This window comes from Pseudomonas frederiksbergensis (assembly GCF_001952935.1).
GTDB classification, from domain to species: Bacteria; Pseudomonadota; Gammaproteobacteria; order Pseudomonadales; family Pseudomonadaceae; genus Aquipseudomonas; species Aquipseudomonas frederiksbergensis.
The window spans coordinates 5,181,389-5,296,731 of sequence record NZ_CP018319.1; the positions used below are offsets into that span (position 1 = coordinate 5,181,389).

Annotated in this window: 99 protein-coding genes and 4 pseudogenes; 30 read left to right on the forward strand and 73 right to left on the reverse strand. The window is 59.7% G+C overall.

What is annotated here, in order from left to right; genetic code table 11:
* Positions 1–164 precede the first annotated feature (164 nt).
* From PFAS1_RS24475 to ribBA, 5 genes are all read right to left on the reverse strand, one after another.
* Positions 165–1,319 carry an ABC transporter ATP-binding protein gene (locus PFAS1_RS24475; protein ID WP_076030858.1) on the reverse strand — a complete coding sequence of 385 codons (1,155 nt, stop codon included), beginning with the start codon at positions 1,317–1,319 and terminating at the stop codon, positions 165–167.
* A 17-nt stretch (positions 1,320–1,336) separates the two neighbouring features.
* Complete coding sequence (locus tag PFAS1_RS24480; protein WP_076030859.1) at positions 1,337–2,146, reverse strand: ABC transporter permease; 810 nt, start codon at positions 2,144–2,146, stop codon at positions 1,337–1,339.
* A gap of 6 nt (positions 2,147–2,152) precedes the next feature.
* Positions 2,153–3,097, reverse strand: a complete 945-nt coding sequence (locus PFAS1_RS24485; protein ID WP_076030860.1) for an ABC transporter permease — start codon at positions 3,095–3,097, stop codon at positions 2,153–2,155.
* Positions 3,094–4,119, reverse strand: coding sequence for a polyamine ABC transporter substrate-binding protein (locus tag PFAS1_RS24490; RefSeq protein WP_076030861.1), 1,026 nt, complete (start codon positions 4,117–4,119; stop codon positions 3,094–3,096). Before PFAS1_RS24490 ends, PFAS1_RS24485 begins: the two co-directional genes overlap by 4 nt.
* A 309-nt stretch (positions 4,120–4,428) precedes the next feature.
* Positions 4,429–5,538, reverse strand: a complete 1,110-nt coding sequence (gene ribBA / locus PFAS1_RS24500) for a bifunctional 3,4-dihydroxy-2-butanone-4-phosphate synthase/GTP cyclohydrolase II (protein WP_076030863.1) — start codon at positions 5,536–5,538, stop codon at positions 4,429–4,431.
* A 71-nt stretch (positions 5,539–5,609) separates the two neighbouring features.
* Between ribBA and PFAS1_RS24505 the strand changes: the two genes are divergently transcribed.
* On the forward strand, positions 5,610–5,903 hold the full coding sequence (locus PFAS1_RS24505; RefSeq protein WP_076030864.1) for a DUF1330 domain-containing protein: 294 nt from the start codon (positions 5,610–5,612) through the stop codon (positions 5,901–5,903).
* A 6-nt stretch (positions 5,904–5,909) separates the two neighbouring features.
* Here PFAS1_RS24505 and PFAS1_RS24510 read toward each other — a convergent pair whose 3' ends face one another.
* The 9 genes from PFAS1_RS24510 to PFAS1_RS24550 all read right to left on the reverse strand — a co-directional run bounded on the left by PFAS1_RS24510 (position 5,910) and on the right by PFAS1_RS24550 (position 13,857).
* A complete protein-coding gene (locus PFAS1_RS24510; protein WP_076030865.1) occupies positions 5,910–6,473 on the reverse strand; it encodes an NUDIX hydrolase in 564 nt (187 codons plus the stop codon).
* Positions 6,474–6,475: 2 nt separating this feature from the next.
* The gene (locus tag PFAS1_RS24515; protein ID WP_074877291.1) at positions 6,476–7,228 is read right to left on the reverse strand and encodes a GntR family transcriptional regulator; all 753 of its coding nucleotides are present in this window, start codon (positions 7,226–7,228) and stop codon (positions 6,476–6,478) included.
* Between the two features lie 87 nt (positions 7,229–7,315).
* Positions 7,316–7,705, reverse strand: coding sequence for a carboxymuconolactone decarboxylase family protein (locus tag PFAS1_RS24520; protein WP_008059553.1), 390 nt, complete (start codon positions 7,703–7,705; stop codon positions 7,316–7,318).
* Positions 7,702–9,177 (reverse strand): NAD-dependent succinate-semialdehyde dehydrogenase, encoded by a 1,476-nt coding sequence (locus PFAS1_RS24525; RefSeq protein ID WP_076030866.1) that lies wholly within the window; start codon positions 9,175–9,177, stop codon positions 7,702–7,704. The genes PFAS1_RS24520 and PFAS1_RS24525 overlap by 4 nt, the downstream gene beginning before the upstream one ends.
* A gap of 144 nt (positions 9,178–9,321) precedes the next feature.
* Positions 9,322–9,807 (reverse strand): flavin reductase family protein, encoded by a 486-nt coding sequence (locus tag PFAS1_RS24530; RefSeq protein ID WP_076030867.1) that lies wholly within the window; start codon positions 9,805–9,807, stop codon positions 9,322–9,324.
* A gap of 12 nt (positions 9,808–9,819) precedes the next feature.
* Positions 9,820–11,301, reverse strand: a complete 1,482-nt coding sequence (locus PFAS1_RS24535) for an aldehyde dehydrogenase (protein WP_076030868.1) — start codon at positions 11,299–11,301, stop codon at positions 9,820–9,822.
* On the reverse strand, positions 11,298–12,131 hold the full coding sequence (locus PFAS1_RS24540) for an alpha/beta fold hydrolase (RefSeq protein ID WP_076030869.1): 834 nt from the start codon (positions 12,129–12,131) through the stop codon (positions 11,298–11,300). Before PFAS1_RS24540 ends, PFAS1_RS24535 begins: the two co-directional genes overlap by 4 nt.
* Before the next feature lie 43 nt (positions 12,132–12,174).
* Positions 12,175–12,765: an amino acid synthesis family protein gene (locus PFAS1_RS24545; protein ID WP_076030870.1), complete on the reverse strand. Its 591-nt coding sequence runs from the start codon at positions 12,763–12,765 to the stop codon at positions 12,175–12,177.
* 474 nt (positions 12,766–13,239) lie between these two features.
* Positions 13,240–13,857 (reverse strand): LysE family translocator, encoded by a 618-nt coding sequence (locus PFAS1_RS24550; RefSeq protein ID WP_074877279.1) that lies wholly within the window; start codon positions 13,855–13,857, stop codon positions 13,240–13,242.
* Positions 13,858–13,922: 65 nt separating this feature from the next.
* On the opposite strand from PFAS1_RS24550, the gene PFAS1_RS24555 reads away from it, so the two are divergent.
* Entirely contained in the window at positions 13,923–14,840 is a 918-nt protein-coding gene (locus PFAS1_RS24555; RefSeq protein WP_076030871.1) for a LysR family transcriptional regulator, read from the forward strand.
* Between the two features lie 118 nt (positions 14,841–14,958).
* Here the strand turns inward: PFAS1_RS24555 and PFAS1_RS24560 are convergent, their stop codons facing one another.
* From PFAS1_RS24560 to PFAS1_RS24570, 3 genes are read right to left on the reverse strand one after another with little or no spacing between them, the layout of a single operon-like run.
* Positions 14,959–17,175: a DUF3604 domain-containing protein gene (locus PFAS1_RS24560; RefSeq protein ID WP_074877274.1), complete on the reverse strand. Its 2,217-nt coding sequence runs from the start codon at positions 17,173–17,175 to the stop codon at positions 14,959–14,961.
* Between the two features lie 39 nt (positions 17,176–17,214).
* Positions 17,215–18,210, reverse strand: coding sequence for a HupE/UreJ family protein (locus PFAS1_RS24565; RefSeq protein ID WP_076030872.1), 996 nt, complete (start codon positions 18,208–18,210; stop codon positions 17,215–17,217).
* The gene (locus PFAS1_RS24570) at positions 18,210–19,118 is read right to left on the reverse strand and encodes a peptidyl-prolyl cis-trans isomerase (RefSeq protein ID WP_076030873.1); all 909 of its coding nucleotides are present in this window, start codon (positions 19,116–19,118) and stop codon (positions 18,210–18,212) included. The genes PFAS1_RS24565 and PFAS1_RS24570 overlap by 1 nt, the downstream gene beginning before the upstream one ends.
* A 178-nt stretch (positions 19,119–19,296) precedes the next feature.
* Between PFAS1_RS24570 and PFAS1_RS24575 the strand changes: the two genes are divergently transcribed.
* On the forward strand, positions 19,297–19,638 hold the full coding sequence (locus PFAS1_RS24575; RefSeq protein ID WP_232252169.1) for a hypothetical protein: 342 nt from the start codon (positions 19,297–19,299) through the stop codon (positions 19,636–19,638).
* Positions 19,639–19,763: 125 nt separating this feature from the next.
* Here PFAS1_RS24575 and PFAS1_RS24585 read toward each other — a convergent pair whose 3' ends face one another.
* Positions 19,764–20,000 carry a hypothetical protein gene (locus PFAS1_RS24585; protein ID WP_074877267.1) on the reverse strand — a complete coding sequence of 79 codons (237 nt, stop codon included), beginning with the start codon at positions 19,998–20,000 and terminating at the stop codon, positions 19,764–19,766.
* Positions 20,001–20,205: 205 nt separating this feature from the next.
* Here PFAS1_RS24585 and PFAS1_RS24590 point away from each other — a divergent pair, with 205 nt between their 5' ends.
* On the forward strand, positions 20,206–20,547 hold the full coding sequence (locus PFAS1_RS24590) for a YajG family lipoprotein (RefSeq protein ID WP_076030875.1): 342 nt from the start codon (positions 20,206–20,208) through the stop codon (positions 20,545–20,547).
* Positions 20,548–20,670: 123 nt separating this feature from the next.
* Here PFAS1_RS24590 and PFAS1_RS24595 read toward each other — a convergent pair whose 3' ends face one another.
* Positions 20,671–21,582, reverse strand: a complete 912-nt coding sequence (locus PFAS1_RS24595) for a bestrophin family protein (protein ID WP_076030876.1) — start codon at positions 21,580–21,582, stop codon at positions 20,671–20,673.
* Positions 21,583–21,734: 152 nt separating this feature from the next.
* Here PFAS1_RS24595 and PFAS1_RS24600 point away from each other — a divergent pair, with 152 nt between their 5' ends.
* Positions 21,735–22,661: a Gfo/Idh/MocA family protein gene (locus PFAS1_RS24600; protein ID WP_076030877.1), complete on the forward strand. Its 927-nt coding sequence runs from the start codon at positions 21,735–21,737 to the stop codon at positions 22,659–22,661.
* Positions 22,662–22,782: 121 nt separating this feature from the next.
* Here the strand turns inward: PFAS1_RS24600 and PFAS1_RS24605 are convergent, their stop codons facing one another.
* Both PFAS1_RS24605 and PFAS1_RS24610 read right to left on the reverse strand, forming a co-directional pair.
* A complete protein-coding gene (locus PFAS1_RS24605; protein WP_076030878.1) occupies positions 22,783–24,174 on the reverse strand; it encodes an FAD-dependent oxidoreductase in 1,392 nt (463 codons plus the stop codon).
* 46 nt (positions 24,175–24,220) lie between these two features.
* The gene (locus PFAS1_RS24610; RefSeq protein ID WP_008154095.1) at positions 24,221–24,571 is read right to left on the reverse strand and encodes a RidA family protein; all 351 of its coding nucleotides are present in this window, start codon (positions 24,569–24,571) and stop codon (positions 24,221–24,223) included.
* 122 nt (positions 24,572–24,693) lie between these two features.
* Here PFAS1_RS24610 and PFAS1_RS24615 point away from each other — a divergent pair, with 122 nt between their 5' ends.
* A complete protein-coding gene (locus tag PFAS1_RS24615) occupies positions 24,694–25,569 on the forward strand; it encodes a LysR substrate-binding domain-containing protein (protein WP_076030879.1) in 876 nt (291 codons plus the stop codon).
* Positions 25,570–25,892: 323 nt separating this feature from the next.
* Here PFAS1_RS24615 and acs read toward each other — a convergent pair whose 3' ends face one another.
* From acs to psrA, 11 genes and pseudogenes are all read right to left on the reverse strand, one after another.
* Positions 25,893–27,848: an acetate--CoA ligase gene (gene acs, locus PFAS1_RS24620; protein ID WP_076031595.1), complete on the reverse strand. Its 1,956-nt coding sequence runs from the start codon at positions 27,846–27,848 to the stop codon at positions 25,893–25,895.
* A 78-nt stretch (positions 27,849–27,926) separates the two neighbouring features.
* Positions 27,927–28,640: a methyl-accepting chemotaxis protein gene (locus PFAS1_RS30460; protein ID WP_404942671.1), complete on the reverse strand. Its 714-nt coding sequence runs from the start codon at positions 28,638–28,640 to the stop codon at positions 27,927–27,929.
* A gap of 144 nt (positions 28,641–28,784) precedes the next feature.
* Positions 28,785–29,966 (reverse strand): annotated as a pseudogene (locus tag PFAS1_RS30465) (HAMP domain-containing protein); the annotation flags it as partial.
* A gap of 40 nt (positions 29,967–30,006) precedes the next feature.
* The gene (exaC, locus tag PFAS1_RS24630) at positions 30,007–31,527 is read right to left on the reverse strand and encodes an acetaldehyde dehydrogenase ExaC (protein ID WP_076030881.1); all 1,521 of its coding nucleotides are present in this window, start codon (positions 31,525–31,527) and stop codon (positions 30,007–30,009) included.
* 76 nt (positions 31,528–31,603) lie between these two features.
* Complete coding sequence (gene phnX, locus PFAS1_RS24635; RefSeq protein ID WP_076030882.1) at positions 31,604–32,431, reverse strand: phosphonoacetaldehyde hydrolase; 828 nt, start codon at positions 32,429–32,431, stop codon at positions 31,604–31,606.
* Between the two features lie 39 nt (positions 32,432–32,470).
* Entirely contained in the window at positions 32,471–33,814 is a 1,344-nt protein-coding gene (locus tag PFAS1_RS24640) for an MFS transporter (protein WP_076031596.1), read from the reverse strand.
* A gap of 286 nt (positions 33,815–34,100) precedes the next feature.
* Positions 34,101–35,267, reverse strand: a complete 1,167-nt coding sequence (locus PFAS1_RS24645; protein ID WP_083671766.1) for a 2-aminoethylphosphonate--pyruvate transaminase — start codon at positions 35,265–35,267, stop codon at positions 34,101–34,103.
* A 371-nt stretch (positions 35,268–35,638) separates the two neighbouring features.
* Entirely contained in the window at positions 35,639–36,466 is an 828-nt protein-coding gene (gene phnX / locus PFAS1_RS24650) for a phosphonoacetaldehyde hydrolase (protein WP_076030883.1), read from the reverse strand.
* An 86-nt stretch (positions 36,467–36,552) separates the two neighbouring features.
* Entirely contained in the window at positions 36,553–37,425 is an 873-nt protein-coding gene (locus PFAS1_RS24655; RefSeq protein ID WP_008154442.1) for a LysR substrate-binding domain-containing protein, read from the reverse strand.
* A gap of 54 nt (positions 37,426–37,479) precedes the next feature.
* Positions 37,480–38,775, reverse strand: a complete 1,296-nt coding sequence (locus PFAS1_RS24660) for an MFS transporter (protein ID WP_076030884.1) — start codon at positions 38,773–38,775, stop codon at positions 37,480–37,482.
* 125 nt (positions 38,776–38,900) lie between these two features.
* Positions 38,901–39,992 carry an iron-containing alcohol dehydrogenase PsrA gene (gene psrA, locus PFAS1_RS24665; RefSeq protein ID WP_076030885.1) on the reverse strand — a complete coding sequence of 364 codons (1,092 nt, stop codon included), beginning with the start codon at positions 39,990–39,992 and terminating at the stop codon, positions 38,901–38,903.
* A gap of 263 nt (positions 39,993–40,255) precedes the next feature.
* On the opposite strand from psrA, the pseudogene PFAS1_RS24670 reads away from it, so the two are divergent.
* Positions 40,256–40,756, forward strand: a pseudogene (locus PFAS1_RS24670) (DNA/RNA non-specific endonuclease); the annotation flags it as partial.
* A 71-nt stretch (positions 40,757–40,827) separates the two neighbouring features.
* On the opposite strand, the gene PFAS1_RS24675 reads toward PFAS1_RS24670, so the two are convergent.
* From PFAS1_RS24675 to PFAS1_RS24695, 5 genes are all read right to left on the reverse strand, one after another.
* The gene (locus tag PFAS1_RS24675) at positions 40,828–43,923 is read right to left on the reverse strand and encodes an efflux RND transporter permease subunit (RefSeq protein ID WP_076030886.1); all 3,096 of its coding nucleotides are present in this window, start codon (positions 43,921–43,923) and stop codon (positions 40,828–40,830) included.
* Positions 43,920–45,032: an efflux RND transporter periplasmic adaptor subunit gene (locus tag PFAS1_RS24680; protein ID WP_076030887.1), complete on the reverse strand. Its 1,113-nt coding sequence runs from the start codon at positions 45,030–45,032 to the stop codon at positions 43,920–43,922. The genes PFAS1_RS24675 and PFAS1_RS24680 overlap by 4 nt, the downstream gene beginning before the upstream one ends.
* A gap of 29 nt (positions 45,033–45,061) precedes the next feature.
* Positions 45,062–46,579, reverse strand: coding sequence for an efflux transporter outer membrane subunit (locus tag PFAS1_RS24685; RefSeq protein WP_076031598.1), 1,518 nt, complete (start codon positions 46,577–46,579; stop codon positions 45,062–45,064).
* 117 nt (positions 46,580–46,696) lie between these two features.
* On the reverse strand, positions 46,697–46,912 hold the full coding sequence (locus tag PFAS1_RS24690) for a hypothetical protein (protein WP_076030888.1): 216 nt from the start codon (positions 46,910–46,912) through the stop codon (positions 46,697–46,699).
* A 120-nt stretch (positions 46,913–47,032) separates the two neighbouring features.
* A complete protein-coding gene (locus PFAS1_RS24695) occupies positions 47,033–49,930 on the reverse strand; it encodes an AAA family ATPase (protein ID WP_076030889.1) in 2,898 nt (965 codons plus the stop codon).
* Positions 49,931–50,238: 308 nt separating this feature from the next.
* On the opposite strand from PFAS1_RS24695, the gene mhpA reads away from it, so the two are divergent.
* Entirely contained in the window at positions 50,239–51,897 is a 1,659-nt protein-coding gene (mhpA, locus tag PFAS1_RS24700; protein ID WP_076030890.1) for a bifunctional 3-(3-hydroxy-phenyl)propionate/3-hydroxycinnamic acid hydroxylase MhpA, read from the forward strand.
* A gap of 2 nt (positions 51,898–51,899) precedes the next feature.
* Complete coding sequence (locus PFAS1_RS24705) at positions 51,900–52,544, forward strand: TetR/AcrR family transcriptional regulator (protein ID WP_076030891.1); 645 nt, start codon at positions 51,900–51,902, stop codon at positions 52,542–52,544.
* On the opposite strand, the gene PFAS1_RS24710 is transcribed toward PFAS1_RS24705, so the two are convergent.
* The gene (locus tag PFAS1_RS24710; protein WP_076030892.1) at positions 52,533–53,801 is read right to left on the reverse strand and encodes an NADH:flavin oxidoreductase/NADH oxidase family protein; all 1,269 of its coding nucleotides are present in this window, start codon (positions 53,799–53,801) and stop codon (positions 52,533–52,535) included. The two genes, PFAS1_RS24705 and PFAS1_RS24710, sit on opposite strands and share 12 nt — an antisense overlap.
* Positions 53,802–54,029: 228 nt before the next feature.
* Here PFAS1_RS24710 and PFAS1_RS24715 point away from each other — a divergent pair, with 228 nt between their 5' ends.
* From PFAS1_RS24715 to PFAS1_RS24740, 6 genes are all read left to right on the forward strand, one after another.
* A complete protein-coding gene (locus PFAS1_RS24715; protein WP_076030893.1) occupies positions 54,030–54,644 on the forward strand; it encodes a TetR/AcrR family transcriptional regulator in 615 nt (204 codons plus the stop codon).
* Positions 54,645–54,729: 85 nt separating this feature from the next.
* Positions 54,730–55,821: a VOC family protein gene (locus tag PFAS1_RS24720; RefSeq protein ID WP_076030894.1), complete on the forward strand. Its 1,092-nt coding sequence runs from the start codon at positions 54,730–54,732 to the stop codon at positions 55,819–55,821.
* Between the two features lie 175 nt (positions 55,822–55,996).
* Positions 55,997–56,953, forward strand: a complete 957-nt coding sequence (locus PFAS1_RS24725) for a fumarylacetoacetate hydrolase family protein (protein WP_076030895.1) — start codon at positions 55,997–55,999, stop codon at positions 56,951–56,953.
* On the forward strand, positions 56,953–58,854 hold the full coding sequence (locus PFAS1_RS24730) for an acyl-CoA synthetase (protein ID WP_076030896.1): 1,902 nt from the start codon (positions 56,953–56,955) through the stop codon (positions 58,852–58,854). Before PFAS1_RS24725 ends, PFAS1_RS24730 begins: the two co-directional genes overlap by 1 nt.
* 157 nt (positions 58,855–59,011) lie before the next feature.
* Complete coding sequence (locus tag PFAS1_RS24735; RefSeq protein ID WP_076030897.1) at positions 59,012–60,331, forward strand: outer membrane protein transport protein; 1,320 nt, start codon at positions 59,012–59,014, stop codon at positions 60,329–60,331.
* A 320-nt stretch (positions 60,332–60,651) separates the two neighbouring features.
* Positions 60,652–61,248: a DJ-1/PfpI family protein gene (locus PFAS1_RS24740; RefSeq protein WP_076030898.1), complete on the forward strand. Its 597-nt coding sequence runs from the start codon at positions 60,652–60,654 to the stop codon at positions 61,246–61,248.
* Positions 61,249–61,419: 171 nt separating this feature from the next.
* On the opposite strand, the gene PFAS1_RS24745 is transcribed toward PFAS1_RS24740, so the two are convergent.
* The 4 genes from PFAS1_RS24745 to PFAS1_RS24760 form a co-directional block, all read right to left on the reverse strand.
* On the reverse strand, positions 61,420–62,148 hold the full coding sequence (locus PFAS1_RS24745; protein WP_076030899.1) for a class I SAM-dependent methyltransferase: 729 nt from the start codon (positions 62,146–62,148) through the stop codon (positions 61,420–61,422).
* 173 nt (positions 62,149–62,321) lie between these two features.
* Positions 62,322–62,585: an Atu4866 domain-containing protein gene (locus PFAS1_RS24750; protein ID WP_076030900.1), complete on the reverse strand. Its 264-nt coding sequence runs from the start codon at positions 62,583–62,585 to the stop codon at positions 62,322–62,324.
* Positions 62,586–62,707: 122 nt separating this feature from the next.
* On the reverse strand, positions 62,708–63,445 hold the full coding sequence (locus tag PFAS1_RS24755; RefSeq protein ID WP_076030901.1) for an SDR family oxidoreductase: 738 nt from the start codon (positions 63,443–63,445) through the stop codon (positions 62,708–62,710).
* A 129-nt stretch (positions 63,446–63,574) separates the two neighbouring features.
* Positions 63,575–64,144 carry an NADPH-dependent FMN reductase gene (locus PFAS1_RS24760; protein WP_076030902.1) on the reverse strand — a complete coding sequence of 190 codons (570 nt, stop codon included), beginning with the start codon at positions 64,142–64,144 and terminating at the stop codon, positions 63,575–63,577.
* 144 nt (positions 64,145–64,288) lie between these two features.
* Between PFAS1_RS24760 and PFAS1_RS24765 the strand changes: the two genes are divergently transcribed.
* Complete coding sequence (locus PFAS1_RS24765) at positions 64,289–65,197, forward strand: LysR family transcriptional regulator (RefSeq protein WP_076030903.1); 909 nt, start codon at positions 64,289–64,291, stop codon at positions 65,195–65,197.
* A gap of 93 nt (positions 65,198–65,290) precedes the next feature.
* Here PFAS1_RS24765 and PFAS1_RS24770 read toward each other — a convergent pair whose 3' ends face one another.
* Positions 65,291–66,160, reverse strand: coding sequence for a helix-turn-helix domain-containing protein (locus PFAS1_RS24770; RefSeq protein ID WP_232252289.1), 870 nt, complete (start codon positions 66,158–66,160; stop codon positions 65,291–65,293).
* Positions 66,161–66,451: 291 nt separating this feature from the next.
* Here PFAS1_RS24770 and PFAS1_RS24775 point away from each other — a divergent pair, with 291 nt between their 5' ends.
* The gene (locus PFAS1_RS24775; RefSeq protein WP_076030905.1) at positions 66,452–67,216 is read left to right on the forward strand and encodes an SDR family NAD(P)-dependent oxidoreductase; all 765 of its coding nucleotides are present in this window, start codon (positions 66,452–66,454) and stop codon (positions 67,214–67,216) included.
* 95 nt (positions 67,217–67,311) lie between these two features.
* Here the strand turns inward: PFAS1_RS24775 and PFAS1_RS24780 are convergent, their stop codons facing one another.
* Together PFAS1_RS24780 and PFAS1_RS30470 are read right to left on the reverse strand one after the other, a co-directional pair.
* Positions 67,312–68,376, reverse strand: coding sequence for a methyl-accepting chemotaxis protein (locus PFAS1_RS24780; protein WP_418329261.1), 1,065 nt, complete (start codon positions 68,374–68,376; stop codon positions 67,312–67,314).
* 234 nt (positions 68,377–68,610) lie between these two features.
* Positions 68,611–68,877: pseudogene (locus PFAS1_RS30470) on the reverse strand (PAS domain-containing protein); the annotation flags it as partial.
* Between the two features lie 280 nt (positions 68,878–69,157).
* Between PFAS1_RS30470 and PFAS1_RS24785 the strand changes: the two are divergent.
* From PFAS1_RS24785 to gbdR, 3 genes and pseudogenes are all read left to right on the forward strand, one after another.
* A complete protein-coding gene (locus tag PFAS1_RS24785; RefSeq protein WP_074877240.1) occupies positions 69,158–70,294 on the forward strand; it encodes a GGDEF domain-containing protein in 1,137 nt (378 codons plus the stop codon).
* Positions 70,295–70,576: 282 nt separating this feature from the next.
* On the forward strand, positions 70,577–71,983 hold the full coding sequence (gene gabP / locus PFAS1_RS24790) for a GABA permease (RefSeq protein WP_074880732.1): 1,407 nt from the start codon (positions 70,577–70,579) through the stop codon (positions 71,981–71,983).
* A 96-nt stretch (positions 71,984–72,079) separates the two neighbouring features.
* Positions 72,080–73,170, forward strand: a pseudogene (gene gbdR / locus PFAS1_RS24795) (choline metabolism transcriptional regulator GbdR).
* Between the two features lie 129 nt (positions 73,171–73,299).
* Here gbdR and PFAS1_RS24800 read toward each other — a convergent pair.
* The 5 genes from PFAS1_RS24800 to PFAS1_RS24820 all read right to left on the reverse strand — a co-directional run bounded on the left by PFAS1_RS24800 (position 73,300) and on the right by PFAS1_RS24820 (position 80,334).
* Entirely contained in the window at positions 73,300–73,548 is a 249-nt protein-coding gene (locus PFAS1_RS24800; protein ID WP_076030907.1) for a hypothetical protein, read from the reverse strand.
* Between the two features lie 179 nt (positions 73,549–73,727).
* Positions 73,728–75,983 (reverse strand): catalase/peroxidase HPI, encoded by a 2,256-nt coding sequence (gene katG, locus PFAS1_RS24805; protein WP_076030908.1) that lies wholly within the window; start codon positions 75,981–75,983, stop codon positions 73,728–73,730.
* Between the two features lie 381 nt (positions 75,984–76,364).
* Positions 76,365–78,401, reverse strand: coding sequence for an LTA synthase family protein (locus PFAS1_RS24810; RefSeq protein WP_076030909.1), 2,037 nt, complete (start codon positions 78,399–78,401; stop codon positions 76,365–76,367).
* A 32-nt stretch (positions 78,402–78,433) separates the two neighbouring features.
* Positions 78,434–79,039: a hypothetical protein gene (locus PFAS1_RS24815; protein ID WP_074877231.1), complete on the reverse strand. Its 606-nt coding sequence runs from the start codon at positions 79,037–79,039 to the stop codon at positions 78,434–78,436.
* The gene (locus tag PFAS1_RS24820; RefSeq protein ID WP_076031599.1) at positions 79,036–80,334 is read right to left on the reverse strand and encodes a sialidase family protein; all 1,299 of its coding nucleotides are present in this window, start codon (positions 80,332–80,334) and stop codon (positions 79,036–79,038) included. Before PFAS1_RS24820 ends, PFAS1_RS24815 begins: the two co-directional genes overlap by 4 nt.
* Before the next feature lie 313 nt (positions 80,335–80,647).
* Here PFAS1_RS24820 and PFAS1_RS24825 point away from each other — a divergent pair, with 313 nt between their 5' ends.
* From PFAS1_RS24825 to PFAS1_RS24835, 3 genes are all read left to right on the forward strand, one after another.
* Positions 80,648–81,139: a GNAT family N-acetyltransferase gene (locus PFAS1_RS24825; RefSeq protein WP_076030910.1), complete on the forward strand. Its 492-nt coding sequence runs from the start codon at positions 80,648–80,650 to the stop codon at positions 81,137–81,139.
* A 173-nt stretch (positions 81,140–81,312) separates the two neighbouring features.
* The gene (locus PFAS1_RS24830) at positions 81,313–82,533 is read left to right on the forward strand and encodes a helix-turn-helix domain-containing protein (RefSeq protein ID WP_076030911.1); all 1,221 of its coding nucleotides are present in this window, start codon (positions 81,313–81,315) and stop codon (positions 82,531–82,533) included.
* Between the two features lie 36 nt (positions 82,534–82,569).
* Positions 82,570–83,199: a Vgb family protein gene (locus tag PFAS1_RS24835; protein WP_076030912.1), complete on the forward strand. Its 630-nt coding sequence runs from the start codon at positions 82,570–82,572 to the stop codon at positions 83,197–83,199.
* Positions 83,200–83,215: 16 nt separating this feature from the next.
* Here the strand turns inward: PFAS1_RS24835 and PFAS1_RS24840 are convergent, their stop codons facing one another.
* Together PFAS1_RS24840 and PFAS1_RS24845 are read right to left on the reverse strand one after the other, a co-directional pair.
* On the reverse strand, positions 83,216–84,076 hold the full coding sequence (locus PFAS1_RS24840; RefSeq protein WP_076030913.1) for a CAP domain-containing protein: 861 nt from the start codon (positions 84,074–84,076) through the stop codon (positions 83,216–83,218).
* A gap of 198 nt (positions 84,077–84,274) precedes the next feature.
* Complete coding sequence (locus tag PFAS1_RS24845) at positions 84,275–85,165, reverse strand: DMT family transporter (RefSeq protein ID WP_076030914.1); 891 nt, start codon at positions 85,163–85,165, stop codon at positions 84,275–84,277.
* 83 nt (positions 85,166–85,248) lie between these two features.
* Here PFAS1_RS24845 and PFAS1_RS24850 point away from each other — a divergent pair, with 83 nt between their 5' ends.
* A complete protein-coding gene (locus PFAS1_RS24850; RefSeq protein WP_076030915.1) occupies positions 85,249–86,580 on the forward strand; it encodes an aminotransferase-like domain-containing protein in 1,332 nt (443 codons plus the stop codon).
* Positions 86,581–86,634: 54 nt separating this feature from the next.
* Here PFAS1_RS24850 and PFAS1_RS24855 read toward each other — a convergent pair whose 3' ends face one another.
* Complete coding sequence (locus PFAS1_RS24855) at positions 86,635–87,423, reverse strand: alpha/beta hydrolase (RefSeq protein ID WP_076030916.1); 789 nt, start codon at positions 87,421–87,423, stop codon at positions 86,635–86,637.
* An 85-nt stretch (positions 87,424–87,508) separates the two neighbouring features.
* Here PFAS1_RS24855 and PFAS1_RS24860 point away from each other — a divergent pair, with 85 nt between their 5' ends.
* From PFAS1_RS24860 to PFAS1_RS24870, 3 genes are all read left to right on the forward strand, one after another.
* The gene (locus PFAS1_RS24860) at positions 87,509–88,795 is read left to right on the forward strand and encodes an NTP/NDP exchange transporter (protein ID WP_076030917.1); all 1,287 of its coding nucleotides are present in this window, start codon (positions 87,509–87,511) and stop codon (positions 88,793–88,795) included.
* On the forward strand, positions 88,782–89,726 hold the full coding sequence (locus PFAS1_RS24865) for an aldo/keto reductase (RefSeq protein WP_076030918.1): 945 nt from the start codon (positions 88,782–88,784) through the stop codon (positions 89,724–89,726). The genes PFAS1_RS24860 and PFAS1_RS24865 overlap by 14 nt, the downstream gene beginning before the upstream one ends.
* Positions 89,727–89,897: 171 nt before the next feature.
* Positions 89,898–90,269, forward strand: coding sequence for a nuclear transport factor 2 family protein (locus PFAS1_RS24870; protein ID WP_074877212.1), 372 nt, complete (start codon positions 89,898–89,900; stop codon positions 90,267–90,269).
* 45 nt (positions 90,270–90,314) lie between these two features.
* Here the strand turns inward: PFAS1_RS24870 and PFAS1_RS24875 are convergent, their stop codons facing one another.
* A complete protein-coding gene (locus tag PFAS1_RS24875; RefSeq protein ID WP_076030919.1) occupies positions 90,315–91,706 on the reverse strand; it encodes an aldehyde dehydrogenase family protein in 1,392 nt (463 codons plus the stop codon).
* Between the two features lie 100 nt (positions 91,707–91,806).
* Here PFAS1_RS24875 and ptrR point away from each other — a divergent pair, with 100 nt between their 5' ends.
* On the forward strand, positions 91,807–92,691 hold the full coding sequence (ptrR, locus tag PFAS1_RS24880) for a putrescine utilization regulator PtrR (RefSeq protein ID WP_076030920.1): 885 nt from the start codon (positions 91,807–91,809) through the stop codon (positions 92,689–92,691).
* A gap of 13 nt (positions 92,692–92,704) precedes the next feature.
* Here the strand turns inward: ptrR and PFAS1_RS24885 are convergent, their stop codons facing one another.
* The 3 genes from PFAS1_RS24885 to PFAS1_RS24895 form a co-directional block, all read right to left on the reverse strand.
* Positions 92,705–93,166 (reverse strand): MarR family winged helix-turn-helix transcriptional regulator, encoded by a 462-nt coding sequence (locus PFAS1_RS24885; protein WP_074877208.1) that lies wholly within the window; start codon positions 93,164–93,166, stop codon positions 92,705–92,707.
* A 133-nt stretch (positions 93,167–93,299) separates the two neighbouring features.
* Positions 93,300–93,740, reverse strand: coding sequence for an OsmC family protein (locus PFAS1_RS24890; RefSeq protein ID WP_076030921.1), 441 nt, complete (start codon positions 93,738–93,740; stop codon positions 93,300–93,302).
* A gap of 97 nt (positions 93,741–93,837) precedes the next feature.
* Positions 93,838–94,290 carry an Ohr family peroxiredoxin gene (locus tag PFAS1_RS24895; protein WP_076030922.1) on the reverse strand — a complete coding sequence of 151 codons (453 nt, stop codon included), beginning with the start codon at positions 94,288–94,290 and terminating at the stop codon, positions 93,838–93,840.
* A gap of 236 nt (positions 94,291–94,526) precedes the next feature.
* Between PFAS1_RS24895 and PFAS1_RS24900 the strand changes: the two genes are divergently transcribed.
* A complete protein-coding gene (locus tag PFAS1_RS24900; protein WP_076031600.1) occupies positions 94,527–95,534 on the forward strand; it encodes an Ldh family oxidoreductase in 1,008 nt (335 codons plus the stop codon).
* A 324-nt stretch (positions 95,535–95,858) separates the two neighbouring features.
* On the opposite strand, the gene PFAS1_RS24905 is transcribed toward PFAS1_RS24900, so the two are convergent.
* From PFAS1_RS24905 to PFAS1_RS24980, 16 genes are all read right to left on the reverse strand, one after another.
* A complete protein-coding gene (locus PFAS1_RS24905) occupies positions 95,859–97,439 on the reverse strand; it encodes an aldehyde dehydrogenase (NADP(+)) (protein WP_076030923.1) in 1,581 nt (526 codons plus the stop codon).
* A gap of 246 nt (positions 97,440–97,685) precedes the next feature.
* Positions 97,686–99,083: a fosfomycin efflux MFS transporter AbaF gene (abaF, locus tag PFAS1_RS24910; protein WP_076030924.1), complete on the reverse strand. Its 1,398-nt coding sequence runs from the start codon at positions 99,081–99,083 to the stop codon at positions 97,686–97,688.
* A gap of 73 nt (positions 99,084–99,156) precedes the next feature.
* Positions 99,157–100,074 carry a dihydrodipicolinate synthase family protein gene (locus PFAS1_RS24915; protein ID WP_008157198.1) on the reverse strand — a complete coding sequence of 306 codons (918 nt, stop codon included), beginning with the start codon at positions 100,072–100,074 and terminating at the stop codon, positions 99,157–99,159.
* A gap of 293 nt (positions 100,075–100,367) precedes the next feature.
* Positions 100,368–101,396 (reverse strand): trans-3-hydroxy-L-proline dehydratase, encoded by a 1,029-nt coding sequence (locus PFAS1_RS24920; protein WP_076030925.1) that lies wholly within the window; start codon positions 101,394–101,396, stop codon positions 100,368–100,370.
* Positions 101,397–101,512: 116 nt separating this feature from the next.
* The gene (locus tag PFAS1_RS24925) at positions 101,513–102,235 is read right to left on the reverse strand and encodes an amino acid ABC transporter ATP-binding protein (protein WP_008157200.1); all 723 of its coding nucleotides are present in this window, start codon (positions 102,233–102,235) and stop codon (positions 101,513–101,515) included.
* Positions 102,228–102,878: an amino acid ABC transporter permease gene (locus tag PFAS1_RS24930; RefSeq protein ID WP_008157201.1), complete on the reverse strand. Its 651-nt coding sequence runs from the start codon at positions 102,876–102,878 to the stop codon at positions 102,228–102,230. The genes PFAS1_RS24925 and PFAS1_RS24930 overlap by 8 nt, the downstream gene beginning before the upstream one ends.
* Before the next feature lie 10 nt (positions 102,879–102,888).
* On the reverse strand, positions 102,889–103,554 hold the full coding sequence (locus PFAS1_RS24935) for an amino acid ABC transporter permease (RefSeq protein ID WP_076030926.1): 666 nt from the start codon (positions 103,552–103,554) through the stop codon (positions 102,889–102,891).
* Entirely contained in the window at positions 103,547–105,325 is a 1,779-nt protein-coding gene (gene lhpI / locus PFAS1_RS24940) for a cis-3-hydroxy-L-proline dehydratase (protein WP_076030927.1), read from the reverse strand. The genes PFAS1_RS24935 and lhpI overlap by 8 nt, the downstream gene beginning before the upstream one ends.
* A gap of 10 nt (positions 105,326–105,335) precedes the next feature.
* Positions 105,336–106,154, reverse strand: coding sequence for an ABC transporter substrate-binding protein (locus PFAS1_RS24945; RefSeq protein ID WP_008157204.1), 819 nt, complete (start codon positions 106,152–106,154; stop codon positions 105,336–105,338).
* A gap of 250 nt (positions 106,155–106,404) precedes the next feature.
* Entirely contained in the window at positions 106,405–107,154 is a 750-nt protein-coding gene (locus tag PFAS1_RS24950; RefSeq protein WP_074877194.1) for an AraC family transcriptional regulator, read from the reverse strand.
* Between the two features lie 74 nt (positions 107,155–107,228).
* Positions 107,229–108,485, reverse strand: a complete 1,257-nt coding sequence (locus tag PFAS1_RS24955; protein ID WP_076030928.1) for an NAD(P)/FAD-dependent oxidoreductase — start codon at positions 108,483–108,485, stop codon at positions 107,229–107,231.
* Entirely contained in the window at positions 108,482–108,718 is a 237-nt protein-coding gene (locus tag PFAS1_RS24960; RefSeq protein WP_074877191.1) for a (2Fe-2S)-binding protein, read from the reverse strand. Before PFAS1_RS24960 ends, PFAS1_RS24955 begins: the two co-directional genes overlap by 4 nt.
* Entirely contained in the window at positions 108,711–109,826 is a 1,116-nt protein-coding gene (locus PFAS1_RS24965; RefSeq protein WP_076030929.1) for an NAD(P)/FAD-dependent oxidoreductase, read from the reverse strand. Before PFAS1_RS24965 ends, PFAS1_RS24960 begins: the two co-directional genes overlap by 8 nt.
* The gene (locus tag PFAS1_RS24970; RefSeq protein ID WP_076030930.1) at positions 109,823–110,755 is read right to left on the reverse strand and encodes a 4-hydroxyproline epimerase; all 933 of its coding nucleotides are present in this window, start codon (positions 110,753–110,755) and stop codon (positions 109,823–109,825) included. The genes PFAS1_RS24965 and PFAS1_RS24970 overlap by 4 nt, the downstream gene beginning before the upstream one ends.
* Positions 110,756–110,869: 114 nt before the next feature.
* Positions 110,870–111,541, reverse strand: coding sequence for a GntR family transcriptional regulator (locus PFAS1_RS24975; protein WP_174553771.1), 672 nt, complete (start codon positions 111,539–111,541; stop codon positions 110,870–110,872).
* A 99-nt stretch (positions 111,542–111,640) separates the two neighbouring features.
* Complete coding sequence (locus PFAS1_RS24980) at positions 111,641–113,080, reverse strand: M15 family metallopeptidase (protein WP_076030931.1); 1,440 nt, start codon at positions 113,078–113,080, stop codon at positions 111,641–111,643.
* Positions 113,081–113,390: 310 nt separating this feature from the next.
* On the opposite strand from PFAS1_RS24980, the gene PFAS1_RS24985 reads away from it, so the two are divergent.
* Positions 113,391–115,292, forward strand: coding sequence for a potassium transporter Kup (locus PFAS1_RS24985; protein WP_074877183.1), 1,902 nt, complete (start codon positions 113,391–113,393; stop codon positions 115,290–115,292).
* Positions 115,293–115,343 lie beyond the last annotated feature (51 nt).

The following is a 115,343-nucleotide window of genomic DNA, read 5'->3' on the forward strand; positions in this document are numbered from 1 at the left end:
TTATTCCTTATCAATGATTCGTTATTTACGAAGTGTCGCCGGGGAAATTGAGGTGGGTTTCGTTTGATCACAAATGCTCGGCAAAAAAATGGTCACCACAGCCCGACGCTGTGGTGACCCGAGGGTGATACGCAAATCCGGACCCACCGTGGTGGGCTTTTGCATCAATGCGCGCCAGCGGCCTTGTTCAGATCGCTTTCCGCCCATTCGGTGTACACGCACGCATCCGCCGTCGCCCAGCGCACTCGCACCGGGTCGCCAGCCTTGAGCGGCATACCGGCGGCAGAGAGGGCCTTGACGGTCATCGATGTGCCGCCCGAGGTCACCACACTGCAAGTCTGGCTTTCGCCAAGAAACAGCACTTCAACGACCGTGGCCGACACTTCATTCCAGCCCGCCGCCAAGGGTTCCCGGGCGGCTTGCTCGACGCTCAAGGCCAACGCTTTCTCCGGCCGCACCATCAGCAAAACATCCTGATCGGTCTGCAACCCTGCGGTCAGGCGAATCGACAGAGGCTGACCTTCAAACGAAGCCACCGCATTACCCTGAGCTTTGAGTTTGAGGAAGTTGGAGTTGCCCAGAAACGAAGCAACGAAAGCATTCGGCGGATTCTGATAAAGGTCAAAACCACTGCCCAATCCAACGATCTTGCCGTGGCTGAAAATCGCGATGCGCTGAGACAGACGCATGGCTTCTTCCTGGTCGTGGGTCACGTAGATGATGGTGATGCCCAGACGCCGATGCAGCTGACGCAGTTCATCCTGCAAGTCTTCACGCAGCTTTTTGTCCAAAGCGCCGAGAGGTTCGTCCATCAACAGAATGCGTGGTTCATAAACCAGCGCCCGAGCGATCGCCACCCGTTGCTGCTGACCTCCGGAAAGTTGTGAAGGGCGGCGATGCGCAAATTGCTCAAGCTGTACCAGTTTGAGCATGGCGTCGACCCGGCGCTCGCGCTCGCTGGCGGCCAGTTTGCGGATGGCCAGGGGGAACGCGATGTTCTCGCGCACCGACAAATGTGGGAACAGCGAATAACGCTGGAACACCATGCCGATGTCACGCTTGTGCGGCGGTACGTTGACCAGTGATTGGCCATTGACCTGGATCTCGCCGCTGCTCGGGGTTTCGAACCCGGCGAGCATCGACAGGGTGGTGCTTTTGCCAGAACCGCTGGAGCCGAGGAAGGTCAGGAATTCACCGTCCTTGATGTCCAGCGAGATGTCGTCCACGGCAGCGAAGTCGCCGTAGTACTTGTTCAGGTTGCGCAGGCTGACCAGCGGTTTGTCGTTCTGCTGCGCGGAATCTTTGATAACGGCACTCATGTCGTACTCCTGTGCGCTCAGGCGCTGATTTGATTGCGCCGGCGAACGGCGGCGGCGATGACCATGACCAATACCGAGAGGCCGATCAGCAACGTCGAGGCGACGGCGATCACGGGCGTCAGGTCCTGGCGCAAGGTGGTCCACATTTTCACGGGAAGGGTTTGCAGGGTCGGGCTGGCCATCATCACGCTCAGTACCACTTCATCCCACGACACCAGGAACGCGAACAGCGCACCGGCGACCATGCCCGGACGAATCGCCGGGAAGGTCACCTTGAACACCGCTTGCAGTCGCGAAGCGCCGCAGATCACCGCGGCATCCTCGATCGACTGATCGAACAGCTTCAGCGAGTTGATGATCGAGATGATGGTGAACGGCAGCGCCACGATGACGTGGCTGACCACGAAAGCGAACATCGTCCCGGTGTAGCCGAGTTTGAGAAACAGCGCGTACACCGCCACCGCGATAATCACCAGCGGCACGATCATCGGCAGGGTGAACAGACCGTAGAGCATTTCCCTGCCTGGAAAGCGCCCGCGCACCAAGGCAAAAGCAGTTGGCAAACCCAGGGCGACAGCGCAGATCGTGGTCAGCATCGCCACCTTGAGGCTGGCCATGGCGGCGTTCATCCAATCGGGATTGGAGAAGAACTGGCCGTACCATTTCAGCGTCCAGCCCGGCGGTGGAAACACCAGCCACTGGGAGGAGCCGAAGGACAGCAGCACGATGAACACGATCGGCAACAGCAGGAACAGTGCGATCAAACCAGTCGTGAAATACAGGCCGAAACGCATGCGCCGGCTCATGGCATTGGGGGTCAGGAGCATGACGGTTTACCTCGCGTTGCTTGCACCAACCGGGGATTCCGGCTGGAGCTTCAGGTAGAAGTAGAACAACACCAGCGTGATCACGATCAGCAAGGCTGCGCCGGCGCTGGCCAGTCCCCAATTGAGGAACGACTGCACCTGTTGAATGATGAATTCGGGCAGCATCATGTTCTGCGCGCCGCCCAGCAGCGCCGGGGTCACGTAGTAACCGAGGGACATCACGAACACCATCAAGCCACCGGAGAACAGCCCCGGCCGGCACAGCGGCAGGAACACCCGGAAGAAGTTGGTCCAGGGGCTGGCGCCGCAAATCGAACCGGCCTGCAGAATCATCGGGTCGATGGCCTGCATGGTTGCCTGCAACGGCAGCACGATGAACGGGATCATGATGTAACTCATGCCGATCACCACGCCGGTCAGGTTGTGCACCATTTCCAGTGGTTGATCGATGATGCCCATGGCCATCAGCGCTTTGTTGATTACACCGGACGCCTGCAACAGCACCAGCCAGGAGTAGGTCCGCGCCAGCAGGCTGGTCCACATCGACAGCAGCACAATATTGAGGACCCACCGGCCCCAGCCACGAGGCACCAGAGTGATTGCCCACGCCAGCGGAAAGCCCAGCAGCAGACTGAACAGCGTCACCAGCCCGGCCACCGAGAACGTGTTGAGCAAGACCCGCGCGTAAGCCGAGTTGGCGAACAGTTGTTCGTAGTTACCCAGGCCCGGAACCGGCTCCAGTACGCCCCGCAGCAGCAGACCAATCAGCGGCGCCAGAAAGAACAGGCCGAGAAACAGCAGGGCGGGGATCAGGTTGCTTGAACCGCGCCAGCGCTGTGCCAGGGAAGGGGATTGGTTCATCACAGCCGCCTTGCCGGTAACCGTCCCGGTAGCGCCAGCGGCGCTCCCGGTCGGAGCAGGTTGACGGGACGCTGTTGCCGTCATTTTCATTTGACCAGCCATTCGTTCCACCGTGTCGCGATGGCCGGACCGTTTTTGGCCCAGTACGCGAAATCAAGAGTGATTTGATCCTTTGCGTAGGCAGTCGGCAGGTTGGGGGCGAGCACCTTATCCAGGCGCGCTACGCTGTCGACGTTGACCGGCGCATAGGCGGTCAGGTTGGAGAAGTCAGCTTGTCCTTTGGCGCTGCTGGCATGGGCCAAAAACTTCATGGCAGCGGCCTTGTTTTTCGAGCCTTTTGGGATGACCAGAATGTCGGCCATGACCAGGTTCTGTTTCCAGCTCACGCCCACCGGCGCGCCATCCTGTTGCAGGGCGTAGATGCGGCCGTTCCAGAACTGCCCCAGGCTCGCTTCACCCGAGGCCAGCAACTGCTGGGACTGCGCGCCGCCGCCCCACCAGACGATGTCTTTCTTGATGGTGTCGAGTTTCTTGAAGGCGCGATCCAGATCCAGCGGATACAGCTTGTCCACGGCAACGCCGTCGGCCAGCAAAGCCAGTTCGAGTACGCCGGGGCTTGGCCATTTGTAGAGGGCGCGTTTGCCGGGATAGGTCTTGGTGTCGAACAGCGCGGACCAATCCTGAGGTTTGCCGGCACCGAGCTTGCCTTCGTTGTAACCGAGGACGAAGGAGAAGTAGAACGAGCCTACGCCATGGTCAGAGACGAAACGCGGGTCGATTTTGTCGCGCTGGATCACCGAAAAATCGAGGTGTTCGAGCAAGCCTTCAGCCGCCGCGCGCAGGGCGAAATCAGCTTCGACGTCGACCACGTCCCATTGCACGTTGCCGCTTTCGACCATGGCTTTGAGTTTGCCGTAGTCGGTAGGACCATCCTGGACCACGGTGATGCCGCTGGCCTTGCTGAACGGATCGGCCCAGGCCTGCTTCTGTGCATCCTGGGTGCTGCCGCCCCAGCTGACGAAGTTGACGCTTTCAGCCGCCATCAGCGCCTGACTGGTCATGCTCAACAAACCCGCAAAAAGCATTGCGGTTACACCTTTGTTCAACACCATTTTTACGCCCTCATTTGTTGTGTTTGTGAGCGGGCTGTTGATGCCCGCCTATCGGGAGCAGTAGGTCCATCTGGTCGATTATGATCGTCCGGTCTATGGAATATCATATTATGGTATTCCAAACTTTGTGCAAGCACTTTGCCTTACCGGCTATCAGCCAAAAGCGGTTTTTTGTGGTGGAGGGGTTTGGCCTGTGGCGAGGGAGCTTGCTCCCGCTGGGCTGCGAAGCGGCCCCAAAAAATAGGACTGCTGCGCAGCTCCAACGGGAGCAAGCTCCCTCGCCACAAAAGCCCTCCGAAAGCTCCAGATTCATCCGGTGAACGGGATGCTCTCGACCACTTCCAGGTCGTAACCGGTCAAGCCTGCGTATTTCAGCGGTGGGCCGAGATGACGCAACTTGCCCACGCCCAGATCCTGCAGAATCTGCGCACCGGTCCCTACTTCAGAATAGATGCGCGATTGCGATCGGTTGAATTGCCGTGGCGGCTGTGTGAGTTGGGGTACGCGTTCCAGTAGCGCTTGTGACGACTCATGATTGGCCAGTACGACCACCACGCCGCGACCCTCTTCAGCCACCCGTTGCAGCGCGGCCCATAACGTCCAGTTAGACGGGCCGCTGTACTGCGCACCGACCAGATCGCGCAGCGGATCGATCACGTGCACCCGCACCAGAGTGGGTTCTTCCCGACGAATGTCACCCATGACCATCGCCATGTGCACGCCACCTTCAATGCGATCTTCGAAGGTGAACAACCGGAAGGTGCCATGCACCGTCGGCAATTCGCGTTCACCGATGCGCACCACGGTGTGCTCGGTGCTCAGGCGATAGTGGATCAGGTCGGCGATGGTGCCGATCTTGATCCCGTGCTTGCGCGCGAACACCTCCAGGTCTGGGCGGCGGGCCATGGTGCCGTCATCGTTCATCACCTCGACGATCACCGATGCCGGCGTGAAGTCTGCCAGGCGCGCCAGGTCGCAACCGGCTTCGGTGTGGCCGGCGCGGGTCAGCACGCCGCCTTCCTTGGCGCGAAGCGGGAAGATATGCCCCGGCTGCACAATGTCCGTGGGACCTGCATCGGCAGCGACGGCGGCGGCCACCGTACGCGCCCGATCGGCGGCGGAAATACCGGTGGTCACGCCCACGGCGGCCTCGATGGACACGGTGAACGCGGTGCTGAACACACTGCCATTGCTCGGCACCATCTGCTCCAGACCGAGGCGCTGGCAGTGCGCGTCGGTCAGGGTCAGGCAGATCAGGCCCCGGGCTTCGCGGGCCATGAAGCTGATGGCCTCGGCGGTGCAGCGGTCGGCGGCGAGCAGCAGATCGCCTTCGTTTTCCCGGTCCTCGTCATCGACTAGAAGCACCATCTTGCCCTGTCGGTAATCTTCGATGATTTCTTCGATGCTGTTGAAGGCCATGCTGGAACTCTCAGTGTTGGGTAGGTATATTTATTGGTATACCATAATACAAAACAAACCAAGAGGTCACTATGAAGGCGTACTGGATTGCTCACGTGAATGTCACCGACCCCGATCAATACAGCCAATACACCCAACGCGCCCCGGCGGCGTTCGCTTTATATGGCGGGAAGCTGTTGGCACGCGGCGGGCGCAGCGAAGCGATGGAAGGTCGGCCGACCCCACAACGCAGCGTGGTCATCGAGTTCGATTCTTACGAGCAGGCGCTGGCCTGTTATCACAGTGAGCAATATCAAGAGGCGAAACGGCACCGCGAGGGCGTGGCCCGGGCCGAGGTGATCATTGTCGAGGGCGTGGCGCCCTAGGAGATGTCAGCGGATGAAGTGGATCTTGCCGGTATCGTCATTGCCGATGTAGATGCCGTAAACCCCGGCCTGGCGTTCCTCGATATAGCGTTCGAGGATCTGCCGGATTGCCGGGTAATAGATGCTGTCCCAAGGAATGTCCTCGGGCGCGAAGAATTTGTAGTCCAGGGTTTCCGGGCCGTATTGGCCGGTGATCTCCAGCGCGATGGCGCGGAAGATGATGTACACCTCGCTGATCTTCGGCACGCTGAAGATCGAGTAGGGCGAGAGAATTTCCGCGCGCACGCCGCTCTCTTCCCAGACTTCGCGCAGCGCCGCCTGCTCAGTGGTCTCGCCGCCTTCCATGAAACCCGCCGGCAGCGTCCAGGTACCGGGACGCGGCGGGATCGCGCGTTGGCACAGCAGGTACTTGCCGTTTTGCTCGATGATGCAGCCGGCGATGATTTTCGGATTGACGTAATGGATATAGCCGCAGCCACGGCACATCAGGCGCTCGTGCGTATCGCCCGGTGGCAGCTGGTGACCGAGGTCACCGCCACCGCACTTTGGACAAAAGCTCGGGCTGAACATGGTTAGCGACCTATGCGAGGTTCTTTGAGCGCGATGGGCAGGGTGATCTCGGGGATTTTTCCGGTCTCTTCCTGTTTGCGCTTGAGGTAATCGAGTGCAACGGTTGCGGCGGCGCGGACGTGGTCGACGCAAGCCTGGTGGGCGGCCAGAGGGTCGCCGCTCTTGATCGCCTCGACCATGCGTTCCATTTCCTGATTGCTCGCGCCACGGCGATTTTCCTGGGACACCGACGTCGCCCGCAGGTAGCTGATCCGTGCCTGCAACTGACGCAGCTGAGTGGCCGCCACATGATTGCCGGAGCCTTCGAGCAGGACGTCGTAGAAACCCTGAACCGAATCGATTACCTGTTGCAGTTCACCTTCCTTGAGGGCCTTGCGGTTTTCCTCGAGGGCTTTTTCCAGGGCCTTGATGTCCTTGGCCTTGGCACGCAGGGTGAACAACTGGACGATCAGGCCTTCGAGCACACAACGCAGCTCATAGATATCCACGGCATCGGCCAGGGTAATGATCGCGACACTGGGCCCTTTGGCGTCGGCGAATTCCACCAGGCCTTCGGATTCCAGGTGACGCAAGGCTTCGCGTACGGACGTGCGGCTGACGCCCAGGCGATCGCACAGATCACGTTCGACCAGACGATCTCCCGGCAAGAGCTGGAAATTCATGATGGCGCTTCGCAGTTTATCCAGCACGATTTCGCGCAGGGTAACGGGGTTGCGATTGACCTTGAAGCTGTCGTCGAGTGGCAGGCGTTTCATGGGGTCCGCTCTGAGTGTGGCTGTCCATGCAAAAAGAGCACTTCGATCCAGGATCATCGTGCTCAGGTCATCAAAAACAGCCAAGGGTTAACTGGAGGCCTCGGCATCGGCTTCGGCGAAGGCTTCACGGGCGAGCCGGAAACTGTCTACGGCAGCGGGGACACCGCAATAAATACCGACTTGAAGCAAAATTTCGCGTATTTGTTCACGACTCAGCCCGTTACGCAAGGCACCGCGTACATGCAGCTTGAGTTCGTGAGGCCGGTTGAGGGCCGAAATCATTGCCAAGTTTATCATGCTGCGTTCTTTAAGCGACAAGCCCTCACGGCCCCAGACGTGGCCCCAGCAGTACTCGGTGACCATCTCCTGAAGAGGCCGGGTGAAGTCGTCGGCGTTTTCGATGGAGCGGTTCACGTAGGCTTCGCCCAGCACCTGGGTGCGGATTTTCAGGCCTTTTTCGTACTTTTCATTGCTCATCGCGGTGTGCTCCCAAAATCGTCAAGCCCGCCCATCAAGGTGTACTTGAGCTCCAGATAATCTTCGATGCCGTACTTGGATCCTTCACGACCGAGACCCGAGGATTTGATCCCGCCAAAGGGCGCGACTTCAGTGGAAATCAGTCCTTCGTTGATCCCGACCATGCCGTATTCCAGCGCTTCACTCATGCGCCAGGCGCGCCCCAGATCGCGGGTGTAGCAGTAAGCCGCAAGGCCGAACTCGGTGTCGTTGGCCAACTGCACAGCCTCGGCTTCGCTCTCGAAGCGGAACACCGCGGCCAGCGGGCCAAAGGTTTCCTCTTGAGCGACTTTCATGTCACCGGTCACGCCGGCCAGCACGGTTGGCTGGAAGAAGCCGTGCCCCAGCGCATGGCGTTCGCCGCCGCAAAGCAGTCGGGCGCCTTGGAAGAGGGCGTCCTGAACGTGGTCTTCGACTTTGGCCACCGCGCGTTCGTTAATCAGCGGACCTTGAGTGACACCTGCCTCGAAGCCACTGCCGACGTTCAGTTGCGCCACGCGCTCGGCCAGTCGCGTGGCAAAAGCATCATGAATGCCGCTCTGCACCAGGAAGCGATTGGCACAGACACAGGTTTGCCCGGCATTGCGAAACTTGGCGATCAGCGCACCTTCTACGGCACGCTCCAGATCAGCATCGTCGAACACGATGAAGGGCGCGTTGCCTCCCAGTTCCAGTGAGACTTTTTTCAGGGTTGGCGCGCACTGCGCCATCAGCAACTTGCCTATGGCGGTGGAACCGGTGAACGACAGTTTGCGCACCAGCGGGCTGGCGGTCAGCTCGCCACCGATGGCCACGGCGTCGCCGGTGATCACATTGAAAATGCCGGGTGGGATCCCGGCCTGTTCCGCCAACGCGGCCATGGCCAGCGCCGAAAACGGGGTTTCCGGTGCCGGTTTCACGATGCACGGGCAACCGGCTGCCAGCGCCGGGCCGGCCTTGCGGGTGATCATCGCCGCCGGAAAATTCCACGGGGTGATGGCCGCAACCACGCCGATCGGTTCCTTGCTGACCACAATGCGTGCATCGCCTTTGTGGCTGGGAATGGTGTCGCCGTAGATGCGCTTGGCTTCTTCGGCGAACCACTCGATGAAACTCGCGGCGTAGAGGATTTCGCCCTTGGCTTCGGCCAGTGGCTTGCCTTGTTCGAGGGTGAGGATTTCTGCCAGCGCATCGGCATTTTCAATCATCAGCGCGTGCCAGCGTTTCAGCGTCTGGCTACGTTCCTTGGCGGTCAGAGCACGCCAGGTCGGCCAGGCTTTGTTGGCGGCGGCGATGGCTTGACGAGCTTCTGCGGCGCCAAGGTTCGGCACCTGGCCGATCTTTTCGCCGGTGGCCGGGTTGAAAATGTCCTGACAGGCGCCATCGGGCGCATCCAGCCATTGGCCGTCGATGTAGGCTTGCTGGCGGAACAGTTGCGAGGTTGCTGGGTTCATGCCGGCTCCCAAGAAAGTGGAGGCGCTCTATGTGGGAGTGAGCCTGCTCGCGATAGCGGTGTGTCACTCACATTGATGTTGAATGTGCTGCCGTCATCGCGAGCAGGCTCGCTCCCACATGGACCTGCGCCCTGAAGATAAACATCAGGCCAGGGTGGGCAGCGGCCCCAGCTTGCCTTTGTGATAGATCATCGGCGTGACCGGTTGCTCGGGCAGAATCAGGTTCTTCACCGCGCCGACAATGATCGCGTGATCGCCGCCGTCGTATTCACGCCACAGTTCGCACTCGATGATCGCCGTGGCTTTGCGCAACAGCGGGTTGCCCAGCTCGCTGAGGTGCCAGTCGATGCCTTTGGCCTTGTCCTTGCCTTTGCCCGCAAACGCATACGCTTCGGCAGTCTGGTCGGCCGATAGCAGGTGAATCGCGAACTGCTTGCTGTCACGCAGGATCGGGTACGTGTCCGAGGCATAGTTGGGGCAGAACAGCACCAGTGCCGGATCAATCGACAGGGCACTGAAGGCGCTGGCGGTGATGCCGACGATGCCACCGTCCAGGTCCAGGGTGGTGACCACCGTGACCCCGGATGGGAACGAGCTCATGACGTCTTTGTAAATGCCGGGTTCGATCATGTCGGCGGTCTCCTAGCGCATCACGAAGGGGTCAGGCATGGGTGCCTGAGAGAGGTTGATCCACACCGTTTTCAGTTCGGTATAGGCCAGCACCGAATCGATGCCGCTCTCGCGTCCATAGCCGCTGTTCTTGAAGCCGCCGATCGGCGCCATGGCCGAGACGGCTCGGTAGGTATTGACCCAGATAATCCCCGAGCGCACGTCCCGGGCCAGGCGATGGGCGCGGCCCAAATCACGAGTCCAGATACCGGCGGCGAGGCCGAACTGCGAGTCGTTGGCAATCGCCAGGGCTTCGGCTTCATCTTTGAAACGGATGACCGAGGCCACCGGACCGAAGACTTCTTCCTGCATGATCTTCATGGAGTTGCGCTCGCATTCGAACAGGGTCGGCTCGTAGAACCAGCCATCGCCCAGATTTTGCGGACGCTTGCCACCCAGGCGCAGGCGCGCACCTTCGGCGATGGCATCGGCGACCAGGCCTTCGACCACAGCCAGTTGCTGTGCGGTGGCCATCGGGCCCATTTCGCTGCTGTCTTCCTGCGGGTTGCCGATACGGATGCGCTTGGCACGTTCGACCAGACGATCGACGAACTCATCGTAGATTTCGTCCTGCACCAACAACCGCGAGCCGGAAACGCAGCTCTGGCCTGATGCCGCATAGATCCCGGCAATCGCACCGTTGATCGCGCTGTCGAGGTCGGCATCGGCAAAGATAATGTTTGGTGATTTGCCGCCCAGTTCCAGAGACAACTTGGCGAAGTTTTCAGCGCTGCTACGCACCACATGCCGGGCCGTGGCAGCGCCGCCGGTGAAGGCGATTTTGCGCACCAGCGGATGGCGGGTGAGGGCGGCGCCGGTGCTTGGGCCGTAACCGGTAACGACGTTGACCACGCCCGGCGGGATGCCGGCTTCCAGCGCCAGACGGGCCAGTTCGAGAATGGTGGCGGAGGCGTGCTCCGACGGTTTGATCACGATGGTGTTGCCCGCCGCCAGGGCCGGGGCGAGTTTGATCGCGGTCAGGTACAGCGGACTGTTCCAGGGAATGATCGCGGCGACCACGCCCATGGCTTCGTGCACGGTGTAGGCAAACAGGTCCGGCTTGTCGAGGGGCAGGGTGCCGCCTTCGAGCTTGTCGGCCAGGCCCGCGGTGTAGTGGAAGAACTCCGGCAGGTAGCCGACCTGACCGCGAGTTTCGCGAATCAGCTTGCCGTTATCGCGACTTTCCAGCTGCGCCAGTTGTTCTTTGTTTTCGGCGATCAAGTCGCCGAGACGGCGCAGCAGTTTGCCCCGAGCGGTGGCGGTCAGGCCGCGCCAGGCCGGGCTGTCGAAAGCCGTCTGCGCAGCCTGCACGGCGCGCTCGACATCGGCTTCGTCGGCATCGGGTAATTCAGCCCAGGCTTGAGCCAGGGCGGGGTTCAAACTTTCAAAAGTCTTGCCGGAGAGGGCATCGACCCATTCACCGCCGATGCACATCTGGAAGCGTGCGAGTGTCATGCAACGATCCCCTTTATTTGATTTTGTCGGGAGTGCACCGTGTCGAGAAACTCCAGCAGCAGCTGGTTGACCAGGCGCGGTGATTCTACGGGCATCATATGCCGCTGCTCGGCGAGCACGGCAACTGTCGCGCCGGGAATGCGTGCGGCCAATTGCTCGGCCATTTCCGGTGTGGAGCCCGGGTCCAGTTCACCGGTGGCGATCAGCGTCGGCACTTGGATGCAGCCCAGATCGTCAGCGCGGTACATGTCCTGGGTCGCAAACAGCTCATAGGTGGTCAGGTATCCCTGCGGGTCATTGTCTGCCAGAGTTTGGCGCAAGGCCGCAATCTGCGCCGGGTTGGCCGCCCGATATTCACGGCTGAACCAGCGCGACAGAGCGGCTTCGGCGTTGGCGTCTGGTCCGTGCTCGGCCGCTTGAGCGGTGCGGGCGATAACGCCGGCACGCTGTTCGGGGCTGCGATTGAACACGCTGTTGAGGACCACCAGGCCTTGCAGGCGTTGCGGGTAATGCAATGCAAAAGCCCGCGCCACCAGCCCGCCCATGGAAAAGCCGATCACCGTCGCCTGAGGCAGTTGCAGGTGGTCGAGCAGTTCAAGTAACTGGTCGGCATAGCCGAGCAGGGGCGTGCCGCTTTCCGGGCGCGGGCTGGCGCCATGACCCAGCATGTCGTAGGCAATCACACGGTACTTCGTGGCCAGGCCAACGACCTGGCCGCCCCACATTTCTTTGTTCAGGCCCACGCCGTGGATCAAAACCACGGGCTGGCCTTGGCCGGTCGCCAGGTAACTGGTGCCAGCCGGGGTGCGTTCAGCGGTGAGCCGAATCATGGAGCGCTCCTGCATGCCTTTTTGTTGTTCTTACCGACCTTGATTACTGGGCGTTTTCAGCGGCCAGCTCTTCGAGATCGATGTAACGGTTGCCGATACGTGGGTGCAGGCGGCCGCCATCGGCGCAACCCAGAACAACCACGATTTCGTCGGCACGCGGTGCATCTTCGATCTGCATTTCCAGGGTGATGTAGTGCGAACGCAGGCCTTCGTCGTCCTTGTGCATCATCGGGATCTGGATCGAGGTGCCCGGGCCGCCGCGCTTGTTGGTGAAGCTCAGGTAGCTCTTGGCTTTCACCGCTTCGCGGTAATGGTTGCCGAAGCGCAGGGTATGGATCACGGCGGAGGCGTGCTCGATTTCACCGTCGGCGCCCACTACGGCGGCCTTGCCATATGCCTCGATCTTCTCGGCGCCGCCGATGATGCCCACCAGGCGCTCGACCATCAGCGCGCCGAGGTCAGAGCAGTTGGCGCGAATTTCCGGCTTCAGGTCTTCGACAAAGCCGCGACCCAGCCAAGGGTTTTTCATCACCACGGCCAGCCCGAGCATGGTCACAGGCTTGTCCGTAGCCTTGCCGCCTTCGATAAAGGTTTCTTCGACATAGCTGACGATCTTGCGAATTTCGAAACTCATGGGCTGCTCCGTTGGGGGTAAGAGTGTCTGTGCGTATGATGGTATACCATAATACCGGAAGCACAAGTCCTTGAAATGAGTTTCTGGTTCAAAGGCGATAAAAGGGAGGGAGGTATTGCCCGTTGCTCGGAGTACTGCCGGTCACACTGCCTGAAATTAACCTGCGAGATGCTCGCGCTTTGCGTGATGTTGCTTGGGCGCCATACCCGGTGGCCTTTCGGGTTATGGGCGCGGAGCGGACAGGGTTGCGCGATATTGCCGCACAGATGCGCGAGGTCTTGGCGGCTAGTCCCATGATGAGAACCCCGCCAGCGATGTACTCCCTCTGGTTCAAGATCAGAGCTGAGTCTGCAAGTGATGTGGATGCGCGTACTCAATCCGCATGAGCAATGCCAGCCTGGGCCATTGGAGTGTCGCGTGAAGGCCGTCGATAACAATCACATCCCGCCATCCCTGCGCAAAGGCCCATTCAACTCAAGCTGAACGCTGAGCGATTGTCAGTAATATTGCGAAGCTCACGAGTAGGCCGCCAAAAATCCGGTCAATCCATTGTCGTGCGGCCATCAATTTCTCGCGCACCCTCCCGGCTGAGAAGCACAGCGCGATGAGGCTGAACCACACCGCGTGCGCCCCAGCGATGAACAGTCCATATGCAATTTGCACTGTCAAGGCGGTGTCCGGCCGTACTACACCAATGAACACACTAACGATGAAGATCGATGTTTTAGGGTTCAACGCGTTCGTGAGAAATCCCGTACGCAGAGCTGCCAGATCTGACATGGCGGGTGGCGGTGCGTCTAGCTGTTCAATAGCCGGCTTGGAACGAAGCATTTTGATGCCTAGGTAGACGAGATACGCCGCTCCAGCCAGCTTCAGCGCATTGAACAACCAAGGCGTTTGTTGAAGCACTAACCCTAGTCCGAGCAGCGTATAGCACACGTGGACAAGCACCCCCATACCAATTCCCACCGCTGTGAGGACGCCTGCTCGTCGAGACAATAGCAATCCGTTGCGGCAAACCATGGCGAAATCCGGTCCTGGACTGATGCATGCGAGTATTGTAATGGTGATTACGGCTATCCATTCGCTCATGCTGTACCCTTCGAATTGTGGTGATAGAGAGCGATATTTACAGATGATTTACCTTGGTACTAACGATGATTTCTGAAGGAAATAGTGACTACGACTCACTAATTTCTAAGGCTCGCATGCCTTCTCTACTTGCGTTGCGTTGCTTCGAATCAGCCGCACGGTTCGAAAACTTCGCCCGAGCGGCAGACGAACTGCATCTGACCCCGGGTGCCATTAGCCGCGCAGTGCGCTTGCTTGAAGAGGATTTGGGCGTTGACCTGTTCGAGCGGCGTAGCCGAAGGGTTTTTTTGACGGATGCCGGAAGACACCTGGCGAAAGCGGTTAGTGAAGGGCTTGGGTTGATGAACCAGGCAGTTGGCGAGATACGCACCGATGCCCGTCGTGCTCGTCAGCTTGTCCTGTCCTGTGAGCCAACGCTTTTAATGCGATGGTTGATCCCTCGTTGGAGCGACTTCCAAACACATCATCGAGGGTTAGAAATCCATTTAGTGGCTGGCGGCGGCATCTTTTCATTCGACCATGGCATAGATTTGGCCATTCGACGGGACGATTTTCCTCGCCCCCCCGGATATCATGCCGAGACTCTATTCACAGAGAAGGTCGGCCCTGTATGCAGGCCAGAAAAGGCAGATCAGTGGTTCGGCAAAAGCAGGAAAGGTCTGCGCTCCTCGGCCCCATTGCTTCAGACAACTAGCCGGCCTACCGCTTGGCAGGAGTGGGCTGGCGCAAAAGGACTGCCCATTTCTGAGATGGACATGCAATCTTTTGAGCACTTTTATTTCAGCATCCAGGCGGCTGTCGCAGGCCTCGGAGTAGCCATTGGCCCGTGGCACTTGGTGCGCGACGATATCCAGAGCGGTGTGTTGGCCGCGCCATTAGGATTTGTTGAAGACGGCTCCCGCTACTGCCTGTTATCTCCCACAGCTCCTAAGCCAGGCAGCCTGGAAATGGATTTACTTAAATGGCTGCAGGCAATGGGCTGAGGCTTGTCGATCTTCAGTTGCATCCACTGCGGACCAGTAGTTCCTGTGGGCAACAACTGCTATTGCTCGTCAATCGGCCAGCATCGATGAATGCAGCGCATCGATGCTGGCCTCGACACTACTTGACCACCTCGACCTCATAATTCGCATAGCCAAACTCGTTGCTGCGAGCCGCCACGTATTTGCCGTTTTGCTCGAACACCGTGGCCTCGAAGGGCGTGCCGCCGAGTGTTGTCAGCAGATGGCCGTCCTTGATTTCATACTTGGCCGGAACGCCAAACTGGCCGGCATGCAGCATGTTCAGGTATTCCCCTTGTGCAGGCGGCTTGCCGTCGACGCTGGTGACCAGACGTTGGCCGTCGGTGCCATAGACGATCTCAAACGTCTGGCCGGTGACGGTATTGCGCACCTTGATGGTTTTGCCCACCACATAGGTTTGCAGTTGCTCGTTGGTGAGTGCTTTGGCCCCTTCGGTTTTCAGTTGATCGATGGTTTTACCGCCGGCGATGGACTTGCTGTCCTCAGCATTCGGCGTGTACCAGATCGGTGAGGTCCAGGCGCGTTCCTGGACGGTGGCCGAGACATCCGCCGGCGGCGGTACTTGCAGCTTGGCCGCGTCATAGGTGCTCCAGCGCGGTGTCGGGATCTGTAGCACGCGGGCGTAGTAGAACGCGTGCTGCGCCGGATCGAAATCCGGATCGACCCAGACTTTTTTCAGCTCGGTGGCACCAATGGTGTTGGTGTAAGTCGCCTTGGAAACGTCAACTGTCGAGCCCACCGACGGTACGTTGCCGGTCGCCTGGTCCGGTTGGCGATCACCGGACCAGACGACGTCATAGATCTTCTCGAAGGTCTGGCCGTTTTTGGTCCAGCCCTTGATGATCTGGATGCGGTCGAGGTTGCCGTCGTCTGCATCCTTGACCGCCCACACTACAAAGGACGGCGCCGCTTTACCCGGTTTTGCCGGCAAGTCGCCGCCCATGGGCACGCCCTTGGCGTAAGCAGTTTGAACCCAGTCTTTTTCGTTCCAGACACTGCTGTCGAAACCCCAGCCACCAAACAGGCGCACGGGGATGCGCACGCCGCTGGTGCCATAGACTTCCTTGCGTTTCATGGCATCGAAGATCGATTCACGGGTGTTTTCTTCCGCCCAGACACCGGCCAATCCCGACGTGCTGGTTTGCAAGGCCACCATGCCGGAGTTTTCCTTGCCGGAAATACGCGCCGCCGGGGTGCTGTCGGTAAACCCGTGGGAGCCGAAGTTGTTGCTCTGCGAATAGGGAATCACCCCGTTGTGCGAGTCGCTGGCACCGACCACGCCCATTTTGTAGGGGTTGTATCCGCGGGCTTCCTGCAAGGCCATGCCGTTCTGCCAGGCTTGCCTGATGTAACTGCCATTGAGTTTCGACGTGCTGTTGTCGATACCAAGCAGGAAACTCATGATTTCATAATTGGCAAATTCGTCGGTCGGCGACAGTTCGGGGTGGGTTTCGGAGGTGCCTTTGACCTGATGAATTTCGGTGAGGGATTCATTGCGCATCCGCGTTTCGGCCCAGGCGGCATCGATGGGGCGACCACGATCATCAACATCCACCGGGAACATCAGGCCGTTGCTGAGGTTGCCGTTGTGGGAGATCGCCAGCACCTCATTGCCCTTTTTGCGTTGATCGTCCATCCAGCCCCACAAATCCTCCGGTTTGTCCGAGTCGAGGGCCGTGAAGGGCAGGTCCGGCACCTTCTTCGAATCGCGGAAAAATATATTGCGGTGCATGTTTTGATTGTTCGGTGCCGAGGTCCATTCATAGGCGACGAACGTGGTGAACTTGCCGGGCTTGTAGTACTTGTCGGCGATGGCGATGTTCTGCTGCCAGATGTTGCCGGCCACCTTCGGATCAATCAGCTCCTTGATCGGGTGGCTCAAGCTGCCGGCGATCCATTTGAACACCCGGTTGAAATCTTCCGGGGTCTTGGCAATCAGCTTTTGCGCGATGGGCTGCTTGCTGAAGTCCGACTTCGGATCATTGGCCAGGGCGATCACGCCCACGTATTCCGAGTGGTCGGTCACGCCATGGAAATCCAGCGGTCGGCCTTTGAGCTGCACTTCAACCCCCATCGGATGCTTGACCGGCATCCCAAGTGAGTATTGGTATGTCTGCTCGGGATCGACCTGATGGTTGCCGATCAGGTAGGCATCAATCGACCAGGAGGTATGCGAGTGCGTCTGGCCAAAGTAAACCTCGCGATCAGGGATTCCCTCTGCCAAGGCCAGTGTGCTGAAAGCAAGCACGGCGCTACTTAACAGTGACGGCACGATGATGGGTGTATGGGGTTTCATATTCCACCTCTTGGGAATACGGCAGTGATAGGGGGCAACTCAGGTCCAGAAACTCCAAACTCTCTCGAAAAACCAGAAGGCAGCCAGCGTGCCCAACCCGTAGGACGCAACCGGTTGGGCATACAGAAGCGCGGACCGTGGCAATCGACAATGCAGCAACAGTGCGCGAAGGCTCAGCGCGGCGGCGACAAACATCAGTTGGCCGATCTCGACGCCGACGTTGAAGGTGAACAGCGCCAAAGGCAGGTCGTGCCGGGGCAAGCCGATTTGCGCCAGCGCCCCCGCAAAACCAAAGCCGTGCAACAGACCAAAACAGAACGCCACGACCCAGGGCCATTGAATGGTGAAGCTGGTTTCACCACGATTCTTGCGGGCGATTTCCACCGCTAGCAACAGAATGCTCAGTGCAATCGTCGCTTCCACAGGCGGGCCGGGAAGCCGCACTGCGCCCAGTGCAGCAAGCACCAGCGTGATGGAGTGGGCGAGGGTAAACGCGGTGATGGTCTTCACCAGCATCCACCCGTTACTCACCAGCAGCAGAAGGCCGAAGACGAACAACAGGTGATCGACCCCCCCGAGGATGTGCTGGATGCCATGGACCAGAAACGCACCGGCCACCGAGAGCATTCCCGGCGTGCCAGCGATGTCTATCCAGGGTTGTGCGGGGTGGACGAGAGTGGTCGTCAGGCTGCCGTCCAGGCGCGAGACACGCACCAGCACATCGGTGATGCTCGCTTGCAGGCCGATAAATTCAATGCGTTGCCCAACCAGTCCCGTGGGACCCGCATCAATGATCCGGCGCTCGATCAGTGAATCGTTCAGTTCGCTTTCAACCGGCTCAACGACAGAGCGCACACCGTCGGCAAACTTCAGCACAATCGGCAAGCGCATGCCTGAAAGCACCGGGGTGCGCCACATGACGTCATAGCGCCCGGTGGTCGTTTCGTTGATTTCCAGGTAAGCAGGGCGGGACTCATGGGCCATGGCCGTCAGCCCCATGAACCAGAGCAACAACAGCCAGACCATGTGTTTCATCACGGCCGCTCCGTTTGAGCAGCGACAATCCCGCTGGTAGACGTCGGCATCATCACCACGACGTCATAGCGTGCTTTCAGTGCCTCGAAACTCGCGCGTTTCGATGCGCTGCGTTGCTCGGACAACCAATCGGACTTGAGCTGCCGGGCCACGGTTTCGAAGGGCGGTGGTGGTGGTTTGGCCAGCGAATCAATCCACACCAGGTGCCAGCCAAAACCGGACTCCACAGGGCCTACCCAACTTCCGGGCGTTTGCTTGAACAATGAAATGGCAAACTTTGAACCAAAGACCCGCGCCACCTGATCCTGGGATTGTTCGAAGTAGGTGTTTTTAAACATGAAGGCATCGCCTTCTCCACTGTTCTGATCAGTCAGGCCACTTAACGCGGCTTGGGCCTGCGTTTGTGTATCAGCACCGCGTTTGTCCGGGGCGAAAAATAAATGACGGAAAGTCGCCAATGGTGGCAGGGCATACGCGTCCTGACGCTGGTTATACCAAGCCTCAAGTTCACCGGGTGCAGGCTCGCGAAGTGACGCGACATCCTCGGCGAGGAAATCCATTTTTTGCGCCAGTCGGCGGCGAATGATGGTGTCGTCTTTATCCAGGCCAAGTTTCAGCGCTTCGCGATAGAGGATTTCCTCTTTCACATAGTCATCGATCAGGCCCTGCAACTGTTGCTCCGATGCCGGTCTTTGCCATCGCGCCAGCCACGAGATCGCGATCCGTTGGACAACTTCAGGCGTGATTTCGATGCGTTGAGGATTTTGATCGACGGGGGAACGGTGCAAACCTCCGTACAACACAAAGAGTGCAAAACCGGCGATTAAAAAATGCAGTAATGGCTGGTGAAGGCATCGTTTTAATGACGAAAGTCGAGATGCTTTAAGTTCGGAGACGGTTAAGTTCATGACTTATTGCCCCACGCTATACTCGGATAGTTTCTAAGCAGAGTGGAGTATTGCTGCTGGATTGGAACTTTCCACCAAGGTTAATCACGATAGGCACTAAGCGTTAGTCGCAATCGGATTAACCCGTTCACCGGGTAGTGCAGTTACGTGGCTGCGCAGCCCGGACTGGAGCGTCCGTATGATGAAAGGACTGCTGGTTTTCGCCGCGATTATCGAGGCCGCCACTGGCGTGGGGCTGCTGTTTGTCCCGTCTCTGGTCGGGCATCTGCTGCTTGGCATCGAACTGACCGGTGTCATCGTTCGCGTGGCCGGCATTGCCCTCATTGCCCTGGCAGTCACCTGCTGGCCAGGCCCTCCCGTGCTCGGCATGTTGATCTATAACGCAGCCGTTGCGCTGTATCTCACCTACGTTGGCTTCTCCGGTGACGCGAGCGGGATTCTCTTGTGGCCAGTGGTTATCTTGCACGCAGTGATGACGGTACTTTTGATACGAGCAATGACGAGGCAGGTCACGCATTGAGCGCCGTCATTATCGACGCCATCGTTTTCGCCTGCCTGTTCGCTGCCGCGCTGATAAGAATGCTGCTGCACATGCGATTGCCGATTCATCCCCTGGATCTCGAGTCCAAAGAGCGCGCGCAGAGGCTAAAGCCACGTATTCACCACTCGTCTATCCAGCTCCTCCCAATCCGCCATGCCCAATACACGTGTGGTGTTCAACCCGCGCAAATAGCCGCGTAACTGATTGGCGGTGGCCTGTACAAGCTCCCGGTCGGGCGCTTTTTCGCACAACAGTACGGTTTCGTATTGGGTCAGGTACTCGGCCACCCGGTCTCGGAAGTCGGGCAAAACGGCGTCGCGTATCAGGTCAAATGTTCTCAAGGAGAGATCCTCATCAATCTTTCTGGTTGTGATTGAGTCTGCATCCGTCGGCACGGCGCGCAACTATTGCTAGAAGTAATAGTGAACATTACGAAACGCAAGTTCTGCTTTCTCGGCAGCAGGCGGAAAATCGCCTCCATGACGACGTTCGTGACGAAGTCCCGTTGCTTGTTGTACCGATCCTTTTACTTTCAGGATGAGACCGATGCGCCCTTTATTCGTGCCCGCCATGGTGTTTGCCGCTTTGCTGCTCGCCGGTTGTGCCTCCACGCCGAACGATCCGACCCTGACCTTGCAGACCAGCAAGACCCCGGCCCAATACGCTGACTGCGTCGTGCCGAAATTGCAGGGCAGTGCGTTGAACCCGACTGTCTCGCAGACTCAGCGCAGCTACCGGATCGTCGTGCCGAGCAAAGTCTCGGCGGATAACGTGCTGGAAGCCTACAAGACCGGGAACGGCGGCAAGGTGTTCATCTACGAACGGCATTTGCTGGCCTCGAACTTCCTGCCTTCAAGTTTTGAACGCGCGGCGCAGGATTGCATCTGACCTGGACCGTAAACGCTTCTCACCGTGCTCCTTTGGTTGGCCGCAACCAACCCGTTTTTTGCCCGCGCTCTTTAGTTTAAATACATGAGGACACTGAATAATTCACCACCCGCCGTTTTTTTGTTAAATCACCGCTGTACTGGGGTAGCTGAAATGATCGCTACCCAGCGAATCGCGTTGCATTGAGTGCAGGTTTTTCTCGATGGTTTCGCAGAGGGCTTCCATCTGGATCTGGTGTTCGCTGTCGCGGAATGGGCTTTGCAGATCAGTGCCGATGCGTTCGATGGCCAGCAGCATGAAGCCCACCACTGTCGAGGCCAGCGGGGTATACCAGCCCAGGGACTCGACCAGCCCCACCGGCACAATCAGGCAAAACAGCGAAATAAACAGCCGCGGAAAATAGACATAAGGGTAGGGCAGCGGCGTATTGGCAATCCGCTCCATGCCGCCCTGGCTGTTGGGCAGATCAACCAGAGTCGACTCCAGCCGCGCCAGGCGAATGCTGTCAAGGTGCCCGGCCTTGTATTCCTGGGCCAGCAGCGCCGCGGAACCGTTGAGGATATCGTTGGCAAAGTTATTGGTGGTGCCGCTGCGTGCGAACTCCCCGGCGGGAATAAACGCCTGTACTTCGAGCGGGCACGGCTGGCCCCGGAGATGCGCCGCCAGGCAATTCACGTACGCCACGTGGCGGCGTAGCAGGGTTGACTTCATCGGATTGACTTCATTACCCGGGTCATCCAGCAACGTCAGTACTTGCCGCGCAAAGCTACGGGAGTTATTGACCATCGCCCCCCACAACGTGCGCGCTTCCCACCAGCGATTGTAGGCACTGCTGTTGCGAAAACTGATCAGCACCACCAGCGCCGAGCCGAGCAAGGTCAGCGGCATCAGCGGCAGATTGATCTTGCTGTTGAGAAACAGCATGAAGTCCACGGTGACGGCTATATCCCAGAGCAGCAGCCAGAACAGGGCCCAGCCCACGTAGCCCATGGTCTTGATGATCAGGCGGTATTTTTTGATGATGACGGCTTTCAAACAGCGACCTCGCGGTGAATAGTTAACATTGATGCCCTAACTCGGACGGTGGTTGCCGGGTAAAGGTTCGGTGGGAGCTGCGATCAATGATCCGAGCGGTGTAACCTTGCTCGCTCGCATACCAAGATAAGAAAAATAATCAGGAGTCTTTGATGCAACCGATCCGTCTCGGTCTGGTGGGCTACGGCAAGATTGCTCAGGATCAACACGTCCCCGCTATTAACGCCAACCCCTCGTTCCAGTTGGTGGCTGTCGCCACGCAAGGGCAGCCCTGCGCCGGGGTCGAGAACTTTCAGTCCCTGAGCGAGCTGCTCGAAAACGGCCCGTACGTCGACGCGATTGCGTTTTGCACACCACCGCAAGGACGATTCGCTCTGGTGCAACAAGCCCTGGCCGCTGGCAAACACGTACTGGTAGAAAAACCGCCGTGCGCCACGTTGGGTGAAGCGATGGCGTTGGTGAATCAGGTTGGGGAGCAAGGCGTCAGCGGTTTGTTCGCCTGGCATTCACGCTACGCGCCCGGCATCGAAGCGGCCCGTAACTGGCTGGTCAGCCGCACCTTGCACAGCGTACAGATCGACTGGAAGGAAGACGTGCGCAAGTGGCACCCCGGCCAGGCATGGATCTGGCAGCCCGGAGGCCTGGGCGTCTTCGATCCCGGCATCAATGCCTTGTCGATAGTCACTCATCTGCTGCCGCTGCCGCTGTTTGTCGAGTCTGCCGAACTGCGGGTCCCCAGCAACTGCCAGTCGCCGATTGCCGCGTCCATCAAGCTGTCTGACGCGCACCACCTCGATGTCCGCGCGGAGTTCGATTTCGATCACGGTCATGAGGAACTCTGGAGCGTCGAGATTCGTTGCACTGAAGGCATCCTGCGACTGGACAACGGTGGCGCACTGTTGAGTATCGACGGCGTGCGCCAAGTCGTATCGGAGGAGGGCGAATACACGGCGGTGTATCGGCATTTTCAACAGCTGATTGGCGACAAGTCCAGTGACCTGGACCTTCAGCCGCTGCGACTGGTCGCCGACAGCTTTTTTGTCGGCAGTCGGGCGTCGGTTGCGCCGTTCTACGATTAGCGGCTACGGCTCGAGCCCATTTCGCTCTAATGACGACAGACGCTGGAAAAACCCCGCTCGGCAAATAACCGGGCGGGGGTTTCTGTTGGTGCGCATGAAAATACTGCATAGGACCGAGGCGTTATCCCTTGTCCGCCTTGCCGGCGGCCGCCGCAAATTTCGCCAGACGCACATCCAGTCGACGAGGAGGGCGGTTGTGGTCTTCGGCCTGCTCCTTGCGCCGAATGGCATTACGCACCATCAATGAACCCAGGTAGCGGACCGGCTCCGGTGGGAAATGGCCAAGCGGACCTTGCAGCAGCGGCGAGCGTGTCCAAGGGTTATCCAGGCCCAGCACCAGCGACGACAGGATCTGTCCACCCATATGGCACGGACCGACGCCGCTGCCGGAATACCCGAAACCATAGAAGATATTGCCGCTTGCGCCCATGCGGCCGAAGAAAGGCACCCCGGTGACTGAGCGATCGGAAGGGCCATTCCAGGTGGCGGCGATACCGACATCGGCAAAGTCCGGAAAGAACTCCGTCAACGTGTTGCGCAGCAGCCCTGCGTAAGGTGATGGCTGGTCGAATACCGGCAGGATGCGCCCGCCATAGGCGAAGGTGTTGCCCCCTTTGCCGAGCATGATTCGGCCGTCCGGAGTGTTGTGGTAGTAGTGCACGAATATCCGCGAGTCGAGTACGGTGACTCCGCTGGTCAAACCGATCTGTTTGAGCAGATCAGGTCGCGGCTCGGTGATGATCATGTCGCTGGAGACGATGGCCACTGAACGCGAGAACTGTGGAAAGGCACGGGCCATCCAGGCGTTCATCGCCAGCACGACCCGGTTGCAGGTCACTTTCCCTTTGGGCGTATTGACGATGGCCGGCATTCCCTCTTCCAGACCGGTCATCGGCGTGCCCTCGAAAATACGCACGCCCAGTTCCAGTGCGACTCGGCGCAGCCCACGGACCAGCTTGCCCGGTTGCACACTGGCCGCCGCTGGCGAGAACCAACCCTCGATGTGCCGGGTTGAGCCGGCCATGCGTTGCACGTCAGGCAGCGCACATTTGGAGAAAGAGTTAATGCCATGGCGCTCCAGTGCCGCGATCACCCCGTCGGTCGAGCCGACCTGGGCGCGGTTGGTCGCCGTGTAGAGCGTGCCGTCGAGACGGTAGTCGGCATCCACCGCGTACTTTTCGCAAAAGGTGCCGATGGCGTAGATGCTCTTCTCCGATTCCTTGACCAGGCGTATCGCCTCTTTGACGCCGAACAAGCGCTCAAGGGTGAAGTACTTGGCCGACCAGGACAGCGCGCAGCCACCGTTGCGTCCACTGGCACCGGCACCGCAGATGTCGGATTCGACGATGACCACATCCAGCTCGGGATTCTGTTGCTTGAGCATGATGGCGGTCCATAAACCGGTATAGCCACCGCCGACGATGCAGACGTCGGCGCGGGTGTCCTGTTGCAGCGCAGGGCAGGGCGTAGCGGGTTGATTTTTCAGGGCCTGGTCCAGCCAGTAGGGGCGCATGGGGTCATCTCCGATGGATCGGTTAAAGGCAGGGTTCAGGACACAATCAGCCGCACGCGGCGACCACGATCATTTCCACACGCCAACCGGGGTCGATCAGCTGAGCCAGCGTGCAAGCGCGTGTGGGCGCATGGCCTTCAGGAAAAAACTCATCCCAGACCCTGTTCAGCCCTTCATAGTCCTCGCGATGGGCGAGCAGGATGCGCACCGACAGCACCCGCTCGCGGCTGCTGCCGGCACTGAGCAAAAGCTGCTCGATACCGGCGAGCACTTCGCGGGTCTGCGCCCCGATATCACCACTGAGGTCCGAGGCGACCTGGCCACCGATATAGAGATGGTTGTCGTACCGGACCATGTCCGAACGGCGTTTTGCTACAGCGAAACGTTCAATTTCCATAAAGCATTCCTGATGGGTACGAGGGGCGGCACTTGTGGAAATCATGCTTGCAGTTCATCGTCCATAAATAAAATCGATTTATCGTATGGCAAGATAAGTTGAACCTATAGCGAGGTGCGCCGATGACGATTTCCCATACCCAACTCAAGGCGTTTCACGCCGTTGCAATGAATGGCAGCTTCACCCGGGCGGCCGAGCAACTCTGCCTGTCACAACCCGCGGTATCCGACCAGGTGCGCAAGCTCGAGGATTATTACGGGGTGATGGTGTTCTACCGCGACAAGCGCCTGGTGCGCCTGACGGAAGTGGGCGAGCGGTTGTTCGGCCTGACCCAGCGCCTGTTCGATATCAGTATCGATGCCCACGACATGCTGACGGACTACCGCACCCTGTCGACGGGAACCCTGAACCTTGCCGTGGATGCGCCGGTGCACGTCTTGCCCTATGTCTCACGCTTCTGCAGCCGTTACCCCGGCGTTGAAGTGAAGATCGAAACCGCCAATACCGACGAGGTCCTGCAGCGGTTGTTCAGCCACCAGGCCGACATCGCCCTGCTGGGGCGCAACATCGAAGACGATCGCCTGATGACGCTGCACCTGCGCAGCGATCCCATGCTCGCCTTCGTCGCCCATGACCATCCCTGGGCGCAACGGGATTCCATCTGCCTTGCCGACCTGGACAACACACCCATGGTCTTGCGCGAGCAAGGTTCGGTCACACGGTTATCGCTGGAGGAGGAGATGGCTGGGGCGGGTTTGCACATTCGCAAGGCCATCGAAGTGGAAGGGCGTGAAGCGGCACGCGAGGCCGTGGCGATTGGCATGGGCGTCGGGGTCGTCTCGGCAGCCGAGCTGGGCTCGGACTCCCGGGTTCGCGGCTTGCCGATTGTTGACTCTCAGCGACACTTCACCGAGACATTGGTCTGTCTGCGGGCACAGAGTTCGCGACGTATCCTGACGACCTTTTTTGACATGGTTCGAGAAGGGTTGGGCGAGTGAGATTCATTGTTCGATCGTGGCCGATAGCTGCCTGTCAGGAAGGGCAGATAGCGGCCGATTCTGTTGAAAAATTGGCTCAGGCCTGGTCAAAGGCAATAATTATTGGCCGTTGTTGATGTGGTGTCTGACAGATCGCCATCGCGAGCAAGCCCGCTCCCACAGGTAATCTGCGCCCAGCACAAATCTTATTCTCACTGGAGATCAACTGTGGGAGCGGGCTTGCTCGCGAAGAGGCCCGAACTGCCACTGCAAAAACATCAGGCAACAAAAAAGCCCCGCCAGGCGCAATGCCGGGCAGGGCTTCGATGACTCAAGAACCGCGCTTACGCGACGTTCATGATCTTGTGCTCATCAATCAAATGCTGCACCACACCCGGATCCGCCAGGGTGGAGATATCCCCCAACCCATCGTATTCGGCCGTGGCAATCTTGCGCAGAATGCGGCGCATGATCTTGCCCGAACGGGTTTTCGGCAGGCCCGGCGCCCACTGGATGACATCCGGCGAGGCAATCGGACTGATCTCCTTGCGCACCCAGTTTTTCAGCTCCAGGCGCAGTTGCTCGCTTGGCTCTTCGCCACCGATCAACGTGACATAGACATAGATGCCTTGCCCCTTGATGTCGTGCGGCACACCGACCACGGCCGCTTCGGCGACTTTCGGGTGGGCGACCATCGCGCTCTCGATCTCGGCGGTGCCCATGCGGTGGCCGGACACGTTGAGCACGTCATCCACGCGACCGGTAATCCAGTAGTAACCGTCTTCATCACGACGCGCACCGTCACCGGTGAAGTACATGCCGCTGAACGTCTTGAAGTAGGTGTCGACGAAGCGGTCATGGTCGCCATACAGCGTGCGAGCCTGGCCTGGCCACGAATCCAGAATCACCAGGTTGCCCTCGGCAACGCCTTCGAGGATGTTGCCCAGGTTGTCCACCAACGCCGGCACCACGCCGAAGAACGGACGTGCCGCCGAACCCGGCTTGAGCGCGTGCGCACCCGGCAGCGGGCTCATCATGTTGCCGCCGGTTTCGGTCTGCCACCAGGTATCGACGATCGGGCAACGGGACTGGCCGACGTTCTTGTAGTACCAATCCCACGCTTCCGGGTTGATCGGCTCGCCGACCGAACCCAACAGGCGCAGGCTGCTGCCATCGGCGCCTTCAACGGCGGCCTTACCCGACGCCATCATCGCGCGGATGGCGGTGGGGGCGGTGTAGAGAATGTTGACCTTGTGCTTGTCGACGATTTTCGCCACCCGGGTGATGTCCGGGTAGTTAGGCACACCTTCGAACAGCAGCGTGGTCGCGCCATTGGCCAGCGGGCCGTAGACGATGTAACTGTGGCCGGTGACCCAACCGACGTCGGCGGTGCACCAGTAGACTTCGCCCGGACGGTAGTCGAACACGCGTTCGTGAGTCATCGCCGCGTACAACAGGTAGCCGGCGGTGGTGTGCTGCACGCCCTTCGGCTTGCCGGTCGAACCGGAGGTATAAAGGATGAACAGCGCTTCTTCCGCGCCCATTTCTTTCGGTGCGCAGACACTGCCCGCCACTTTCATCAAGTCTTCGTACCAGATGTCGCGATGCTGGTTCCACTTGATGTCGCCACCGGTGCGCTTGCACACGATGACTTTCTGGATGCTGCTGGTTTCCGGGTTGGTCAGCGCATCGTCGACGTTGGTCTTGAGCGAAATCTTCTTACCGGCACGAATGCCTTCGTCGGCGGTGATCACCACTTTGGATTTGCAGTCGATGATCCGACCCGCCAGGGCTTCCGGTGAGAAACCACCGAACACCACCGAGTGAATCGCGCCGATCCGGGCACACGCCAGCATGGCGACTACGGCTTCGGGGATCATCGGCATATAGATAGTCACCACGTCACCGCGGTGCACATCCTGGCCGCGCAAGGCGTTGGCGAACTTGCAGACTTGTTCGTGCAGCTCGCGATAGGTGATGTTGCGGCTTTCGGCAGGGTCATCCCCTTCCCAAATAATCGCCACTTGATCGCCGCGCTCGGCCAGATGACGGTCGAGGCAGTTGTAGGAAACGTTCAGGGTGCCGTCGGCGAACCATTTGATGTCAACATGGTGATCGTCGAAGGAGGTCTGTTTCACCGTGGTGAAAGGCTTGATCCAGTCGAGGCGCTTGGCTTGCTCGCGCCAGAAGCCGTCCGGGTTAACGACGGACTGCTGGTACATGGCCTTGTAGGTCGCCTCGTCAGTCAGCGTGTTGGCCAGAACCTCGGGACGAACGGGATACAGAGAAGCCGCACTCATCTTTTTTACCTCGGTGGAATAGTTGTTCTTGTGGTCTGTAACGGGTTTGGAGCCCAAGTATTCGGGCCATTGCAAAACTCAAATCCTGAAGCGATTGAGCAGTTTGTCCTGCTGGCCGACGTGGTCCACCATCACTGAACATTGGCGAACCTGTTTATCCGCACTGCCGGAAACTTCAAGACTGATATCGCGGATGTTGGTCGTGTTGCGATTGATTTCTTCGGTCGTGGCGCTTTGTTCTTCAGCCGCTGCGGCAATCTGCAGGTTCATGTCATTGATGCGATAAATCGCCTCACGGATGCGCTCGAGGGTGTCATTGGCTGCATTGGCATCCCCGGCCGTCTTGCTGGCCGTGTCACGGCTCTGCTGCATTTGCACTTGGGCGTGTTTCACGCCCGTCTGCAACTGGTCGATCATCTCGCGTATTTCCTGCGTGGATTGCTGGGTTCGTGAGGCCAGTGAGCGCACCTCATCAGCCACCACGGCAAAACCGCGACCTGATTCGCCGGCACGTGCCGCCTCGATGGCTGCATTGAGCGCGAGCAAATTGGTTTGGTCGGCGATGCTGGTGATGACCGCCACGATGGATTCGATGCTTTGACTGAGCGTGGACAACTCATTGATCGCATGACCGGTGGCGTCCATCTCCTCAGCCAAACGCTTGATCGCCCCCGTCGACCTGGAGACCAGGGCAACCCCGTCTGCTGTTTCCTCGTTGGCAGCGATCGCCGCTTCGGCCGCGGCTTGAGCGTTGCGCGCCACATCCTCGGCGGTCGAGGCCATCTCGGTCATGGCGGTGGCCAGTTGATCCAGTTCTTGTAATTGGACCTGTACGCGGTTGGCTGCCTGATCCGCTTCACACGACGTCGCTGTGGTGCTCTCGCGGACGTGTTGCGAGCTGTTCTTCACCGCGCCAATGAGCGTTTTCAGGTTCTGCAGGAACTGGTTGAACTCCCCGGCGACCAGCGCAATTTCATCGTTGCCGACCACGGGCAGTTGGCGGGTCAGGTCGCCTTCTCCGCGATTGATGTCGGCCAACGAGTCCTTGAGTTGATCCAGGGGTCGCAGCAGCCGCCTTACCAGCAGACCCAGCACCAACAGGCTAATCAGCACGCCCAGGCCGGTCCCGATGACGGCCCGCCAACTCAGGATGTGGGCTGCGGCCATCACGATGTCCTGATCCAGTACCACACCGATGTACCAATCCATGCCCTTGAGATTGGAGAGCGGAATGAAGGACACCAGGAGGGACTTTCCACCGCTGCTGACCTCCTGAAGCTGACTGTCGAGAGGCAGAGCGCTGCCTGCGAAAAGCTGGTTGTAGGGCTTGCCGTTCAGTTCAGCGTCCGGGTGGGAAATAATGTTGCCATTTTTGCTCAGCAAGAATGCATAACCGGCCCCACCGAAATCCAGTGTATTGATGGCGTCGGCAACCGTATTCAGGCGGATGTCACCACCCAGTACGCCAAGAAACTGACCAGCATCGCTGATCCTGGTGACGACCGAGATCAGGATTTCGTTGGAGGTCGAGGCCTTGTAGGGCTCGGTTAAAACGGCCTGGTTGCCCGCCTTGCCGGTCGCGTACCAAGGTCGCGAGCGACCATCATAATCAGGCTTTGGGTTCCAGGATGCGTTGTTCTTGATGGGTTTGCCATCGGACTGAAGGGCACCGAATACCACTTCGAATTGGTCCTGCAATATTGGGGATTCGATAATGCGTTGGGTGGCTTCCGGGCTGTACTGGCTGTCGATGGCCTGGGCCGTCAAGTCAATCAGGCGAAGTTTGCCGTTCAGCCAATTTTCAATCTGCCGTGCCACCGCATTGCTCGACTCGGAGATACTTGCCTCGACCTGGTGACGCAAAATCGTACGTATCTGCTCTACCTGAACCAGCGATAGAAGACTGGTTGTCACGAACAGCACACAAGCAGCCACAAGGCTCACCTTGTAACGGATTTTCATCGAGGACTCCAAAGGATCGATCAAGGGGAGCAGGGCATCCAGTCCTTGAATGTCAGGTGTGTCATTGAGGACGCCTTCGCGAGCAAGCCCACTCCCACATTGGTTTTGTGAACGCCACAGATCAAATGTGGGAGTGAGCCTGCTCGCGATGGCCATCTGAAGGGCGACGCAGAAACAACTGCATCGCCCACGCTTTTTAGAAGAAGCCCAACGGATTGATGTCGTAGCTCACCAGCAGGTTTTTGGTCTGCTGATAGTGATCGAGCATCATCTTGTGGGTTTCACGACCGACGCCGGATTTCTTGTATCCGCCGAACGCGGCATGCGCCGGGTACAGGTGGTAGCAGTTGGTCCACACACGACCGGCCTTGATCGCGCGGCCCATGCGATAGGCGCGGTTGATGTCGCGGGTCCAGAGACCGGCGCCGAGGCCGAACTCGGTGTCGTTGGCGATGGCCAGGGCTTCGGCTTCGTCCTTGAAGGTGGTGATGCTCACCACCGGGCCAAAGATTTCTTCCTGGAACACGCGCATTTTATTGGTGCCCTTGAGCAGGGTCGGCTGGATGTAATACCCGGTCGCCAGGTTGCCCTCGAGTTTTTCCACCTTGCCGCCGGTCAGCAGCTCGGCGCCTTCGCCCTTGGCGATTTCCAGGTACGACAGGATTTTGTCGAATTGCTGCTCGGACGCCTGGGCGCCGACCATGGTGTCGGTGTCCAGCGGGTCGCCACGTTTGATCGACAGGACTTTCTTCATCACGACTTTCATGAAGTCGTCGTAGATCGACTCTTGCACCAAGGCGCGGGAAGGGCAGGTGCAGACTTCGCCCTGATTGAAGAACGCCAGCACCAGGCCTTCGGCGGCTTTTTCGATGAAGGTTTCTTCGGCTTGCATGATGTCTTCGAAGAAGATGTTCGGCGACTTGCCACCCAGCTCCACGGTGGACGGAATGATGTTTTCGGCGGCGCATTTCATGATGTGCGAGCCGACCGGGGTCGAGCCGGTGAAGGCGATCTTGGCGATGCGTTTGCTGGTGGCCAGCGCTTCGCCGGCCTCTTTACCGAAGCCTTGCACCACGTTCAGCACGCCCGGCGGCAGCAGGTCGCCGATCAGCTCCATCAGCACGGTAATGCCCAGCGGCGTTTGCTCAGCAGGCTTGAGCACCACGCAGTTACCGGCCGCGAGCGCCGGGGCGAGTTTCCAGGCGGCCATCAGGATCGGGAAGTTCCACGGAATGATCTGCCCGACCACGCCCAGCGGTTCATGGAAGTGATAGGCCGCGGTGTGTTCGTTGATTTCGGCCGAGCTGCCTTCCTGCGCACGGATGCAACCGGCGTAGTAGCGGAAGTGGTCCACGGCCAAGGGGATGTCGGCGTTGAGGGTTTCACGTACGGCTTTGCCGTTGTCCCAGGTTTCGGTGACGGCCAGCAGTTCCAGGTTCTGTTCGATGCGGTCGGCGATTTTCAACAGCGCTAAAGAGCGGTCCTGTACCGAGGTTTTACCCCAAGCATCGGCGGCCGCATGGGCAGCGTCCAGGGCCTTTTCGATGTCTTCGGCCGTGGAACGCGGGAATTCGGCAATCGGTTGGCCATTCACTGGCGAGGTAGTGGTGAAGTACTGACCGTTGACCGGTGCGACAAACTCACCGCCGATGTAGTTACCGTAACGGGACTTGAAGGAAACGATGGCACCGGGAGTGCCTGGGTGGGCGTAGTTCATGGTGAGGTTCTCTTGTTGTTTTTTGGTTGTGACCGCCTGTGAGACGGCCACTGTCAGTTACACAAGCCGTGCGGAATCAGGAACCCTGGGGCGTTTCTCCGCGTGCCAGGCGGGCATTGATGTCTTCGATGACGGCAGGTAGATCGACGATGGTGTCGATCAGGTAGTGCGGACGAGAGCCTTCGAACATTTTGACGATGCGCGCGCGTTCCTCGGCCAATTCCTCCAGGGACAAATCCTTGAATTCTTCATAGGTCAGCCCCAGTGCGTTGCCGGAACAGGTCAGCGCGACCGTCCACATTCCGGCGCTACGACCTTCGAGAATGCCGGGCCAGGTGTCATCGACTTTCACGCAGGCGGCGACATCGCTGATCCCCAAAGCAATCACGTTGGCCAGCGCCTGAGCCGGGTGCGGACGGCCATTGGGCACTTCGTCAGTCGCCACGACGTAGTCGGCGACGTAGCCGTTTTTGCGCGCCAGCTCGACGACTTTTTCCATGACCACCGCTGGGTAACCGGAGCACGAACCGATTTTCAGACCCTTGTCGCGCAAGGCATCAATCGTATCCAGCGCACCAGGAATCAGCGCCGAGTGCAGGGCGATCTTTTCGATTTGCAAGGGCATGAAGCGCTCGTAAAGCGCGGTGACATCGTCATCGGTCGGCAGGCGATCGAAGGCCGCACGGTAGCGTTCGGCGATCTGTGGCTGGTTGCAAAGCGTGCGGATGTGATCCCACTTGCCCATGCCCATCGGTCCACGGGCTTCGGCCAGGGAAACTGCAACGCCAAACTCGGCGAAGGCTTCGACGAAAATTTGCGTAGGGGCAAAGGAACCGAAATCAACGACGGTGCCTGCCCAGTCCAGGACCACGGCTTGCAGTTGGGAAGGTTGTTTGTAGTTCATGATGATCGCTCCAGCGAAGGGTAAGTGGGTACTGCGAGTTCAGGAGTTGGTGCCGACGATGACCGGTTGTACCGGGATCGAGACAGACAGTTGGCTTTCCACAGTTTTCGGCCGGCTGTTCCAAAACGGCAGCAACATCAAGATGGCCAGGAGTGCAGCGCCGGTGAACACCATGAACACGGTGATGGTGTCGAAGTAACCCGGCAGCAGGCCGCCGAGGACCGCACCGACCGAACCACAACCGTTGACGAAACCTGCGGCGGACGCCGCTCCGTCCTTGCTGCCGAAGTCGATGGCCGCCGAGCCACTGATCATCGAGTCCGGCCCGTAGAGCGTCAGGCCCATCATGAACAGCAGGCCGACCACCAGGTACAGACTTCCGCTTTGCATGGCGGGAACGAACAGAGCCAGGCAAACGGTGAGGACCACCAGGCTGAGGACACACGCCGGTATACGACGGGCGCCGAAGTATTTATCTGATGCGATACCGATGAGGATGGGACCGATCAGTCCCGCCAGTTCAAAGGAGGTCGGGACGATGGCGGAGGCGACCTTGCCAATCTCGGGCATGCGTTCGTAGATGATTACCGGGCCCCACAAGAGGATGGCGTAGCGCGCGGGTTTGAGCATGAAATAGGCAAGGCCGAGAACCAGCACGGTTCGATTTTTCATCACGGTGCGCAAGCCAGCCCACATGCTTTCACGCGGAACTACGACATTGCTGACGGGTTCGATCTCGATCTCGACAGGAGGCAGACCTACGTCTTCCGGTTGGTTGCGTTGCAGGAAAAAGAACAACACCGCCACCACCAGCACCACGACGGCGCTGCTGATGAACGCTATGCGCCAGTCGTGGTAGGCGTTGTAGGCCCACCAACCAGCAAACGGAGTAGCCACCATCCCGCCAAAGGCATAAGAGGTGCTCCAGTACCCCAGTACGCGGCCACGCACGCCTGTACTGAAGAAACTGCCGACGTTCTTGCATAGACCTGACCAGCCGGTGGACTGAGCCAGACCTTGTACCAGCATGCAGGAGACGAAAATCGGCAAGGTGGCGTAGGTACCCATGAGTAGCGCCGCCAGGGCCGAGATGACGAGGCCGCTCAGCACCACGACTCTTGGCCCAAAGCGGTCAGAGAAGTTGCCCCAAAGAAACTGGCCCACGGCATAGGCCGTCAGGTAGAGGGCGTCGAGATTGGCCATCATGGCTTTTTCGAGCATGAAGTTCGGGTCTTCGCCAATACCAAGCTTGGCGACGGAGAACGCTTTGCGGGTGAAATAGAAACCGGCGTATGCCACCCAAGTGATGAGGAAAATCTGCACGCGCCAACGCTGGAGTGATTTCCAGCCGGTTGCGAGAGGACTTGTGGTGTTCTTGTTCATGGTGTTCTGATCCCGTATGTGGTGCCAGACAGCGCAAATTAATTGGTTTTTGTTTTTGTTTTTGTTTTTGTTTTCGGTGCAGAAGGCCTGTCCACGCACACGGCATCGATTCGATGGCGGTGAGGATGGCATCAGGCTTCACGTATTAAATTGCCGCGGTCGCTGACTCCTGCCCGGCGCTGCCGAGCGATACGTCACCGAATCCATGGTTCAAAAAAAGATCCCCGCCCAGCGGCGCTACCCATTGCACCTATGCTCGAATCGGCAGGGATCTTGAAAGGGGTCGTCAGGCTGCCGGTTTTGGCATGTCCACGCCCATCGCCACGAGGCTGTCAGCAATGGCACGCAGCAGTTGGTGAACGATGTATTCGTCGATCTGACCGATGCATCCGATGCGGAAGCTTTCGGCCTGGGTCAGCTTGCCCGGGTAGATGATGAATTGGCGGGTCTTGAGCTCATCGTAGAAACGCATGAACTCAAAGTTCGGATGCTCGGGGCAAAAGAACGTGGTGATGATCGGCGACAGCCAGCAGTCTTCCAGCAGGGTCCGGAATCCCAGTTCACGCATGCCGCTCACCAGCACGTCGCGGTTGCGTGTATAGCGCGCCTGACGACCTAGCACTCCGCCTTCGATCGCGTGCTGTTCGAGCGCTTTGTGAAACGCCACCACACTGTGGGTCGGTGGAGTGAAGCGCCACTGACCGGTGCGCTCCATGTAGACCCATTGCTCGTAGAGGTCGAGGGACAGCGAGTTGGCGCGACCCTTGGCGGACTCCAGTACGCTGCGACGGATGATCACGAATCCGAAGCCCGGGATGCCCTCGATGCACTTGTTGGCCGAAGACACCAGCACATCGAAAGGGATTTCTTTGACGGTCACCGGCACAGCGCCGAAGGTGCTCATGGCGTCGATGATCAAGCTCTTGCCGTGGGCCTTCACCACGTCGGCGATCTCGCGCAGCGGGTTGAGGATGCCGGAGCTGGTTTCGCAATGAACCAAAAACACATGGGTCACGTCCGGATTGGCCGTGAGCAGGGCATCAACTTCATCGGGCTGCGGTGGCAGGTAGTCGCCCTTGTCCAGAGAGATGAAGGCGCGGCCGAGATATTCCAGGGTTTTGGTGGCGCGCTGGCCGTAGGCGCCATTCATCAGCACCAGGGCTTTGCCATCTCGCGGGATGGCGGTGGCCAGGGCGGCTTCAACCGAATAACTGCCGCTACCTTGCAGAGGCACGCAGGCGAAGCTGTCGTCCTCTACGCCGGCCATGCTCAGCAATTTCTGGCGAACCTCAGCGGTGACCTGATTGAAGGCACCGTCCCATGATCCCCAGTCGCGAAGCATGGCTTCCTTGGTGGCTTTGGAGGTGGTGAGCGGGCCAGGGGTCAGCAGGTAGGGTTCACCCAGCGCTGGGGTTGCCAGCGGTTGAGTGGTCGGGAATTCGGCTTTGGTCATGATCTTCTCCGGCAGTATTGTTTTTGTGGTGAGGAGTGATGCATGGGTGGATATAAACAATGATTTAGAAATAAGAAAAATCGTTTTATTGTATTTCATAAATAAGCTGAGCTTATTAGTGGCACCTATCGATTTGGCCGATACAGATCTCGAATCAACCGATTTGAACAATGCTTCCAGAGCGGTAACTCTTCGTACATTTCAGACATCTACGGTTGAGGGAACGAAGAGGGTGGACGATCATCAACGCCGCCGAACGCGGCGTGGTACAGGGGGTAGCAGTGGGTCCACACACATGACCCATGCGATACGCGCGATTGAGTCAGTTGTGGCCATCCATGGACGGCCACTGTCAGTTTCAGCAGGTGGCGTCAGGAACCTTGAGGGGTTTCACCGCGCGCCAGGCGGGCATTGATGTCTTCGATGACGGCCGGCAACTCGACGATGGTGTCGATCAGATAGTGCGGGCGAGAACCTTCGAACATCTTGGTGATGCGGGCACGTTCTGCGGCCAGCTTGTCGGAGGGCAGGGCCTTGAACTGATCGTAGGTCAAGCCCAGTGCGTTGCCGGAACAGGTCAATGCGACGGTCCACATGCCGGCGCTACGACCTTCGAGAATGCCGGGCCAGGTGTCGTCGACCTTCACGCATGCGGCGACATCGCTGATCCCCAAAGCAATCACATTAGCCAATGCCTGCGCCGGGTGCGGACGACCATTGGGCACTTCGTCGGTTGCTACTACGTGGTCGGTGACGTAGCCGTTTTTCCGCGCCAGCTCTACTACTTTCTCCATCACGACTGCGGGATAACCGGAACACGAACCGATTTTCAGGCCCTTGTCGCGCAACGCATCGATGGCGTCCAGAGCCCCGGGAATCAGCGCCGAGTGCAGGGCGATTTTCTCGATCTGCAGCGGCATGAATCGCTCGTAAAGTGCCGTGACATCGTCATCGGTCGGCAGGCGATCGAAGACCGCACGGTAGCGTTCGGCGATCTGTAGCTGGTTGCAAAGCGTGCGGATGTGATCCCACTTGCCCATGCCCATCGGACCGCGAGCCTCTTCCAGTGAGACAGCAACGCCAAACTCGCCGAACGCCTCGACGAAGATCTGAGTCGGTGCGAAGGAACCGAAATCAACGACGGTGCCTGCCCAGTCCAGGACCACGGCTTGCAGTTGGGAAGGTTGTTTGTAGTGCATGGTGAATCTCCAATTTCGGGTAGGGGAAGGCCGTCCCTCTTGTCACCAGGAGGTAAGCCAATTGATTGTTGAAACGCGTTACGGAATCAGGTGGTCGGTATGGGACTGGAGTCGAACAACTCCGCGATCATCGGCCGGTTTCTGCGAATACCCAGGCAGCACAGGTGGTAGTCGATTGAAAACGGGTGATCGACAAAGGTGATCGGCTTGGTGCCTGGCGTTTCGGCGTACTCGACGGCAGACACGAAACCGATACCGATGCCCTTGGCGATGGCGTGGACGATCGCCTCGCGACTGTTCAATTGCATGACACAGTTCAGATCGACGCCAAGACGCTTGCAGCTTTCTTCCACCAGTTGCCGGGTGCGTGAGCTTTTTTCCCTCAAGACCCACTTTTCGTCGCTGATCTGCTCGACGTACACCTCTTTCTGCCGGGCCCAGGGATGGTCGTCGCGAACCACCGCAATAATCGGATAGCGTCGATAAAGCTGCGTATCAAAGCGCTGGTCGAATTCGGAGAGCGCAAGAATCGCCACATCGATATCGAAGTTGAACAGGCGATCCAGCGTTTCTTTTTCGGGAGAAAACGACGTTTCCAGTTCAATGTCCGGATGCCGCTGCATCAATTCGTAAGTCAGGTTCATCGCAATGGGCGGGGAGACCGCGCCCAAGCGCAGCATCCCGGTTTTGCGTTGCTTGAAACTTTGCAGAAGTTGCACGGCTTCATCCTCTTGGCCGAATAGCCCTTGGGTGATCGCATAGAGCTTGTGCCCCGCCGAACTCATTTCGATAAAACGGCCTCGACGATGAAAGAGTTCCACGGAGAACTTCTTCTCCAGCGCGTTGACCTGTTCACTGACAGTCGGCTGACCAACGCTCAGGTACTCGGCGGCGAGGGTGAAACTGCCAGTCTTCGCCACCGCATGAAAGGAACGTAGCCACTTGTGGTACTGGTACATAGAAGATCCTGTTCCCGAGCCGCCGCTGTTGATACAAGCCTCTGTGCCGGGCCATCAACGTCTGATGAACAGCGCGACCACCGCGCTGCACAGGCATGCAGCCGTAACCACGATGAAGATCAAAGACGTGTTGCCGGTACTGTCGAGCATACTGCCGATCAGCGGTTCCGCCAGGCCGGCGAACAGATAGGACGAGAAGTTCATCACGCCGGTTGCCGTGCCCGCGCGCTTTGCGCCGACCAGGTCCGGGCAGAGTGCCCAGAAACTCGACGCCGGGCCGTAGACGAAGAAACCGCAAAGGAACAACGCTACAAGACCGGTCGCGCTATGAGGTGCAAGGGTCCACATCCACAGGCTCGTACCTGCCCCCAGGAACATGTAGAGCATGATCGCCAGGTAGCGTTTGGAGCCGAACAGCTTGTCCGATATCCAGCCATTACTGAGCGCACCGATGGCCATGCCCACTGGCAGGGCAACCGTGATCCACTTCGGATCGATCATGCTGTCGCCGGTTTTCCAGTTGGCCCCCAGAAAGTGCACCGGTACCCAGACGATCAAGCCATAGCGAGCGGCGTTCTGAAAACCCAGGGACACTGCAGCGATGATCAGACGAAAGTTCTTCAGCACGGCTTTGTAGCGTTGCACGGAGGTTTCGACTTCGCCGTGTGCCACTTCATGATTTTTGTCATCGGCATTGGCGACGCCGGTGTCGGAGAGCGGTTCGAAACCCATGTCCTGCGGACGTTCACGCGCCACCAGGTAGAAAATGATGCCACCCGCCAGCATCAGCAGCACGGGCAACCGGAAGATCCAGCGCCACTCCAGTTGCAGCACCTCGAGCACCACGATGGAGGTCACATAAGAAAGGACCGAGGCGCAACCGGCGGCGAACACGTAAAGGCCATAGACCTTGCCGCGCTCACCGGTGCTCCACCAATTGGAGATCAATCGACTGCCTGGCGCCCAGCCCAATGCCTGGAAGTATCCATTGATGCCCCAGGGCAGGATCAACGCGGAAAAACTACTGGCGAAGCTGGTCACCCAGTTGGCGCCGCAGGACAGTACGGCGCCAAGGGTCATGATGCGTCGGCCGCCGAACTTGTCGGCGAGGTTGCCGTTGATGGCCTGGCCAATGGCATAGGCCCAGAGCATTGCAGCCGATGCCCACCCAAGGTGTTCCTTGGTAAAGCCGAACTCGGCCTGAATGCCTGGAATGGCAAAACCGAAGGTTTGTCGGCCGGTGTAGAAAAACAGATAACAGAACATGGCAGCCAGCAGCATGCGCCACTGAGCGACTCGAAACGACGAGGTGGATGCTGCGATACCTGGCATGGTTTGGGCACGATACATGATCTTTTCCTTATTATTGTTCGGTCCCTCCGAATGTCGTCGGAGGGTGCACTCTTTTGTGGGTGCAGCAGGAAATCGTCGCGGTTCGTTACGCCGCTGGCGGTGCTTGGTTGGGCTGGCAGATGCTAGGCGGCTTGTGAACCGATGAAGTTCTTGCCGCGTGCGCCTTGCATGGCGAAATTGATCATCTCTTCAGCCTCCTTTGCCGTTACGCCGTAGTCGGCAAATTCGGTTTTCACGTCAAGACTGTGCAAGAACTCGCGCAACTGGCTTTGAGCCTTGTGCAAGTCATTGCCGAAAATTCGTTGAAGGGTTCGGTCGCGTGCTTCGTCATGGCCCCAGGCAAGGCCCAGAACCAGCGGGAGGGTGAAGGAGCAGGCGATGCCATGGGGCAACCCGTGATGCAAGGTCATCTCGTAGGAAATGGAGTGAGCCAGTGCAGTTTTGGTATTGGAAAATGCCAGCCCGGCCTTGAGTGCCGCGAGCGCCATCCTGGAGCGCAGATCCTTGTTGGACAAATCACGGCGCAGCAATGGCAAGCAGTGCAGGATGTCCTCAATGGCAGAGATAGCGTAGGTGTCCGAAATCGGATTGGCATTGATGTTCCAGATCGACTCCAGCGCATGCGACAGGGCATCGAGGCCCGTAGAAACGGTGACGCCAGCCGGAACCGTCAGCATCAACTGCGGATCGACAATGGCCACTTTCGGCCAGGTGCATTCCAGGTGCAGGGAGTATTTCTTGTGGCTGGCCGAGTCCCAGATAGTGGCCCATGGGGTGACTTCGCTTCCGGTACCCGCCGTAGTCGGGGCTGCAATCAGTAACTTGCTGCGCGCCGGGACGAAGGGTTTACCGGTTGCCAGCAACGCGAGCAACTCATCGAAGCAACCCGATTCGGTACCCACGATCAATGCCTTGGCGGTATCGATGGCGCTGCCACCGCCTACGGCAACGACCATATGGCAGTCGCCGGCTTCTTGCCAAAAACGCTCATAGGTATCGCGTAACTGAGCCACATCCGGATTGGGCTGGACATCCTCGATGATGTACACCAGCCGGTCGCCCAGCAGGTCCTGAATGCGATCCACTAATCCCAGCCCACGAGCTTCGGGAAAGGTCACAAGAGCGACTTTCTGGTTTTCGGTGATTTCGGCAAGTTCGAGAAGGCTGCTCCAGCCGAAGCGGGTATCAACTGGATTGTGGAAGCGGGCAATCATGGCGGGGCCTTTATTTTTGTTGTTGAAGGTGGCCCATGATCGAGGACCCTCAACAACAGCTCAAATCGATAAATCGCAGGCTTTCATCGGCTGAGCCGATACCAGATGCAGGGGGGCGTTGATTGCAGGTGACGTATTGAGTAGGTGGGTCTTGTTCCGGGGCACACGGAATCGTGACGCTTGTGGCGTTACGATCCGCGCACTAATGGAGTCAGCGCTTAATCAATAATGACAGTACGGCGCTCGCCGCACAGAGCCCCGCAGAGCGCACCAACCAGTTCTACCCGGACCCACGTATCCCCAAGAGTGGACGGGCAGAGTTGAGCGACTACCGTAGCCAGCATCCGGCGGTGGACCGCGGCCATCAATTCCCGGCAGCCGATGCACCGAACCCCAATGCAATGGCCCAATCCTTTGCGCTGTCGAACATGGTGCCGCAATACCCCACCAACAACCGGAAGATCTGGAGCAAGGTCGAGGCGGATGTCAGGAAATTTGCCAAGCGCGCCGATGGCAATGTTTTTGTCTTTACCGGCCCGCTCTTTGACTCAGGCCACACCACCGTCGGCAACAACAAGGTCTGGGTGCCGACCCGCCTGTTCAAGCTGGTTTACGACGCATCGTCCAAGCGTGCCTGGGCCTACGTTCTGCCCAACACTGAAACCCGTATCGAGAGACCGATGGACTATGGCGCTTTCGTGAAGAGTACCGGGCTCAATTTGCTGGGGAATCTACCGGTCACAGGTTCCGTAGGGCGCTCTTGATGGTTTGATGAATTGCACCCCAAAGGCTGGATGCAACCGATGGGGTGTTTCATTCACGGATAAATAGCGGCTCACTCAGATGCGAGCGCGGCGTTCCCCCGGACCTGTTGGGTGTCAGCGGCCGTCTGGCGACCCACCTTGAACCATGCAGCGTACAATGCCGGGACGAAGAAAATCGTCAGCAGTGTTGCCACGGTAAGGCCGCCCATGATCGCGATTGCCATGGGGCCCCAGAACACACTGCGCGTTAACGGGATCATTGCAAGCACGGTGGCCAGCGCCGTCAGCATCACTGGCCGGGCTCGGTGGACGGCGGCATCCAGCACAGCATTCCACGGGTCGCGCCCTTCAGTGATCTCGATTTGCACTTGATCGATCAGGATCACAGCGTTGCGCATGATCATGCCACCCAGTGCGATGATCCCCAGTATCGCAACAAAGCCCAGCGGCGACTGGAATACCAGCAGCGCTGGCACCACTCCGATCAAGCCCAGCGGTGCGGTCAGCACCACCATCCACATGCGGGAGAAGTTCTGCAGTTGCAGCATGAGTAATAGCAGGATGGTGATCAGCATCAGTGGGGCCACCGCGATCAGCGCCTTGTTGGCCTTGTCACTTTCCTCAACGGCTCCACCCGTGTCGATGCGGTAGCCCGACGGCAGCTTCGCTTCGATTTCCTTGAGTAACGGCTGGATCTCCTGAGTCACCGAAACACCTTGTTCGCCATCCTTCACGTCGGCCCGCACCGTGATTGCCATATCGCGGTTGCGGCGCCAAAGCACTGGCTCTTCCAGTTCAGCGCGCACCTGTGCGACTTGCGACAGCGGTACCACCGTGCCCTGGCGCGTGTAGAGGTTGATGTCTTTCAGTGTGTCGAGGCTCAGGCGCTCAGCGGGCACGGCACGGGCGACGATGTCGATCAGGTTCTCGTGCTCACGCAGCTGCGACAAGGTAGCGCCGTTCATCACGGTCTGGGTCGCCAGCGACACGTCGGCCGGCGTGAGGCCAAGCGCGCTCGCCTTGTCCTGATCAAGCTCGACCTTCAGCGTGCGCACCGGGTCGTTCCAGTCGAGCTGGAGGTCGCGCACCTTCGGGTTGGACGCAATCACGTTCTCCACCTCACGGGCGATCTGACGCACCTTCTGGGTATCAGGCCCTACGACGCGGAACTGCACCGGGTAGCCGACAGGTGGCCCCAACTCGAGCCGGGTCACGCGCACCCACGCCTGGGGGAATTGTTGGTCAGCCGAGGCCACCAGCCGCGCACGTACCCGCTCGCGTGCATCCAGGTCCTTGGTCATCACAACGAACTGTGCAAATCCAGGATTGGGCAGCTCGGGGTTGAGCGAGAGATAGAAACGCGGTGCGCCGGCGCCGGTGTAGGCGGTATAGAAACGCACGTCCTCGTCCTTCGCCAGGATCTCCTCCATGTGCTTGACCTGCTCGGTCGTCGCGGCGAACGAGGACCCTTCCTTGACGCGCAGGTCAATGACCAGTTCAGGGCGCGAACTGTTGGGGAAGAATTGCTGCGGCACCAGCTTGATACAGGCCAGAGCAAGCACCAGAGCGGCAACCGTCGCACCGATGACCACCCAGCGACGCTCGATGGCGGCGTCGATCAGGCGGCGCAGGCTGCGGTAGAACTTCGTGTCGTGCGGATCACCGTGCTGGTGCTTGCCCAAGTCGTTGGGCAGCATCTTGCCCGCCAGATACGGCGTGAAAATACCGGAACAGATCCACGAGAACAGCACTGCGGCGCCGACGATCCAGAAAATGCCACCCGCGTACTCGCCAGTGGTGGACTTCGAGAGGCCGATCGGCAGGAAGCCCACGACCGTTATGAGTGCGCCGGTCAGGCGCGGCATGGCGGTGGACTGATAGGAGAAGGCGGCCGCCTTCACGCGGTCCATGCCGGTTTCCATTTTCGCCACCATCATCTCGATGGCGATGATGGCGTCATCCACCAAAAGTCCCAAGGCGATAATCAGTGAGCCGAGCGAGATGCGCTCGAGGTTCCAGCCCATCGCCAGCATCACCAGCGCCACGCCGCCCAGCACCAGCGGCACCGTGGCCGCGACCACGAGGCCTGCCCGCCAGCCCAGGCTGGCCAGGCTCACCGCGATCACGATGATCAACGCCTCGGCCAGTGCGCGACCGAAGTCCAGGATTGCATCCCTCACCGTGGTGGGCTGGTCGGCCACGAGTTCAAGTTCCACGCCATGCGGGAGCTCCAACTGGATCTTGGCGACGGCCGTGTCCATCGCCTTGCCAAGGTCCACGATGTTGCCGTCGCTGGACATCGTGATGCCAAGCATCAGCACGGGCTCGCCGTTGTGGCGGACCGTGTAGGTGGGCGGATCCTCGAAACCACGTGTAACGGTCGCAATGTCACCGAGCTTGATCTGCCGGCCGCCCGCGGCGATGGGCACGTTGCGGATAGCCGCTTCGCTGGCGAACTGGCCGCTCACGCGCACCATGACGCGGTCGCCGCGGGTGTCGATCTGGCCTGCGGGCACCATGGCGTTCTGGCTCTTGAGGCTTTCGGCAATGGCCAGTGGTGTGATGCCCAGCGCGGCCAGGCGCTCGTGCGAGAACTCGACGTAGACACGCTCGGCCTGCTTGCCGATGAGATCGATCTTCTTGACCATCGGCACCTTCAGCATCTGGCGCTTGATGTCCTCGGCCGCGTGCGACAGGTCGGCGTGACCGACGCCGTCGCCCTTGATGGCGTACATCAGGCCATATACGTCACCGTACTCGTCGTTCAGGATGGGGCCGATCACGCCGTCAGGCATCTCGAGGCTCAGGTCGTTGAGTTTCTTGCGCGCCTGATACCAGGCTTCGCGCTGGTCAGCCTTGGAAGTGCCGCCGCGCACGGTGAGCGTCATACCTGCATAGCCTTGCCGTGCGTAGGTGACCACCTTCTCGAAGTTGTCGATCTGCTCGAATTTCTTCTCCATGCGGTTGAGGACCTGGTCCTGCAACTGCTGGGCAGTGGCGCCCGGCCAGATGACCATGGCGGTCATGGAAGGCACGGAAAAGTTCGGATCCTCGAGCTGGCCGAGCCGGGTGAAGCTGAAGGCGCCAGCCACCGCGACAATGAGGAGCATGAACAGAACGATGGCGCGATGGCGCAGCGCCCAGTCGGTGAGGTTGAAGTTGTTCATCGGGCGGCCTGCTGCGTGGTATTGGCGTCAACGATCGCCGCACCTGGCAGCGCGACCTTCAGTCCGGACGTCATCTTCTGGACGCCGGCGGTGACGACCAATTTGCCAGCCTGCAGCCCGGAGACGAGTACCTCGTCGTTGCGGTAACCCCAAACTGCCACACGCTCCAGATCGACGATGCCTACCGGATCCTTGCCCGTGGGCGTGACCACCCACAGCGCCGGCTGACCGCCGATCTGCGTCAATGCCGTGGCTGGCACTGCCGCCACAGAGACACTTGTCATGACTCGCTCGGCCATCACCGTGGCGGTGGCGCCCAGCGGCAGCGCCTGCAACGGTTTGAGCCGCGCGCGATAGGTGCGCGTCTGCGCTGCAGCCTGTGGTGACAGCTCGCGCAGCGTGACATCGAAGATCTCGTTCGGCGCACTGGCCAGCGAGGCCTTGAAGCGCGCGTCCTTGAAGACGGCCAGTTGATCCTCGGGCACGTCGATGAGGATCTCGGATTCGCCCGGATTCGCGATCGAGACAACCGGTTGCCCCTCCGGTACGACCTGTCCGGCCTCAAAGCGGACAGCCGTGACGACGCCGCTATGCGAGGCGCGCAGCACGGTGTACTTGAGCCGGTTGCGTGCGAGTTCGAGTTTTCGCGCCTCGGCCTCGGCGGTCGCATGCGCGGTTTGGGCATTGGTCTGCGCGCGCTCGGCGTCGGCCGCACTGACCGAGCCGTCAGCCTTCAACGCAGTCAGACGTTGGCGGTCCGAGTCGGCCTGGCGCGTCTGCTCGACGGCAACCGTCCACTGTTGTCGCGACGCTTCTTCGGCGAGGCGGTAGTCGGCATCATCCAGTACAGCCAGTATGTCGCCTTCGCGCACAAACTGGCCTACCTCTACCTTGCGCTGGGCGACCTTCCCGCCCACGCGGAAGGCCTGGTCGACTTCATGCCGTGATTGCACGGTGCCCACGTAGCGACTGATGTCGCGGGCATTGTCGTAGCTGATTTCAACAGTGCGAACCGGTCGTGGCGTTTGCACGGTCGGCTTGTCCGGGCTGCACGCGCAAAGCATGACGGCGACGGCCAGGGCGCCGGCCGCAGTAAGGGAGGTTTTCAAGGCGGTTCCTCTAGTAAAACGGCAGATTCTTAAGAAAGGGGTGGCAGGTCGGCTTTGGTGGCTGCGGTGGGAGTAGCGGGTTGTTCGAACACCTGCCAGCCCCCGCCCAGTGCCTTATAGAGCTGCACGCTATCGATCAGCAGGCGGGTGTTGCTTTCGTTGGAATTCAAGCGTGCCGCCAGGCGCGCGCGCTGCGAATCCAGAAGTGGCAACAGGTCGATCTGCCCGCGGTTGTAGAGCGACTGGGCGCGGTTCTGTGCAGCCTCGGCGGACGCGGCGGCCAATTGCAGCGACCCGGCGCGGCGCCGCTCTTGCGCCAGCGTGACGAGGGCGTTCTCTACATCTTCGAGCGCCCGCACGATGCCGTCTTCGGCGCGCAGCAGCGCCTCTTTTTGAGCACTTTCGGCCGCATCGTTGATTGCTTGCGTGCGCCCGGCGTTAAAGAGCGGCATCGCCAGCAAACCCGCCACGTTAGTGAAGCGTGCAACGCCGAGATCGGCGCCGTTCAGGCTCAAGCCCTGGCGGCCGAAGGAGGCGTCGAGGAACAGCCGCGGAAACCACTCGGCCGCGGCCTGCTTGCGGCGCGCATTGGCTGCATCGAGCTGCGCCATCAACGCCAGCACGTCAGGTCGACGTTGCAGCAGCTCTGCGGGCTGGCCTGGCTTGGCCTCGGGCACCACTGCCACATCGCTGATCGAAGACTGGATGTTCGCGGTATTGAAGGACTGGTCGGCAATCAGCACCGCAATACGATGGCGCGACACAGCCACCTGTGTTTCCAGCGGCGGAATCTGCGCCCGCGCCGACAAGGCGTCGGTCTGCGCGCGTTCGACGTCGAAGGCCGAGGCCAGCCCCGCCTGCTGGCGAGCGACAACCAGACGCAGCGTCTCGTCCTGCATCGCTGAGATGGCGCGCAGTGTCGCGACCTGGCGTTGCGCGCCGAGCAGTGTGAAGTAATTGCTGACGACGTCGCTCATCACCAGCAGGCGTACGCCGCGCATGCTGTGCTCCGCGGCCATCGCATCGGCGTCAGCCGCCGCTGCGCCGGCGCGCAAGCGGCCGCTCAGGTCGAGCTCCCACGAGACGTCCAGCCCCGCACTGGTGGTCTTGGTATCCGGATAACCCTGTTTCGTGGCCGAGCTGTAGCCGCTGCTGCGATCGCTGCCGGAGGCGGATGCGCCGACACTCGGGAACAGCCATGAGCGGCTGACCGTTTCGCCAGCACGCGCGGCGTGCAGGCGCTCGGCGGCAATCTTGACGTCGCGACTCTCGCGCGCGGCTCGGCGCACCAGATCCGTCAGCACCGGGTCGTGGTAAACCTCCCACCATGCCGCCTCGGGTTCCATTTCGGAGGCCGTGCTCGCGGCGAAGTTGCTCGGTAGGTCTACCGACGGCGTCAGCACCTCCGTGGAGCAACCGGTCAGGATCAGGGCGATGGACGCGGCAAGCGCCGCACTCTTTACGACACCGATTACGCGTTCGGCATGTTGCAGGGGCGTCTGCCCGGTGTTGCGGGTCAACAGGTGGAAGTTTGGAAGTCGCGGCATCGGATTGGGCTCGTGCAAATTCGAGGTGGCATCAGCGTAGGGCCCGGTGTGCGCGAAGTCGTCAGCGAAGGGTCGCCGTTCGGTCGCCATATCGAGCACTCGTTCGTGGTGGAGGCGTCACTCGCCGCCGGTATCTGCCGTGTGCTCGCCGGCTGTCACCGCGAGGTCCGAGGCAATCGACTCCAACAGCTCTTCGGCGGAGGAAAATTCGCGCTGTCGTCCGGTGACCAGGTTTTCGAGGCGGCCCACCAGGGCCCCCGGCGCGGCGTCGCTACGCAGCTTCACTACGTACGAGCGGCGGCTCGGGTATTTGGATTCAGGGTTCAGGATCATCGCGGACCAGGGGGCAAGAAAGTTCGACGACAGCGTAAGCGTCCCCCTGGGGCGAGTCGTAAGCGAAAGGTCAGACTTCGGTCGGGACAGTAATCCTTACCGCAGAGAAATCGCGCCGCTTCACGCCGGCTTGGCAGCGTGAATCAGCGAGCGCGCACGTTTCGCCAGCTCGGTTCCGTCAGTTTCCGGCGACTGGTCAACCAGCGTGGCCAATACCTGTTGGTCCTCGGCCGTAGCGTCAGGGTGCTCGCACAGTTCGACCAGCGCTTGCAGCTCCAGCCACGGTGCTTCCTGGGCGCGAGCCTCTTCAACTGCGCGCCGCACCGCAGCGATGCCGGCGTCGGGCTGACCCTGCGCTCGCGAGATCGCTGCCTCCAGCAGCAATAGTTGCGGCAGGTAGACGCGCTCGCCCAGTTCTTCGCCCACCCGAAATGCTTCCTGCAGCTCGACTTGCGCTGCGTTGCAATCACCTGCGAGCAGCAGCGCCTCGGTGGCGTAGCCGAGCACCTCGCTGGCACCGGAGCGCATTCCAAGCCCGGTGTGTTCTTCATAGGCCTCGCGGATGCGACGGTAGCCGTCGCGCGGTGCACCGTTGCGCGCGTCGGCCCAGCCGCGCCACCAGCGGCAAGCCGTACGCCCGAGTGCGAGTGAATATTCATCGACCAGCGCCTGCATGTCGTCGGCCAGCGCAGCCACACGCACGTGGTTTCCCATCCGCACCTCGATCAACACCTCCTGCCAGGCGGCGACCAGCCAGGTCATGGGCTGGCGCAACGCCTGCGCGCGTGCCCGCGCTTGCTGCATGTGGATTCGGGCTTGCTCGATCAGACCAGAACGCACGAGTTCTATAGCCAGCATGCCATGCAGCATGACCTGAGGATCAGCCGCAAAAATCTCGTTCGTCCCGATGTCCAGCGGTTCGGCGATCGCGAGGGCGCGTTCCAGCCAACGGCGAGTCGTTTTTGTGCGTCCCTGGAGGTGATGCACCTCGCCCCGAACGATGCACGCCGCCAGCAGGAGCTCTTGATCATTTGCGTCGCAGGAGAGGGTTTCAGCACGCTCCGCCACCTCGAGCGCCAACGCATAGTCGCCGCGCAGACCAAGCAGATAGCCGAACCCGTGCAGCAGACGACCGCGCATGGGGTGTTCGGGGACATCCGCCAACAGCCTGTATGCACGTTCGAAGGCGCTTTTGGCTTCACTGCCGACACCGAACATGTGGAAAGCCGAAACCCCTTGCAGCGTGGCCAGGGTAATTTCGAGCACATTGCGCTCCGTCCCTTCGGGAGCCTGCATCAACAGGACCAAGGCGCGCTCAGTGAGGCCAATGCACAAGTCCGGGCTGAAGTGCAGCAGCGCGGCTTCTGCGGCCTCGGCGTAGTAACGCAGCGCAATCATCGGCTGCCGAGCCCGGTCGAAGTGCATTGCCAGCTCCGAGGCAGCAACCGGCACGCCGGTCGTGCGCTCGCGTTCGAGGGCAGCGCCGACCTGGCGATGGAGTTGGGTGCGCAATGAGCGCGGCGTGCGGTCGTACAGCACCTGGCGGAAGAGCGCGTGTCGGAAAGAGTGGGGTGGCTCTAGCGTCTCCTCAACTTCTGTGGCCCGCGATCGTATGAGCCATACCTGTTCGCGTATCAGCTCTTCACAGGCGTGGACCACCGACGCGAGGTCTCGCTCGAGGGCCAGTGAAACCGTCTCGATGCGGAATTCGACCCCACACACCGCTGCGGCGGAGAGGAGGGTGCGTTGCTCGGGACCCAGCCTGGCGATGTAGTGATCAATGATGGTTGCGAGGTTTTCGGGAACCGCCAGATCCGCAAGCCGAGCCTCGATGGTGGCTTTGTCGTCCTTTGGGTCCATCACTTCACTGGTGATTGACGAAACGAACAACGGCACACCGTCGGTCCGCTCGTGCAGGGCGCGCACGAAGGTTTCATCGCGTGCCAGCGAGGTCGAACGCAACGCAATATAGGCAGCGACCTCGGTTTCCGAGAACGGGTCGAGCACCACTTCCTCGCACAGACGTTGCAGGCGCAGTTCGTGGCGCAAGGAGCTGAGGGGATGATCGAGCGCAACCACCTCGGCGAGGCGGAAGCTCGACAGCCACATCAGCCGCGTACGGCCACGTCGCCGTGCCACATAGTTGATGAGCTGGACCGTCGCCCGATCGCTCCAGTGCAGGTCTTCGGTCACCAGCATCAGCGGGCGCTGCTCCGTGTAGCGGTCCAGCAATTCACCCATTTCCCGGAGCATGCGGTCCGGGCCGACACCGGCAAGCTCGCGCCTCAATGCGTCTTTCTCCTGCGTGGTACTCAGCCACGGGAGTTGCAGCAGCCAGGTCGGTGCCACGGCGCGCATCAGCGCCGGCAGGGTGGGGTCGGTGCGGCACAGATCGGCTAACGCCTCTAGCACCGGCAGATACGGCTCGCCGACGCCGTAGTGCTCCACGCAATGGCCGCGTGCGCAGGCGATGTCGCCAAGGCCAGTGAGGAAATGTTCGATCAACGTGGTCTTGCCGATCCCCGGCTCTCCGGCGAGCCAAACCACGGCGCGCTGGCCGCCATTCGCCCGCTCCCAGGCCCTTTGCAGCCTCGCGACCTCGTCAGTGCGACCGATGAATGACGGTGACGAAGGTGTGCCGGTGGCTGTAACTGTCGCGGATGCAGGCGGTATCGAAAGTGCGGAGGAGGGCGGGGCGATGAAGCGATAGCCGCGCCGTGACACCGTCTCGATGAAACGAGGATGCCTGGGATCGTCGCCCAGTACCTTGCGCAGATCGCTAATGGCCGTCTTCAGGACCGAATCGCTGACGAACCGATGCCCCCACACGGCATCAAGCAAGGCATCCTTGGTCACCAGCGATCCTGGCTGGCGTGCCAGCGCGCATAACAACGTGAAGGGCGTCGGCGCCAATGCCACCGCTTGCCCATTGCGCGACAAACAGGCGTTGGACTCATCGAGCTCGAACTCGACGAAGCAGAGCAAGACTGGGTTGGGATGGGGCTGCGGACGTGCCACGGTTGATTCCTAAAGACTAGACAGAGTGTGCGCCGCGATCTTCACGAGGCCGTCTTCAGCTATGCCTCCAATGACAACGCTGATCAGCGCTGAAGCCAAGCGTCGCCGGTCGGAAACTGGCACACGCGCAAACCCGGTTCACGCCGCGCACTTCGGCTCGCCCCTTGGCTCCATCGCGGGTTGAGCATGATTCCAGAAAATAATGGCAAAAACATCAATATTGAAATATCTCTCAATATTGAATACCTTCACCTTGCCTGACGATGAGACCTCGCGTCTCACGACTTCAATCACAACAAGGGCTCGAGATGAACAACAACAAGAAAGTTTGCGAATTGCCTCCTGCCGCCGTCGACGTGCTGGTGATCGGTTATGGTCCGGTAGGTGCGACGATCGCGGCGCTGCTGGGCCGCTATGGGGTCACGACCCTGGTGCTGGACAAGGTCCATGACGTCGTACTGATGCCGCGTGCCATTGCCCTGGACAACGAGGCGCTCCGCATCCTGCAACAAGCCGGTTTGTCGGAAGATGCTTTCGAGAAGATCGTTATCCCTGAAGTGAGGATGCACTCCCCGGTACTCGGGCAGTTCGGTCGAGCCAATACCGAGGGGTGCGTCGACGGCCATCCGAAACTCGTGACGTTCTATCAACCCGACCTTGAATACGCGGTGCGCAGCCAGGTCTCCCGCCTGAAGTCAGTGACCAGTCTAGGTGGCTTCGAGCTTGAAAGCCTGGTCGAAGAGTCGGATGGCGTCGTCGCCTCCGTACGGGATGAGAATGGGCAGTCGCATTCCGTTCGCGCCCAGTATCTGATCGGAGCGGATGGTGCTAGCTCCAGGGTCAGAGCGCTGATTGGCCAGGAGTTCGAAGGGCGGAGCTATGCGGAGGATTGGCTGATTGTCGATGTCAAGAACCGGCATAAGTCAGCGATTGATCACATCGAGTTTCTCTGTAATCCGCGCCGTCCGACGCCGCACATGCCGGCACCCGGCGGCAGGGAGCGTTGGGAGTTCATGCTGCAACCCGGCGAGTCCCGGGAAGAGCTGGAAAGCCCGGAAAGCATAGCCCGGCTGATCGCGCCTTGGATCAACCCGCAGGAGCTGGAAATCGAGCGCAAGGCGGTGTATCGATTCCACGCGCGGTGCTGCAACAGATTCAGTAAGGGACGCGTCTTTCTCGCCGGCGACGCGGCGCACATCACCCCCCCTTTTGTCGGGCAGGGCCTCGTAGCGGGACTTCGAGATGGCGCCAACCTTGCCTGGAAACTGGTTTGGGTCCTTCGCGGCCATGCCGCGCCTGCAATACTCGATACCTATGACGTAGAGCGCCGCCCCCATGCCCAGGCGATGATCAATCTAGCGAAACTCATGGGCCGCCTGGTGATGCCCAAAAACAAGATTGCAGCTTTCTTTATCCACGGCTTGATGCGCACGCTGGCGTTGACTCCCGCTACCAGGAGGTACTTCGAACAGTTGGACATCAAGCCTAAGAACACCTTCAAGCACGGCCTGTTCGTGCAGCATCGTCGGGGCGACAAGCTGGTACGTGGCAGCCTGTTCCCCCAAGCCTGGGTGCGCACTATGCAAAAGCAGATCAAACTGAGCGACGATGCTCTTGGAGACAACCTGACCCTGGTTGGGTTGGGTGTTGACCCGTTGTCACTGCTAACCACTGAGCAGATCGTTTCCTGGGAAAAAATGGGAGGCCATTTCTTAGAGGTCAGAACGCGCGGCCAACGCTCCGGCGGCAGCTGTGACTTCATCGAAGACATGAACCATGACATCCTGCCGTTGGCCCCTAAAGGAGTGCTGGTCGCGGTTCGTCCTGACCGTATCATCATGCACCACGCCCCTGGTGCAGAGGCAGACAGTCTCCTTCGTGACTGCCGGAGCCTGCTGGTTGGCAAACACGCCACTCCTGATAGCGTTTCCGTTACCATCAACGAGCCCACTAGATTACGAGCTTGATAATGCATTCCCCCATTCTTCCTTTAGAAGCTGCGCCAGAACCTCTCACGAGAGGCCACAAGAAGCGTGAGCGCACCCGTCGCGGCCTGGTGGACGCGGCATTGCGTCTTGTCGCACGTAAGGAGGTGGGGGAGATCGCGCTGTTCGAGGTCGCCGCGGAAGCAGAGGTATCCAACGGTACCATCTACAACTATTTTCGAACTCGCGACGAAGTACTGGAGGCGGTGGGCATCGCCATGGCCACCGAGTTCTCCGATGCCATTTCCGCCCTGAGCACGGACGTGCACTGCGGCGCACAGCGACTTTCGATTGGCGTGCGCATGTTTGTATGCCGGGCCGCCGACGATCACGAATGGGCCAATGCACTGCTGCGCATCATCCATTTCGATCAGGCCATGCGCTCGCGTTTGGCTGCCCATGTACTTGGTGACCTGCGTGAAGGTCTGCGCGAGGGCACTTTCGCTTACGAGGACGAAGGCATTGCCCTGGACATGGTTGTATCGTGCACAACCGGAGCAATGCGCTCGGTTGTCGAGGGGCGTGCAGTGGCAGAGCACGATCGGCGGGTCGCCGAAATGATTCTCCGGGCTCTGGGCGTAACACCTGCCAGAGCCAAGAGAATTGCCGGCAAGCCGCTACCTGCCTGATCTGATGTCAGCATTGATCGGCCAGGCTTGATCAATCCATCGCCGATAGCTCTTTGCCTGGCGACGAGACTTCAGCTGATTGCCGATCAATGCCATGAGGGGCGATGTCCCAGGTTGTGTCCGTTTGCCTTGGCTCAGCAAGCCAAGCTGCTTCTTGATCACCGACGCCACTGCGAGCGATGCCAGCGCCTTGTTCTTCCAGTGAACGACGATGGGCTCCACTTTGATGTCCCGACCTGCCATCCACTGTCTCGGCAGGGCTGGCTCGATTGCCAGCGCAGTGGCAAGTCCGACCATCGACACTGAGCCGCTCACCACTCGCTCCGCGACCTCCTTTCTACGCACGCCGCCAGTGACCATCAGCGGCATGCGCGCTATTTCTCCTATTCTCTCCGCGAACTCGAGAAAGTAGGCTTCTCGAGCCAAGCGGCTGCCATCGCGGGTCTGCCCCTGCATCGCCGGGCTTTCGTAGCTACCACCCGATAACTCGACCAAGTCGACCGCCTTGGCGTTGAGCATTTCCACCACGCGAGCCGCATCCTCGGCATTGAAACCGCCTCGCTGAAAATCCGCGGAATTGAGCTTCACCGCGACGCAAAAGATCGGTGCTACTCGCTGACGTATCGCGTCGATGGTTTGCAGCAGAATTTGCGCACGATTTTCCAGGCTACCGCCCCAGCGGTCATTACGCTGGTTGGTCAAGGGAGACAGGAATTGGCTAAACAGATAGCCATGCGCTGCATGAATTTCCACGCCAGTAAATCCGGCGCGTTCTGCCAGCACCGCCGCTTGGGTATAGCGCTCAATCAGCTCTTCGATCTCCTGCTCATTCAAGGCCCTGGGCGGCACAAAAGCTTTTGACAGTCCGGGGATATCGACCGCAACTGCGGAGGGACCCCTTGCCGGTTGCCCCATGGAAGCCAATAGCTGTCGTCCGGGATGATTGATTTGCATCCAGGCCTGGGCCCCACGACTGCGGCAGGCATCTGCCCATAGCCGGAAATTCACCAGGTTCCGATCGTCCTCAAGCACGACGCCAGCCGGTCCGGTCAAGGCGTGGCGATCAACCATGACGTTGCCAGTGATGATCAGACCGGCCCCACCTTCCGCCCAACGCTGATAGAGCTTGACCAGCGCTTCCCCAGGAGCGTGATCATCATTGGCAAGGTTCTCCTCCATGGCAGCCTTGGCAATTCGGTTTGGAATCACCGTGCCGTTAGGCAATCGAAGCGGTTTGAAGAGCTTTGAGCCGGTCATGTTCTGTCCTTCAGCTAATAAAAATTCGGCCAATACAAATGAACATGCGTGTTCAAATATGTCAATGCGAAGGACTTTTATTGGCCAGACGACATCGATCATAGCGTCTAGATTATTAGGTTTTAGGTCTTTTTTCGGACGAAAAAACCTACATTCTTAAAAATAGGGTTGACGTAAAATGAACACGAGTGTTCAATTGATCCATGAGGTAATCCTGGAGAGAGAACCGTGGAATCCCTGAATCCAACACAGCGCCGTATCCATCAAGCTGCCTTTCGCCTGTTCGCCGAGAGAGGCACCTCGCAAGTGAACATCCTTGACCTCGCGCAAGAGGCAGGCGTGGCGCGCGGAACGGTTTATAGCAACATCGACAGCATGGAAAACCTGTTTGAGGCGGTCGCCAGCCATCTCGCGAGGGAGATGCATGAGCGCGTCAACAAGAGCTTCAATTCCCTCTCGGATCCAGCTCATCGCCTTGCCAATGGCATTCGATTCTTCATTCGCCGAGCACACGAAGACTCCCAGTGGGGGGCGTTCATCCATAAATTCGCCATGAGCAATTCGGCGTTGCGCGAAATGTTCAGCAGCCAGGCGACCAAGGATCTTCTGAGCGGGCTTGCCACCGGGCGCTACAGGTTTCAGCAGGAACAATTGCTCTCGATACTGACGCTGATATCGAGCTGTGTGCTTGGCGCGATTTTCCTGGTGCTGGAAGGTCACAAAACGTGGCGAGAGTCGGGCTCTGATACCGCCGAGCTGGTATTGCGCGCATTGGGCGTGCCGCCAGAAGAGGCGCGTGCGTTGGCGACCCAAGAGTTGCCGGCACTTCCATCTCTCGACTGAGCTCGTAATTGATCTGACTGAATAAACCCCTGAGTTTTCAGGGGTTCGGGACAGCTTTGCTCTAAAAACCCGGAAAACAAGAACAATGAACAACAAAAACGAATTGCACCGGTTGGCGACATCACACCCTGCGCGGCATCCGCAGCCGACGGTAAAGGCCCAGGATCTGACTCACCTGATCTTCCAGCGACCGGACTTGAATGAGGCTGCGCGTTTCCTGACTGACTTCGGCCTGACGGTAAGTCGGCAGGAGGCCGATACGCTCTATCTGCGGGCCACCAAAGCCACTGCCTATTGTTACCGTGTCCAACGTGCCGAACATGCACGTTTTATCGGGTTCGGACTTGCAGTGCAGTCCCTGGAAGATCTGAAAAAGCTCACTCGAATCCCGGGTGCGTCATCGGTCGAGAAATCGGAACATCCGGGTAAAGGGTATTACGTCAGGCTGACGGATCCGTCCGGCTTCATTGTGGAAGCCGTTTGCGACCAGACGCCAGGCAAGACGCTGGCACATAGAGCTCCTCTGCACTGGAACCTGGTGCACGAGCAACCGCGGATCAACGCTACGCAACGCCCGCCGATTGCTCCCCCCGAAGTACTCAAACTGGGTCACATCGTCCTTGAAGTGGCCGACTACCAAGCGACCTGTGCCTGGTATACGCAGCATTTCGGGTTTATTCCCAGCGATGTGCAGGTACTCCCCGACGGCACGCCTATCGTCACTTTCATGCGCCTCGATCTCGGTGACATTCCTGCGGATCACCATACGCTCGCGATTGCGCAAGGGTTCATGGCCACCTACAGCCATAGCGCCTATGAAGTCGTCGATGCAGACGCCGTGGGTATGGGGCAGCGCGTCCTGCGCGAGCGCGGTTGGGCGCACTCATGGGGGATCGGCCGGCACATTCTGGGCAGTCAGATCTTCGATTACTGGCAAGACCCTTGGGGCGATAAGCACGAGCATTACTGCGACGGGGATATTTTCACGGCCACTCGGCCTACGGGCATTCATCCGGTGAGTCCCGAGGCAATGGCGCAGTGGGGGCAACGCATGCCCAAGAGTTTCACCAAACCCAAGTTGACCCTGGCCAATGTGCTGCTGCTGATCCGCAACCTGCGACGCAGCCCGGACCTGACCATTCGCAAGCTGATAACACTCATGCGGATGTTTGGGTAGAGCTGCCGCCATGTTTGACAACTCAACCCGGTTTGGCCGGCGGGATGTGCTTAAAGCCGGCGCTTTGATTGCCGGCGGTGCGTGGGTCTACACCGTTGTCAGCCCGCCTTCAGAACGACACCACAGTTCTCGCGCCACCGAACGCGAGACAAACGCCGCTCCAGGAGTACCTTCAATGTCTGCTGTACACGTAGTCCGCTTTGAATATCAGAACGGTATCCACTGGGGCGTGCTTCGCCAGGGCCGAATCACGATTGTCCCTGGCGCTTTTGAAACCACCGGTGACTTCATTGGCCACAACAGTATCGATGACCTCGCTCAACTGAAAGGCCCGGAGCTGGAGGAGGGCGAAGTAAAACTGCTGTCGCCGGTGACCCGTAACCAGCAATTCGTCTGCCAGGGCGCCAATTACCGTCAGCACATGATCGAGTCGGGCATGGACCCGGATGCGAAAAAATTCAACATGATCTTCACCAAGGCGACGAGTTGCCTGGTAGGGGCTGACAGTGACCTGATCAAGCCGCGCCACGTGCGCTTCCTTGACTACGAAATTGAACTGGGGCTGGTGATGAAACGCGCGATCACTGGTTCCGTTTCTGTTACCGACGCCAATATGCATGAGTTCATTGCAGGCGTCGTCATCGTCAATGACTACTCGGCGCGTGACATTCAGATTCCCCAGATGCAGTTTTACAAAGGCAAGAGTTACCGCACTTTCGGTCCGGTCGGCCCGTACCTCTGCCTTCTGGATGCCTCGAGCATTCGTTACCTGAAAGACCTGCAGTTGCGCCTGACGGTCAACGACCAGGTGCGACAGAACGACAGCACGGCCAACCTGGTTTACGGCCCCGCTGAAACCCTGACCGAACTCTCCGCCTTGCAAGATCTCGCCGTTGGAGACCTGATCGCCACCGGTACTCCTGCGGGCTGTGCGCTAACGATTCCTTCACCTGCGAAACAGCGCATTGCGGCCCTGATGCCGGAAGCCACCAAGTGGAAGCTTTTCCTCAAGGCACAGGAAGGCCGGACGCAGTATCTCAAGGCAGGTGACGTGGTCGAGGCGCGCATTCGCAGCGCCGATGGCGTGATCGACCTCGGTGTGCAACGCAACCGAGTCGTGGAGGAAGCCTGATGGTGGTGCAGAACCTGAACGATATCGAAAGTCTCGAACGAGTCCCCTTGGCGGAGCGTGGCCTGGCTTGCAGCACTTATGAAGCGCTACGTCAGGCGGCGGAGCGCACCCCCCAGGCACCGGCGCTGAGCTTCTTCGCCGATGCCGCCAATTTCAAACATACCTGCGAGTGGAACTACTCCCAGCTCTTCGCGGATATCACCCGCGCGGCCAATGCTTTCCATGACCTGGGTATAAAACCGGGTGAGGTGCTGGCCTTCATCTTGCCCAATCTGCCGGAAACCCATTTCACGATATGGGGCGGGGAGGCGGCGGGGATCGTCATGGCGATCAATCCTCTGCTCGAGGCCAAGCAAATGGCTGGCTTGCTGAATGCCGCGAAGGCATCGGTAGTGGTGACACTCGCGCCGACACCAGGCAGCGATCTGTGGCCCAAACTGGTTTCGCAGCTGGATCAGTTACCCACGGTCAGGTCTGTCGTTTGGGTCAGCATGGAACCCTATGTCGCCGAACCTGTGCGTGAGGCTCTGAAAGTCTCGGCACTGAAGGAGCGAGACTTACACAGCGGTATCGCGATTCATGATCTGCAATCGCTGATGAACACTCAGCCGCACACACACCTGAAGAGCGGTCGGCAAATCCGCCAGGAGGAGTGCTCCTCCTACATCTGTACGGGCGGCACCACCGGGCTGCCCAAGATCGCGGTGCGTACTCATGGCTCGGAAGTCTTCAACGCATGGGCCGTGGCTGCTCACTTACAGCCACGCAGTGGTGGCGAGGTTATCTTTTGTGGCCTGCCGCTGTTTCATGTCAATGGCCAGCTGGTGACTGGACTGATGCCTTGGACTCAAGGCGACCATGTGATCCTCGGGACGCCTCAAGGGTATCGTGGCGAGGGGGTGATCCCACGATTCTGGGAGATGGTCGAGCACTTCGGTATCAACCTCTTTTCCGGCGTGCCTACTGTTTATGCTGCACTTCTGCAAAATGAATGGCAGGGCCGCGATCTATCCAGTCTTCGCTTTGCCATGTGTGGCGCCGCTCCCATGCCGGCTGAACTTTTCCGAGAGTTCGAGCGCCGGACCGGGGTGAAAATCCTTGAAGGTTACGGCCTCACTGAGGGGGCCTGCGTCTCATCAATCAATCCGCCCCATGGCGAGCGCCACATCGGCTCCATCGGGATACGGATCGCCTACCAGAATATGCGCGCGGTCTTGCTCAACGATTCGGGAGAGTACCTGCGCGACGCCAACGTGGATGAGATCGGCCTCATCACGATCAGTGGACCGAACCTTTTCGAGGGCTATCTGGATGAGCGTCATAACCAGGGCCTCTGGATCGATATCGATGGTCAGCACTGGCTGAATACAGGTGACTTGGGGCGCCAGGATGCGCAGGGGTATTTCTGGCTGACCGGACGCAAGAAGGAGTTGATCATCCGTGGCGGTCACAACATCGATCCCAAGCAAATCGAGGAGGCGCTTCAGGCGCATCCTGCTGTCGCCTTGGCCGCTGCAATCGGCAGCCCCGATGCTTACTCGGGCGAGGTACCGGTCGCCTACGTTCAACTGCGCCCCGGGCAAGCCTGCAACGCCGAAGAACTTGAGGCATTCGCTCATCTCAACATCAGCGAGCGGGCGGCCGTTCCCAAGCGCATTGAAATCCTCGAAGCGTTGCCACTGACTGCCGTGGGCAAGATATTCAAGCCTGCCTTGCAGCAGCGGGAAATTGCCAGAGTAGTCCGGCAGGAAGTGGAGCGCATGTGTCTGCAGGAAGTTGAGGTAGAGGTGGTACAGGATGGACGACGCGGGCTAGTCGCATGCATCCGGGCGGGAAGCAATCAGGAGTCCCTGGCCCTTCTTCTAGGGCGCTATAGCTTTCAAGTGGAGTGGCTTGAATGAGTGTGAGTTCGCCTTCGTAAGTTAAACAAACATGTCCTGGTACTCATCTGTCAGGACCTTTTTCACAACTTCGATCAACTCCAACCGGCACTGACATGTGCACGGGAAGGCCAAGCCTTGCCTGCGTGCAACCAACAAAAAGAATAAGAGGTGAACAATGAAAGTGAATAACCGTGCGATCCCGTGTTTCTCTGTTCAGCAAGCATTTGCTTCCTGGATCAAGTTAACCGGCGCCGTAGCCATACTCAGCGCTTCAACAACTGCGGGCGCCAATGGCATTGCCCTGAACGAACAAAGTGCAAGCAGTGCGGGAACTGCTTATGCGGGAAGGTCGTCATCCGCGCTGGACGCCAGCACCATCTTTGGCAACCCTGCGGGCTTAACCAAATTGAAGCGTAGTGAGATTTCCGGCGGAGCCGCGGTCGTCTCGGTGAGCGACGACATTAGTGATGCGCAGAGCAGTGCCCCAGGAACAAATGAGGGGGACTCGGTGCCTTTGGGCGTCGTCCCTTTCGCCTATATGTCGACGCCGCTTGATGATCGCTTTTCGATTGGTCTGGGCCTCTATGCTCCGAGTGGTTTGATCAATGATTACGAGAGCAGTTTTCAGGGCCGTTTTCATGGTTCCTATAGCACGACCAAGGAAATAACCCTGCAGCCCACCATTGCCTTTCGGATCAATGATTACGTGTCCATTGGTGGTGGACCGACCATAAACCGTTTCAATGCAAAGCTTAAGAATTACCTGGCCACCGGTGCCCTGAACAATGGAGAGGACACGCTGGTCACCATCAAAGGCGATGACACTGCACTTGGCTACAACGTAGGCATCCTGGTCGACTTTACCGAGGCAACCCGTTGGGGGATTAACTATCACTCGAAGGTGGACTATGAGCTCGAAGGGCATACTGAGGTTTCTGGCTCCCCGAGCGTTATCCCGCTGGACGGAACGTATGACAACAAGATAGACCTCACGATGCCTGAGTCCGTGGACACGTCTATCACCCATCATTTCAATAGTCGCTGGACGGGCTACTTGGGGACCACCTGGAAACGTTGGAGCCGAATCCAGAAGGTCGAGGCCGTCAACAGCGGTCTTTCGCCCATGGGCCAGGCGGCTGGCTTGGGACATGTGATAGAAGAAATGAACTGGCGCGACACTTGGAGCACCGCCGTTGGCGCCTCCTATCAATTGAACCAACAATGGCTGCTGCGCGCTGGCTACGCTTATGATCCTTCGCCTATCAGAAATGCTGATCGTAGCGTGCGTATTCCTGTTGGCAATCGCCAAGCCGTGACCTTGGGCGGTGCTTACTCGCCGAATTCCGATCTGACGATAGACTTTGCTTATGGTTATCTCTGGGATTCCAACGTCTCCGTAAAGCAATCGAACAATTCCGGTGTGCAACCGCAATACAGCGCTAATTACGACAACAGTGCGAATGGAGTTTCAGTGCAGGCAACCTATCGGTACTAATCAACGCGACTCCATTTTTAATAAAGTCAATTTTTGCAAGCCTTCCTGAAAGTTTATCTTTAATCGTTCATCAACTATCCCAACGGGGAGTGATGCAGTTCTGCCTGTCAATCAGCACCCACTGCCGCGAATACTTTCGCGGTAGTGGGTGGGTTTTCATTTTACTACCTCTAATCCATCGTGTTTGCCGCGTGAACCTTCTGAATCAGATTCTCGTGGGGCTGTGGCAGGTCGTCATGTATCCATGACAATTATTTGAGCGAATTGATTATCGAATTTACGATGATGCCAACAATGTCTCCAAGAGTACGAGGCTTCTGATGCACATCGCCATCCTGACTTTCGACGGTTTCAACGAACTCGACTCGCTGATTGCGCTCGGCATCCTCAACCGGGTCCAGCGGCCCGGCTGGCGGGTATCTATCGCCAGCCCCTCGGACAACGTGCTGTCGATGAACGGCCTGCAGATTAAGGCGCAGACATCGCTTGAGGACGCCTGCAGCGCGGACGCTGTTCTGGTGGGGAGTGGGAGAAAGACCCGGGACGTCGTCGCTGACGCCACGCTGATGTCTCGCCTGAAACTCGACCCGACGCGTCAGCTGCTGGGTGCTCAGTGCTCGGGCACGCTGATCCTTGCCAAGCTGGGTCTGCTGAACGACGTTCCGGCCTGCACGGACTTGACCACCAAGCCGTGGGTCGAGGAGGCCGGCGTGGCAGTGCTCAATCAGCCGTTCGTGGCCAAGGGCAATGTCGCGACGGCCGGCGGGTGCCTGTCATCGCAGTATCTGGCCGCCTGGTTCATCGCCCGCCTGGAAGGCGTCGAAGCTGCACGCAGTGCGATTGATTATGTGGCACCGGTGGGAGAGAAGGAGGCCTATGTGACGCGCGCAATGGCGAACATTTCGCCGTTTCTTTAAGGTTCACTATGACCGCTATTGGCCGATTGTCGGGCGCTAGGATCGAGTCTCGTTTCCCGCTCCAGGATTCACAAAAACCGCCACTCAATGAGTGGCGTTTTTTGTGCGTGACATTTACGTTCAGCCTTGAACAGAGGGGCTTCGGCCTACCGAAAGTCTGCAGTTAGAAACTCAACGGCTGGCCGACACGATCAGCATCATGGGTCGCTCGACTTCATCGGAAAGTGCAGGGCGATCCGCAAGATCGGCTTCGGTCGGACCCCATTCGTTTACGTGATCGAGGGTGAATCCGGTGTGGATCAGCAGGTTCAGTAACGTGCCCAGTGTTCGATGCTGTTTGACGACGCCATCGCTGAGCCAATTCGTCAACCGGGGACCTTCCACCTGATAACTGTCTACCGGCCATGACTTGCGTCCTTGTGCATCGATGATCCAGTCCGGTCGGCGTGACGCCATATAGATGGGATGCTCGATGGAAAACACCAGCCTTCCACCGGGTATCAATGCGTCATGTACGGTGCGCAATAGCCCTGCCAAGTCACTGATGTAATGAAACGCGAGTGAGCTGTAGGCCAGGGTGAAACCGGATCTGGCAAATTCAAGCCGCTCCAGGTCGGCCCGCTGATAACTTACCCGTGAGTCGTGTGTGCTGGCGACAGCGCGCTCCAGCATCTTCTCCGAGACATCCAGCCCCAGCACGCGCTCGGCACCCTGTTCAGTGGCCCATCGACAAAACCAGCCATAACCGCAACCCAGGTCCACGACCTTCTGGCCGGACATTGGCGGCAGTAACGCTCTCAACGCCGGCCACTCGGGGGCACCGGCCAGCCCTTGGCGCGAGCGGGGCAGTTGGCTGTAGCCGTCGAAGAACTCGGGGTTGTCGTAGATATTCTGGGTCACTGATGGTCTCGCTGGGTATGTGCACTTCGGCATGCTACTGAGGCGTTGATGTTCCGCTTCGGATTGGCAGGACGACCCATAGCTGACAGGGGCGACAAGTATAAATCGGCCAAAACCAGCCCGGTCCGGATTACGGTTGCCGCCATTCCAGTGCTGGTTGCCAGCTCTAAATATCAGGTTTTTTCCTCTTCCACATAGAGAACCATACCGGCGTGATAGAGAACCCCATCACGGAACTCACCGTCGGCGGTGAACCCTGTGTCGTCTACATACTCGATGTGGTTGCCTTCGAGCCAGTAACGACCTTGGTAGGCACTTTTGTTATCGCCACGGGCCTCGTCATAGCGGCCACCGGCAAGCAGTTCATGACGTATGCGGCCATCCACAGTAACCCACATACCGACATACTTGTTTTGATCGCTTGAGGAATTAGTCATATCGCGGCTCCTTGATTGGCTTAATACGCTGATCGCCTCGCATGGCGTTCGGTATGGCATCTAGTCGAATTGGAAAGCCGGGGCGCCAGGCAGGACGGCCAGCGTCGCAATTGCGCACTCCGTCAGAATGGGCTCGCCGTGGGCCGAACGATCAGCTCGCTTACATCCACATCTGCAGGTTGTGCAATGGCATAGGTAATTGCTCTTGCTATGGCGTCGGCCGAAATCGCGATCTTGCGAAACTCTTTCATCTCGGCGCGACCGCCCTCATCAGAGATGCTCTCGGCCAGCTCGGACTCAGTAACACCAGGAGCGATGACGGTAACCCGAATATCGCCTCCAACCTCTTGACGAAGGCCTTCGGAAATGGCCCGGACAGCGTACTTGGTGGCGCAGTAAACGGCCGCAGTCGGACTCACTGCATAGGCACCAATAGAGGCAATATTGATGATCTGTCCAGCCCGTTGGCGCTGCATCAGCGGCAACGTGGCAGCGATACCGTGCAGAACTCCGCGAATGTTCACGTCAATCATACGGTCCCACTCATCCACCTTGAGTGCCTCAAGTTTGGAAAGAGGCATCACGCCAGCGTTATTCACCAGCACATCAACACGACCGAACCGGGTAACGGCGAAGTCGATAAAGTCTTGGACATCCTTTCGGTCCGTGACGTCCAGAGCACGGAATTCAGCGCTGCCGGAGGAGGCGTTGATATCGCCAGCAATCCTTTCAAGTCGGTCAGTACGACGGGCGCCGAGCACTACTTTCGCGCCTTGGCTAGCCAGCAGTCGCGCGGTAGCCTCACCGATACCGCTGCTTGCGCCGGTGATTGCGATGACTTTGTCTTTGATGTTCAACATGATTGGTTTCCTCTTCTGTTTGCCCAGGAAGCGGGTCTGGAAACAAGGTTAAGGACGGGCAACAACTTTCCGTTAGTCGAATACTCCGTAACCTTTGCCTATTTCTGCGGCACGCCTTTGCACTGAGCCTTAGCTCACCCGTTCATAGGGCATCTGTTGTCGCGCAGCTTTCAGGGCTCTCGCCCACCAGTTCAGCTGTACCAGCATTCGAGCCATTGGAAGCCTGGCTTGATCAGGCTGACGTATAACCCCGGCCTCATCGATTAGCGCCCAAGGATTAGGGAAGGACACGAAATTGCAGATGGGTACCGCGTGTTGCTCGGCCAGTGCCTGGCGAAGCTGATCAATCGCGTAACGTCCACCCGACGCCCCGCCGTAGCCGACGAATGCCACCGGTTTTGCGTGCCAGCGAATCGAAACCTGGTCAATGAATGCCTTCAGCTCGGAGTGATAAACATTGGTCAGTTCCGATGTAATGATCAGGAATGCCTCAGCCTCGGCCAAATGGCGAAGACTTTCCTGTCGCTGCATCAATGCCTTATTGCCTGACTGGACTATGAGGTTGGCAGGTTCCATATACCAAGGCGCGAACTCAGCACGTTGCGCTAAAACATCAGAAACCCATTTCAGCAGTGCAGTGTTCAGTCCTTCTTCATCCTGAGCACCGTGAATCAGGACCAGTTTTATCTCGCTATTCATCTCACCCTCCAAACTTGGTATCCAAGTGGTGGCATGTCATTTGCTGAATTTCACGTCCGCCTTTCAGGCTCTGGATTAGAGTATGAGTGGCAACGCGGCAGATATAGCCGGTCCTGGGGCATACAACTTGTGACTTGAATTCATATGAGACGGTTGGACATAAACTGCTTCGCCGAAATGAACGTGTTCGTCAGGGTCGTTGAAGATGGCGGCTACACGGCTGCCGCCAAGAACTGTGCGATGACTCCATCAGCGGTCAGCAAGCTCGTCTCAAGGCTGGAAAACCGCTTGGGAACGCGTTTGCTCAATCGCTCAACAAGGCGGCAGTTGCTAACGCCCGAAGGGGCCGCGTTCTATGAGCGCAGCCTGACTATCCTGGCGGCGGTCGATGAGGCTGAGCAGGAGGCAGCAGCCAGCTCCGCACCTCAGGGAACAGTGCGGGTCAATTGCAATGTCGATATCGGGCGTCTGTTTCTGCTGCCTCTATTGAAGACGTTCTTGCAGCACCACCCTGGAGTATCGGTGGAGGTTTTCCTCAGCGACGAAGTCGTCGACCTGATCAGCACACGGGCTGACGTGGCCATCCGCAGCGGACCGCTCAAAAGCTCCAATCTCGTGGCCAGGCGTTTGGGCGAGACGAGAGGTCTTATCGTGGCATCGCCGGCCTACCTTGCAGCACGCGGCATACCCAAAACTCCAGCCGAGCTTGTAGACCACAACTGTCTTGGGTTCACCTTCAGCCCACCGATGATGGAGTGGAGCTTCGCAAGCGCAGACGGCCAGTTAACACCGGTGTCCGTTACCGGCAATGCACGGACCAGTGACGGCAATGGAGTACGAGAACTTGCAATCCTCGGGCTCGGCCTCGCGCGTGTAGGGTTTTGCCAGGTCGAGCACGATCTGGCGGACGGGCGCCTTGTCCCGGTTTTAGAGGACTTCATGCCCATCGCGAAGACTGAAGTGCATGCGGTTTACGTAGGGCAGGGAGGAAAGTTGCCCACACGTGTCAGAGCCTTCATGGACTTTCTGGCGGCAAACCTCAAGATCCACTAATCGCACAGGGCTGAGCAGTCGGGGCGGCTTACGTGCGCAGGCGGGATACTCGATTCGAGCGAGCGCCTCAAGGCGCAGAAATTGTAGGGCATGTCACGCTTGACGGTAGGCGCTGGGCGTGACCCCCACCTCGCGACGAAAAACCTGGGAGAAATGGCCGGGGCTGGAATAACCGACTTCCAATCCGACATCAATAATGCTGCGATTGGTCTCAAGCAGTAGATGCCGGGCGCGACTCATGCGCAGGCGGATGAAGTACTGCGATGGTGACAGCCCCGTGGCACGTTTAAACATCCTGCTGAAGTGATACTCGCTCAAATCGGCGATATGAGCCAAATGGGCAAGGCGGAAGTCATCGGCCAGGCGCTCGTTCATGGCATCGATGACGCGGCGCAGTTTGTAGGCTTGTAGTGCGTTGCTGCGTCGGGTAGTGCTGTGCGGATCGAGATAACGGCGTAACAGATGAACGGTCAGCGCCTGAGCCAGGCTGTGTACGAACAACAGGCTGGGCTTACGCTCCTCGATCAACTCGAAGCGCAACTGATCAAGCATGAAATTTACCCGCTCATCCTGGGCACCGGAGATCTCGAGGAAGGTCACCGGATTGGTGTGCTCGCCCAGAAGATCACGGACAGCCCGATCGATCAGTGGAAGGCCGAGATACAGATGCATCACTTCGAAGGTGTCGCACCCCATAGTCTGCCAACGCATCTCGTAAGGCTCGCTTGTGTTGGTGAGAAAGAAGTCGCCAGCCTGCACATTGACCGCTTTCCATTCCCCACCGAGGGAGCGTTCCTCGATCAGGGCCGTTCCTGCCAGGACCAATACCAGCAGCGGCTCGACCACCGCGGGCACCAGTATCGGCTCGACGGTGCTGTGATGGCTGAACAACTGCACCATCACATCCTGCATCTGCGGGAGCCGCGGATATACCTGCGGTGTTCCCGGCAGATGATGCGGCATCGATTCGGCCGTGATGCGCTGAGCATCCTTCGGTTTCAGGACTTCATTTTCGGGCTGGTGCACAGGAGGCTCCATCGAAACACCCTCAGATGGGGGGCTGGCGTCGATAGAATACCGTAGCCTCCGCTTCCATCAGAGGCTTTAACGTTGGCGCAAAACTCCGACAGCTTCGGCAAGCCTGCGAAAGCCCAACCCTGCCCATTGCGAGACAGTGAAGCCGTCGATAACGACAGCGCCTCACGGGCGCTGAGCCGCCGAATATCTCGTCGGCTTGCAAGGCAGGAGAGCACCATGACTGAGATCAATCACAGCATTCCCAACGAAGTCGAAGGCAAGGTTGCGCTGGTCACCGGCGCCGCCAGTGGCATCGGCAAGGCTATCGCACTGTTGCTGCACGCGCGTGGCGCCAAGGTCATTGCTGAAGACCGCAATCCCTGCGTCGAAGAACTCGCCCGCCCCGGGTTAGTGCCGCTGGTAGCCGACATCACCGAAGACGGCGTCGCCGAGCGCGCAGTCGGTATGGCCGTCGAGAAGTTCGGCCGGCTGGACATTCTGGTCAACAACGCCGGGATCATCATCAATAAGTTAGTCATCGACATGACCCGCGCAGACTGGGAGCGCATCCAGGCGGTCAACGCAACCGCGGCCTTCCTGCATTGCCGCGAAGCGGTCAAGGCGATGATGCCCAACAAATCGGGAGCTATCGTCAACATCGCCTCTTACGCATCCTATTTCGCATTCCCAACCATTGCCGCTTACACCGCTTCCAAAGGCGCATTGGCCCAGTTGACCCGAACGCTGGCGCTCGAGGTGATTGAGCATGGCATTCGAGTCAATGCCATCGGTGTCGGCGACGTTGTGACCAATATCCTCAACGACGTGGTTGACGACGGCCCTGGCTTCTTGGCCCGGCACGGTGAAGCCGCCCCCATCGGTCGTGCTGCACAGCCAGAGGAAATCGCCGAAGTTGTGGCATTTCTCGCCTCGGACCGCGCAAGCTTCATCGTCGGCTCCGTGGTCATGGCCGACGGCGGCATGACCGTCACCGCCGGTTGATCAACTGACCCGGCATTTAGCCTTTTGAGCGCCATCCCAGGCGCCTGGAATGTAAAGCCCGCAGGAGCGGGCTTTTTTTTACGAAAGTTGATGGGTTATCGGTTAAACCGCTCGACCAAGGAATACTGGGTTTTAGCGGTCTGGGTTAACTCCTTGCTCAGCTCTGCCGAATGCCTGGCTTGTTCAGATGTTTGGTCCGCCAGATTGGCAATGGTCGTGATATTGCGGCTGATTTCCTCGGCGACGGCGGTCTGCTCTTCAGTCGCAGCGGCAATCTGAGTAGTCATGTCCGTGATGTTCGCGACGGCCTCACTGATGCCGACTAATGCCTTGTCTGCCTCGAGCACCCACGTCACGCCTTCTTCGGCCTGTCGATGTCCGCTTTCCATGGTTTTAACCGCGTTGCTGGATGAGACCTGCAACTTGGAAATCAGGTTATGGATTTGGATCGTGGACTGAGTCGTGCGCTGGGCCAGCTGACGCACTTCATCCGCGACTACCGCGAAGCCTCGACCCATGTCGCCCGCGCGGGCAGCTTCGATGGCTGCGTTGAGCGCGAGCAGGTTAGTCTGATCGGCAATGCCTTTGATGACATCCACCACCGCCCCGATTTCATGGCTGTCCTTGGCTAACTGCGCCACCGTCAGCCCTGTCTCGCCCACCACGACGGAGAGGCGCTGAATGGCTTCTCGAGTGTCTCGGGCCACTTCGCGTCCACGTCCGGTCAGCACATTGGCTTCTTGAGTGGCGTCAGCAGTACGCTGGACGTGGCTGGCGACCTCCTGCGTGGTGGCCGCCATTTGATTGACTGCGGCCGACACCTGCTCGGTCTCGACCCGTTGACGGTCCAGTCCACGAGAGCTATCGGCGGCGAGGCCATCGGATCTCCCCGCCAGACTGGTCAGTTGTTCTGCCGTGTCTTGTAGCCGCGTGAGGCAGGTCTTGAGCCGAGACGCCTGACTGACAAATGCCGTTTCAAGGCGTGCCTGAGCACCGCGTTCATCGCTGTACATTTTGGCCAGTAATGAGTCGGAGGTAGAGGCCTCAGCCATTTCCAGCAGATGCAGCGCCCCTCGGTTTTGCCTGCGGGACACAAGCAACCCGATCGGAATCGATACCCCGACGGCCAAAATGAAAGCCTCAGGTGCGCCGAGGAACATGCCACCCAGCGTCCCCACCAACCCGATCGTGACAACAGGCAACCAGGCGAGCAGGGCGGGTTGCCATTGATCGCTAGCAGGGATGGCTGATTTTCCAAGGCTGATGCGTTTATAGAGGGCTTCGGCGCGACGGATCTGCTCGGCCGTCGGCTTGACCCTGACCGATTCATAGCCAACGACCTCACGACCTTCGAAAATCGGCGTGACGTAGGCGTTGACCCAGTAGTGGTCGCCGTTCCTGGAGCGATTCTTGACGATGCCCATCCACGGCTTGCCTTGCTTCAGCGCGCCCCACATATGGGCAAAGATGGCGGAGGGTACATCGGGGTGACGAACGATGTTTTGAGGCGCGCCGATCAGGTCGGACTTGTTGAAACCACTGATATCAACGAAGGCGTCGTTGCAGTATGTGATGACGCCCCGTGCATCCGTTGTCGAGATGAGTTTTTGTTGAGGTCCAAGGGCAACCTCGCGCTGCGTAACCGGTTGGTTGTTTCTCATTTGTATTGCTCCTATGCCCTATGCTAGAGGCATCGGCAGCAAGGAGTGAAAGATTAAGAAGTAATTCCACAAGGACAGGTCAGGCGTCGGAAAAGAAGGTGTTGAGTCAATTTGGCGGTTAAGTCTGGAATGCCGGAAGACAAGTTCCCCGCTGCTATCAGGCTACGTTCATCGCGAGTGCGCTGCCGTGCTCGCGACCACGAGCGTAATTGGGTTGTTCGCGTTGGTGGCAGGGTGCCACAATAGTTTCTTTTGGCTGAGTCATGATCAGGTGGATCACATGGATGGCCCAGGCTCTGGGATTGACCAAGAGTTTTTCATCGCCGAGCAGGTGCGAACTGACCGATTGCATCAACTGTTTCGCCAATCATTTTCTGCGGTTTTTGGTAGTTACCTCGCTGCCATCATGTTGTGCTGGCTGTGTTGGGACCGTTTTGAACACAGCGTTATTTTTTGGTGGCTGGCCTTACTGAGCGGGTCGACGCTATTACGCATCTCGATGTTTGTTGCCTATTTTCGCAGCGACGAAAGTGAACGTACGCCTCAACGCTGGGAAGGCAAATACTGGAGCACGCTCGTGCTGTCCGCCAGTATCTGGGGAGGCGGCGCATTCGTTGTCATGCCAGCAGACGATCTTTTGTCGCAGGCGCTGGTCATGCTCTTTACTGTCGGGATGTCTGTCAGCGCGGTCTCCTGCTACTCGGCCTACCTTTCTATGACACTAGTGTCCATGGGACTGGTTCTGTTGCCGTGCACCGCCTGGCTGCTGTTTCAATCGTCCACGATTCAAGTCGGCATGGCACTTTCGGTGCTGGTGTTCGCGTCATTTGTTGCCCGTGCGACACGAAAAATGTCCGAAGCACTGGAAACCGCCTTTCGACTAACCCGAGAAATGGAACAGGCGAACAGCATTTCCACCCGAGCAGCACAAACCGATGAGTTGACTGGCCTGAAGAGTCGACGAGCTTTTTTCGAGCATGCCCAGCAGCTGTACAACGAATGTGAAACCAACCGGTCAGGGTTGTGCGCCGTGATGTTGGACATGGATCACTTCAAACATATCAACGACACCTACGGCCATCAGGTCGGGGATCAGGTTTTGCGCCAAATGGGTGTGGTCATCAGTTCATCCTTTCGTGCCACGGATATCCACGGCCGGCTAGGTGGGGAAGAATTCGCCATTCTGCTCCCGGACACCTCCATTGAGGTCGCCGTCAAGATTGCAGAAGAGCTCATCCAGACTGTTGCTGGATTGATGATCGAGCCTGTTCACTGCATAACGGCCAGCCTCGGCGTAGCGTCGACGGATGCCGGTATTCACGATCTGCACAGCTTGATGAACAATGCCGATAAAGCACTGTATCGAGCCAAGGCTCTGGGACGTAATCAGGTCGCTGTTGCCCAACCATCGCGATGACCTTCGCGCAGGATGATCTGCCCGCTTGCATCACCGCGGATGCGCGCTTGGGCATGTCGAAATCAGACTCGCAAGTGGCGCACTCAGGCTATTTTCGCTGGAGGCAAGACGCGTAAGGTGGCGCGTCACTTCATGGCCGTGTGCAGCCGTGATGCCTGATCTAGAAACTCAGGAGCGTTTGAGGTGCGCCGCGTTCGTGAAGCGGCAACAGGAAGCAATGATGATCGCCTGACCCTCAGTCAGTACGCCCTAACGTCGATCACCAGAGAACAAAAAATAACGATGAATAACCCGAACTCCACAGTTTCGAACGGTCAGTTGGCGCAGGGTTTCAAACCGCGTCACGTCACAATGCTTTCTATCGCGGGGATTATCGGCGCAGGTTTGTTTGTTGGTTCCGGACATGCCATTGCGGCCTCTGGTCCGGCGGTATTGCTGGCTTATCTGTTTTCCGGCCTTTTGGTCGTTCTGGTCATGCGCATGCTGGGCGAAATGGCGGTTGCCAACCCGGACACCGGGTCGTTTTCCACCTACGCCGACCAGGCTATCGGGCGTTGGGCAGGCTTCACCATCGGCTGGCTCTATTGGTGGTTCTGGGTGCTGGTGATACCCATCGAGGCGCTCGCGGCCGGGCATGTATTGAACCAATGGTTCCCGCAGATCGATACCTGGTTGTTTGCCTTGCTGTCGATCATCCTGTTGGTCGTGACGAATCTGTTCAGCGTGTCCAAATACGGCGAGTTCGAATTCTGGTTTGCGATGGCCAAGGTCGTGGCGATCATCGGCTTTATCGGCCTTGGTTTTGCGGTGTTGATGGGTTGGATTCCCGAGCGCGAAGCCAGCGGGTTGAGCCGAATCATGGAGGAGCATGGTGGATTTGCGCCCAATGGCTTGTCAGCGGTCGTAGGCGCGTTCATCACCATCATGTTCAGCTTCATCGGTACAGAAGCGGTGACCATCGCCGCCGCCGAATCCAGCAATCCTGCGCAGAACATCGCCAAAGCCACACGTTCGGTGATCTGGCGCATTGGGGTGTTCTACCTGCTGTCCATTTTCGTGGTCATTTCCGTGGTGCCCTGGAACGATCCGTTGCTGGCGTCGGTGGGCTCGTACCAGCGAGCGCTGGAACTGATGAACATTCCCCACGCCAAGTTACTGGTGGATGTGGTGGTCTTGATTGCCGTGGCCAGCTGCATGAACTCCTCGATCTATATTTCCTCGCGCATGCTGTTCTCGCTGGGCAAACGCGGTGATGCACCGAAGCCGCTGAAGGTGACGTCATCGGCGGGCGTGCCGAGAGCTGCGGTGATCGCCAGCACCATACTGGGTGCCGGCGTGACCTTGTTCAGCTATTTCATGCCTGCCGGACTGTTCCAGTTCCTGCTCGCCAGCTCCGGCGCCATCGCCTTGCTGGTGTACCTGGTTATCGCCGTGTCGCAATTGCGCATGCGCAAGATTCTGCGTCGGCAGAACGTCACGCTGACCTTCAAGATGTGGCTGTTTCCCTGGCTCACCTGGTTGGTCATCGTGTTCATCTGCGCCGCGTTGGCGGTGATGATGGTGACGCCTGAGCACCGTATGGAGGTTTCTTCGACCATCGGTCTTGCGTTGGCCATTTCCTTTATCGGCCTCGTGACCACGCGTCACCATGGGCAGCCGCAGAGGGCGGTGTCGGCGGAAAGTGCATAGCAGCGTTCTCCAGCGTAATCAGTGCTCGAGCAGTGGCGAGGCGGCCAAAGCCGCCTGCGCCATGGGCCATTACCGTCACTGCGGGAATAATCTTCGATGGCATACGACACCTTCAAGGCCGCTCCTCCCCAAACTGTCGGTTTCTTGCTGCTGGACCAATTCACGTTGATCTCCCTGGCGTCAGCAGTAGAGCCTCTACGCATGGCTAATCAGTTGACCGGTCAAGAGCTCTATCGTTGGCATACCTTGAGTTCGGGGGAGAGCAGGTCTGGGCAAGCGACGGCATGCCGATCACTCCGGACACCTCGATCATTAACGCACCGATGCTTGATACCGTGATCGTCTGCGGCGGCATTGGCATTCAAGGCGCTGTGACCCGGGAGCACGTAACCTGGTTGCGAGCCCTGGCGCGACGTTCGAAGCGGATCGGAGGCGTGTGCACTGGCAGTTGGGCCTTGGCCAAGGCGGGCCTGCTCGATGGCTTCGATTGCAGTGTGCACTGGGAATTTCTGGCCGCCATGCAGGAAGCTTTTCCGCTAGTGAACCTCAGCTCCAGTTTATTCACCCTCGACCGAGATCGCTTCACCAGCTCTGGTGGAACCGCGCCAATGGACATGATGCTGCACCTGATCAGTCGTGATCATGGTCATGAGCTATCGGCGGCCATCTCCGAAATGTTCGTCTACGAGCGAATCCGCAACGAGCAGGATCACCAACGTGTGCCCCTCAAGCACATGCTCGGTACCCATCAACCAAAGTTGCAGGAAGTCGTCGCCTTGATGGAGGCCAATCTGGAAGAGCCGATTGATCTGGACGAACTGGCGAATTACGTCGGCTTGTCCCGTCGACAGCTTGAGCGGTTGTTTCAGAAATACCTGCATTCCTCACCTTCGCGGTATTACCTCAAACTGCGCCTGATTCGCGCACGTCAGTTGCTCAAGCAAACGCCGATCTCCATCGTAGAGTTGTCGGTGGTCTGTGGCTTCGTGTCCACACCCCATTTTTCCAAGTGCTATCGCGAGTGTTTCGGCATTCCACCCAGCGACGAGCGCTTGGTGGCGGAATCGCAACCACTCGTGACAGCAAGATCGATTGCGCAGGCATTGCCCTTGGCAAGGCCGATGAGCTTGCTGGATCAGGCACGTGATGAATCAACCTTCGCAAGTATCAAGATTTTGAAATCCTGAACAATACGGGTGATCTTTTCGGGATGGCTCGGCGTGGCGACATCAACGAAATGGAATGAACTATCAGGGGGATTGCTCGCCACTTCGATCAAGAAGACGAACAATCCTCCTGTTCTTTCAATCGAATCCTCAATCGCTCACCTCATTTGTCATCATGCGTTTCAGGCGCACCCAGTCTTGGAATGCAGCGGCTCGCTTCGCGTCAGCCTTGGCCTTTGCCTCAGTGAATCGCGCCCATGCTTCGGGGCTTCGATCGTCTTGAATCAGTTTGTACGCTTCCATATCGAGCCGATCGGCTTCGTGGAATTGTTCGGCATTGGTGGCGATTTTATCGTCCCAATAACGCTCATCGGTGAAGCTCGAAATTCGCTCACTCATTTTCGCGATCCTCTCCTGTCACTCATGAACGAATGATTATGTGCGGTTTAAAAAATTCCCTCGGCAAGACGGTAGGAATGTACGCCTGTACGGGTTGAGACAGACCGCAAGGGCATCGACACAAAAAGCACAACGCCTCCACAGTGGGAGGCGTTGCAGTTTCAGCGATATCGCTTGTGTTACCTGAGGTCGAAGCGATCCAGGTCCATCACTTTGGCCCACGCGGCGACGAAGTCTTTCACGAACTTCTCCTGCGCATCAGCGGTTGCATAGACTTCAGCCAACGCTCGCAACTGCGCATTCGAGCCGAAGACAAGATCGACGCGGGTGCCGGTCCATTTCAATTCGCCGGTTTTGCGATCGCGCCCTTCAAACTCCTCATTAGCCTCCGACACCGGTTTCCATTCCACGCCCATGTCCAGCAGGTTTTTGAAGAAGTCGTTGGTCAACGCTTCCGGCTGCTGGGTGAAGACACCGTGCCTGGTTTGTCCGACGTTGGTGTTCAGCACACGCATGCCGCCAATGAGCGCGGTCATTTCTGGCGCGGTGAGTGTCAGGAGTTGCGCCTTGTCGATCAACAAATGCTCGGCCGGGACGCTGTATTTGCCTTTGAGGTAGTTGCGGAAGCCATCGGCGATGGGTTCGAGGAAGCCGAAAGATTCCACGTCCGTCTGCTCTTGGGAGGCATCCATCCGGCCCGGTGAGAAAGGCACCGTCACGGTTTGACCGGCATTTTTCGCCGCCTGTTCGACGCCGGCGTTACCGGCCAGCACGATCAGGTCAGCCAGCGAGATTTTCTTGCCGCTGTTGTTGAACTCGCTCTGGATACTTTCGAGTTTCGCCAGCACGCTCGCCAGTTGCTCAGGCTGGTTGGCCTGCCAGAACTTCTGCGGAGCCAGGCGCAGGCGCCCACCGTTGGCGCCGCCGCGTTTGTCGGAGCCACGGAAGGTCGAAGCCGCCGCCCAAGCCGTTGATACAAGCTGCGAGACGCTCAGGCCAGAATCGAGGATTTTGCTCTTGAGCGCGGCGACGTCACTGTCGTTGACCAAGGCATGGTCGACCGCTGGAATCGGGTCTTGCCACAGCAATTCTTCACTCGGCATTTCCGGGCCGAGGTAGCGGGAGAGGGGACCCATGTCGCGGTGGATCAACTTGAACCAGGCGCGGGCGAACGCGTCGGACAACTGGTCTGGATTGGCCAGGAAACGCCGCGAAATCGGTTCATAGATCGGGTCGAATCGCAGCGACAGATCGGTGGTCAGCATGGTCGGATTGCGACGCTTGGACGGATCGTGAGCATCCGGAATGATGCCGGCGCCGGCGTTGTTTTTCGGTATCCACTGGTGCGCACCGGCCGGGCTTTTACTCAATTCCCACTCGAAGCCGAACAGGTTTTCCAGATAGTTGTTGCTCCATTTCGTGGGCGTGGTGGTCCAGGTCACTTCCAGGCCGCTGGTGATTGTGTCCGGGCCTTTACCGGTGCCGAAGCTGTTCTTCCAGCCAAAGCCTTGTTGTTCGAGGCCAGCGGCTTCGGGCTCGGCGCCGACATTGTCGGCAGGTCCGGCGCCGTGGGTCTTGCCGAAGGCGTGGCCGCCGGCGATCAGTGCCACGGTTTCTTCGTCATTCATCGCCATGCGCGCGAAGGTTTCGCGGATGTCTATCCCGGCCGCGACCGGGTCCGGGTTGCCTTCCGGGCCTTCCGGGTTGACGTAGATCAGGCCCATTTGCACGGCGGCGAGCGGGTTCTCCAGATTGCGTCCCTGCTCGGTGCGGCTCTCCTCATTTTCCCCTGGCTCAGCGACGAGTGGGCCTTCGCCGGGCTCTTGCATGGGTTCGTTTTTTTTGCCGTAGCGGGTGTCGCCGCCCAGCCATTTGTTTTCCGAGCCCCAATAGACGGCTTCATCCGGTTCCCAAACGTCTGGACGACCGCCGGAAAAGCCGAAGGTCTTGAAGCCCATGGACTCCAGTGCAACGTTGCCGGTGAGGACGATCAGATCGGCCCAGGAAATTTTGTTGCCATATTTTTGCTTGATCGGCCAGAGCAGCCGACGTGCCTTGTCGAGGCTGACGTTGTCCGGCCAACTGTTGAGCGGCGCGAAGCGTGGCTGGCCGGAACCGGCGCCGCCACGGCCGTCACCGGTGCGGTACGTACCGGCGGAGTGCCAGGCCATGCGAATGAACAGTGGCCCGTAGTGACCGAAGTCCGCCGGCCACCAGTCCTGGGAATCGGTCATCAACGCTGTCAGGTCTCTTTTGACCGCTTCAAAGTCCAGGCTCTTGAATGCTTCGGCGTAATTGAAGTCCTTGTCCATGGGGTCGGACAGGGAGGAATGCTGATGGAGGATCTTCAGATTCAGTTGGTTCGGCCACCAGTCGCGGTTTGTCGTGCCACCGCCAGCGGCGCTAATGAACGGGCATTTCGATTCGTTTGCCATGTGTGAGCTACCTTTGGTCGTATTCATCCGGCTATCCGGCCCGGCGTGGGCGTTAAACAGCAACGGGCGAAACCAATGACACAGGCTGCAGGGCCAGCAGTTTGATCAACTGATTGTTTTTGATCGCACGGGAATTCTGAACAGCGGCAATCGAGTTGCCTGCACGGTGGCCTACGGCAGGTTTAGTCAGGCTTCTGACCCATTCCTATCTCCTTATCAGTTCTTGACCGGCCGGCTTATGGTGCCGACGCTCGGATAAGGTTAGACCCCAGTTGGGAAGTCAGCTAATAGGGGGAGTATTAGGGCGTAATAGGCAGAGTCTTTTACGGGGGGGCGGGGGAAGTCCCCGCGTCTATTTGCAGCATAGACGCGGGAAAGCCGTTACTTGCGCACGTTCTGGTACAGCATCAACCTTGAGGTTTCGTGCATGGCGCGGGTCAGTTGTGACAGGCGCTTGAACTCTTCCGGGTTTTGTTCGGCGACGTTGTCCAGCGGCGTCGGTGAGGCCAGGTCATGGAGGCTTGGCGAGCTACCGTCATGCTCCATCTGCACCATGTAGTGTTGAGTCACGCCGGCAATCAGCGGGAATGTTCCCTCACGCAGTACCAGCGGTACCACGCGCTCACCCTCGGGGGCAGGCTGCTGAATGTCACGGCCCATGCCGCTGTTGCGAAACTCAAGACCGGCCATGCCCGCCACGGTGGGCAGCAAGTCCACCAGGCCGACCGCTTCCTCGACCTTGCGCGTGCCGAGCAAACCCGGTGCGTGGATGATCATCGGCACCGCGTTGCTTTCCAGGCCCAATTGTTCATAAGCCGGTGCCAGGAACGGAATCTGCGCGATGCGGGTGTTGTGGTCGCCAAACAGCACGAAAATGGTGTTGTCGTACCAGCCGCCGGCCTTGGCGATTTCCATCAAGCGACCGATATTGAAGTCCAGCAAGCGCACGGCGTTGTATTGCTCGACACTGCGCGACCCGGCGGCCTGAACTTCAGCCAGGGTAGGGTACTTGACCTCGAATCCATCGTTGGTCTTGGGAATCGTGAAGGGACGATGGTTGCCAGCCGTCTGCACATAGGCGAAGAACGGTTTGTCCTTGGGCAGTGCTTGCAGGATCTGGTCGGTTTCCTTGAACAGGTCCAGGTCGGAAATCCCCCAGACATCCACCACCGGGGACTTCCAGTCCCGCTCTTCGAACAAGCGAACGCCGTCGATGCTTTGGCGGATCAAGGCATTCATGTTGGCCCAGCCGGAGTTGCCGCCGATGGTGTAGATCTTCTCGTAACCGGTGAAGGCGTTGATCAGTGTGTTTTGCTTGGTGATCAACGGATTACGCGTCGCGGTTTCCTGGCGGGTGACGTCAGGCACACCGCTGATGCTGGCCCAGACGGTTTTTGCGGTCCCCGTCACCGGCACATAGAAGTGCTCGAAGAACCAGCTCTGCGTGGCCAGGCGATCGATATTGGGCGTCGGATTGATCGGGTTACCGTAGGCCCCGACGGCGCTGGTGCCCAGCGATTCGAGCATGACGAACATCACGTTCGGCGGCCGGGAGCCCGGTATTTTGTAAGGTTGTGGCGCCTGGTGACGGACGAAATCAAGGGTTTGCGGGTCGGGTTTGTCCACGCCCAGGTAGTTGGCCATCACCGCGTAGTGTTCGCGCACTTGCGCTTCGTCATAGCGCGACTGGCCGACTTTGACCGTGTCGTAGAGGAACAACACCGGGTTCAGGCCCAACGCAGCGATCTGGTTATTGCCCGAGAAGAACGCATCGCTCCAGCGCAACGGGACCGGGTTTTCAAGGTTCATGTTTTCGACACGACCTAAGATGCCCAGCAGCACCACCACGACCATCACCGCGCCACCCAACGCCGCAGAGAGTCGGCGTATGACTTTGCGGGGGCGGTCCAGCGTTACGCGTTCCAGACGCACCAAGGCCAGTGTCACCAACGCGACCGTTGCCAGCCAACCCAGTGAAATCCAGATCACCGGGTAGGTCTGCCAGACCATGTCGCGGGATATTTGCGCATCCTCGATGAAGCGCAGCACGGTGGCGTTGATCCTCACACCCAGGTAGGCGTAATGGCCAAAGTCGATGATGTAAATCAGCAGCAGGACGCTCAGTGCTGCGACCAGATACACGCGGGCGATGCGGCGAAGCAGGCGGCTGTTGATCAGGTTCCAGCGCGGAATCCAGGCCAGCAACGCCAACGGTAACATCGACAGGATGGCCAGGCGCAAATCGAAACGAAAGCCGATCCCCAAGGTTTCCAGGACGTCATTTTTGTCGATCAGGGCGTTGGCGTCGAAACCGGAATAGCCGAAAAAGAACATGACACGAAGCACAGCGAACAGCGCGAAGGTAATCGCTGTCGCGCCCAGCCAGTAATGTAAACGTCTCGAGTGCAGCCAACCCATCCCTGTTCCCCTGTTAATAAAGTCGTTAAATCTCAAACGGAACCGGACGCTGCACCGCGGCGCTTGGTAGCCCGGCCATACGTCCAGCGTACGGCAAGCATCAGCAGTGCCACGCAGCAATACAGGCCCAGCAGCGGATCAACCAGGTAATCCCAATAGTTTTGCGAAGGTTTGATCCCGGCAATGAAGGCCAGGGTCGCGCTGGCCAGCATCACGACGGCCAGGCCGTTGCGCAGGTAAAACAGGCCCAGGGTCAGCACGCCGAGGAAGATCAACATGACGCGCGGGCTGTAGCCAAACCGATAGGGGTCCAGATCACTCATGCCCAGGGTTGCCGGGTACAGCACCACGGCCATCGCGGCAAAGAGGATCAATACCCCGGTTTTACCCCGCGCAGGGGGCAGGACATCCAGCCGACGCAAGCAGCCCCACGCCATGAACACCATGGAGGTGATCGCCAGGTCATCAATGTAGCTGCGCAAATAGGCGGCCAACGATAACCCGTCCAACGCTATGAAGCTGACGGCCAGCAATGCGGCCAACAGGGCGATCCGCCAGCTCCTGTGCAAGCCGAAAGAAGGCAGCATCAGGAAGATGATCATTGCGAAGCTGACATGGGCTTGCCACAGACTGATCATTTGCGACGCTCGTTGAGCCAGGCATCGTTGAAGGTGACGTGCTTGATGAAGGTGTTGTTCCAGGAATAAACCAAGTGATACATCCCGTCGGGGCTGCGGATGAAGTACGGGTATTCATATTCAAATTCACACCCCTGGCTTTTACAGACACGGTTGTCGAGGTTGTCCAGGAACTGTGCCTCCAGCGGTTGGCGAAGCGCGCCACTGGAACCTCGGAATTCTTTACCGATGATTTCCTTGTAGGCCTCGGGTGAAAACGGAGCACCTTCGGGGTCAGGGGACTTGTCCAGGTCCCGCAATGAACGCCAATCGTCCATTTTTGCGTCGGTGCCATACAGGCTCAGCTTGAAGCGCCCCTCCTGCAGGTCGTTGAGCGCCACCAGCAACCCGTGTTCGGGCGTCGCGACGGCGGCCAACGAAGAGTTCGGGTTCGAGGGGTCGAGCGGATAAGGCTCGCTCCAGGTTTGACCGGCGTCCTCGGTGCGGGACGCCAGCACACGGTGGTGGGTGTCGCCGGCATAGCGCAGCAAGGCGATGCCGCGCTGGCCGTCCAGTGGAACCACCACGGGTTGCAATGAGTTTTTGCCGTAGCTGATGCGGAATTTGTCGATCACATCGCCGTTTGCGCTCAAGTAGAGGTACTCGGCAAACTTGCCCAGGAACTCGTGATAGACCGGCAAGCCGATGGAACCGTCGGCATGAAATACCGGCGCCGACCGGACCAGGGTGCTGATGTTCAGAAAGGGTGAAGTGATCAGCTGACGCGGGGCGGACCAGCTTTCACCGAAGTCATCTGACACCATCACATTGACCGCGCTGCCGGCCCAGCCACCCATGGACACCGACACGTAGAACAGCCACAGGCGATTATCCGGCGCGAGGGCAACCACCGGATTGCCCAGCTTGCGAATGTATTTTCGCGTGCCCTGTTGGGTCGAATCCCGCGTTGCCAATACCTTTTCTGCCCCCCACTCACCGGCTTTCGAGTCGAACCGGGCAGAGCGCACCTGCACATCGGCTGCGCCTTCGCGGGAGCCGGCGAACCAGACCGTCATCAGGCTGCCGTCGGGCAAGGCGGTCACCGCCGAGGAATGCACGAAATCCACCAGCCCGGACGAGGCGAAGCGGCTGGTATAAATGGGCTTGGCGACTTGGCCAGCCACTGCCATCACTGGACTTATCAGGGCAAAGGAGGAATGCGTATTGGCAGGATTGACGAACCATGCAGCCGCAAACAGGCAAGAGAGTGAAAGGTATGCACCGAGGGCACGAACGCTAGGAAGTTTGATGCGCATCATTAAGGCTTTGGCATCTCATGGCCCGATAAAGCGCACAAACTAACACTCGGTAGTACAAGATCGGATTTAATGAATTTCTTATTTGTAAGCAATTGTTTGTAGCGTGCTGCGTTGTCGAGGATCCACATCTGGTCGAGTGGCGAAGACTGGCGGAATAGACGGTTTTCACTCTGGAAAACGGGACTTGCCGAGCCTTTGCACCATTGGTCGCAAAAGCCGGACCTAAGCTGTGGTGAAGCTGAAAAGGAAACTTTTATCCATCCTCTGCAAAAAGTAATCTGTCATCCCGACATTTGGACGGATCCAGACCATGCACCTCACCTACCGCCCCGTAAGCGCTGAAGATGTCCTGACGATTTGCGACTTTCCGCAGAATCCCCAAGAGCTGTTTTTCATGTTCCCGAAGGCGCAGTACCCACTGACGGAAGATCAACTGCAGGCATCGATTGCTCAACGTTCCGACTCAACAGTGATTGAGGCGGACGGTTCTGTGTTGGGCTTTGCTAACTTTTACAGGTTTGAGCGCGATGGCGTTTGCGCGATCGGCAATGTGATTGTGTCACCCACGGGTCGAGGGAAAGGGGTCGCGAAGTTTTTGGTGCAGACGATGGTAGAGTTGGCGTTCGAACGTCATCGGGCATGTGAGGTGCAGCTTTCGTGCTTCAACGAGAATACGGCGGGGTTGCTGCTGTATCCGCAGCTCGGGTTTGTGCCGTACGGGGTCGAGGAGCGATTGGCGCCGGACGGGCGTCGTGTGGCCCTTATACATTTGAGAAAGACCGGGAGCCACGCGGGGCTCTGAGTATTTTCAGGTCTGGTTTGGTCAGGCTGAGCAACCGTTTTAAATCACCGATAAGAACAACCGATCCCCGCTTGAGGATTTGCCGGAGGCGGCTTCCTTCGTACTTGTGCGTCGTGAGATAGACTCAACAGCGAACATCCGACGGTGGGAGTGACAACGGTGGCGGGATTGCGATGGACTCGCTGATCACGGCCGCAGCGCAGGCGCTGGCGGCGGGTGATCCGCTCGGTGCGCTGAACCGGGTCGCGTTGCGCGACGATGCGCCGGCGCTGGCGTTGCGCGGGATTGCGATGGCGCAACTTGGCGATCTGGTGCGAGCCAAGGCGCTGGTGCAGAGGGCGGCGCGGGCCTTTGGACCGAAGGAGGCCTTGGCGCGGGCTCGGTGTGTGGTCGCCGAGGCCGAGATCGCGCTGGCCTCCCGGGAACTGGGCTGGCCGGTGAAGGCACTCGAGGCGGCGCGGGTGACGCTTGAGGCACATGGCGATCGGGTGAACGCCGCTCACGCGCGGTATCTGCAGATTCGGCGTTTGCTGCTGATCGGGCATCTTGAAGAGGCCGACATGCTGCTCGCCGAGCTTGATCCCGCGCCTTTGCCGCCGGCCTTGCGCACTGCTCACGAACTGGTCGTGGCAGGGATCGCGATGCGACGACTCGAGACGAACAAGGCGCGCTCTGCACTCACGAGGGCCGAGCATGCCGCGCGCGACGCCGATATTCCTGCGCTGACGGCCGAGGTGGAAAACGCAGTCCTTGTCCTGAACACGCCCGTCGCGCGTTTGCTTGCCCATGGTGAAGAGCGGCCACTGTTGCTGGAGGAGGTTGAAGCGTTGCTGGCGTCCACATCGCTGGTCGTCGATGCCTGTCGCTACGTCGTGCGTGGTGCCGGCATGTCGGTTTCCCTCGCCTCACGCCCGGTCTTGTTCACCCTTGCGCGGGCACTGGCCGAAGCATGGCCGGCCGACGTGTCGAGGGAAGCGCTGGTTGCCCGGGCCTTTCGTTTGAAGCACACCGACGAGTCCCTTCGCGCACGGTTGCGAGTCGAAATCGGGCGACTGCGTGCGGCGTTGAAACCCTTGGCCGGCGTGATTGCGACCAAACGCGGGTTTGCCCTGGTGGCGCTGGTTGCCTCTGACGTTGTGGTGCTGGCGCAACACGTCGAAGAGAAACACGCGCAGGTGTTCGCGTTCCTCGTTGACGGTGAGTCATGGTCCAGCTCGGCCCTGGCACTGGCCCTCGGTGCCAGCCAGCGCACGGTGCAACGGGCACTCGACGAACTGGCCCGGGAGGGCAAGGTGCAGTCGTTCGGTCGCGGTCGGGCACGGCGCTGGATGACTCCGCCGCTGCCGGGTTTCGCGACGACCTTGTTACTCCCGGGGCCACTGCCGGGTGACTAGGATGAACGCCACACACCCGTAACGAGGAATGCCAACATGAAACAGTCAGCAGCTCAAATCCTCCGTGAATATGGACCCTTTGCCGGTGTCGACAAGGTGCATGGCGTCACCTGGGACGGTCAGCATGTGTGGTTCGCCAGCGGCGATAAACTCAATGCCCTGGACCCGGCGAGTGGCAAGACACTGCGTTCAATCGATGTCGCCGCCCATGCCGGCACCGCCTTCGACGGCCAGCACCTGTTCCAGATCGCCGAGAACCGCATCCAGAAAATTGACCCGCAGACCGGCCGTGTACTCGCGACCATTCCAGCACCTGGCGGCAGTGACTCAGGGCTGACGTGGGCGGAGGGAACGCTGTGGGTCGGCGAATATCGGGATCGCAAGATCCATCAGATCGATCCCGAGACCGGCGCGATTTTGCGCACCCTTGAATCCAACCGCTTTGTCACCGGGGTGACCTGGGTGGAGGGCCAGCTGTGGCATGGCACCTGGGAAGAAGACGAGAGTGAGTTACGCCATATCGATTCGACCACTGGCGAGGTGCTGGAGAGTGTGAAGTTGCCGGCCGGCGTCGGGGTGTCGGGACTTGAATCGGATGGCGGCGATCAGTTTTTCTGCGGCGGTGGTGGCAGTGCAAAGGTGAGGGCGGTGCGGCGCCCGAAATGAGGCGCCGCGCAATCACTCAAGGCGCGCCAAACAACATTGTCCAATAAACGCCTCGATCACTGCGTGCGTCAGAGGCATAGGCTGCACCCATCTGAGTAAACATCGGGTTCATCAGGTTGGCGCAATGCCCCGGGCTGGCCAGCCAGCTCGACATGGCCTTGCTCGGTGAGCCCTGGCCGGCAGCGATGTTCTCGCCGATCTGCCGGCCACGGAAACCTGCGGCTCTGGCCCGGTCCGCGGGCATGTCACCGTCAGGGTCCTTGTGGGCGAAGTAGTTGCCGTAGGCCATCGCTTTGCTGTGCCCTTGCGCCGCCGCGCCCAGGGCTGCGTTCCAGGCCAATGGCCGTGCGGCGGCGAAGCGCTGACGACCGCAGACGCGCGGTTTTGAACGTGCCGCATTGACCTGGGCCAGCAACGCTTTGCTGACGGCTCGCGTATCACCCGCGCGACTGTCCAGCACGGGCTGCGCCAGCACCACCTGCCACTCACTCCGGGCGCGGCTGACGCCAATGTCGGCATATTGAGTATCGAGCAATGCCCCGCAGTAATCGCTCTGGAGCATGTCGAAGGCCTCATCGGCATCCTGCGCACCGACCACGCGAATCGTGCGCACGGTCACCGCCTGATACCCGGACGCCTTCAATCGATCGCGCAAACCGCCGCCATAGCCGATCGGCAAGGCCAGATTCGACTTCAATGCCAGCGGCGATAACGCTCGCCCCGCGCGCCCCAAGCAGCGATCGGGATGAGCGCGGTAGTCGTTGATGGCTTCCACCAACTGCCTTTCGGCACCGGCGTGGGCGGGGTTGGCGAACAGGGAAAGCAAAGGAATGAAACAGAGCGAGGCAACGCGAAAAGACAGGCGGGGTTGGCGCATGGATGAATAGCTCTGAGCGGGCAAGTGGAATTCACGGCTCGGCTATGACTGGCACTTCAATACAAGGTTCACGGACGAAAGAGACATATTTGCGCTGGGATCAGCGCGTCCGCCAATGAGCAGCCGCTGGCCAGCGGGCTAAAGAAGAATGCCAGCGCGCCAGTGGCGGAAACTGGCAGCAACGCTTGTCGCGCCCACTCACTTCGAAAACTTTCGTGCCCCGGCCACGCAAAGGATCACCGCGACGGTAACCCCCAGCATGCCGATGCTGACGTGCTCGTGAAGCAGCGTGGCCGCCAGCGCCAAACCAAAAAACGGCTGCAGCAGTTGCAGCTGGCCGACGGCGGCAATCCCCCCTTGGGCCAGCCCGCGGTACCAGAACACAAAACCGATCAGCATGCTGAAGATCGATACGTACGCCAGGCTGAACCACGCCGACGTAGAAATTCCCGAGAACGAAGCCGGGGCCATGAACCAGGTCAACGGGACCATGACGGGCAGCGACAGCAGCAACGCCCAGGAAATCACCTGCCAGCCGCCCAGGGTTCTTGAAAGCTTCGCCCCTTCGGCATAACCCAGCCCGCAGGCGAGGATGGCCAGCAGCATGAGGATGTCGCCGGTCGGCGAAGCGGTCAGGCCCTGCGAGAGCGCAAACCCGACCACCAACGCGCTGCCCAGCACCGAGAAGAACCAAAACACCGGGCGTGGACGTTCCCCGCCGCGTAACACACCAAACACCGCAGTGGCGAGCGGCAATAAGCCAACGAAGACGATGGAATGCGCCGACGTCACGTACTGCAACGCCAACGCCGTCAGCAGCGGAAACCCCACCACAACGCCCATTGCCACGATCGCCAAAGGCATAAGCTGATGCTTGGCGGGGCGTTTTTCTTTAAACAGCACCAGCATGCAAAGCGCCAGGAGCCCGGCAATCGCCGCTCGGGCAACGGTCAGGAACACCGGGTCGAATTCCAGCACGGCCAACCGGGTGGCCGGCAGCGAGCCGCTGAAAATCAGCACGCCGATGAACCCGTTGAGCCATCCGCTCGCGGTCTTTTCCGTCATTGGGTTTTGCAGGGTCCGTTCCATTTCAAGGCACTCTGAATTTGCAGAGATCCATCGTATGAGCGACGATCACTACAATCAAAAAATTGTCATGGATACATCTCGACATGCCTCGCTCACGATACAAGTCATTAGTGGATGCTTTGGCGGCTGACATCCGCTCAGGCCGATTGTTGCCGGGCACGCGTTTGCCGACGCATCGGCAATTGGCGGCGAAAGAAGGGCTGGCGCTGGTAACCGCCAGTCGCGTCTATGCAGAGCTCGAAGCCATGGGGCTGGTCAGCGGCGAGACAGGGCGAGGCACGTTCGTGCGGGAGACGTCGTTGCCGCCGGGCTTGGGCATCGATCAGAAAAGCGTGGCCGTGGGCATGACCGACCTCAACTTCAACTATCCCTCCCTGCCAGGGCAGGCAGAACTCTTGCGAAATGCGCTGCGCCAACTCGCCTCGGGCGGTGATCTGGAATCCCTGTTGCGCTACCAGCCACACGCCGGGCGCCTGCATGAGCGCGCCTCGGTGGCGCGCCATTTGCTCGCCCGAGGCCTGACGGTGGAGGCCGAGCAAGTGTTGATGGTCAGTGGCGCCCAGCATGGGCTGGCCGTGACGATGATGGCGCTGCTGCAACCCGGTGATGTGATTGCAGCGGATGCACTGACCTATTCAGGCTTCATCGTGCTGGCCGAAGCCTTGCACCTTGAAATCGTGCCTATTCCCGTGACCGAACAAGGACCTGATCTGGAGGCGCTGGACAGCCTGTGCCGGAATCGCCGCGTGCGGGCGGTGTACTCGATGCCGACGCTGCACAATCCACTGGGGTGGGTCATGAGTGCCGATCAGCGCGATTTGCTGGTGACCATCGCGCGCAAGCATGACTTGCTCATCATCGAGGACGCCGCCTATGCCTTCCTTGCCGAGAACCCGCCGGCACCGATAGCGCAACTCGCCCCCGAGCGGACCGTTTACGTTTCAGGGCTCTCCAAGAGTGTGGCCACTGGGCTGCGTGTAGGTTTCGTCGCCGCCCCGATCGAAAAAGTGCCCGCGCTAGAGCGCACGATCAGGGCGACCACCTGGAATACCCCAGGCGTGCTGACGGCCATCGCGAGCACGTGGCTCGACGATGGCACCGTCATGCAACTGGAAGCGGAAAAACGCCAGGATGCGCAGGCCAGGCAAATCATGGCCGCAGAAGTGCTGGCGGGCCTTCCATGTATTCGCCACCCGTCGTCGTATTTTCTTTGGCTGCCTTTGTCTGAAGATGCGAGGGCCGACCAGATCGCCGCGGCCTTGCTGCGGGAAAAAGTCGCGATTTCAACCGCTGAGCCGTTTGCCACTTCTGCCCATGTACCGCATGCGATTCGCCTGGCGCTGGGGTCGGCTGAGATGGGCGCACTGCGGGAGGCGCTGGAAAAAGTGAAGTGGGTGATTGGGGCTTATTCTTAGCCCGAAGTCGCCCGTCGCCACCTGTTTTGAAAAGTACAGTCCGCTACTGGCCACTCACAACCCGTCGCCCAGCACCTTGAGGTACTCGGGGCTGTCGGATATCGAGTTGTGCCCGGTACCCGGTATGACTTTCAGCGTTGCCACCCCTTTGGCGAAATGTGTGAAGAGCCGCTCGGTGCTGGAACGCGGTATCACTTCGTCGTGCTCCGCCGCGATCAACAGCGTCGGCACCGTGATGTGGGTGGCGTACTTCCAGGATGCAAAGGTGTCCTTGAGCAACCACTTCACCGGGAAAATGGGGAATTGTCGCGCAGCGAGTTCTTCAACACTGTTGTAGGGCGTGATCAGCAACAGACGCGCCGCCGGGCGTTGGCTGGCGAGGCGTACAGCGACCCCCGAGCCCAGGCTGCGACCGACCACCGTAATGTGCGGATGGGTGGCGTAGACCAAGTCAAACAAGGTCAGGGCGTCGCGCGAAATCATCTCCTCGGAAGGCGATCCGGAACTGCCGCCGTAGCCTCTGTAGTGCAGCAAGTAGACGGCGTGATCGGCAAAGGCTTGGGAAAACGAAGGCAGGCTTCGGGAGACGTCCTCGGCATTTCCACCAAAATAGATCAACGCTTTGGGCCCCTCGTGCGGCCTGACGGACACCAGCACCTGCGCGTCGTCGACGGACAACGTGAGCAGCGTTGCCGAGGTGCCGATGGCGCGGGGTTGCGGGAAGTAGATGAGGGCGCGCTGGAACACGAACAGCGCAGCGCAGAGCGCCAGATACACGACGGCGATGATGACGACGATTGACACCAGGATTCGTGGCATTCGGCTAACTTTAGTGGGCGGCATTGACGGCTCTGGCCGAAAGACGGCGATCGCTTGATTGCTGTCAGAGTGTAGTAGACCGCTTGCGCGACGCACCGGGAGGGCTCCAATGCCCATCGCTGTGAAATGGCTCAACGTCCTGCCGTCGGAAAGAGCGGCGCTGAGGCTGGGTTTCGCCTTCCATTTCTGCGTGCTGGCCAGCTATTACCTGGTGCGACCTCTGCGCGATGCCTTGGGCCTGGAAGGCGGCGCCGACAAGTTGCAGTGGCTGTTCACGGCGACCTTCGTGGTGATGCTATTGATGGTGCCGTTGTTTGGCGCATTGGTTTCGCGGTTGCCGGCCACTCGTTTCGTGCCGTTGATCTATCGGTTGATCGCTTTGTCTATGCTGGTGTTTGGCGTGTTGATTGCCAACCACGTTGCGCCGGTGGCGGTCGGTCGGGTGTTTTTCGTCTGGATCAGCATCTACAACCTGTTCATCGTCTCCATCTTCTGGAGCGTGTTGGTGGATCGGTTTTCCAGCGAACAAGGGCGGCGGCTGTTCGGCTTCGTCGCGGCCGGAGGAACGCTGGGCACTTTCATCGGGCCTTTGTTGGCGGCGACCATGGCCACCCGGTTCGGCCCGGTGGCATTGACCCTCGCCGCCGCAGTGCTGCTGGAAGTTGCGGTGCGCTGCTACCGGGCGCTGCTGTCCCGTACCGAAGCGCAATCCGGCCGTCGGTCGCTGGCGGACCGGCGCATGGGCGGCGGCATGCTCGCCGGCATCACCCTGATTCTGCGCTCGCCGTATCTGCTGGGGCTGGTGCTGTTCATGCTGTTGCATACCAGCGCAGCGACCTTGTTGTATTTCGAACAGGGACGAATTGTCGCTGGTAGCTATGCTGATGTGGCCAGCCGGACGCAATTCTTCGCCGTTGTGGATTTGATCGTGTCAGCGCTGACCCTGGTCTTTCAGTTGGTGTTGACGGCGCCGTTGATCCGTTTGATTGGTATCGGCGGTGCGCTGGCAGCCTTGCCATTGGCGACGATCGTGGCGTTCGCTGCCATGGCCCTGGCGCCCGTGCCGGCAACCGTGGCGCTGGCGCAGGGGCTGCGCCGTGCGGTCGAGTTCGCCATCGTGCGGCCAGCGCGGGAAGTGCTGTGGACCGTGGTCAGCCGGGAAGAAAAGTACAAGGCCAAGAATGTGATCGAGACCTTGGTGTATCGCGGTGGAGATGCCGCCAGTGGCTGGTTGTCCGCCGGGTTGACGGCGCTGGGAGCGGGTTTCGGTCTGGTGGCGCTGGTGATCGTGCCGTTTGCCGGGTTGTGGGGCGGGTTATGCGTGTGGCTGGCCAGGCAGCAGGCGCAAAGGGCTGACAGCAAAAATGTGGAAGGACAATTCCATGAGCCACACTGATGGGTACTCGCGTCGGAAAATACTCACACTGGCTGCCGGTGCTTCGGCGGTTTTCACCTTCGATCCAGCGTTTGCAGCATCCACGCCGTCGACCGAAACAGGAGGCAAGAACATGCTGACCCGGGCCATTCCATCCAGCGCCGAACTCCTACCGATTGTCGGGTTGGGCACGTATCGCGGTTTTGATGTCGAGCCTTCAAGTCCGGACTACAAGCAACTGCCTGCGGTGCTGCGTGCGTTGTTCGAGAAGGGCGGGAAGGTGATCGACAGTTCGCCCATGTACGGGCGCGCCGAGCAGACGACCGGTGAACTGTTGTCGGTTCATGAGCCGCGCTCGCCGGCCTTCCTGGCCACCAAGGTATGGACCCGTGGCCGCGAAGAAGGCATCGCGCAGATGGAACAGTCCTTCAAACTGTTGCAGACCGACCGGATCGACCTGATGCAGATTCACAACCTGCTGGACTGGAAAGCCCATTTGCCCACGCTGCGAAAATGGAAGGAAGAAGGGCGCATTCGTTACATCGGCATCACTCATTACACGGCGTCGGCGTATGACGAGGTGGAAGCGGTGCTCAAGGCCGAGCCGTTGGACTTTTTGCAGATCAACTATGCCCTGGACGATCGCGGCGTCGAGAAACGTATCCTGCCGCTGTGTCGCGAGCGGGGCGTGGCGGTGATCTGCAATCGGCCCTTCGGCGGCGGTGATTTGCTCGCCCGTTTGAAGGGTAAGCCACTACCGGGTTGGGCCGCGCAAGTGGGGGTCAACAGCTGGGCACAACTGGCGCTCAAGTTCCTGCTGACGCATTCGGCGGTGACCTGCGTGATCCCCGGCACCGGCAACCCGCGTTACATGGCGGAAAATGCCGGTGCCGGTTTCGGTCCGATGCTGACGGGGGCGCAGCGCGAGCAGTTGATTGATGTGGTGGGGTAGGCAAATTGTCGAAGCTTGTCAGGTATTGTCCGAAGGCTATCTGCCATGGCCCCCCAACATCATAGTCGCCGTCCGGGAGGGTTAAGCGCGCGGTGCTAGACTTTCAGGGTGGAATAGACGATCGAACAACCTGATCCGGCGGTGCGAGGACGAGAACGCTGGAGGTATGACATGACGACTCAATCGCTGGCTAAAGAACACATCAACGTGGTGGTCCGCAATTATGTGGAAGGCATGGTGTTCGCCGATGAAGCCTTGCTGCGACAAGCCTTTCATCCTTCTTGCCGCATCATCGGCCATTACGAAGACAAGCTTGAATGGTTAACCCTGGAGGAATTTATCGGCGCGATCAAGGCCGAAGGGCCGGCACCCAAAGAGGTCAAACCGTTTTGGGAAGTGCAAAGCATCGATATCACGGGCGATGCCGCCGCGGTAAAAGTCATTGATGAATATCTCGGCATGCGATTTACCGATTACCTGTCGCTACTGAACATCAACTATCGCTGGATGATTGTGAACAAGCTGTATTACCTGAACGAATAGCGCGCGAGCCCGGGAGCCCAAAGGCTCCCGGGTATCGTTATGCAATCAGCGCCGATCCAGCCACACCGTCTGGGCATTGCAGAATTCGCGGACGCCGAAATGCGAGAGCTCACGGCCAAACCCGCTTTTCTTCACGCCGCCAAAGGTAACGCGCGGATCGGAGGCGCAATAGCCATTGATGAACACACCACCGGTTTCCAGTTCATCGGCCATCTGCTCGGCAAGCTCGACGTTGCGTGTGTAAATGGTTGAAGCGAGGCCGAACTCACTGTCATTCGCCAGTGCCAGAGCATGGGCCGCATCGCGGGCCGTGATGATCGAGGCCACCGGGCCAAACAGCTCCTGTTTGAACGAGGTCATCTGGTCGGTGACATCACCGAAGACCGTGGGCTCGTAAAAGTTGCCAGGGCCTTTAGCCTTCTTGCCGCCCATCAACAGCGTCGCGCCTTCTTCCAGGGTGTCGCGCACCTGTTGATCCAGTTCATCACGCAGATCAAAGCGAGCCATCGGGCCGATGTAAGTGTCGGCGGCCAGTGGATCGCCGACCACCAGTTTTTGCGTGGCTTCGACGAACTTGCGCGTGAATTCCTCGACGATGCCTTGCTCGACGATCAAGCGTTTGGCCGCCGCGCAAACTTGCCCGGTGTTCTGGTAGCGGCCAATCACGGCGGCTTTGACCGCTTCGTCGAGGTCGGCATCATTAAGGACGATGAACGGATCGGAACCGCCCAGTTCCAGTACGCACTTCTTCAATGCAGCGCCGGCCTGCGCGCCGATGGCCATGCCGGCTCGCACACTGCCGGTGAGGGTGACTGCCGCGATGCGTGGATCGGCGATCGCGGTGGAGACGCCGTCCGGCGTGACATTGATGACCTCGAAGACACCTTCAGGGAAGTCGGCCTGCTTGAAGGCCTCGTGCAACAGATAGGCGCTGCCCATCACGTTGGGCGCATGTTTGAGCACGTAGGTGTTGCCGGCGATCAACGCTGGAACGGCGCCGCGCAGGACCTGCCAGATCGGGAAGTTCCACGGCATCACGGCGAGAATCGGGCCGAGCGGGCGGTATTCAATGCGCGCCTTGCCGCCTTCCACCAACGTCGGTTCCGCGCTCAGCATCGCCGGGCCGTGTTCGGCGTACCACTCGCAGAGTTGCGCGCATTTTTCGATTTCGCCGCGCGCCTGAGTGATCGGCTTGCCCATTTCCAGGGTGATCATGTTGGCCATCGCGGCGGCGTTGCCGCGCAATGCTCCAGCCAGGGCGATCAACAACTGCGAGCGTTGATCAACCGGTTTGCTGCGCCAGGCGCGGAACCCGGCAGCGGCGCGGGACAGGGCGGCATCCAGTGCCGATGCGGATTCGAAAGGGTAGTGGCCGATCTGCTCGCCGTTGGCGGGGTTGATCGAAATGGCATGGGTGAGGCTGGAAACTTGGGTCATGGCACCGTCCTGCGAGGTGGGGATGCGCTCAGGTTACGGTGGCGATTGTTTTCTGGAAACTGAATAATACTGAGCATAACGTTCACGTTTGGAGAATGATTTGGATCTGGTACAGCTGGAAATTTTCAAAGCCGTCGCCGAGCACGGCAGCATCAGCGCGGCGGCTCAGCACATCCACCGGGTGCCGTCGAACCTGACGACGCGGATCAAGCAACTGGAGCTGGATCTGGGCGTGGACCTGTTTATCCGCGAGAAGAGCCGTCTGCGCCTGTCGCCGGCCGGCTGGAGTTTCCTCGACTATGCCCGGCGCATTCTCGATTTGGTCCAGGAGGCTCGCGCGACCGTGGCGGGCGAAGAACCGCAGGGATCGTTTCCGCTGGGGTCACTGGAGAGCACCGCTGCGGTGCGTATCCCTGAGCTGTTGGCTGCGTATAACCAGAAGCACGCCAAGGTCGAGCTGGACCTGTCCACCGGACCTTCGGGGACCATGATCGACGGCGTGTTGTCGGGACGACTGGCGGCCGCGTTTGTCGACGGGCCGGTGCTGCACCCGGCATTGGAGGGCGTGCCGGCGTTCGAGGAAGAAATGGTGGTGATCGCACCGCTCAACCATTCCCCGATCCATCGTGCGCGGGACGTCAATGGCGAAAACATCTATGCCTTTCGCTCCAATTGCTCCTATCGACACCACTTCGAAAGCTGGTTCGCCAAGGACGCGGCGGTGCCCGGCAAGATTTTCGAAATGGAGTCCTATCACGGCATGCTCGCGTGCGTCAGCGCTGGAGCTGGCCTGGCGCTGATGCCCCGCAGCATGCTCAACAGCATGCCCGGATGCACCACGGTGAGCGTCTGGCCGCTATCGGAAGCGTTTCGCTATTTGCGCACCTGGCTGGTGTGGCGCCGGGGGACGGTGTCGCAAAGCCTGACCATGTTTGTGCGCTTGCTGGAGGAGCGCGGGGTGGTGCGGGATGAGGCGGTGCGCTAGTGCGCACGTCGGCTCATTCCCCGGCTTTCGTCGACTTGATCAGATTGCCGCGCAACTTCACGATCGCCTTCTGCAGGAGCGCGAACTCGTCGAGCGTCAGGCCCGTCGCGTCGGCGAGGCCCATTTCCGGTTGGCTTTCGCGCAGCTGTCGACCGTTCTTCGTCAGGCTGATGCGCACCTGGCGCTCGTCCTCGGGATCGCGCTGCCTTTGCAAAAAGCCCATCGCTTCCAGCTTCTTCAGGATCGGGGTCAGCGTGTTCGATTCCAGAAACAGCTTCTCGCCCAGGCTGCCGACGGTCTGATGGTCTTCCTCCCATAGCGCGACGATGGTGATGTATTGCGTATAGGTCAGCCCAAGCTGCTCGAGTATTGGCTTGTACGCCTTGCCGAAGGCCAGGTTGGTGGAATAGACCGCAAAACACAGGAATTCGGAAAGCTTCAGGTTGTCGGGGACGACGTTGTCGGTGGGTTTCATGTACATCCTCGTTGGCCAAAGACGAATGGCTCGCAAAAAAGTGAAATATACCTCGTGTGCGATTGTATCGGCATGACTCTAACTGAGGTAGCAACCGGTTCGACGGCGAAAGTCGAACCGGTCGTACGTTGCATCACGCGGTCAGGGCGTTAATGACCACGTTGATATTGCCGCGCGTTGCCTTCGAGTACGGGCAGATTTGGTCGGCGGCGTGCGCCAGCTCCGTCGCGACGTCTTGCGTCAAACCTGGCACGCGAAGGGTCAGCCGGGCCTGGAGGAAGTAGGCCGGACCGGTCTGGCCCAGATCGACCTCAATATCGATGGCCAGATTGGGCGGCAGCGTCACCGGCATATTTTTCGCCGCCAGCTCGACGGCAGCGGTGTAGCAGGCCGACCATGCGCCGGCGAAAAACTGCTCTGCTGTCGGGTGCGGCACAATGGCGGCGAACTCGTGTGCCAGCCGAGGGTTTCCAGGCGACGAGAGCTGCATGGCGAGGCCGCGGGAAGAGTTGTTACCGTCGCTGAAGGTGGTGTGGGTTTTGCCTGTAGCCAGGACTTTTTCAATCTTGTTCATGGTTGTGTCCTCAATATTTGGTAGGGGTTGTGATTCGTATGCGCTTAAAGCGTATGCGATATATATGGCGCACTTGAATGCCGATCGAAGCGGTGCGTCAAGCCGTGAGGACGTTCAGGGCCACGTCAATGTTACCCCGCGTCGCTTTTGAGTACGGGCAGATTTGATCGGCGGTGTGCGCCAGCGTTGTCGCGATGTCCTGGGACAAACCCGGCACCCGCAGGGTCAATCGAGCCTGTAGGAAATAGGCTGGACCGGTCTGACCCAGATCGACTTCGATGTCGACGGACAGATCAGACGGCAGCACCACGTTCATCTCACCGGCCACCAGCCCGACGGCGGCGGTGTAGCAGGCCGACCAGGCGCCGGCGAACAGTTGCTCGGCAGTCGGGTGCGGCTGGGTGGCTGCAAACACGTGGGCGGGCTTGGCGATGCCGGGTGTCGACAAGGTGATGTCGAGGCTGCCGTCATGGCCGCGCGAGGTAGTGCCAGCGTGGCTGACGGTGGTGTGGGTTTTGCCGGTGGCCAGTACTTTTTCGATCTTGCTCATGGAATGAATCCTCAATGTTTCAATAGGTGCGGCTTGTGTGTCGTATACGTTTGTATCGTATGCGATTGAAATAATACTCGCGCAGAGCTCAATCAGTGTCAAGGGGCGGTGGCAGGTCCAGCCGACGAATGGCTTGTTGGCGGGATATGCCGAATTCGTCGTCGACCGGGCCTAAAGCGATCAAGCCGTGGCGTCTGGAATGGGTCAGTCTGAACGGTCTGTCCAAGGAGTTGACGATGAAACGACTGTCCCTGGCCGAAGCTCACGAGCTGGCCGAATCGATCTTGCTGCACAACGGTTTCAACCTTGCCCACGCTCAGGCGGTGGCCGCCACGGTGATGGCCGGCGAGCGCGATGGCTGCGCCTCCCATGGTTTGTATCGGGTATTGGGGTGCGTGAATTCGCTCAGGGCCGGCAAGGTGGCGGCCGATGCCGAGCCACGGGTGATCGATCAGGCCCCGTCGATCGTGCGGGTCGATGCGGCGGGCGGTTTCTCCCAGTTGGCGTTTCAGGCGGGTCTGCCATTGCTGCAGGAGAAAACCCGGGCAAACGGGATTGCAGCGCTGGCGATCAATCGCTGTGTGCATTTTTCTGCCTTGTGGGTCGAGATCGAACAGCTCACTGCTGCCGGCCTGGTGGCGCTGGCGTGTAATCCCAGCCATGCCTGGGTCGCGCCGGCAGGGGGCAGTCAGCCGGTGTTCGGCACTAATCCCATTGCGTTTGGCTGGCCGCGTTCGGGCAAGGATCCGTTTGTGTTCGACTTCGCCACCAGTGCGATTGCCCGTGGCGAAATCGAGTTGCATCGGCGTGCCGGAAAAGCGATTCCTGAAGGCTGGGGTGTCGATGCAGACGGACAGCCGAGTACTGATGCGAACGTAGTACTCGATGCCGGGGCGATGCTGACGTTCGGCGGGCACAAGGGCTCGGCGTTGGCTGCCATGGTGGAGTTGATCGCCGGGCCGTTGATTGGTGACCTGACCAGTGCCGAATCGTTGGCGTACGACGCGGGCAGCAAGTCGTCGCCGTACCACGGCGAGCTGATCATCGCCCTCGATCCGCGACGCTTTCTCGGCGAGGCCACCGAGCAGCATCTGGCCCGCGCCGAAGTGATGTTCCAGAGCATACAAGGGCAGGGCGCGCGCTTGCCGTCGCAACGGCGTTACGAGGCGAGAGCGCGCAGCCTGGTGGAGGGCGTGCAGATTCCCCAAGCCTTGTACAACGACCTGACGGCACTGCTGGATTGAAGAAACGGAGGGCAACTAATCCCCCTGTGGGAGTTGTAGTGCCACAACAATCAAGGACCGCCGCAGGTCAAACTGTGGGTGCGAGCCTGCTCGCGATGACGGCGGCACATTCAGCGCAGCGGCCAGCGGACCCACCGCTATCGCGAGCAGGCTCACTCCCACAGGGGATTGGCAGTGCCACAAAAATCCAAGACACCGCAGATCAAAATGTGGGAGCGGGCTTGCTCGCGAAGGCGTCGGCACATTCAGCACAGCGGCCAGCGGACCCACCGCTATCGCGAGCAGGCCCGCTCCCACAGGAGGTCGCTGTTCGATTGAGTGGTTTTACAGCGGTTCGCGGTGGCTGTTGCCATCGACCAGACGGGCAATGCCCAGCGGATTGGCGTTTTTCAGCGCGTCGGGCAAGAGCGCATCCGGGCAATTCTGGTAGCACACCGGACGCAGGAAACGCTCGATGGCCAGGCTGCCGACCGAGGTGCCACGAGTATCAGAGGTGGCCGGGTAGGGCCCGCCGTGCACCATCGCATCGCAGACTTCGACGCCGGTCGGGTAGCCGTTGAACAGTACCCGGCCGACTTTCTGTTCAAGCAAGGGCAGCAGGTCGCCATGGGTTTGCAAGTCACCGGCTTCGGCAATCAGAGTGGCCGTGAGTTGGCCGTGAAAACTTTGCAATGCCCGTTGCAGTTCGGTCTTGTCGGCCACTTCCACCAACACGGTAGTCGGCCCGAAAACTTCTTCCTGCAACAGCGGGTCGCCATTGAGCAACAGGCTGACGTCGGCCTTGAACAGCTGCGGCTGGGCCTGCTTGCCCTGTTGTTCGCGGCCGGCGAGGTGGCTGATGTGCGGATGCGCGTGCAGCGCCTGCACACCCTTGGCATAGCTGGATAACGTGCCGGCATTGAGCATGGTTTGCCCCGGCTGGTCGGCCATTACCGCACTGAGTGATTGAATAAATGCGCTGAATTCAGGGGAGCGAATGCCGATTACCAATCCGGGGTTGGTGCAGAACTGCCCGCAACCGAGCACCACTGACGCGGCGAGTTCACTGGCGATTTTTTCGCCCCTCAGTCGCACGGCTTCGGGCAGCACCAGCACCGGATTGATGCTGCTCATTTCGGCGAACACCGGAATCGGCTGAGGCCGTGCGGCGGCCATGTCGCAGAGGGCGCGTCCACCCTTGAGTGAACCGGTAAAACCCACTGCCTGGATCGCCGGATGCTTGACCAACGCTTCGCCGACACCCGCGCCGTAGATCATGTTGAACACCCCCTTGGGCATGCCGGTTTGCTCGGCGGCGCGCAGGATCGCATTGGCCACCAGTTCGGCAGTCGCCATATGCCCACTGTGAGCCTTGAACACCACCGGGCAACCGGCAGCCAGGGCGGCAGCGGTGTCGCCACCGGCGGTGGAGAACGCCAACGGGAAATTGCTCGCACCGAACACCGCGACCGGGCCAACGCCGATCCGGTACTGCCGCAAATCCACACGTGGCAGCGGCTGACGATCGGGCAAGGCGCGGTCGATGCGCGCGCCATAGAAATCGCCACGGCGCAGGACCTGAGCGAACAAGCGCATCTGACCGCTGGTGCGGCCGCGCTCACCCTGAATGCGCCCGGTCGGCAGCGCCGTCTCGCGGGTGACGAGGGCAACGAACTCATCGTCCAGCGCATCCAGTTGCGCGGCGATAGCCTCGAGGAATTCTGCGCGGCGGCTCGCCGGCAAATTGCGAAAGGCCGGGTAGGCTGCCGCCGCGGCCTGGGCAGCGGCGTCCACTTCCTCAACGGTGGCTTGCGTGAACGAGTAGGGCAGCGCTTCACCGGTGCAGGCGTCATGGCTTTGCACGGTGATGTTGCCGACGGCACTGCGTGCGCCGCCGATGTAGTTGTGGCCGATGATATGGGGCATGGAAAACTCCTGTCGAAAAGGGGCAGGCTTAATGATTGCCAGTTAACAGAGATCGATAGTCGGACGGTTATTTGTGGCGAGGGAGCTTGCTCCCGCTCGAGTGCGCAGCAGTCGTAAACCTACACATAGGTGTGCCTGGAAAACCGGGTCGCAGGTTTTAGGGACGCTTCGCGCCCCAGCGGGAGCAAGCTCCCTCGCCACAGGTACGGTGCCCGCCTCATCGTTCTTAACTGACAGGTATGAAACTCAAGCCAGAGAATCACCCCGACGAGCGGTGGCCGGTTCGGCGGTGCCCAAGGCCGCGATCCGCGCCGCGGATTCGCTATCCACCAGGTGCAGCGACTTGCCCCGGGTTTCCCGGGTCAGGCCGACGGCGACAATAGAGATCAGCGCGGCGCCGACCAGGTACCAGGCGATCGGTGTCGAGCTGTGGTACTTGTTGAGCAGGGTGAGGGCAATCAGCGGCGCCAACGAGCCGGCGAAGATCGGTGCCACCTGGTAGCACAGGGACAACGCGGTGTAGCGCACGTGGGTCGGGAACATTTCAGCCATCAGCGCCGAGTAGGGCGCGTAGGTCATCGACTCGATCGCCAGGCCCAGGGTGATTGCCCCGATGATCATCCAGTTGTTGCCGGTGTCCATCATCGGGAAGCCGATGAAGCCCCAGAACGCGGTGAGGATTGCACCCGTCAGGTACACCGGTTTGCGTCCGACCAGGTCGGACAGATAACCCATCAGCGGGATCATGAAGAAATGCAGCAGGTGCGCGCCGAACATCAGAAACAGAATCTCTGAAGTGTCCTTATGCACCACCAGTTTCAGGTAGGTAATCGAGAAGGTCACGACGGTGTAGTAAAGGATGTTCTCGGCAAACCGCGCGCCGATGCCGACCAGCACCGCCCGCCAGTGATGACGCAGGACTTCGACCACGCCCAATTGCTGTTGCTTGTTTTGCGCCTGACGGGCCTGGGCCTCCTTGAAGATCGGCGCGTCATCGACGCTGGTGCGAATCCAGTAGCCGATCAGCACCACCACCGCCGAAAACCAGAACGCTATACGCCAGCCCCATGAGAGGAATTGCTCCTCCGACAGGTTCGACGACAACAGCAGCAACGCAACGGTCGCCACCAGGTTACCGGCCGGAACTCCGGCTTGCGGCCAACTGGCCCAGAAGCCACGGCGATTGTCCGGGCAGTGTTCGGACACCAGCAGAATCGCACCGCCCCATTCGCCACCGAAGGCGAAACCCTGGATCAGTCGCAGCAGCACCAGTAACACGGGCGCGGCGTAGCCGATCTGGTCGAAACCGGGCAGGCAACCCATCAGGAACGTGGTGATGCCGACCACTACAAGGCTCAGTTGCAACAGGCGCTTTCGGCCGAATTTGTCACCGTAATGACCGAACACCAAACCACCCAATGGCCGGGCGAGGAAGCCGACCGCGTACAGGGCGAAGGCAGCGAGGATGCCATCGATCGGGCTGTCGGTCTGACGGAAGAACAACTGGCCGAAGACCAGTGCCGAGGCGGTGCCGTAGAGAAAAAATTCATACCATTCGGCGACGGTACCGGCCATGGCGGCGGCCACGACACGCTTGAGTCCCGAAGGTGTGGTTGCGCGGGCGGTGCTGTGAGGAGTGGGCATTCGGACGTTTCCTGTAGAGGCGCAAAAAACAGGCAGCCGGGTCGGCTCCGAAAGGGACCCGCCCGGCAATCACTCAGAGACCGACGTCCGGCAGTTCCGGACGGTTGGCCAGGGCCTTGGCCATGATCTGCTCGACGAAAACCCGATCGGCTTCCGGCAGGGCCAGGCGTGGTGGGCGAGTCAGGGCGCTGCCGCGACCGGCGATGGCTTCGCACAGCTTGATGCACTGCACCAGGTCGGCACGGGCGTCGAGGTGCAGGATCGGCATCAGCCATTCGTAGATCGGCATGGCTTCGGCGAAGCGACCGGCTTTGGCCAGGCGGAAAATGGTTTCGCCTTCTTTCGGGAACACGTTGGACATGCCCGAGACCCAGCCTTCGGCCCCCACGGCGATGCTTTCCAGCACCACGTCATCAAGGCCGGCGAACAGCACAAAACGGTCGCCCACTTCATTGCGCACGTCGATGAAACGACGGGTGTCGCCGGAGGAATCCTTGAAGCACACCACGTTGTCGCAGTCGGCCAGGGAAATCAGGATGTCCGGGGTGACGTCGTTTTTGTAGATCGGCGGGTTGTTGTAAACCATCAGCGGTACGTCGGCATTTTTTGCCACGTAGCGGTAGTGCTCGGCAGTCTCGAACGGCTTGGAACCGTAGACCAGTGCCGGCATCAGCATGACCCCGTCGACGCCGACCCGGCGCACCGCATTGGCCACCTTGGCCGCTTGAATGCTGGTGAATTCGGCCACACCGCAAATCACCGGCACGCGACCACGGGAAGCGTCGACCGCGACTTCGGTCACGGCGATTTTCTCTTCGGCGGTCAGCGAGGTGTTTTCCCCCACCGAACCGCACACCACCAGGCCCGACACACCGTCACGGATCACGTTGGAAATCACCTGATGGGTTTTTTCCAGGTTGATGGAGAAGTCGTCGTTGAATTGAGTGGTCACCGCGGGGAAGACGCCACTCCAGTTAATGCGCTTGCTCATTGTTGCCTCCGGTTTGTTAATTGTATTTCGTATACGATATTTCAAGTGAAAATATTCGGCTACTGCTTTTTTCAATCAATCAGGTTTTTTTGCTGGTGGGTAAATTCCACTGTGGAGCGAGAGCTTCTGTGGCGAGGGAGCTTGCTCCCGCTGGGTTGCGCAGCAGCCCCAATGCTGTAATCGCGGTTTGTCTGAAACAATCGGTACTCTGGTTTCACGACTGCTCCGCAGCCGAACGGGAGCAAGCTCCCTCGCCACAGAAGCTGCCTCACCACAGAAGCTCCGTTTCTGCCTCAGGCCCCAGGCCAAGTGTCAGAGAGTCGATAGCCTTGTGGCCACGGATCACTCGGATCGAGCAGCAATTGGTGAGTGCCAGTGATCCAGGCCCGGCCGGAAATGCACGGGTAGATCGCCGGGCGCCCGGCCACTTCGGTCAGCGAATCGATGCGGCAGTGAAACTCGGAACCGATGATCGAACGGCCGATAAAACGCTCGCCGACCTGCATCAAGCCCTTCGCCTGCAGCACCGCCATGCGCGCCGAGCAGCCGGTGCCGGTCGGCGAACGGTCGATCTTGCCGGGTTGAATCACCACCGCGTTGGCGCCGGTGGCGATGCCATTTTCATAGACGAGGGGCGCCGCGATCTGGCAGAAGGAAATGTGCGACCACTCGGGGTTCAGCGGATGGACGAAGCCCAATTGTTCGTTGGCCGCGCGGGTGATTTTCAGCCCGACCTCGACCAGTTCGGCCGCCTCATCAGGACGAATGGAAAAGCCCAGGCGCTTGGCATCGGCGATCACAAAACTGTCGCCGCCGTACGCGGTGTCGACCTGCAATGAGCCGACGCCTTCAACTTCGATCCAGGCGTCGAGACGGTCAGCGAAGGAGGGCACGTTCTTGATTTCCACCCGTTCGACCTTGCCGTCACGGCAGTCGGCCACCGCTTCGATCAGCCCGCCCGGCGCTTCGAGCACCAGCCGGGTTTGCGGTTCGGTCATCGGCAGGATGCCGCTGTCGAGCAACACGGTGGCCACGCACAGTGAGTTGGAACCGGACATCGGCGGCGTGTCGGCCGGTTCCATGATGATCCAGGCCATCTGTGCCCGAGGATCCTTGGCCGGCACCAGCAAGTTGACGTGGCGGAACACGCCACCGCGCGGCTCGTTGAGGACGAAGTTGCGCAGGGTCTGATCCTTGGCAATCCAGCGCGACTGTTCCCACACGGTGGCCCCGGGTGGCGGCGCGACGCCGCCGACGATCACATCGCCGACTTCGCCTTCGGCGTGGCAGCTAACTACATGGATGACTTTCGATGAGCGCATGGTTTGCTCCTTGTTTTGTCTGTTAGGGCCTCATCGCGAGCAGGCTCACTCCCACAGGGTTTGGGGCTGTACATAGCCCAATGTGGGAGCGGGCTTGCTCGCGAAGGGGCCATCGGTTATTTCACTGATTTCAAGAACGCCGCAGTTTCCGCATGCACCGGATTCCCAATCACCTGATCCGGCGAACCGATCTCATGCACCAGCCCATTGCGAAAGAACGCCACACGATCAGACACATCCCGGGCAAAGCGAATCTCATGCGTCACCAACACCATGGTCATACCGTCTTCGGCGAGCATGCGCATGGTGTCCAGCACCTCGCCCACCAGTTGCGGGTCGAGGGCCGAAGTGGCTTCGTCGAACAGCATGTAGTCCGGCGACATCGCCAGGGCGCGGGCAATCGCCATGCGCTGTTGCTGACCACCGGAGAGCTTGCCGGGAAAGGCCTTGAGCTTGTCGCCCAGACCGACGTGTGTCAGTTGCTTGACCGCCAGTTCCTCGGCTTCGGCCTTGCTCTTGCCCAGCACTTTGCGCGGCGCCAGCATCACGTTTTCCAGCACGGTCAGGTGCGGGAAGGCGTTCCATTGCTGAAAGACAATGCCGATCTTCTGCCGCAGTCGGTTGAGGTCGGTGGCGCTGTGATGAACCTCGACACCGTCGACGCGGATGTTGCCTTTCTGGATCGGCTCCAGGCCGTTGATGCACATCAGCAAGGTCGACTTGCCCGACCCGGAGCCGCCGATGATCGACACCACCTCGCCCTTGTTCACCGTCAGGTTGACGCCCTTGACCACTTCGAGGTTGCCGAAGGATTTGTGTACGTTGTCGATCTCAATCATTTTCTTGCCACCTTCTTTCCAGACGAGCGCCGAGGCGAGCGACCACCAGGCTCATGACGTAGTAGATGAGGCCCGCGATGCACAGCACCAGCAGCGGCTCCTGAATGCGGGTCACGATGGTTTGCGAGGCGCGCAGCAGTTCGACGATGCCGATCCACATCACCAACGCGGTGTCTTTCATCACGCTGAGCACCAGGTTCAGCCAGCCGGGAAACGCCACCCGCGTGGCCATCGGCAGGACGATCCAGCGCAGGTCCTGGAGGAAACTCAGGCCCAGGGAGCGACTGGCCCGGCGCACGGTGAACGGCACTGAAAGCACGCCGCTGCGCACGATCTCGGTGAAGTACGCGGCGGCATAGACCCCGAGCACAATGCAGCCGACGCTGAAGGCGCTGATGTTCAAGCCGACAATACTTTTCAGCGAGTTGAACAACACAAACTGGATCAGCAACGGCACGCTGCGAAACACGTCCAGCACCCACGCCAGCGGCAGGCTGGCGCGTGGCAACAGCGCCCGCAGCAAGCCGAACAGCAACCCGGCGAAGGAGCCGAGGATGATCGACCAGAACGTGAGTTTCAGAGTGACCCAGGCACCATCCAGCAAGAACAACAGGTCATTCCAGGAAAAACTGGTGGTCAACATGCTCACCTCCTCAGTAGCGGAACAGTCGCCAGGCCATCAGCCGGGCGACGGCGACGATCGCCTTGGCAATCAGGTAATACAGCGCCGCGGCGATGGCGAAATATTCAAAGGTGCGGAACGTCTTGACGTTGTAATCCTGGGTCACGCCGGTGAGGTCATTGTTCAGCCCGACGATCACCCCCAGCGACGTCATCAACACCGCCCAGACCATCTGGTTACTCAACGGGTAGAACACGATCCGCAGCAGCTGCGGGACGATGATCATCCGGTAAGCCTGGAAGGCACTCATGCCCAGCGAACGCGCGGCGCGCACCTGCGTGCCGGGCACCGCCTTGAGGCCACCGCGAAAGTTTTCCGCCAGGTAACCGGCGTTGTTGAAGGTGATCCCGGCCAGCAGCGCGAACCATGAGCTGACATGCAAACCCAGTGAGCCGAGGCCGAAGTAGAGGACATAGATCTGGAACAGCGACGGCGTGTTGCGGGCGATCGACACCCAGCCGTTGCCGATGCCGCGCAACAACGGCTGTTTGGCTTCGCGCATCACCGTCAGGGCCAGGGCGATCAGCACGCCGAAAATCATCGACAGCGCGGCGGTCTCGAAGGTGACCCAGGCGCCGGCCAGCATGTCCGGCAGGGCGCGCAGGGTCGCGCGCCATTGGAAGGTGTAATCAAACATGCGCGTGGCTCTCCAGTGAGGCGGCCGATTGCAGCCAGGTCGGCAAACGACCACTGGCCGTGGCGCTGCAGGCGGCGTCGACACATTCGGCGAGGTTGGCGAAGTGCACCTTGCGGCCCACCAGGCCGGGTGCGTAATGGGCGTATTTGCCCGAGTTGGTCATCAAGGTTTTGGCGGCCAACGGGATCACCGGCTCGCCGAGCATGCACCAGCAGGTGTCGGTGACCAGTGTCGCGCCGAAGGCTTCGATCACCGCGACATGTCCCGCCTCGCGGGCCTGCTCCAGCACCGCACGACCGCAGGTGATGGCGAGCACCACCTCGGGGTGTTTGTGCCGCCCCCGACACAGCCGCGCCAGATGCGCGAATTCGCTGAGGGAGAAATGCGGATTGCCTAGAGAGACCACATCCACCCGGTTGTCGTGGGCACTGTTGAGTTCGTGCCAGCTGAGCAGCAAATCCTTCAGACGGATTTTTTCCACCGGCACGGGGACATTCGCTTCCAGCACCTGCGCCGGGTCGAGTGCCTCCGGGGTCACCCCGGCGATATGGAACAGCGGCGCGGCAGAGGTGGTGGCGAAAGCCGCGCCGAAGGCTTTCAAATCGTCCAGGCTCGGCTTGCTATGTTCCAGCCCCAGCACCAGCGGAATTCGACTGCCGGCCAGGGCACCGATGTGGTAACCAAGCAGCGGATAGAAGGCATCGTCCAGTTCAGCTAAAACCGGCAATTCGATTTGCAGACTCGCTTTACGTTGCGCGTCCAGATGGCAGCCGATCAGGGGCGCGCGACCGGTCAGGGCGATGCAGATATCCAGGTAATCCGGGTATTTCAGGGTGCGTGCGCCGAGCACGCTATTGGCATACACCACGGCGTTGGATTCGGCCCAGACGATTTGCTCGCCGGCCTTCGGCGCGCTGTCGAGCAGGTAAGGTGCGCAAGTGAAACTCAGCTGCGCGCCCATCGCCATGTATGCATCGCCCAAGGCGCTGGCCGGTACGCCGAGTGCCGAATCGATGCCCAACTCGCGCCAACGGCGCTGGTCGACGGAAATCGAATTGAGGGTGGTCGGCACCCGCACTTTGGCTCCCCACTGCACCAGTTGTTCGGCGAAGCGCAGGCTCGCAGGTCCGGTATAAATGCAGCCGTCGATGTGCGCCTGGGTGACGTCTACCAGACTGCGCGCACCTTGCAGTTCAGCCATGCGCAAGACGATCTGCATCGCCACTTGCGCGGCTTTGCCATGCTCGCCGTAGAGCAGCGCCTGATCGTGTTCGGTGAGTTCGATGGCGGTGGTTTTTTCTGCTGTCTGCAACGGACTGTCGAATGCCTGCCAGGCATCGCCCGGCAGGTGTTCGAACAAGGTCACCGTTGACGCTTCGACCCGAGCAAAGGCCTTGCCGCGCAAGGTGGCGAAGGCCTCCCGGCCGATGCACAGCACCGGCAGGGAACGCTCGAAAATGGTCTGTGCCACAAGCACGCCCAGGGTCAGGATCTCATCGGGTTCGGCCAGCACCAGTGCGGCCGGCGCATGGCCGTTGCTGATCAGTTCCATCAGCACACTGCTGCCGGTGCACGAACCGCGACCACTGGGAATCGCCAGCACCCGGCCGGCCAGATGTTCGCCGCTGAGTGGGTGGTGACGGTCGATGATCTCTCCACTAAATGGATCGACCCCGCCCCAGAAGCTCAGCCCGACATCGGCAAACAGCAGGGCGCCTTGGGCGGCGCCGGCGACCAGGCTGCGACCGGTCAGAGAGGTTGGCCTAGGCATGCCGGACACCTCAGTAATAGACCTTGGGCACGGTCAGGTCGGTGGGTGAAATCTCGGTGCCGACCCATTTGGTGAACAACTCGTTGTAGCGGCCGCTGCGCACCTGCTGATTGACGAACAGGTTGAGGTAGTTGAGCAGGCCATACTCGTTGCGCTTGGCGCCCAGGGACACGTAGTCGATGGTGTATGGCGCGTTACCGGCAATTTTCAGGTTCTTGTATTTGCCCGACTTGATGGTGGCGGCGGCCACGGTGTTGGTGACCACGGTGGCGTCGATGTGGCCCTGGGCGACCGCCAGCAGCGTGTCGTTCTGCGACTGATAAGCGCGGAAGGTGCCAGTGCCCCAGTTCTTCACGTCTTTTTCCAGGGCGATGGCTTCATAGGTGCCGCTGGTGTTGCCCAAGGCTTTGCCTTTGATATCGGCGAAGCTGTTGATGCCGGTGTTGTCGCGGGTCAGCACCACCATCTGGAAGGCAAAGTACGGCACGGTGAGGCCGACGGTTTTGGCCCGTTCGAGGGTGTCGGAGGTGGACGCGACAATCACGTCGGCGCGCCCGGAGACCAGCGCCGGAATTCGATCGGGGAAGGGCGTTTCAACCACTTCGGCGTCGACCCCGAGGATTTTCGCCAGGTCGCGGCAGTAATCCACGTCGAAACCGGCCGGGTTGTTACCTTCATCGCGAAAACCCATCGGCGGGAAGTCCAGGGTCACGGCACAGCGCAGCTTGCCCGAACCAATAATGTCGTCGAGCTTGTCGGCCTGGGCTGTGGCGATAAAGGACGTACTGAGAACAGCGCTGAGGGCTACGGCAAATGCGGGGTTTTTCATAGAGGCCTCGTTGTCGGAAAGTGCTGTTGGATATCGTATTGGGGATTTCGTATACGATATGTGATTAGCAATGAGCGTGCCTGTTTCCGAGCTGCGGCGAGAATTATTCGCCAAGCCTTGAGCTAAAGGTCTTACAAGATTGTGGGAGCAGGATGTAGGAGAAGAACGACTCGGCGGGCCGTATCAGGCGGTGTTACAGAAGGGAGCAATGGGAACGCCGGACGCCCCTTAAAGGAACACTCGCCCGGGCTCAGCGACGGCTTTCGCGATACTGACTTGGCGCCAGACTGGTCAAGGCGCGGAACTGCCGGCTGAAAGCGCTGTGGTCGGTGTAACCGCAGCGCAGGGCAATCTCGGTGATGGGCAGGTCGGTGTGCAGCAACAGTCGGGAGCCTTCTTCCAGGCGCGCCTTGTGAATCATCTGTCGTGGGGTGAGCTGGAAAACCCGTTTGCAGTGGCGCTCCAGTTGCGCCACGGAAAACCCGGCGATCGCTGTCAGTTCGGCGAGGCTGATCGGACGGGCGAAATGGCTGCGGATATGCGCGTCCACCGCTGCGAGTTTCTGGAAGGCCGGATGGCTGGACTGTGGCGCTTGCAGGTCGCGAGAGATGCCGGCCAGACCGACAATCTGACCTTGCAGGTCACGCAGCGCGAGTTTGTGGGTCAGGCACCAGACCGGTTGGTTGCCGTAATACAGGTGCAGTTCGAGTTGGTCGGCCAGTTCTCGGCCAGTGGACAGCACCCGCCGATCCTGCTCGGTGTACAGCGGGCCGAAGCGCTCGGGAAAGACCATGTCGGCGGTGCGCCCGAGCAGCTCGTCACTGTGTTTGAAGCCGCAGCGCCGGGCCAGGGTCTGGTTGACGAAGGCGTAGCGGGCCTCGCTGTCCTTGATGAAAAACACCACGTCCGACAGGGTATCGAGCAGCGCCGCGATCGGCTGCAGACTGCTCAGCAGGGTGGGCAGGTCGCAGGGTTTGAAGGTAGTGAGCGAGGCATACATGGCGCAGGGCGTCTGAAGGCAATGCCCCGGATCATAAAGACTCGGCGACGGAGCCGAAAGCCCCGGGCCGGCATTCAGGCCGGTGGGGTGTCGTCCAGGCACAGCAAGGTCTCGATCCGCGCCGGACTGAACGGTGGCCGTGGCGCCGAAGGTTGCCAGCCGAACAGGTGCTGCAACGCGCCGCCACACACCCGGCCCTGGCAAGCGCCCATGCCGCAGCGACTGGCCAGTTTGGCCTCGCGCCAGCCAGTGTGCCCGGCGAGCGCTGCGTAAGGCACGTCTTCGCAGCGGCACACCAAGGTGTCGGGTTGTGCCAGCGACTTGAGTTGCGGGTCGAGGGTGAATGCTTTGTTGAGGGCGTTGGCGAAACCCTGCCAACGTGTACGACGCGGCCACAATGCTCGGGCCGAATCAAGGTCGCCGACGGCGGCGTGGCCAGCGATGGCGCCTTCGACCAATGCCAGTTCACTGCCACCGAAACCGGTGCATTCACCCGCCGCGTAATGATCAGCGCGGCGAGTGTTCTGCCAGGCATCGACGGCAATCGCCTGATTTTCAAGTTCGCAGCCGAGGGCTTGGCCGAGTTGGGTGTTGGGTATCAGGCCGAAGCCACAGGCCAGGCGATCACATTCCAGTTCGACGATTTTTCCTTGCTGTTGCAGGCGCACAGCTTCCAGCCGCTCATTGCCCAGGGCGGCCAGTACATGGGTCCCGGGACGGTAATGGCGGTCGAACAACGTGACCGATTGCATCAGCTTGTATGGCCAGCGTGGCAACTGCGCGGCGAAACCGGCGACGGCGACCGCGCTGGCCTGCTCGGCGATGCGCAGCACCCGGGCGCCGTTGTGTTTTGCGGTGGCGGCGCTGGCCAGCAATAACGGTCCGCTGCCGGCAATCACAATGCGTTCGTCCTGCACCGGCAGCCCGCCCTTGATCAATGCCTGGAGGCCACCCACGCCAGTCACGCCGGGCAGCGTCCAGCCGGGGAAGGGCAGCAGCAATTCGCGGGCGCCGGTACACAGAATCAGTTTGTCGTAACCGATCAGCCAGCCACGATCAGCGTCTTCGACCAGCAGTTGTTTCGGCCCGGCGCTGGAAATCACCCGCGTGCCGGAGTGGCGGTAGATGTTGCTGCACGCCTCGAGTTGCTCGCGCATCTGACGCGCTGTATTCGGCAGGTTGGCCTGAGGGCCATCACGCCAGATTTGCCCGCCCGGCAGCGGGTTGTCATCGAGCAGGACGATGCGCGCACCGCTTGGCGCTGCGGCGAGCGCAGCGGCCATGCCGGCGGGACCACCGCCGATGATCAGCAGGTCGGCGTATTCGCTCATGCTTGAGTCTCCACGTGCATGCCGTCACGGCACAGCGTCTGACAGGCCAGGCGCCGGCGACCGTCGATGGTCACCCGGCATTCCTGGCAAATGCCCATGCCGCACAGCGGTGCGCGGCGTTGGCCACTGACCGAGGTGCGCGCGCAGCCGTCGCCGCTCAGGGCCAGTGCAGCAGCGACGCTGGTGCCTTCGGCGACCCGCAGGGTACGTCCGTCGAGCATCAATTCAGGCATAAACGGGCTCCCCGAGAAAACGTTGCGGCAGATACGGTTGCGCGGCCAACGGCGGCGTTTCGTCGAACAGCTGCGCGACCAACAGGTCGGCAGTGCCGGGTGCGGTCGTCACGCCAAGGCCCTCGTGACCGACCGCCAGCCATAAGCCTTTGCGTTGCGGGTGCTGGCCCACCAGCGGCAAGCCGTCGGGGCTGGCAGCGCGAAAACCGGTCCAGGCGCGGATACCGTTGAGCTGAGCCAGACCCGGCATGTAATCGGTGGCACGCCGGAGCATTTTCGCCAGCATCCAGCCCTCGACTTGCGGGTCGGTGGTGCCGAATTGGCGTGAGGCGCCGATGAACAGTTGCCCGGTTGGCCGCGGCTGAATGTTGCAAGCCGTCGAAGGGCCGCTGGCGTTGTGGGCACTGGTGACGTAACCGAGTTCCACCAGGGTGTGAGTGACCTTGCCGGGGTAGCGGTCGGTGATCAGCAAGTGGCCTTTCTTCGGCTCGATCGGCAACTCCGGGCACAGCGCGTTGGCCTGGACGCCGTTGGCCAGAATCACCGCTTCGGCGCTTAGCCAGTGACCGTCGTCGAGGCGCACACGGTTGCCATCGACTTCGCTGACCCGCGCCCGACGTTGGCTGATGTTCGGTGTGTCGAGCATCCAATTGGCGGTTGCCGGCGCATACAGAATGCCGTCGCCATTGATCAGCAGGCCGCCTTCCAGACCCTCGCGCAGTTCCGGTTCGCGCTGGTGCAAGGCACTGCTGGAGATCAATTCGCAGGCCACGCCTTGGGCCTGCAAATTCAGGTATTTACTGTGGGCGACGGCCATTTCTTCGGCATTGGCCGCCAGCCAGAGGGTGCCGTTGCAACGGTAAGCGCAGCCGTCGGGCAGGGCCGGCGCCAGTTCGCGCCAGCGTTGCAGGGAGTATTGACTGAGGGCCAGTTCGGCCGGGTTGTCGTCCAGGACCAGCAAGTGGCCCATGCCCGCCGCCGTAGCGCCGGGCAGGCCGGCGTCCAGTACCAGCACGCGCAAGCCGCGTCCCGCCAGCGCCTGGGCACACGCGGCGCCGATGATGCCGGCGCCGATCACGATCACATCGGCCACCCGGCCCTCGTTCACGGACGAATGCCCCAGGCGAACGGGTCGTCCTGTTCGATGATCAGGCTGGCTTCGGCGCTGATAAAGGCGCGGCCGCGAATGGTCGGCACAATGCGTTCGCCCTGAAGTTCGTAGGAACCCTCGAATTCGCTGCCGATGACGCTGGCCTGACGCCAGATCTGTCCCGGCTGCAATTTGTCGTCGGCCGCCAGGCACGCCAGTTTGGCGCTGGTGCCGGTGCCGCAGGGCGAGCGGTCGTAGGCCTTGCCGGGGCAAAGGACGAAGTTGCGGCTGTCGGCCTGCTCGTCATCGGCGAACAGCTCGACATGGTCGATCAAGCCGCCGTCTTCGCCGCGAATACCCTGAGTTTCCAGTGCTTGCTGCACGGCGAAGGTGTAGGCGGTCAGCGCATCGAGGTTATCGCCGGCAATATGCAGACCGTGCTCGGCGATCAAGAAGAACCAGTTGCCACCCCAGGCAACATCGCCGGTCACTTGACCGATCCCCGGCACGTGCAGCGATAGCGCTTTGCGGTAACGGTAGGCCGGCACGTTGCGCACGCTGACCGAATGGTCTTCATGCAGCGTCGCTTGCACCGTGCCCACCGGGGTTTCGATGCTGTGCACCCCGGGGCCGATCTTGCCCAGATGCGCCAGCGAGGCCACCAGGCCGATGGTGCCGTGGCCGCACATGCCGAGGTAACCGCTGTTGTTGAAGAAAATCACGCCGGCACAGGCGCTAGGGTCCACCGGCTCACAGAGCAGGGCGCCGACCAGCACATCGCTGCCTCGGGGTTCCAGCACGCAAGCGGCGCGCCATTGATCATGCTGTTCGGCCAGCCGCTGTCGACGCTCGGCCATGCTGCCGTTGCCCAGGTCAGGAAAGCCGGCGGTCACCAGGCGGGTCGGTTCGCCGCCGGTGTGGGAGTCGATCACGGTGATGCGTTTCATGGGATGGCCACGTCCGTTCAGATGAGTGAACGAAAGAGTGGCCTGTAGAGAGGGGTGTCGGCTTGATGGTTTTATCCAGTGCCGATGACGAAATCGGCACAGTGCGGCGAGCGGTCAGTGGTGGTGAGGCAGGTGTTCGAACAGGGTTTTGCAGACGCCGGCGATGTGCTCGTCGAGCAACTTCACCGCCAGGTCCACGTCACCGGCGCGGCAGGCCGCAAGGATTTCCCGGTGTTCGTGATCGGCGCGTTCCTTGCCGGCCGACAGGCTCATCTGCATGCGCAGGTAGCGCTCCAGCTTGTCGTTGACCGAGCGGATCAGGCCGACCAGAAACGGTCGTTGCGCCGGCTCGTAAAGGCAAGCGTGCAGTTCCCAGTTGAGCTCGGCCCAGCGGCCCACATCATCTTCGCCGATGAACTCCTGGCAGATGCGTTCGGCACGGGCGAAGGTTTCTTCGGTCATGTTCGGAATGGCCAGGCGCAGCACCTTGTCTTCGAGCAGCATGCGCACTTCGAACATTTGCGCCAGTTCTGCATCGGAAACCCGGGTGACCATCGCCCCGCGATTGCGCTGGAACATCACCAGGCCTTCGGCCTCCAGGCGCTTGAGGGCTTCGCGCACCGGAATCTTGCTGACGTTGAACTGGCGGGCAATGTCATCCTGGCGGATCGGCTCGTCCTCGGCGAAATGCCCGGCGACGATGGCGTCACGCAGATGACGGGTGATGATTTCCGACGTCGAAGGCGAATTGCCAAGGTCGGGAGCGTTGAGTTTGGTCAGGGCCACGGTCGTGATCGTCAGGATTGAATTGCAGATAGGGTATACGAATTTGAACTGGCTGGTCTTCGGCGATGGCCAGAACCTCCAGCCACCGTCTACCCGCCATCAACGTTCGGGAAGGTTCCAGCTCTCGCGGACTTGCTCATAGTCTGCTTCGGGCATTTGAACCAGCAGAGGGGACTGGCGAGGATCCAGCCAATCGAACAAGCGAGAAACATCCGCTGGGTCCATGGCGGTGCAGCCCAGCGTCGGCGAGGTGGGGCCGCGCCAGATGTGGAAGAAAATGCACGAGCCCGAGGTGGGGGACGCTGGCGTATTGTGCTCGATGAAAATGCCTTTTCGATAGGTGTCGTCATCGCGACGCATCTGTTCGGAGCTGTCCCAGTCTTTCGAAACAGCCGCTCCGTCGACCAGCTCGTTATAGCGCGTGGAGTGGCTGTCATCCACGCATTCGATGGTCGGGGTGAGTGCCAGGTAAGGCAGTCTGGTGTCGGCCGTGCTGTCGTAGCCAAACGCGGTTCCCAGTTTGAACACCCCGGCAGGTGCTTTGCCGTCACCTTCACGTTTGACCGGACCTACGCGTTGCTCAACGCTGCTCAGGCCCTTGCCCCACGCCAGACCGCTCTTGCCGACCACCACCGGAAACGCCCCTTCGTATTTTCGAAAGCCGTTGTCTTGTCGCTCATAGCGCTGGGCAGTGCCCTGAATGTCAGTCCAGTTTTTTGTGGTGACCACAATCAGCTGATTGGCGGTGTCGAGAACATCGCGTGCACCCAGCGGCGTGATGGGGAAGTCCATGACATTCTTCGGCGAACCGTCACCGCTGTAGGTGAAGTGCCACCATTCCTTGGAATACCCGATAAATCCTTCTTTCTCCATGGCCCTGCTGAGCTTCTGGCGATTGTCCCTGGCGGCAGCGCTGATCGTCGGGTTGTCGGTATGTGCGCGCTCATCGAAGCAATCGAACCCCGTGCCCATGTCGAGCGCGCCGTCGCGCCAACGCTGGCCATAAGGGGCGGTGCAATCGACTTGTCCGGCTGAAGGGGTCCAGGTATCGGCGGGCAGGGCATCCGGGCCGGTCAGTGTCAGGTCCACGGTTGAGCCTTTGGAGTGGTTCGACACCCGGGCCACGTAGCCCAGGCGCCAGAAATCCTGCTTGTCCACGCGCGGATAGAACTCGGCCTTGCGCGGGTCACCCAGCTCCGACGCAAAGCGCCCCATATCGGCAACGGCACGGCTCGGTCGATAACAGTCAAACACCTTCAAACCGTAGCCCTGCGCCCGCAGGGCCGTTTGTACCCGAGCGAGGGCCTTGGCGGCGTCCAGCGATAACAGGCACTGTGGCGCGGCGTAACCGTCGAGTGGGTGCCCGGTGAAGTTGTGAGCGCTGGCATAGCGAATGTCTTGCTCGATGCCCGGCTCAATCGTGCGCAGATACACCATGTTCTCGGGTCGTGTCTCTGCACCGGCGATGCCGGGCACGACAATGCTCAGGCACAGGATCCATCGCCGCCAGGTCCGCGTGAGCCTGTTTGGCTGATCCATTGCGCAACGAGGGTGGTTTGATCTGCCAAACAGGGTTTTGGACGATCGAATGTCCAAGGCTCGCCTCTCATATGATTTTTTACGCTTTCTTTACGGTGGTCATTTTCGTCCCACACGATACTGGCCGCGTTTTTTAACGTCTTCGTTACGTATAGCACTTCACCTCTTGGCTAAGCGAGGTGTCAACCAAGGTCATCAATAACCGTTTGAATCAATGCCTCTTTACGGCCGCCTGTCTCAAACGGCCTCGGGGAGCCGTCTCGCTCAAGGATGGCATGCACTTTCTCCCCCTTCATTCAGAGAGTCTACCGTGAGCGAAACAACGTCCGTTGCACATGAAAATTCTCAAGCCAAAACGTCAGGTGCAGGCTTGCTCGTCGCCGCTGTCGGGGTGGTTTACGGGGACATTGGCACCAGCCCCCTCTACACGTTGAAAGAAGTATTTTCCGGTCACTACGGCGTTCAGGTAAATCACGACGGCGTGCTAGGCATTCTGTCGTTGATTTTCTGGTCGCTGATCTGGGTGGTCTCGATCAAATACGTGCTGTTCATCCTTCGCGCCAACAACCAGGGCGAAGGCGGGATTATGGCGTTGACGGCTTTAGCCCGCCGCGCGGCAACACCTTATCCGCACTTGAGCAAGGTACTGGTTCTGCTGGGCCTGTTCGGTGCGGCGCTTTTTTACGGGGACAGCATGATCACCCCGGCTATTTCAGTGCTCTCTGCGGTTGAAGGACTTCAACTGGCGTTTGACGGAATAGAACACTGGGTTGTGCCCTTGTCAGTGATCGTGCTGGTGGCGCTGTTCTTGATCCAGAAACACGGCACGGCTCGCATCGGGATCCTGTTCGGGCCAGTGATGGTGCTGTGGTTTGTAGTGTTAGGTGCTTTGGGGATCCATGGCATTTTGCAGCGCCCGGAAGTCTTGCAAGCGCTCAACCCATACTGGGGCGCTCATTTTTTCATCGCGCATCCGGGGATCGGCGTGGCCATCCTGGGTGCCGTCGTGTTGTCATTGACCGGTGCTGAAGCGCTGTATGCGGACATGGGGCACTTTGGTCGAAAACCGATTTCTCGTGCCTGGTTCATTCTCGTGTTGCCCGGTTTGGTGCTCAACTACTTTGGCCAAGGCGCCTTGATCCTGGGAAACCCGGAGGCTGTGCGCAATCCGTTCTATTTGCTGGCGCCTGAGTGGGCACTGTTGCCGATGGTCGCGCTCTCCACACTGGCTACCATCATCGCGTCTCAAGCCGTGATTTCCGGTGCTTTCTCCCTGACTCGCCAGGCCATCCAGCTGGGTTACGTCCCTCGCATGTTTATCCAGCACACCTCCAGCCAGGAGCAGGGGCAGATCTACATCGGCACGGTTAACTGGGCGTTGATGGTCGGTGTCGTGTTGTTGGTGATCGGTTTCGAGTCGTCCAGTGCTTTGGCCGCAGCGTATGGTGTCGCTGTGACGGGGACCATGCTGATCACAACCCTCTTGTCTTCGGCTGTCGTGCTGCTCTTGTGGAAAACCCCGCGCTGGTTGGCCATCCCGATGCTGCTCGGATTTTTGCTGGTAGACGGTCTGTATTTCGCCGCCAACGCGCCGAAGATTTTTCAGGGCGGTGCGTTCCCGGTGATTGCCGGCATCGGTCTGTTCATTTTGATGACGACCTGGAAGCGGGGCAGGAAAATTGTGGTTGAGCGGCTGGATGAAACCGCGCTGCCTCTGCCGCTCTTCATCAGCAGCATCCGTACGCAGCCTCCTCATCGCGTACAAGGCACGGCGGTGTTTCTGACGGCCAGGGCCGATGCCGTTCCTCATGCGCTGCTGCACAACCTGTTGCATAACCAGGTTTTGCATGAACAAGTCGTGTTGCTCACGGTAGTGTCTGAAGACAGCCCTCGCGTCAGTGCTGACAGAAGGTTTGAGGTCGAAGCCTATGGTGAAGGCTTCTTCCGGGTCAGTCTGCACTTCGGGTTTATCGAGGAGCCGGATGTTCCCCTGGCCTTGAGTCTCTGTCACTTGGCCGATCTGGATTTCAGTCCGATGCGCACGACCTATTTCCTCAGCCGAGAAACAGTCATTGCGACCAAGCGCATGGGTATGGCTCGTTGGCGAGAGAGCCTGTTTGCCTTTTTACTCAAGAATGCCAACAGCAATCTGAAGTACTTCAAATTGCCGCTCAACAGGGTGATAGAGCTGGGCACACAGGTCGAGATGTAGCGATAAACGAGGCTGTTGACTCCAGCATCTGGACGGCGACCCGCGCTGTTG

Excerpts from the sequence above, each read along its gene's own strand:
- PFAS1_RS24475 (WP_076030858.1), bottom strand. The coding sequence starts at position 1,319 with ATGAGTGCCGTTATCAAAGATTCCGCGCAGCAGAACGACAAACCGCTG.
- PFAS1_RS24480 (WP_076030859.1), bottom strand. The coding sequence starts at position 2,146 with ATGCTCCTGACCCCCAATGCCATGAGCCGGCGCATGCGTTTCGGCCTG.
- PFAS1_RS24485 (WP_076030860.1), bottom strand. The coding sequence starts at position 3,097 with ATGAAAATGACGGCAACAGCGTCCCGTCAACCTGCTCCGACCGGGAGC.
- PFAS1_RS24490 (WP_076030861.1), bottom strand. The coding sequence starts at position 4,119 with ATGGTGTTGAACAAAGGTGTAACCGCAATGCTTTTTGCGGGTTTGTTG.
- ribBA (WP_076030863.1), bottom strand. The coding sequence starts at position 5,538 with ATGGCCTTCAACAGCATCGAAGAAATCATCGAAGATTACCGACAGGGC.
- PFAS1_RS24505 (WP_076030864.1), top strand. The coding sequence starts at position 5,610 with ATGAAGGCGTACTGGATTGCTCACGTGAATGTCACCGACCCCGATCAA.
- PFAS1_RS24510 (WP_076030865.1), bottom strand. The coding sequence starts at position 6,473 with ATGTTCAGCCCGAGCTTTTGTCCAAAGTGCGGTGGCGGTGACCTCGGT.
- PFAS1_RS24515 (WP_074877291.1), bottom strand. The coding sequence starts at position 7,228 with ATGAAACGCCTGCCACTCGACGACAGCTTCAAGGTCAATCGCAACCCC.
- PFAS1_RS24520 (WP_008059553.1), bottom strand. The coding sequence starts at position 7,705 with ATGAGCAATGAAAAGTACGAAAAAGGCCTGAAAATCCGCACCCAGGTG.
- PFAS1_RS24525 (WP_076030866.1), bottom strand. The coding sequence starts at position 9,177 with ATGAACCCAGCAACCTCGCAACTGTTCCGCCAGCAAGCCTACATCGAC.
- PFAS1_RS24530 (WP_076030867.1), bottom strand. The coding sequence starts at position 9,807 with ATGATCGAACCCGGCATTTACAAAGACGTCATGAGCTCGTTCCCATCC.
- PFAS1_RS24535 (WP_076030868.1), bottom strand. The coding sequence starts at position 11,301 with ATGACACTCGCACGCTTCCAGATGTGCATCGGCGGTGAATGGGTCGAT.
- PFAS1_RS24540 (WP_076030869.1), bottom strand. The coding sequence starts at position 12,131 with ATGATTCGGCTCACCGCTGAACGCACCCCGGCTGGCACCAGTTACCTG.
- PFAS1_RS24545 (WP_076030870.1), bottom strand. The coding sequence starts at position 12,765 with ATGAGTTTCGAAATTCGCAAGATCGTCAGCTATGTCGAAGAAACCTTT.
- PFAS1_RS24550 (WP_074877279.1), bottom strand. The coding sequence starts at position 13,857 with ATGAGCGAATGGATAGCCGTAATCACCATTACAATACTCGCATGCATC.
- PFAS1_RS24555 (WP_076030871.1), top strand. The coding sequence starts at position 13,923 with ATGATTTCTGAAGGAAATAGTGACTACGACTCACTAATTTCTAAGGCT.
- PFAS1_RS24560 (WP_074877274.1), bottom strand. The coding sequence starts at position 17,175 with ATGAAACCCCATACACCCATCATCGTGCCGTCACTGTTAAGTAGCGCC.
- PFAS1_RS24565 (WP_076030872.1), bottom strand. The coding sequence starts at position 18,210 with ATGAAACACATGGTCTGGCTGTTGTTGCTCTGGTTCATGGGGCTGACG.
- PFAS1_RS24570 (WP_076030873.1), bottom strand. The coding sequence starts at position 19,118 with ATGAACTTAACCGTCTCCGAACTTAAAGCATCTCGACTTTCGTCATTA.
- PFAS1_RS24575 (WP_232252169.1), top strand. The coding sequence starts at position 19,297 with ATGATGAAAGGACTGCTGGTTTTCGCCGCGATTATCGAGGCCGCCACT.
- PFAS1_RS24590 (WP_076030875.1), top strand. The coding sequence starts at position 20,206 with ATGCGCCCTTTATTCGTGCCCGCCATGGTGTTTGCCGCTTTGCTGCTC.
- PFAS1_RS24600 (WP_076030877.1), top strand. The coding sequence starts at position 21,735 with ATGCAACCGATCCGTCTCGGTCTGGTGGGCTACGGCAAGATTGCTCAG.
- PFAS1_RS24605 (WP_076030878.1), bottom strand. The coding sequence starts at position 24,174 with ATGCGCCCCTACTGGCTGGACCAGGCCCTGAAAAATCAACCCGCTACG.
- PFAS1_RS24610 (WP_008154095.1), bottom strand. The coding sequence starts at position 24,571 with ATGGAAATTGAACGTTTCGCTGTAGCAAAACGCCGTTCGGACATGGTC.
- PFAS1_RS24615 (WP_076030879.1), top strand. The coding sequence starts at position 24,694 with ATGACGATTTCCCATACCCAACTCAAGGCGTTTCACGCCGTTGCAATG.
- acs (WP_076031595.1), bottom strand. The coding sequence starts at position 27,848 with ATGAGTGCGGCTTCTCTGTATCCCGTTCGTCCCGAGGTTCTGGCCAAC.
- PFAS1_RS30460 (WP_404942671.1), bottom strand. The coding sequence starts at position 28,640 with ATGACCGAGATGGCCTCGACCGCCGAGGATGTGGCGCGCAACGCTCAA.
- exaC (WP_076030881.1), bottom strand. The coding sequence starts at position 31,527 with ATGAACTACGCCCACCCAGGCACTCCCGGTGCCATCGTTTCCTTCAAG.
- phnX (WP_076030882.1), bottom strand. The coding sequence starts at position 32,431 with ATGAACTACAAACAACCTTCCCAACTGCAAGCCGTGGTCCTGGACTGG.
- PFAS1_RS24640 (WP_076031596.1), bottom strand. The coding sequence starts at position 33,814 with ATGAACAAGAACACCACAAGTCCTCTCGCAACCGGCTGGAAATCACTC.
- PFAS1_RS24645 (WP_083671766.1), bottom strand. The coding sequence starts at position 35,267 with ATGACCAAAGCCGAATTCCCGACCACTCAACCGCTGGCAACCCCAGCG.
- phnX (WP_076030883.1), bottom strand. The coding sequence starts at position 36,466 with ATGCACTACAAACAACCTTCCCAACTGCAAGCCGTGGTCCTGGACTGG.
- PFAS1_RS24655 (WP_008154442.1), bottom strand. The coding sequence starts at position 37,425 with ATGTACCAGTACCACAAGTGGCTACGTTCCTTTCATGCGGTGGCGAAG.
- PFAS1_RS24660 (WP_076030884.1), bottom strand. The coding sequence starts at position 38,775 with ATGTATCGTGCCCAAACCATGCCAGGTATCGCAGCATCCACCTCGTCG.
- psrA (WP_076030885.1), bottom strand. The coding sequence starts at position 39,992 with ATGATTGCCCGCTTCCACAATCCAGTTGATACCCGCTTCGGCTGGAGC.
- PFAS1_RS24675 (WP_076030886.1), bottom strand. The coding sequence starts at position 43,923 with ATGAACAACTTCAACCTCACCGACTGGGCGCTGCGCCATCGCGCCATC.
- PFAS1_RS24685 (WP_076031598.1), bottom strand. The coding sequence starts at position 46,579 with ATGCCGCGACTTCCAAACTTCCACCTGTTGACCCGCAACACCGGGCAG.
- PFAS1_RS24690 (WP_076030888.1), bottom strand. The coding sequence starts at position 46,912 with ATGATCCTGAACCCTGAATCCAAATACCCGAGCCGCCGCTCGTACGTA.
- mhpA (WP_076030890.1), top strand. The coding sequence starts at position 50,239 with ATGAACAACAACAAGAAAGTTTGCGAATTGCCTCCTGCCGCCGTCGAC.
- PFAS1_RS24705 (WP_076030891.1), top strand. The coding sequence starts at position 51,900 with ATGCATTCCCCCATTCTTCCTTTAGAAGCTGCGCCAGAACCTCTCACG.
- PFAS1_RS24710 (WP_076030892.1), bottom strand. The coding sequence starts at position 53,801 with ATGACCGGCTCAAAGCTCTTCAAACCGCTTCGATTGCCTAACGGCACG.
- PFAS1_RS24720 (WP_076030894.1), top strand. The coding sequence starts at position 54,730 with ATGAACAACAAAAACGAATTGCACCGGTTGGCGACATCACACCCTGCG.
- PFAS1_RS24725 (WP_076030895.1), top strand. The coding sequence starts at position 55,997 with ATGTCTGCTGTACACGTAGTCCGCTTTGAATATCAGAACGGTATCCAC.
- PFAS1_RS24730 (WP_076030896.1), top strand. The coding sequence starts at position 56,953 with ATGGTGGTGCAGAACCTGAACGATATCGAAAGTCTCGAACGAGTCCCC.
- PFAS1_RS24735 (WP_076030897.1), top strand. The coding sequence starts at position 59,012 with ATGAAAGTGAATAACCGTGCGATCCCGTGTTTCTCTGTTCAGCAAGCA.
- PFAS1_RS24740 (WP_076030898.1), top strand. The coding sequence starts at position 60,652 with ATGCACATCGCCATCCTGACTTTCGACGGTTTCAACGAACTCGACTCG.
- PFAS1_RS24750 (WP_076030900.1), bottom strand. The coding sequence starts at position 62,585 with ATGACTAATTCCTCAAGCGATCAAAACAAGTATGTCGGTATGTGGGTT.
- PFAS1_RS24755 (WP_076030901.1), bottom strand. The coding sequence starts at position 63,445 with ATGTTGAACATCAAAGACAAAGTCATCGCAATCACCGGCGCAAGCAGC.
- PFAS1_RS24760 (WP_076030902.1), bottom strand. The coding sequence starts at position 64,144 with ATGAATAGCGAGATAAAACTGGTCCTGATTCACGGTGCTCAGGATGAA.
- PFAS1_RS24765 (WP_076030903.1), top strand. The coding sequence starts at position 64,289 with ATGAGACGGTTGGACATAAACTGCTTCGCCGAAATGAACGTGTTCGTC.
- PFAS1_RS24770 (WP_232252289.1), bottom strand. The coding sequence starts at position 66,160 with ATGCCGCATCATCTGCCGGGAACACCGCAGGTATATCCGCGGCTCCCG.
- PFAS1_RS24775 (WP_076030905.1), top strand. The coding sequence starts at position 66,452 with ATGACTGAGATCAATCACAGCATTCCCAACGAAGTCGAAGGCAAGGTT.
- PFAS1_RS24780 (WP_418329261.1), bottom strand. The coding sequence starts at position 68,376 with ATGTTCCTCGGCGCACCTGAGGCTTTCATTTTGGCCGTCGGGGTATCG.
- PFAS1_RS24785 (WP_074877240.1), top strand. The coding sequence starts at position 69,158 with ATGGATGGCCCAGGCTCTGGGATTGACCAAGAGTTTTTCATCGCCGAG.
- gabP (WP_074880732.1), top strand. The coding sequence starts at position 70,577 with ATGAATAACCCGAACTCCACAGTTTCGAACGGTCAGTTGGCGCAGGGT.
- PFAS1_RS24800 (WP_076030907.1), bottom strand. The coding sequence starts at position 73,548 with ATGAGTGAGCGAATTTCGAGCTTCACCGATGAGCGTTATTGGGACGAT.
- katG (WP_076030908.1), bottom strand. The coding sequence starts at position 75,983 with ATGGCAAACGAATCGAAATGCCCGTTCATTAGCGCCGCTGGCGGTGGC.
- PFAS1_RS24810 (WP_076030909.1), bottom strand. The coding sequence starts at position 78,401 with ATGGGTTGGCTGCACTCGAGACGTTTACATTACTGGCTGGGCGCGACA.
- PFAS1_RS24815 (WP_074877231.1), bottom strand. The coding sequence starts at position 79,039 with ATGATCAGTCTGTGGCAAGCCCATGTCAGCTTCGCAATGATCATCTTC.
- PFAS1_RS24820 (WP_076031599.1), bottom strand. The coding sequence starts at position 80,334 with ATGCGCATCAAACTTCCTAGCGTTCGTGCCCTCGGTGCATACCTTTCA.
- PFAS1_RS24825 (WP_076030910.1), top strand. The coding sequence starts at position 80,648 with ATGCACCTCACCTACCGCCCCGTAAGCGCTGAAGATGTCCTGACGATT.
- PFAS1_RS24830 (WP_076030911.1), top strand. The coding sequence starts at position 81,313 with ATGGACTCGCTGATCACGGCCGCAGCGCAGGCGCTGGCGGCGGGTGAT.
- PFAS1_RS24835 (WP_076030912.1), top strand. The coding sequence starts at position 82,570 with ATGAAACAGTCAGCAGCTCAAATCCTCCGTGAATATGGACCCTTTGCC.
- PFAS1_RS24840 (WP_076030913.1), bottom strand. The coding sequence starts at position 84,076 with ATGCGCCAACCCCGCCTGTCTTTTCGCGTTGCCTCGCTCTGTTTCATT.
- PFAS1_RS24845 (WP_076030914.1), bottom strand. The coding sequence starts at position 85,165 with ATGGAACGGACCCTGCAAAACCCAATGACGGAAAAGACCGCGAGCGGA.
- PFAS1_RS24850 (WP_076030915.1), top strand. The coding sequence starts at position 85,249 with ATGCCTCGCTCACGATACAAGTCATTAGTGGATGCTTTGGCGGCTGAC.
- PFAS1_RS24855 (WP_076030916.1), bottom strand. The coding sequence starts at position 87,423 with ATGCCGCCCACTAAAGTTAGCCGAATGCCACGAATCCTGGTGTCAATC.
- PFAS1_RS24860 (WP_076030917.1), top strand. The coding sequence starts at position 87,509 with ATGCCCATCGCTGTGAAATGGCTCAACGTCCTGCCGTCGGAAAGAGCG.
- PFAS1_RS24865 (WP_076030918.1), top strand. The coding sequence starts at position 88,782 with ATGAGCCACACTGATGGGTACTCGCGTCGGAAAATACTCACACTGGCT.
- PFAS1_RS24870 (WP_074877212.1), top strand. The coding sequence starts at position 89,898 with ATGACGACTCAATCGCTGGCTAAAGAACACATCAACGTGGTGGTCCGC.
- PFAS1_RS24875 (WP_076030919.1), bottom strand. The coding sequence starts at position 91,706 with ATGACCCAAGTTTCCAGCCTCACCCATGCCATTTCGATCAACCCCGCC.
- PFAS1_RS24885 (WP_074877208.1), bottom strand. The coding sequence starts at position 93,166 with ATGAAACCCACCGACAACGTCGTCCCCGACAACCTGAAGCTTTCCGAA.
- PFAS1_RS24890 (WP_076030921.1), bottom strand. The coding sequence starts at position 93,740 with ATGAACAAGATTGAAAAAGTCCTGGCTACAGGCAAAACCCACACCACC.
- PFAS1_RS24895 (WP_076030922.1), bottom strand. The coding sequence starts at position 94,290 with ATGAGCAAGATCGAAAAAGTACTGGCCACCGGCAAAACCCACACCACC.
- PFAS1_RS24900 (WP_076031600.1), top strand. The coding sequence starts at position 94,527 with ATGAAACGACTGTCCCTGGCCGAAGCTCACGAGCTGGCCGAATCGATC.
- PFAS1_RS24905 (WP_076030923.1), bottom strand. The coding sequence starts at position 97,439 with ATGCCCCATATCATCGGCCACAACTACATCGGCGGCGCACGCAGTGCC.
- abaF (WP_076030924.1), bottom strand. The coding sequence starts at position 99,083 with ATGCCCACTCCTCACAGCACCGCCCGCGCAACCACACCTTCGGGACTC.
- PFAS1_RS24915 (WP_008157198.1), bottom strand. The coding sequence starts at position 100,074 with ATGAGCAAGCGCATTAACTGGAGTGGCGTCTTCCCCGCGGTGACCACT.
- PFAS1_RS24920 (WP_076030925.1), bottom strand. The coding sequence starts at position 101,396 with ATGCGCTCATCGAAAGTCATCCATGTAGTTAGCTGCCACGCCGAAGGC.
- PFAS1_RS24925 (WP_008157200.1), bottom strand. The coding sequence starts at position 102,235 with ATGATTGAGATCGACAACGTACACAAATCCTTCGGCAACCTCGAAGTG.
- PFAS1_RS24930 (WP_008157201.1), bottom strand. The coding sequence starts at position 102,878 with ATGTTGACCACCAGTTTTTCCTGGAATGACCTGTTGTTCTTGCTGGAT.
- PFAS1_RS24935 (WP_076030926.1), bottom strand. The coding sequence starts at position 103,554 with ATGTTTGATTACACCTTCCAATGGCGCGCGACCCTGCGCGCCCTGCCG.
- lhpI (WP_076030927.1), bottom strand. The coding sequence starts at position 105,325 with ATGCCTAGGCCAACCTCTCTGACCGGTCGCAGCCTGGTCGCCGGCGCC.
- PFAS1_RS24945 (WP_008157204.1), bottom strand. The coding sequence starts at position 106,154 with ATGAAAAACCCCGCATTTGCCGTAGCCCTCAGCGCTGTTCTCAGTACG.
- PFAS1_RS24950 (WP_074877194.1), bottom strand. The coding sequence starts at position 107,154 with ATGTATGCCTCGCTCACTACCTTCAAACCCTGCGACCTGCCCACCCTG.
- PFAS1_RS24955 (WP_076030928.1), bottom strand. The coding sequence starts at position 108,485 with ATGAGCGAATACGCCGACCTGCTGATCATCGGCGGTGGTCCCGCCGGC.
- PFAS1_RS24960 (WP_074877191.1), bottom strand. The coding sequence starts at position 108,718 with ATGCCTGAATTGATGCTCGACGGACGTACCCTGCGGGTCGCCGAAGGC.
- PFAS1_RS24970 (WP_076030930.1), bottom strand. The coding sequence starts at position 110,755 with ATGAAACGCATCACCGTGATCGACTCCCACACCGGCGGCGAACCGACC.
- PFAS1_RS24980 (WP_076030931.1), bottom strand. The coding sequence starts at position 113,080 with ATGGATCAGCCAAACAGGCTCACGCGGACCTGGCGGCGATGGATCCTG.